We start from the raw sequence: 114,307 nt of genomic DNA on the forward strand, positions 1-114,307 counted from the left end.
GTGCCGGGCTGGTGGCGTTGCTGGCGGTTGCGGTGCTGTTGAGTCCGGGCTGGTCGTGTTGCTCGCGGCCGCAGTGTCGTTGGGTGCCGGGCTGGTGGCGTTGCTGGCGGTTGCGGTGCTGTTGAGTCCGGGCTGGTCGTGTTGCTCGCGGCCGCAGTGTCGTTGGGTGCCGGGCTGGTCGTGTTGCTGGCGGTTGCGGTGCTGTTGGGTGCCGCGCTGGTGGCTTTGCTCGCCGTCGCGGCCACACTTGGCGCGGCGCGGTGGCGTCATCTTCTAGTTGCGGTCGCACTCGGCGCGGCGCTGGTGGGATGGGCTGCGACCGCGTCTCCGCGGGTGGTGGCGCTGTTGACGTTGGTTGCGATCGCGGCCCTGTTGACGTTTGTCGCGGTTGCGCTGGTCGTGGCCGTGTTGACGATGGTTGCGGTTGCGCTGATCGTGGCGTTGCTTGCGGTTGCGCTGGGCGCGGCGACGGTGGCTCTGATGGAGTTGCTTGCGGTTGGATCTTTGCTAGTTGTGGCGCTGGGGCAGTTGCTTGCGGCTGGATCCTTGCTGGTCGTGGCGCTGGGGCAGTTGCTTGCGGCTGGATCTTCGCTGGTCGTGGCGCTGGGGCAGCTGCTTGCGGTCGGGTCTTCGCTGGTCGTGGCGCTGAGAGGGCTGCATGCGGTTGTGTCTTCGCTGGGCGCGACTGCGGAGCTGGTCGTCTCGGTGGCGTTGCTCGCGATTGTGCAGTCGGCGTTGCTCGTGGTTGCGGTCGCGCTTGCGCGGGCGGCAGCATCTTTGGCGGCGCCGCCCGCGGGACGCGTCTCTGTTCCGGCGCTGGCGACTTAGCCTCGGTGGCCTGCTGAGCCAGACGGTCGCGCTCCTCGATGCGCAGGCGGAAGAGCTTGAGCCCGTGGCGCTGAGCAAGGCCCCACGCTCGGCGCCGCTGCTGCTCCTTCCGTTCCGCATCATTTCCAGGCGACCAATTGGGCGCACGCGTGCGATCACGCATGGCGTCCATTTGCTTCCGCGAGAATAGGCCAATCTGCTGGAATCGCATGACCAATTATCCCGCCGGGCGCCAGGTGAAGCCATCCTAAATAAATGTCGATCATGCCAACTTCAATAAGCCGCCTATGAATCGCCAGGAGAGCGCTACAAAGTTACTTACGGCAATCCGCTACAGACCAAAAGAAAGGCCCGGCCAGCGTGAGCCGGAAGTTCGAGCGCAACCCCGCGCTGCCGCTTCGTGGGGACCTGCCCCGCCGAATCGGTATGCCTAGGTGGGGCTCCGAGCGCACCCCGCAGCCATCGGCCCGGCCGATCGGCGTGCGTGGGCCGGGTGTCCGAGAACAGCCCCGCACTGCCGCTCCGTAGCGAACCAGTCCGGCTGATCGGCGTGTGTGGGCCGGGTGTCCGAGCGCAACCCCGCACTGCCGCTCCGTAGCGAACCAGTCCGGCTGATCGGCGTGTGTGGGCCGGGTGTCCGAGCGCAACCCCGCGCTCCCTCTCCGTGGCGAACCGGCCCGGCCGATCGGCGTGCGTGGGCCGGGTGTCTGAGCGCAACCCCGCGCTCCCTCTCCGTGGAGATCCGCCCTGGCCAGCCGGGTACGCGTGGCGCGGCTCCGGGCGCATTCCCGCGGCGGTCGGCGTGAGTCAGGCGCCGAGCGCAACCCCGCGCTCCCGCCCCGTGGAGACCCGCCCTGGCCAGCCGGTATGCGTAAGGGAGGCTCCCGCAGCGGTCGGCGTGGGTCCCGCCCCGAGCGCAACCCCGCGCGCCCCCTCCGTGGCGAACCAGTCCGACAGGCCGGTGTGCGTCAGGCGGTCCGCCGAACTCAGCGCCCGTCCGCCAGCCTCATGCTGTACTCCCGGACCGCCGTCGCGTATGTCTGCTCGTCCAGTGTCCAGTCCGACTCGCCCGGCGTCGCGGCCCTGTTGAGCTGTGCCTGCAATGTCATCACCGCCGATGACAGGCCGCTGAACGGTCTCGTGCGCCACAACTGTTCGCCTGCCGGCGCCACCTCGACCAAGTCGTCCTCGACCACGATCAAGCCGGCCCCGGCCAGGCGGCGTACCGATTCTTCCAGGTCGGCCCGGCTGGGGACGCTGTGGTGCAGGAAGTCGGCTGCCGCCAGCAGGTCGGCCAGGCTGGCGCCGGTCACCGGTAGGGCCGCGTGTATCGCCCGGTCGCGCTCGAGGCGCTCGGCGATGACCGCGGACACGAAGATCCAAGCGTCGTTCCACTGCCAGCTGCCCGCCCCCATGCGGCAATGATGCCGCGACGGGTCCGGACTCGGAAGCGGATGTGTCGTGATGATCACAAGACTGTGATGCAACGGACGGCCTGCAAAACCGAATCAGCTAGGGGGAAGGCGGGGTCCAATACGGACACATCACCCTAAGGTGAGTGAGCGTGTATGAACCCGGATGAGTGACGCCACTCAATGGGCCAGGGCGGCCCGGGGCTCGCCCTCGCGGACCGTGCACCACGGCAGGAACAGCTGCACCAGAGGGCCGATGGCCAGCGCGTACGCGATGGTGCCGACCCCCACCGTACCGCCGAGGAAGAAGCCGACGATCAGGACCAGGACCTCGATTGACGTACGCACGAGCCGGATCGACAGGCGCGGGAACTTGCCCACGATGCCCGTCATGAGGCCGTCGCGCGGGCCCGGCCCGAAGCGGCTCCCGATGTACAGGCCGGTGGCCAGCCCGTTCAGCAGGATGCCGCCGACCAGGTAGCCGATCCGGGCCGGGATCGTGCCGCCCTCACCGAGCACCGCCAGGGCGCCGTCGGCCGCGAAGCCGACCACCACCAGGTTGGCCACCGTGCCGAAGCCGGGGCGCTGCCGCAGCGGGATCCACAGGAGCAGCACCGGAACGCCGACCAGGATGACGATCCAGCCGAAGCTGATGCCGGTGACCTCGGTCAGGCCCTGGTGGAAGACGTCCCACGGGTTGAGCCCGAGCGCCGACTCGACCATGAAGGCCATGCTGACGCCGTACAGGACGAGGCCGGTGAAGAGCTGGACGGTTCGGCGGGTGAGACGACGATCTCGGTTGCCACGTGGTTGCACGAGTGCCAGTCTGGGGGCCAATTGTAGGAAACTGAAGTGCCAATCCGCCGGAGGTGGCCATGACGACGACAATTCGCGGGGGCCAATTGGCCCGGCTGCTGGGCCAGTGGCATTCATTGCCGGGCCGCCACCGCAGTCCCGACTACGCCGCGCTGGCCGGTGCCGTGCGCGGTCTGCTGGCCGATGGGCGGTTGCCTCTGGGCGTGCGGATGCCGGCCGAACGCGAACTGGCGGAGGCGCTCGCCGTGAGCCGGACGACGGTCTCCGCCGCGTACCGCACCCTCCGGGAGAGTGGCCATCTGACCAGCCGGAGGGGTGCGGGAAGCTGGACCACCCTGCCCAACGGGCATCGGGTCGCCCCGTCCGGCCTGTGGGCCGCCGGCGACGACCACGACATGATCGACCTGGGGGTCGCCGCCTCGGCCGCGCCCGCCGAGCTGGTGACGGCCGCGCACGATGCCGCTTCCGATCTGCCGCGCTACCTGGGCAGCGCCGGCTACCACCCGACCGGCCTGGGGGAGCTGCGCGAGGCGGTGGCCGCCGGTTACTCCGAGCGGGGCGTGCCCACGACGGCCGAGCAGATCCTCATCACCGGCGGCACCCAGCAGGCCCTCGACCTGGTGTTGCGCCTGTCGGTGCCGGCCGGGTCGCCGGTGCTGGTCGAGGCGCCCACCTATCCGAACGCGCTGGCCGCGCTGTCGGCCCGCCGCGCCCGCCTCAGCACCCACGGCCTCGACACGGCCACCGGCTGGGACGGCGAGATGCTGCTGGGCGCGCTGCGCCAGACCAGGCCCCGGGTCTCGTACGTGATTCCCGAGTTCCACAACCCGACCAGCCACCTGATGGCCGCCGACCTGCGGGAACGCCTGGTGGCCACGGCCCACGCGACGGGCACCGAGCTGATCGTCGACGAGTCCTTCGTCGACCTGCCGCTGGACGACCAGGAGATGCCGCCGCCGGTGGCCGTCTTCGACCGCCACAGCCGGGTCGTGTCGATCGGCGGCATGAGCAAGGCGTACTGGGGTGGCCTGCGCATCGGCTGGGTGCGCGCGTCGGCCCCGCTCGTGCAGCGACTGGCCGCGATCCGCGTCGGCGTCGACATGGCCAGCCCCGTCCTGGAGCAGCTGGTGGCCGTCCGCCTCATGCACCAGGCCACCCAGATCGTCAAGGCGCGCCGCGAGGAGCTCCGCCAGCAGCGTGACGCCCTGGTCACAGCCCTGCGAACGGCACTGCCGGAGTGGAGCTTCGTGCTGCCCGCCGGCGGCGTCTGCCTGTGGGCCGAACTCGACGGCCCGATCTCCAGCGCCCTGTCCCGGGCCGCCGAGGACGTCGGCGTCCGCCTGGCCCCCGGCCCCCGCTTCGGCTTGGACGGCACCCTGGAACGCTTCCTGCGCCTCCCGTTCACCCTCCCCGCCGAGGACCTGATCGAGGCCGTACGCCGGATAGCCACCGTCCGCCACGACCTGGACCACGCCACAGCCCCGTCCTGGCGCTCCCCGACAGTCATTGCCTGACGAACGGTCAGACCAGCCAGGCGCCGTCGCGCATGAGGGTGCGGCCGGCCAGCTCGTTCACCTCCCGCCAGGCCTGAACGCGCTCCGGCCGCAGGACGAGAAAGGCGTAGGAGTCCCCGGCCGTACGCGGATCCCAGTCGTTCTGGGCGGCATAGGCCTCCCCGGCCGGCCCGGACTCGCCAACCGGAATCGTCCTCTCCAGCACGGCATCGATGAGAACCACATCGCGGGTCCCGCCGAGGGCGACCCGGGCCCGCCCGTGCGCGGCGAGGTTGCGCCCGGTCGGCGACCGCGTGTCGGTGGCGAGCAGAACCCGCTCCTCGAACCACGCGACGGTCAGCGGAACCAGGTAGGGCTCGTCACCGTCGGCGGTGGCCACCCACGCGTCGGCGACCGGCGCACTGAGTTTCGCCAGCACATCGGCCTTGCGCTCCACCGGCGAACGGGGTTCCTCGGCCATCGCGGTCCTCCTCGACTCGGCTCTTTCTATCAGCCCTCAGGGGCGCCGCCGGTGCGGCGCCCCTCGGTGCGGGTTACTCGGCTGTGCCCTGGAAGAGGCCGAACAGGTTGCCGTCGGCGTCGCGGAGGGTGGCGGTCAGGCCGCCGCCGCCGACGTCCTTGGCCGGCTGCTCGACCGTGGCACCCGCGGCGGTCAGGGTCGTGGTGGTCGCCTCGATGTCGTCCACGTGGTAGTACGTGATCGGGCCCGCGGCCACGTCGCCGTGCGGGTTCAGGCCGATCTCGGGGGCGCCCGACGGGCGGAAGCCCACGTAGTACGGCTGGTCCATGTAGGGCTCCGTGCCGAGCAACGCCGTGTAGAGCGCCTTCGCCGCGGTGAGGTCCTTGACCGGGATGGTGATCGTACGGATGGGCATGGCTTCTCCTCGGTGAGCAGGTAACGATGTCTGTCACAGCGGACCGGGGCGGCCCGTCACAACGTATGACGGGTGCCGAACGAGAGGTGTGACGATGAGCGAACTGGATCTGCTGGCGGAGCGCTTCGAGGCCGACCGCGCGCATCTGCGGGCCGTCGCCCAGCGGATGCTCGGCTCGGCCGACGAGGCCGACGACGCGGTGCAGGAGACCTGGGTGCGGCTGAGCCGCAGCGACACCAGCGACGTCGGGAACCTGACCGGCTGGCTGACCACCGTGGTCTCCCGGGTGTGCCTGGACATGCTGCGTTCCCGGGCCGCGCGGCGGGAGGATCCCACCGACCTTCCCACTTCGGCGTACGACGACGAGCCCGGCCCCGAGCAGCAGGCGCTCCTCGCCGACGCGATCGGGCCGGCGCTGCTCCTCGTGCTCGACACGCTCGGCCCGAGCGAGCGGCTGGCCTTCGTGCTGCACGACATGTTCGCCGTGCCTTTCCCGGAGATCGCCGAGATCGTCGGTTGTACGCCGGCGGCCGCGCGCCAGCTGGCCAGCCGCGCCCGGCGGCGGGTGCGGGGGGAGCCCGTACCGGACGACGACGGCACCGACCGGCGGCGGGCCGTGGTGAGCGCTTTCCTGGTGGCCGCCCGGGCCGGTGACTTCGGCGCCCTGCTCACCCTGCTCGACCCGGGAGTGGTCCTGCGGGCCGACCCCGAGGCCGTGCGGATCGGGGCGACCGCCGTGCTGACCGGCGCGAACGAGGTGGCCGGCCGCTTCAACGGCGGCGCCCAGTCGGCGCGCCTCGCGTTCCTCGACGGCGAGCCGGGCCTGGTCTGGGCGGTCGGCGGTCAGGTCCGCGTCGCCTTCGTCTTCACTTTCGAAGGTGACCGGATCGGCCGGATCGACCAACTGGCCGATCCGGCCGCCCTCGCGGCGATGAGCGTCGACATCCGCCCCAACAAGGAGCTCTGAGGGTCAGATCTGAGCGAGCGAACCCGCGTACATCTGGTCGATCTGCTCGGCGAAGTTGGTCTCGACCGAGCGCCGCTTGATCTTCATCGACGGGGTGATCTCGCCGGCCTCGATGCTCAGGTCGCGGGGGAGGATCGCGAACTTCTTGATGGTCTCCCAGCGGTTGAGCTTGCCGTTGAGCTCCTGGACGTAGCCGTCGATCAGCTGCTGGGTCTCGGGCGCGCAGCAGATGTCCTGGTAGCTCCGGCCCGACAGCGGGCCGCTGGCGGCCCAGCCCTTGATGGCGTCCTCGTCGAGCGAGATCAGCATGGTGACGAAGTTGCGGGCCTGGCCGATGACGACCGCCTGCGACGTGTACGGGCAGACCGCCTTGAACATGCCCTCGATGGCGGACGGCGCGATGTACTTGCCGCCGGACGTCTTGACCAGGTCTTTCTTGCGGTCGGTGACCCGCAGGAAGCCGTCGGCGTCGATCTCGCCGATGTCGCCGGTGCGCAGGAAGCCGTCGGAGGTGAACGCCTCCTCCGTCTCCTTGGGCAGGTTGTGGTAGCCGCGCATGACGGGGGCGCCGCGCAGCAGCACCTCGCCGTCGGTGTCGATGCGGCACTCGAGGTCGCCCAGGGGCAGGCCGACCGTGCCGATCTTGAGCTTGTCGAGGCGGTTGACGAAGTTGGCCGCGCTGCTCTCGGTGAGGCCGTAGCCTTCCATGATCGGCAGGTTGGCGGCGGCGAAGAACTCGGCGATGTCGCGGCTGAGCGGGGCCGAGCCGCTGACCAGCACGCGCAGGCGCCCGCCGAGCTTGGCCTGCAGCTTGCTGAAGACCAGGCGCTCGGCCACCGCGAACTTGAGCTTGAGCCCGCCCGGCAGCGGCTTGCCGGCCTGCTCGAGCGCGACCTTCTGCTTGCCGACCCCGACCGCCCAGTGGAAGATCTTGGCCTTGGCCCCGCCGCCCTCCAGCGCCGTGGTGACCGTCTTGTTGTAGACCTTTTCGAAGATGCGGGGGGCGGCGCACATCAGCGTCGGCTTGACCACCGAAAGCATGTCGACCAGCTTGTCGACGCGGCCGTCGACGTAGGTCGGCACGCCCACGTGGATGATGCCGCAGAGCAGCGTCTTGCCGAACGAGTGCGACAGCGGCAGCCACAGGTACTGCAGGTCGGTCGACTCGAACAGGCCGAGCCCCTGCTGGGCGACGCCCTCCCAGGTCCAGCCGGCGTGCAGCAGCTGGACGCCCTTGGGGCGGCCGGTGGTGCCGGAGGTGTAGATGAGCGTGGCGAGGTTGCCGGGGCCGATGGCGGCGACGACCTCCTCGATCAGCCGGGGGTTGTCGCGCAGGGCGACGGCGCCGCGCTCCTCGAGCTCGGTCAGCGTCAGCTGGGGCGGGGTGGCGCCGGCGTCGGCCGGGCCGTCGATGAGGACCACGTGGGTCACCGCGGTGTCGACGCCGGAGATCTTCAGCGCCTGCTTCGCGTTCTCGGCGATCAGCACCTTGGAGTCGGAGTCGGCGATGATGTAGCTCGCGTCCTCGGGCTCGGTCGTCGGGTAGACCGTGGTGGTGGCGGCGCCCGCGCAGTTGATGCCCAGGTCGGCAAGGACCCACTCGAACCGGGTGCCGGACAGGATGGCGACCCGGTCCTCGAGGCCCACGCCCAGTCCGCGCAGGCCCGCCGCGATCGCCGTCGCCCGCTCGCCGACCTGCGCCCACGTGTGCCAGACCATGCCGGTGTCATCGGCGTTGGGCACGGCGAAGGCCTGGCCGTTCGGCGTCGCGGCCACCCGCTTGAAGAACATGTCGGGGATCGACCGGTAGGGGACCTCGAGAGCCATCGGCGCCGCCTTCAAGTGCAGGAACGGGGGATTTAACTTGCTTGTTACCGCAGAGTATTGGTGACGGGGCGGGAGGGCTAGTGGCGCGGCGCCTCACTTCGAGTCTATCGATCGGGAGACGAGGTCGTCTCACAGCGTGAAACCGGCGAGTAACTGAGAGAGCGCAGAGCGGGGGCGAGCGTGGCCGTGACCGCCGAGACGGCGACGGCGGCGGCGAAGACCAGGATGGCGAGGCGGGCGCCGCCGGTGGTGACGAGGAAGCCGGCCAGGATGGGCGCGGCCGCGGCGGCGGACATCGCGGCCATGAAGATGACGCTGAGGACGCGGCCCTGCAGGACGTCCGGGGTGATCGCGGCCTGGTGGGCGAAGAGCGCCGCGTTGCAGGCGGGGCCGGCGAAGACCGCCGCCGCGACCGGCGCGGCCGTGGCGACCCCGATCTGCGGGAGCGCGCTCACCGCCAGCAGGGCGAAGGCGGCCCAGCACAGCGAGCGGATCAGCCTCGCGAACGGCAGCCAGCGGCACAGCGCCGGCGCGGCCAGGGCGCCGAGCAGCCCGCCCACGCCGACGATCGTCTCGGTCAGGCCGATGACGCCGGGCGCGGTGCCGTGGTCCTGGAGCGTCACGATGATGGTGAAGATCGTTCCGGTCAGGGCGAAGTTCAGCGGCGCCGCGATGATCAGCACCGACCGCAGGAACGGGTTGGTGAAGACGAACCGGAGTCCCTCGGTCAGGGCCGCGAGGTGGCTGCCGGGCCGTTCCCGCGAGGTCTGCATGGGCTTGCGGATCAGGGCCACTCCGAGGAGCGAGGCCAGGTACGACACCGCGTTGCCCACGAAGGGCAGGGCGTGGGTGATGCCGAAGAGCAGGCCGCCGAGCGGGGGGCCGGCGAGCGAGGCGCCGTAGCTGCGGGCCTCGTTGCGGGCCACCGCCGCCGGCAGGTGCGGCTCGGAAACGAGGCTGCGCAGGGCCGCGTGCTCGGTGGTGTTGAAGAACGCTCCGCAGACCGCGTCGATCACCGCCACCACGATGATCGTGGCCAGGTTGGCGTGCCCGGTGACGACGGCGACGGCCAGCGCGGCGAAGGCGATCAGCCGGACGACGTCGCAGGCCAGCAGCGCCGTGCGGCGGTTGATCTGGTCGGCCAGGACCCCGGCCGGCAGTCGGCAGGCGAGCTTGGCGACCTGGGCCGCGGTGCCGACCGCGCCGGCCTGCACGGGCGAGCCGGTCACCTCGAGCACGAGCAGCGGGACGGCGAGCTGGGCGATGGTCGCCCCCAGGTCGGACAAAGTCTGACTTGTCCACAGGAGATTGAACTCGCGGTTGTGCCACAGGCTAGGCACTGTCCGCGATTCCATGGTCACCCAACGCAGGATATGTACTGCATTCCCTGTCGCGCACGACTCCGGCCCGCGCTTGGCACGCGGGCCGGACGTCGATCCGTACGAAAGAGAAGGGTTTATGGGGCCAGGTAGAGCAGGCGGTTCGGGGAGCCGGTTCCGGGGCTCGTGACCACATTGGGCGTGGCGCCGTTGACGAGGCTGTCGCGGACCTGGGCGGGCGTGAGGCTCGGGCTGCCGGAGAGGACCCGGGCCGCCGCGCCGGCCACGTGCGGGCTGGCCATCGACGTGCCGCTGATCGTGTTGGTGGCGGTGTTCGATGTGTACCAGTCCGAGGTGATCGACGAGCCGGGGGCGAACAGGTCGAGGCAGGTGCCGTAGTTGGAGTAGCTGGCGCGCGCGTCGGTGCTGGTGGTGGCGCCGACGGTGATGGCCGCGGCGACCCGGGACGGCGAGGAGTTGCAGGCGTTCGCGTTGGAGTTGCCGGCGGCCAGGGCGTAGGTGACGCCCGAGGTGATCGACCGGGAGACGGCGCTGTCGAGGGTGCTGCTGACGCCGCCGCCGAGGCTCATGTTGGCCACGGCCGGCTTGACCGCGTTGGTGGTGACCCAGTTGACGCCGGCGATGACGCCGGCCGTGGTGCCGCTGCCCGAACAGTTCAGCACGCGGACGCCGACCAGGCGGACCTGCTTGGCGACGCCGTACGTGGTGCCGCCGACCGTGCCCGCCACGTGCGTGCCGTGGCCGTTGCAGTCGACGCCGCCGGAGCCGACCGCGTCGTAGCCGTACGACGCCCGGCCGCCGAAGTCGCTGTGCGTGTACTTGATGCCGGTGTCGATGATGTACGCGGTGACGCCCGAGCCCGTCGTCGTGTACGAGTAGGTGGTGCTCAGCGGGCGGTTGCGCTGGTCGATGCGGTCGAGGCCCCAGGTCGCGTTGGCCTGCGTGGCCAGCAGCGAGACCGTCTGGTTCTGCTCGACGTACTCGACGTCGGGGCTCGCCGCGAGACGCTTGGCCTGGTACGCGGTGAGGCCGGCCTCGTACGCGTTGATCGTGCCGAAGCTCTGCCGCACCTGGCCGCCGAAGCTCTTGGTCAGGGCCGCCGGTGATTTGGCGCCGGCCTTGAGGACCACGATGTAGCTGCCGGGCACCGCGTTCGCCGTGCCGTCCAGGCGGATCTCGCCGGTGGCGGCGGCCGCGGCCGGGGTGGCCGTCGCGGCCGCGGTGATCGCGGCGAGCACGCCCGCGACCAACATGCGTCTGTTCGCCATGCTCTTCCTCTCTCGGCCCCGTGATATTGACAAGCTTCACTAACTGTATACGGAGGGTCACGAGAGGGCGACATATCGTATGGGCCATATCGGGGCCTCAAAATGGGCTGGTGGATCTGATCATTCCGCCCGGCGGGAACAAGACCGCCGCCGTGTACCGGGCCCTCCGGGAGGCCGTTGTGGACGGCCGGTTGCCCGTGGGCTCCCGGCTTCCGGCGACCCGGGTCCTCGCCGCCGACCTGGGGATCGCGCGGGGCAGCGTGGCCGGCGCCTACGAACGGCTGGCCGCCGAGGGATACCTGTCGGCCCAGGTGGGTGCGGGCACCTTCGTCGCCTACCAGCGGCCCCGGCCGGCGTCGCGGCGCGAGGCCGGGGCGCTGGCGCCGCGAAAGGGCTGGGCCTTCGCGCCGTTGCCGACGAGCGGGGGCGCGCCGCCGCCGCGCTACGACTTCCGGGTCGGTATCCCGGACGCCGGCCTCTTCCCGTTCGAGGCCTGGCGGCGCCTGCTCGTCGCCGAGACCCGGCTGCGGGCCAACAGCCTGGGCACGTACGCCGAGCCGTCCGGCCACCCGGCCCTGCGTGCGGCCATCGCGCGATATCTGGGCGTGGCCCGGGGCGTGCGGGCGAGCGCGGCCGACATGGTGATCACCAACGGGACGCAGCACGCCCTGGACCTGATCGGCCGGGTCCTGATCACGCCGGGCGACGTGGTCGCCGTCGAGGACCCGGGATACCCGCCGGCCCGGCGCCTGTTCGCCTCGCTCGGCGCGCGGGTGGCCGGAGTACCGGTCGACGGCGAGGGCCTGGTCGTCTCGGCCCTCCCGGCCGCGTCCACATTGGTCTACACGACGCCGTCGCACCAGTTCCCGCTCGGCCGGGCGATGAGCGCGGGCCGCCGCCGCGAGCTGCTCGACTGGGCCGGCCGCCGCTCGGTGGCCATCGTCGAGGACGACTACGACAGCGAGTTCCGTTTCCTGTCCCGCCCGCTGGAGCCGCTGTACAGCCTCGACACCGCGGGCCGGGTGCTGTACGCCGGCACGTTCTCCAAGAGCATGCTCCCGTCGCTGCGCACCGGCTTCCTGCTCACCCCGCCCGGCCTGCGCGACGCGCTGGTGGCGGCGCGGCAGATGGGCGACGGGCACGGTCAGCCCGCCGTGCAGGCCGCGCTGGCCCGCTTCATCGACGACGGCCTGCTGGCCCGCCACGTGCGCAAGGCCGGCAAGGCCTACGCCGTGCGGCACCGGCGGCTGGTCAGCGCCTTGCGCGGCGCCGCCGGGCTCGACGTCATCCCGTCCGCCGCCGGCCTGCACCTGGCCGCGCTCACCGCCGCCGACTCGACGGCGGTGACCAGGGCGGCCGCGCGGGCCGGGATCGGCCTCGACGACCTGCGCACCTACTCCGCCGACGAGTCCACGGCGCAGACCGGTCTCGTGTTCGGGTTCGGCGCGGCCGACCCGTCACTGATCGGCGAGGGGATCGCGCGTCTGGCCGGGATCTTGGCCCGCCACGCCTGATACGCGATCGCGCCCGCCGCGACGACCAGGCTGAGCAGCGCCGGCGGCCCGGTCAGCCCGAGCAGGGCGACCACCGCCACGAACGCCACCGCGGCCACGACCCGCTGCCGCCCGGCCAGCAGCTTGACCGCGGCCGCCGTGCCGATCACGTAGACCAGCGTGAAGCACCCGGTGACCAGCAGCATCATCGTGTGCAGGTCGATCGGCAGCGCGATCGACACCAGACTGCCGATCAGCACGGCCAGCAGCGCCTTGCGCGGTGTGCCGAACGGCCGCGCCGGCAGTGCCCCGTCACGGGCCAGCGCCGCCCCGAGCTGCGACGACCCGGCGAAGTACGCGTTCACCGCCCCGGCCGTCAGCAGCAGCGCCACGACCGCCGTGAGCGCGCGCACCGGCCCGCCCACCCCGGCCGCGAGCAGGTCGGCCAGCGGCGCCTGGCTGTCGCCGAGCGCCGGCCCGAGAACCAGCACGCTGGTGACGGCCACGGCCAGGTAGAGCCCGCCGACCACCATGACCGCGATCGCCGTGGCCCGCGGAACGTCGCGCCGCGGATCGCGATATTGCCCGGACAGCGACGACACCGCTTCCCAGCCGGCGAAGCCCCAGATGAGCACGGCCACGGCCGTGCCGACGCCGGCCCAGCCGTGCGGCGTGAACGGCGTCAGGTTGCCCCACCGCGCGTGCGGCAGCGCGGTGATCACGGTGAGGAGCAGCAGCACGGCCAGCGTGCCGGTGAGGGCGAGTTGAGCCCGGCCGGAGACCCGCAGCCCGAACCAGTTCATCGCCGCGACCGTGCCGACGACGACCAGGAAGGTGCCGATCACCGTGGCCCGGCCGCCCCCGATCACGTCGGCCACGTAGCCGCCCGCGAACGCGGCGGCGGCCGGCGCGCCGAGCGGTACCGCGAAGAAGAAGCACCACCCGACGGCCGCGGCGGCGCGTGGCCCGAAGGCCAGCCGGACGAAGGTGGAGACACCGCCGGCGTCCGGATGTCGGGCCCCGAGCGCCGCGAAGGTCCAGGCCAGCGGCGCCGAGAGCACGATCAGGGCGGCCCAGGCGACCAGCGAGGCGGGGCCGGCCACGTCAGCGGCCAGGGCGGGCAGGGAGATCACGCCGGTGCCGAGCACGGCACCGACGCTGAGGGCGGTGCCCTGAGCCACGGAAAGCTTCATGCCGATGACCGTAGGCCGGAATTGGCTCGCCCGCGTAGGCCAATCAAGCTCCGATCGGTTGGGCCAATCAGAGCCCGAGAGAGGCGTTCCGGAGCCGGTCGGCGTCGCCCGACAGGGAGACCTGAGCGGCGTCCTTGCGCCCGGTGAGGAAGAGTGCGATCTCCCCGGGCGGACCGGACAGAACGGCCGAGGAATCGCCCACGGTGAAGGAGCCGAAGCCCTCCGAACGAACGGAGGCGCCGATGCGCGCCCGCCGCAGCGCCAGCCGGCCGGTCATCCGCACGGCCTTCCAGAGCGCCGCTTCCTCACCCTGATCAAGCGGGCGGACGTCCCACGACGGCTGCGCCCGCCGCGCGTCCTCATGGTGCACGAAGAACTCGACGACGTTCGTCACCTCGTCCAGCAGCGGGTTGGAGACCGGGCTCCACCAGGGCGGCGTTCGCAGTTCGGAGATCACGTTTTGGTACGGCTGGGAAGCCTTGGCCAGGCGCACGCGTTCACCGTGACCGTGCAGAGGCGGAAGCAGGATCCCGGCCGAGGCGTCGGGCCGCCGATCACGTACCACGAGATGGGCCGCGAGATCGCGGGTCGTCCATCCCTCGCACAGGGTCGGCTGGTCCGGCCCGAGCGACAGCAGCAGGTCGGCGAGAAGTTGACGTTCGCGTCGGGCATAGGCGGTCACGAACGTGATCGTAGACACATTGTCGTACCTGTGAACGAACGGCGCCCGTTCGGCAGGATGGGGATGTAAGGCCGGATACCCCGGCGAACACTTACCAGTCAGGTAGGACATTGAGCAGCAGGACCAGCCGCGATGTGCTGGGACGGGGACTGCGCGTGCTGGGACAGGCGATTCGGACCGAACCGCGCCTGTTCACCGTCGGAGTCGTCGGCAGCAGCGTCTTCGGCCTTCTGGTCATCGCGAACTCGTACGTGGTGGGCTACGTCATCGGCCATGTCGTCGTGCCCGCGTTCAGCAGCGGGAAGGCCGGCACGGGTGAGCTCGCGCTGATCGCCGCCGTCTTCCTGGGCCTGAGCGGACTGCGCGTGGTCAGCGTCTTCGGCCGCCGCCTGGGCGCCGGCTTCATGCAGTTCCGCCTCCAGGCCCGCTATCGCCGCGCCGTGACCAGCCGTTATCTCTCGCTGCCGCCGGCCTGGCATCAGCGCCACGCCACCGGCACGCTGCTGTCGAACGCGAACTCCGACGTCGAGGCCGCCTTCGTGCCGATCGCGCCGCTGCCGTTCGCGGTCGGCACGATCGTGATGATCGTGGCGGCGGTGGTCGCGCTGTTCTTCACCGATCCGGTGCTGGCACTGGTCGGCGTCACGCTCTTCCCGGCGCTGTTCGGGCTGAACTTCGTCTATTCGCGGGCCATGTCGCCGCGGCAGATCCGGGCCCAGCGGATGCGGGCCAAGGTCAGCGCGGTCGCCCACGAGAGCTTCGACGGCGCGCTGGTCGTCAAGACGATGGGCCGCGAGGCCGACGAGTCGCGCCGGTTCGGGGTCTTCGTGGCCGAGCTGCGCGACGCGCTGATCTCGGTGGGCCGGCTGCGTGGCCTGTTCGACCCGCTGATGGACGCGCTGCCCAGCCTGGGCACCCTCGCGGTGCTGCTGCTCGGCGCCTGGCGCCTGCAGTCCGGCGCGATCACCGTGACCGAGCTGGTCACCGTCAGTTTCCTCTTCACCGTCCTGGCCTTCCCGGTCCGCGCGATCGGGTGGGTGGTGGCGGAGCTGCCGCGCAGCGTGGCCGGCTGGGAGCGGGTCCAGGCCGTCCTTTCGGCGACGGGTGATTTGGCGTACGGGGACCGGACCGCCGACGCCGAGGGGGCCGCCGAGCTGCGATTCGACAAGGTCGACTTTCGGTACGGCGACGGCCCGCTGGTCCTGCGCGACGTCTCGTTCTCGGTGCCCCGGGGCAAGACGGTGGCCCTGGTCGGCGCCACCGGCTCCGGCAAGTCGACCATCGCCTCGCTCGCGGTGCGCCTGACGGATCCGGTGGCCGGGCGGATCGTCCTCGACGACATCGACCTGCCGTCGCTCAGCGAGGCGGCGCTCGCGCGGGCGGAAGCCCTCGTGCCGCAGATCCCGTTCATCTTCGACGACACCATCCGCGGCAACATCACGCTCGACCGCCCGGAAATCTCCGACCAGGCGGTCAGGTGGGCGCTGGAACTCGCGCAGGCTGACAAGTTCGTCGGAAATCTCCCGGACGAGCTGGACACGGCGGTCGGGGAACGCGGCACGTCGCTCTCCGGCGGCCAACGGCAGCGGATCACGCTGGCCCGCGCGCTCGCGGGCAAGCCGAGGCTGCTGGTGCTGGACGACGCCACCAGCGCGGTCGACCCGCGGGTCGAGGCCGACATCCTGGCCGCGCTGCGCGGCCGCGACGCCGGCGCGTCCATCCTGGTCGTCGCCTACCGGCGGGCCACCATCGCGCTGGCCGACGAGGTCGTCTACCTCGAGCAGGGCAAGGTCGTCGCCACCGGCACGCACGCCGAGCTCCTGGCCGGCCATCAGGGCTACGCGGATCTCGTGACCGCGTACGAGAAGGCCGAAAGGGTCGAGGCGTCATGAGCACCGGTACCTTCGCGACGATCAAGCGCGGGCTGGCGCTCTCCCCGGAACTGCGGCCCGGGCTCGGCGGGACGATCGCGCTCGCCCTCGTGCAGATGGGCGGCCGGGTGGCCGTGCCCATCGCGGTCCAGCAGGGCATCGACCACGGCATCCGCGGCGCCGGCGGTCCCGACCTCCAGTACGTCGTCGGCGTCGTCGCCGTCACCTTCGTCGCCCTGATGATCTCGACGCTGGCCGGTTACCTGATGACCCGGCGGCTGTTCACGGTCAGCGAGACCGCCCTCGGCGGCCTGCGCTCGCGCACGTTCCGGCACATCCACGACCTGTCGATGCTGCACCAGCAGTCCGAGCGGCGCGGCACCATGGTGTCCCGGGTGACCAGCGACGTCGACCAGATCTCGCAGTTCCTGCAGACCGGCGGCGTGCAGTTGCTGCTCGCCTCGGGCCAGCTGCTGGTCTCGACGATCGTCATGTTCGTCTACTCCTGGCAGCTCACCATCGTCGTCCTGCTCGCCTTCGGCCCCTCGGTCGCGATCATCCGGCTCTTCCAGAAGCGGCTGGCCTCGGTCTACGCCGCGGTGCGCGAGCGCACCGGCGTCATGCTGGGCGCGGTCGCCGAGAGCGTCGTGGGCGCGCTGGTGATTCGGGCGTACGGCGTGGCCGGGCGCACCGAGAAGCGGCTGGACGACTCGATCTCCGGTCTGCAGCGGGCGCAACAGCGCGCGCTCAAGACGAGCGTGACCAGCTTCTCCAGCGGCGAGATCGGCGCCGGCCTGGCCCTGGCCGCCGTGGTCGTGGTGGGTGTGCTGATCGGCGAGGACGGCGGCCTCACGGTGGGCCGGCTGACCGCCTTCCTGTTCCTGGTGACGCTGTTCATCCAGCCCGTGCAGATCGCCACCGACATGCTCAACGAGGCCCAGAACGCGGTGGCCGGCTGGCGCCGCGTCCTCGACGTGCTCGACCTGAGCCCGGACGTGGCCGACCCGGACGACGTCGGCGTCGCGCTTCCGGTCGGGCCTCTGTCCGTACGCTTCGACGACGTCTCGTTCCGCTATCCGGGCGGCCCGGTCGTGTTGCACGACGTCGACCTGGAGATCCCGGCCCGGACGAAGGTGGCGGTCGTCGGCGAGACCGGCAGCGGCAAGACGACCTTCGCCAAGCTGCTCACCCGGCTGATGGACCCGGCCGAGGGCGAGGTCCTGCTGTCGGGGACGCCGCTGACCTCGGTGCGGTTCTCGTCGCTGCGCTCACGCGTGGTGATGGTGCCGCAGGACGGCTTCCTGTTCGACGCGACAGTGGCCGAGAACATCCGGTTCGCCGAGCCGTCGCTCACCGACGAGCAGCTGGAGACGGCCTTCGTCGAGCTGGGGCTCAAGGACTGGCTGGACGGGCTGCCGGGCGGGCTCGAGACCCCGGTGGGCGAGCGCGGCGAGGCGCTCAGCGTGGGGGAGCGGCAGCTGGTGGCGCTGGTCCGGGCGTACGTGGCCGATCCCGACCTGCTGGTCCTGGACGAGGCGACCAGCGCGGTCGACCCGGCCACCGAGGTGCGGCTGCAACACGCCCTCGACACCGTGACCAGGGGCCGGACGACGGTGGCGATCGCACACCGCCTGTCCACGGCCCAGGCCGCGGACGAGGTGATCGTGGTGGACGCGGGCCGCGTCGTCCAACGCGGCCCGCACTCCGAACTCGTACAGCAGGAAGGCTCCATCTACGCGAAGCTCTACGCGAGCTGGCTCGAACAAACTCGTTGATCGCGATCGCCGCCGGTGAGATGGCAGTCGGTTTTTCGACGCCGCGGGGTTTGCGGTGGCGGAAAACTGCCTGCCATCTCAGCGGTTACAAGGCGATCGCCCGCGGAGCGAAGCGGAGCCAGAGTTAACGCGCGTAGAACTCGACTACCAGCTGCTCGTCGCACTGGACGCGGATCTCGGACCGCTGGGGGATGGCGATCACGGTCGTGCGCAGGTCCTCCAGCACCGTGGAGAGGTACGGCGGGGTCGGGCCGTCGACGTGGGCGCCGGCCGCGGCGAGCTGGAACGGCGGCTTCTGCCGGCTGCTCTCGCGCACCTCGACGACCTGGCCCGGCTTGAGCCGGTAGCCGGGGCGGTCGACCTTCTTGCCGTCCACGGTGAAGTGGCCGTGCACGACGAGCTGGCGGGCCTGGTAGACCGTGCGGGCCAGGCCGGCCCGGGTCACCACGGCGTCCAGGCGGCGCTCGAGCAGGCTGACCATGGTCTCGCCGGTCTTGCCCTCGGCCCGGTGGGCGTCGTCGTACGCGCGGCGCATCTGCGACTCGCTGATGTTGTACTGGTGGCGCAGGCGCTGCTTCTCGAGCAGACGGACCTGGTAGTCCGAGGCCTTGCGACGGCTACGGCCGTGCACGCCCGGCGGGAAGGGCCGCTTCTCGAAGTACTTCACGCACTTCGGCGTCAGCGGGATGCCGAGCGCCCGCGAGAGCTTGGCCTTGGGTCGGGAGTTGTTCATGAAGTCTCCGAGGGTCACTTGCGCTTGAGGCTGAGTTTCTAAAACGCCGATGCTACGGTTAGCCTCACCTTACTAAGGCAAGCCTAACCGGTGCCCGGAGGTCCACACCATGCAGCCCACTCACGCCGAGATCGCGCGTACGCTCGCCGCCGGCCACCTGCCCGGCGTCGCGCACATCGCGTGCCGCCCGGGCCCCCTGCCCGTCCGGCACGTCACCGACGCCAACGGCCGTGTGCTGCTGCTGTCGCCCCGCGACGGCGCCTTCGCCGCGGCCCTCGTGCCGCAGGAGGGCAACGACGACACCGCGATGGTGCTCGACATCTCCGACGTGCCGCCGATGGCCGGCTCGCCCGCCCTGGGCCGGGTGTGGATCTCCGGCTGGGCCACCCTCCTCGAGGGCGACGAAGCCCGGGCCGCGGCGCTCGACTACGCCGACGTGGACGCCTCGGGCGACCTGCTCGACGTCGGCGCCGGTCAGGTCCTGCACCGGATGGACGTGGCCGAGGTGCGGTACGAGCGCAACGAGAACCTGGTCGACGTGGACGTCGACGACTGGGCCGAGGCCACCGCCGACCCGCTCTGCCGCATCGAGTTCGACCTGATCGCCGACCTGATCGACCACCACGAGGCCGAGATGAGCGCCTACGTGCGCCGCCAGCTCGGCTCGACGTCCCAGCCCCAGGCCGAGCCCCAGGTCGTACGGATGGACCGGTACGGCTTCATGGTCCGCCTCGACGACAAGCTGGCCCGTCTCGCCTTCCCGCGCCCGGTCACCGACCGCCACGATCTGGCTCATCTGCTGCACCCGGTGCTGTGCCACCGCTGCGGAGACTGAGCGGCTCGGTCAGGAAGCGCTGGACGTTCGGCCCGATCATCGCCGCCAGCAGTGCGGGCTCGGCGCTGGCCAGCGGCTCGATCCGCAGCACGTAGCGGGTGACCATGAGGCCGGCGATCTGGGTGGCGACCAGCGCCGAGCGCATCGGCGCCTCTTGCTGGTCGGCCACCAGCTCGGTCACCGCCCGGCGCAGGATCTGGGTGACCACGAACTCGCGCAGCAGCCGCGCCGTCCACTCGTTGCTCAGCGCCGAGCGGAAGACGGCCAGCGCGGCCGCGCCGGCCGGCGAGTCCCACACCGACAGGGCCATCCGCACCAGCCGCTCGCCGGCCTGCTCACGCGGCCCGGCCAGGGCCTGCGGGATCAGCTCGCCCGGGTTGACCGGCGCGTTCAGGGCGGCCAGGAAAAGCTTCTCCTTGGTGCCGAAGTAGTGGTGCACCAGCGCCGGATCGACCCCGGCCTCGGCCGCGATCGAGCGGATCGACGCCTTGTCGTACCCCTTCTCGGCGAAACAGGACCGGGCGGCCTGAAGGATGGACGCCCGGGTGTCCTGATTGCCGGGGCGCCGCCCGCTCCTGTGTACCAAGAAAGCTCCTAAGCAGTCCGCCGTCGCAGGGTCGCGGCGGCCAGGACGAGCGCGACCACGGCCGCGCCCGTGACGATCACCAGATCCCACCACATCTCGCCGGTCGGCTCGGCGTACCGCCCGACCTGCAGGAGCGCGTCGACCGCGTAGGTCAGCGGCAGCGCGTTGCTGATCGCCTCGAGCCAGCCGGCCATCTGCTCGCGCGGCACGAACAGCCCGCACAGCAGGATCTGCGGCACGACGACCACCGGAAGGAACTGTACGGCCTGGAACTCCGTACGGGCGAAGGCACTGCAGAACAAACCCAGGGCCACCCCGAGTACGGCGTTGAGCACGGCGACCACCACGACGAGCCCGGCGCTGCCGGTGGTCGTCAGGCCGAGCAGCCAGTACGCCGCACCGGTGGCCACCGCGCCTTGGACGGCGGCGGCGAGGCCGAACGCGAGGCCGTACCCGAAAAGCAGGTCCAATCTGCCCATCGGCGTGGTCAGCAGCCGCTCCAGGGTGCCGGTGGTCCGCTCCCGCAGCATCGCGATGCTGGTCACCAGAAACATGATCACGAACGGGAAGATGCCGAGCATGGTCAGCGCGATCCGGTCGAACGTGTTCCCGGCGCCGTCGTACATGAAGTAGATCAGGGTCAGCAGCAGCACCGGCACCACGATGAGCAGGGCCACCGTCCGCCGATCGTGCCGCAGCTGGCGCAGGATCCGCACCGAGGTCGCCAGCAGGATCATGCCGTCACCCGCTCTCGGATGCGCCGGAGGAAAGCCTCCTCAAGGTCGTCCGTGCCGGCCCGCTCGCGGATCGCGGCGGGGGTGTCGTCGCCGATCAGCTCGCCCTCGCGGATCAGCAGCAGCCGGTCGCAGCGCCCGGCCTCGTCCATCACGTGGCTCGAGACCAGCAGCGTCGTGCCGGCGGCGGCGAGCGCGTGGAACTTGCCCCACAGGTCGGCCCGCAGCACCGGATCGAGCCCCACGGTCGGCTCGTCCAGCACGAGCAGCCGCGGCGTGCCGATCAGGGCGCAGGCCAGCGAGGCCCGGCTCCGCTGACCGCCGGAGAGGTTCCCGACCAGCTGCCCGGCCGCGTCCTTGAGCCCCACGTCGTCGATGGCCCGCGACGCCTCGGCCGCGCCGAGCCCGTAGAGGGCGGCGAAGTAGCGCACGTTCTCCCGCACGGTCAGATCGGCGTAGACGCTCGGCGCCTGCGTCACGTAGCCGACCGTGCGCCGCAGCCCCGCGCTGCCGGCCGGCTTCCCGAACACCGTCACCGACCCCGACTTGACGATCTGCACCCCGACGATCGCCCTGATCAGCGTGGTCTTCCCGCTGCCACTGGGCCCGAGCAACCCGGTCACCCGCCCGGTCGGAACGGTGCACGTGATGCCGCGCAGAACCTCTCGTTTGCCCCGCTCGATCACAAGATCACGTACTTCGATCACGGTGCCCTCCAGTTATTCAACGCGTGTTGAGTTCAACGCTAGATGAATTCTGCGGCGCCGTAAATGACAAAAAGCCGCCACCCTCTCGCGAGGGCGGCGGCTTCGGGCGAAACGGGTCAGAGAGCCAGGATGCGGTCCAGGAACTCGCGGTAGCCGCGCATGGCCATGCGCATGCTCTCGGTGTCGGGGCTCTTGTTGCCGCGCAGCGGATCGAGCTCGTCCCGCTCGGCCAGCAGGGCCTCGGTGAGCTCGTTGACCGCGTCGGTGAGCAGGTCGTGAGCGCGGGTCAGGGCGGCCTCGGGATCGTCGACGAATTCGGCCTTCACCTCGTGCCAGGCGGCGCGGAAGTGACGGACCGCGTCCTCGTCCCAGAACGCGATGTTGCCCTCGGCCACGTCGCCCGGGCGCAGCGGCGCCTCCTCCTGCTGCTCGTCGCCGGGCTCGTCGGGGGCGGCGCGACGGCCGCGGCGGGCCGGCTCGGCGTCCTCGAGGCTGGCCGAGCGGCGCGGCAGCGGGGCCGGCTCCTCGTCGACGGTCTTGGCGGTCAGGTCGCCGCTGAACGTCACCGGCGATTTCGAGGGCGGGGCGGCCGGCACCGGAATGCTGGCCGAGGCCGCGCGCGGGGCCGGGACACCCGAGACCGGGCCGGCCTCCGGGTCGGGCAGCGCGGGCGTGTAGGACGCGGGCTCACCGTAGTTGCCACCGAAGCCGAGGCTCGAGGAACCGAGCCCCGTCGAGCCCAGGCCGTTGGAGCCCAGGCCGTTGGAGCCCAGGCCGTTGGGGCTCAGCCCGTTGGAGCCCAGCCCGTTGGGGCTCAGGCCGTTGGAAGCGGGGCCGGTGGAGCCCGGTCCCGTGGAGCCCAGCGCCGGCGAGACCGGGGCCGAGGAGACCGGCGCGCCCGAGACAGGCGCCCCGGAGACCGGCGCGCCCGAGGTCGGCGTGACGGTCGGGTGCTTGGAGGTGGGCACGGACGCCCAGCCGGTGGCCCCGGTCGCCCCCGTGGGGCCGGAGACGGGCGCCGACCCGTTCTCGCCCGTCGTCGGGATGCGTCCGTTCATGTCATCACGCCCGTTCTCGTCGTTCTCGTCCACCTGCTCGCGGCCATCCACAGTAGAGGCGCGGCCGTTCGTCTCGCCGTGGCTGTGCCCGTTGAGGCCGGCGGGACGCGGCTCGAGCGGGTTGTGCCCGCCGAACAGCATCCGGCCGTTGCGGCCGCCGAGACCGAACCCGCCGAAGGTGGCGGGGTCGCGGTCCCAGGGGTTGGTCCGAGCGGACTCTACGGCCGGGGCGGCACCGTCCTCGCGCTCAGAGGCCTCGGAGTGATCAGTATCCCGATCGGGCAGACCGTGCTGACCACCGGGAACGGGCAGCGGCGGCGTGGCCGCCGGCCGCGCCGACTCGGGCCGGGCCGACGGGATCGGACTGTTGCCGGACGGGATCGGGCCGTTGCCGGGCGCCGGCCGCGGCGGCTGGGGCTCCTCGGCCGGCTTGTCGCTCTCCTCCCGCGCGGACGGCGGCGACGTGGGCGGGCTGTCGGGCGTTTCCGGCTGGCGGCGGGAGCCGAGCGCGACCATCTCGGTTTCACTCGAATGGGTGGCCGGCGTCTCGGCCGATTCGGCGGTGGTGGCCTCGTCCTCCCCTTCGCGGTGCACCGGCCAGAAGCGGGCCAGGCCGCGGTTGGACCGCGCGTTGTCGGGGCTGGACGTCGGCTCCATTGCTTTCAGACTCCCGTCGAACTGCGCGCGCCGCCGCTGAAGGAGGAGGGCGGATGCGCCCTGGCTGGGCGCGGCGCACGACGACGGTACCGTTCCGCGCCGCCGGGCACACCCCCTGTGCCCGGATCGTGGGCCGCGTCGTGCTGCGTAAAAGCCCGTTCGGCCGATGGGGGAGAATCGTCGTGTGGCAGTCACGACCGATCTCGACCCGGCCATCGCGGCCCGGCTCAAGCGCACCCCCGACGGCCTCGTCGCGGCGATCGTGCGCGAGCACGGCACCGGCGATGTCCTCATGCTCGCGTGGATGGACGACGAGGCGCTGCATCGCACCCTGACCACCGGCCGCGCCACCTATTGGTCGCGCAGCCGCCAGGAGTACTGGGTCAAGGGCGCCACCTCCGGCCACCACCAGTTCGTCAAGAGCGTGGCCCTCGACTGCGACGGCGACGCCCTGCTGGTGACCGTCGAGCAGACCGGCGCCGCCTGCCACACGGGCGAGCACACCTGCTTCTTCGACGAGCTCGAGGTGTCGGGCCAGTGACCAGCGGCGCGGTCTTTCCCAGCGAAGCGGACTTCCTGCGTTCCGGCAAGAGGGTCGTCCCGATCACCAGACGGCTGCTGGCCGACGGCGAGACGCCGGTCGGCGTCTACACCAAGCTGGCCGGCGGTCCCGGCACCTTCCTGCTGGAGTCGGCCGAGCAGGGCGCCGGCCCGTCCGGCGCGGCCTGGTCGCGGTACTCGTTCGTCGGGGTCCGGAGCGCGGCCACCCTGGTCGAACGCGACGGTGAGGCGCACTGGCTCGGGGCGCCGCCCGCCGGCGTACCTCTCAATGGTGATCCGGTGACGGCCCTGCGGGAAACCGTGGCCGCGCTGGCCGACGGCCCGGCCGCCGGCGATCTGCCCCCGCTGACCGGCGGCATGGTCGGCTATCTCAGCTACGACCTGGTGCGCCGCTTCGAGCGGCTGCCCCGCACGGCGAGCGACGACCTGCCGCTGCCCGAGCTCGGCATGATGCTCGCGACCGACCTGGTCGTGCTCGACCACTACGACGGCTCGGCCATCCTGGTCGCCAACGCGGTGCTGGCCGACGGCGCCTCCGAGACCGACCGGCGGGCCGCGTACCACCAGGCCGTGGGCCGGCTCGACGCGATGACGACCGCGCTGTCCCGGCCGACCCCGCCGATGATCTCCACGGTGGAGCGCCGTCCGGCGGGGGAGCCGGTCAGCCGTACCGCCCCCGGCGAATATCAGAAGGCCGTCGGGGAGGCCAAGGAGGCGATCCGGGCCGGCGAGTGCTTCCAGATCGTGGTGGCGCAGCGGTTCGAGCGCCCGACCGACGCCAACCCGCTCGACGTGTACCGGGTGCTGCGGGCGACCAACCCGAGCCCGTACATGTACCTGTTGCGCTTCGACGGTTTCGACATCGTCGGCTCGTCGCCCGAGGCCCATCTGAAGGTCAGCGCCGACATCGGCACGCGCCGCGCGCTGCTGCACCCGATCGCCGGCACCCGCTGGCGGGGCGCCACCCCCGAGCAGGACAACGCGCTCGCGGCCGAGCTGCTGGCCGACCCCAAGGAACGCTCCGAGCACGTCATGCTGGTCGACCTGGGCCGCAACGACCTGGGCCGGGTCTGCAAACCGGGCACGGTCGAGGTGCCCGAGTTCGCCCGCATCGAGCGGTACAGCCACGTCATGCACATCGTCTCGACGGTCACCGGCGAGCTCCGCGACGACCAGAGCGCCTTCGACGCGCTGGCCGCGACGTTCCCGGCCGGCACGCTGTCCGGCGCCCCCAAGGTCCGCGCCATGGAGATCATCGAGTCGCTGGAGCCGACCCGCCGCGGACTCTACGGCGGCACGGTCGGCTACTTCGGCTTCGCCGGCGACATGGACATGGCCATCGCGATCCGGACGGCTCTGCTCAAGGACGGCACGGCCTACGTGGGCGCCGGCGCCGGCATCGTGGCCGACTCCGACCCGGCCGCCGAGGAGCAGGAGACCCGCAACAAGGCGGCCGCCGTGCTGGCCGCGATCGCCTCAGCGGAAACCCTGCGCGCCGCGCGATGAACCACCGCCGTTCCTACCTGCTGTCCCTTCTCGCCTGCCTGGCCGGCGCCGGTCTCGCCGCCTACGGCGCGACGCGCACGTGGTCGCTCGACGTGGTCCACCGGCCGGGAATGTCCGATGTGCGCACCCCGCAGACCGGCGCCGACCTGGAACCCTGGCTGATCGGCCTGGCGCTGGTCGCCCTGGCCGGCACGGGCGCGCTGCTGGCCACGCACGGCTGGGTGCGGCGCGGCCTCGGCGTCCTGCTCACCCTGGCCGGCCTGGGCGTCATCGCCGGCGCGATCGCCGGCCGCCTCGGCCTGGACGTCGGCGAGGCCGGTTCGGGGGCCACGCTCTGGCCGGTCGCCTGCGCTCTGGGCGGCGCGATCATCGCGGCCGGCGGTCTCACTGCCGCGCGTCAGGGCCATCTGTGGTCACGCATGTCGGCACGGTACGAACGTAAGCCGGCCCAGCCGCACTCGCCCGAACCGGGAAGCTCGGCGCGGCCGAGCGGGGGGTCCGGGCCGTTGGCGGCCGCCGGGCGCAAGACGCCGGAGGAAACCCCGGTCGACCCCCGTACGGCCTGGGACGCCCTCGACCGCGGCGACGACCCCACGTCCTGATCAGGCCAGCACCAGCAGGTCGTACCGCCGCCCGTCGTTCTCGGCCGTCTCCACGTGGGCGAAGCCGCAACGCTCCAGAACACGCCGCGACGCCAGGTTGCCGACGTCAGTGGTCCCGTACAGCGGCCTGGTGGTCTCGATCTCGAGGAAGAGGCGCAGGGCGCCGGTGCCGATCGACCGCCCCCAGAACTCCTGCCCCAGCCAGTAGCCGACTTCCCGGCGGCCGTCCTGCCACCACGACACCACGTTCCCGGCGATCCGCTCGCCGGACAGGACCGTCCGGGCCGTCACGGCCTCGTCGGCGAGGATCCGCTCGGTCCAGTGGGTGTGGAAGGTGTCGCGGTCGCGGGCCGGGAAGTTGGCCCGCCGGACGGCCTCGGGCTCTTGTTGGTGCGCGAAGAAAGTGTCGAGATCGGCCGGGCGCACCGCGCGCAGTGTCACCGGTTCAGGCATGCGCCGATTCTGACCCCAACGGGTGATCTTGGAAGGGTCAGGCGGTCGTGGCGAGCGAGCGGGCGGCGGCCGGGCGCTTCGGGGCCGTCTGCTTCGCCGCCGTTTGCTTCGCGACCGTTTGCTTCGCGACCGGGTGCTTCGCGACCGGGACCGAGCGGCGGGCGACCAGGGCGGCCACCTCGCGGCTGAGCTCGGCCCGGGCCTCGTGGCGGGCGCGGTCCTCCAGGGTGGCGGCCCAGGCGTTGTCGCGGGCCGTGCGCACCCTGTCGGGGCCGATCACCACCCGCTGGAGGCCGGCGAAGAGGTCGGCGGCGGCGGAGACCAGGGCGCGGGGGGTGTCGGCGAGGCCGGCATCGGTCCGGGAGGCTGCCATGGCATTACTCCACATCGCTGGTAGGCATCGACAAGAGGAAACGTCCGGGGACGCCCGAACCAGTTTGCCTCGCCCACATCATGGCGGGACCGTATTTCCGGAGCGTGACGTGCGCGTCAACGCGCCGTGGGATCCACCGATCAGATGAGGTGCCGCAGCCCAGCGGGCCGGAGCGGGCGTGACCCATGTGACCGAAGTGACACACCGCCGTTGATCAGGCCGCATTATGCCCGAGCCCATCTCGTGAGGCGTGCCATACCCCGGGGGGCCTTGCGCGACCGCGACCTCCTAGCATCGGGCGGAGGACACCCGGAGAGGGGAGTCATTACGTGACATCCGATCAGCAGACGGAAGCGGGCACTGGCGGACCGCAGAACGTGCTGGAGGAGATCCTCGCAGGAGTGCGCGAGGACGTGGCGGCACGGCAGAAGCAGGTGCCGCTGGAGCAGGTTCGCGAGCTGGCGGCGGCGGCGCCGCCGGCCATCGACGCTTACGCGGCGCTGCGTAAGCCGGGCGTGGCGGTGATCGCCGAGGTGAAGCGGTCGTCGCCCTCCAAGGGGGCGCTGGCCGAGATCCCCGACCCGGCCGAGCTGGCGGGGGAGTACGCGGCGGGCGGCGCCCGCGTCATCAGCGTGCTCACCGAGGGCCGGTGGTTCGGCGGTTCGCTCGACGATCTGAAGGCGGTCCGTGCCTCCGTTCAGATCCCGGTGCTCCGCAAGGACTTCGTGATCTCCTCCTATCAGGTGCACGAGGCGCGGGCCCACGGCGCCGACGTGGTGCTGCTCATCGTGGCCGCCCTCGAGCAGAACGTGCTGATGGGCCTGCTCGAGCGCATCGAGTCGCTGGGCATGACCGCGCTCGTCGAGGTGCACAACGAGGAGGAGGCCGACCGGGCTCTGGAGGCGAACGCCAAGGTCATCGGGGTCAACGCCCGTGACCTGCGCACGCTTCAGGTCGACCGGTCCGTCTTCGAGCGCATCGCGCCGGGCCTGCCCAACAACGTCGTCAAGATCGCCGAGTCGGGGGTGCGGGGACCGCACGACCTGATCCGGTACGCGTCGGCCGGCGCCGACGCCGTGCTGGTCGGCGAGGGCCTGGTGACCCAGAAGAGCCCGCGTGACGCCGTGGCCGAGCTGGTCAACGCCGGCAACCACCCCGCGACGCCGCGGCCCGTTCGATGAGCGCGCCGTCGTTGCCGGACCTGGCCGGTCACTTCGGCCGGTACGGCGGGCGCTTCGTGCCCGAGGCGCTGGTGCGGGCGCTCGACGAGCTCGACGCGGCGTACCGGTCGGCCAAGACCGACCCGGTGTTCCAGGCCGAGTTCGAGAACCTGCTGGTGAACTACGCCGGCGTGCCCTCGCTGCTCTACCGGGCGGAGCGCCTGTCGGCCGCGGTCGGCGCCGAGATCCTGCTCAAGCGCGAGGACCTGAACCACACCGGCGCCCACAAGGTGCGCAACGTGCTGGGCCAGGCGCTGCTGGCCAAGCGGATGGGCAAGCCACGGGTCATCGCCGAGACCGGCGCCGGCCAGCACGGCGTGGCCTCGGCCACCGCGGCCGCCCTGCTCGACCTCGAGTGCGTGGTCTACATGGGCGAGACCGACACCGAGCGGCAGGCGCTGAACGTGGCCCGCATGCGCATGCTCGGCGCCACGGTCGTGCCGGTGACGAACGGGTCGCGCACGCTCAAGGACGCGCTCAACGAGGCGCTGCGCGACTGGGTGGCCAGCGTCGACTCGACGCACTACCTGCTCGGCACGGCGGCCGGCCCGCACCCGTTCCCCGAGATCGTCCGCGATTTCGTGGGCGGCATCGGCGTCGAGGCCCGGGCGCAGTGCTTCGAGCTGATCGGCCGGCTGCCCGACGCGGTGGCGGCCTGCGTGGGCGGCGGCTCGAACGCGATCGGCATCTTCCACGCCTTCGTGCCCGACGAGTCGGTCGAGCTGTACGGCTTCGAGGCGGGTGGCGACGGCGTCGAGACCGGCCGGCACGCCGCGTCGATCACCGGTGGCTCGTCGGGCGTGCTGCACGGCGCCCGGACGTACGTGCTGCAGGACGGCGACGGCCAGACGGTCGAGTCGCACTCCATCTCGGCCGGCCTCGACTACCCGGGCGTCGGCCCGGAGCACGCCTGGCTGCACGACACGGGCCGGGCCACGTACGAGCCGGTGACCGACGCCGAGGCGATGGCCGCGTTCCAGCTGCTCTGCCGCACCGAGGGCATCATCCCGGCCATCGAGAGCGCGCACGCGCTGGCCGGCGCCGCCCGGATCGCCCCGCGGCTGCGGGCCGAGCTGGGCCGTACGCCGACCATCGTGGTCAACCTGTCCGGCCGCGGCGACAAGGACGTGCACACCGCGGGCGCGTACTTCGGCATTCTCGACCCGGTCGAGACGATCGTTCCCGGGGAGCAGGAGTAAGACATGACGATCGCTGACGTCTTCGCCAAGGCGAAAGCCGAGAACCGGTCGGTGCTCATCGGCTGCATGCCGGCCGGCTTCCCGACCGTCGAGGACAGCATCGCCTCGATGATCGCGATGCACGAGGCCGGCTGCGACGTCATCGAGGTCGAGCTGCCGTACTCGGACCCGGTCATGGACGGCCCGGTCATCCAGAAGGCGAGCGACATCGCGCTCGCGGCCGGCGTCCGTACCCGGGACACCCTCAAGATCATTGAGGCCGTGTCCCGTACGGGAGCCCCGGTCGTCCTGATGACCTACTGGAACCCCATCGAGAAGTACGGGGTCAACACCTTCGCCCGGGACCTGGCCTCGGCCGGCGCCACCGGCATGATCACGCCGGACCTGATCCCGGACGAGGCGGCCGAGTGGATCGCGGCCTCCGACGAGTACCGGATCGACCGCACCTTCCTGGTCTCGCCGTCCTCGACCGACGAGCGCATCGCGATGACCGTCGCCCAGTGCCGCGGCTTCGTCTACGCCACCGCGCTGATGGGTGTCACCGGCGCCCGCACCTCGGTGTCGTCGCAGGCCCCCGAGCTGGTCGACCGGGTGCGGCACGCCGACCCGCAGATGCCGGTCGGTGTGGGGTTGGGCGTCGGCAACGGGGCGCAGGCGGCCGAGGTCGCCGGTTTCGCCGACGGCGTGATCGTGGGCAGCGCGCTGATCCGCAGCGTGCTCGAGGCGCCCGATCGCGCCACCGGGCTGTCCCGGCTGCGCGCGCTCAGCGCCGAACTGGCCGAGGGCGTGCGCAACCCGCGAAACTAGACCCGCCCTGATCACCCGCCTCGCAGCCTTCGACGGTAGCGTGTGCAACCGTGATTACCGCCGCGATCCCGAGTCCGACGACGTCCGTCTGGCATGTGCTCGGGCTGCCCGTCCGGGCGTACGCGCTCTGCATCGTGCTGGGCATCGTCGCCGCCCTCTACATCCTGGAATACCGGATGCGCAGCCGCGGCGTGGCCCGCTGGGCCTCGCTCGACATCGCGGTGTGGGCGGTGCCGTTCGGCATCGTCGGCGCCCGGATCTATCACCTGATCACCTCGCCGCAGGACTACTTCGGCGCCGGCGGTGACCCGATCCGCGCCTTCTACATCTGGGAGGGCGGCCTCGGCATCTGGGGCGCGGTGATCGGCGGCGCGGTCGGCGCGTACATCGGCTGCCGCCAGCTCGGCCTGCCGTTCGCGCTGGTCGCCGACTCGCTCGCGGTCGGCCTGCCGGTGGCCCAGGGCGTCGGCCGGCTCGGCAACTGGTTCAACAACGAGCTGTACGGCAAGGTCACCACGCTGCCGTGGGGTCTCGAGGTCCACGACATGGACCGCTCGAACCCGGGCCACGCCACGGTGATCGACGGGCAACCCGTGACACTGCCCGACCTCTACCATCCGACGTTCCTGTACGAGCTGGTCTGGGACCTGGGCGTCGCGCTGCTGGTGTGGCTGGCCGACCGCAAGTTCAAGTTCGGCCGGGGCCGCGCCTTCGCGCTGTACGTGATGGCGTACACGGCCGGGCGGGCCTGGATCGAGATGCTGCGGGTCGACGAGGCCAACCACTTCTTCGGCATCCGGCTCAACGTGTTCACCGCGATCGTCTTCTTCCTGCTCGCGCTGATCTACTTCCTGGTGGTCCGCGGCCCCCGGGCGTACGTGGTGCCCGACGACGCCCCCGAGACGCAGCCCGAGCCGGCCGCCGAGAGCGACGTCAGCCAGGTCGACGTCACCGGCGAGGCCCAGCCGGCCCGCGCCCCCAAGGGCTACCAGGTGGTCAGCCACCATCGCTTCGAGGAGTACCGCCGGACCGGCATCCTGCCTCCGGAGACCCCGCAGGACATGGCCGAGGAGATCGCGGCCGGCGGCCACCCGCTCGAGCCGGCCGACCCCGCCGGCCCGGCCGGCGTCGGCGAGGCCGTCCTGGCCACCGGGGCCGCGGCCGGCGCCGGCCCCGACGGTGCCTCCGGCGGCGACGTGGACGTCGAGACGCCGCGCAAAAACGACGAACGCTGATCAAGGCCGGCGGCGGGGTGGTCGGACGGGCGGTCGTGGTCGGAGCCGGGATGGCCGGGCTGGCCACGGCCGGCGCTCTGTCCCGCTCCGGCTGGCGGGTGACGCTGCTGGAACGGGCCGAGCGGGTCGCCGCCCCGCCGACCGCCCTGGTGCTGTGGCCGAACGGCCGCCGCGCCCTGGAAGCCCTCGACCCGGCCGGCGGCTGGTCGTCGATCGCGTCCCCGCTGCCCGACGGCGGCGTCCGCCGCCCCGACGGCCAATGGCTGGTGACCCCGCGCGGGCGTACCGGCTCGGGCCCGGCCCCGGCCGCGGCACGCCTGGAGGACCTGTACGACGTGCTGATCGCCGGCCTCGGCGACAACGTGCAGATGCGGACCGGCTTCGCGGTGACCACGATCCGCACCGGCCCGGACCGGCGCCCCGAGGTGGGTGACGGCCACACGATGATCGAAGCCGACCTGGTCGTGGCGGCCGACGGCATCGACAGCCACGTCCGGCGGCAGCTGGCCCCCGAATCGGCCGCGGTGAGTTCCGGCTTCGCCGACTGGCAGGCGGTAGTCCCCGCCCACCGGTTGTCGTCCGGCCACACCACAGGCGGCGAGACCCTGGGGGCCGGCTACCGCTTCGTGTCGATCCCGCTCGGCCCCGGCCGGGGCGTCTACTGGGTGGCGACCGCGGCCGGCGCGCCCCGCCCCGAGTCCCCGGCCACCCAGCTCACCCTGCTGCGCCGCTGGTTCGCCGGCTGGCCCGACCCGGTCGGCGAGCTGCTGGCCGCGACCACCCCGGCCGACCTGGTGCCGCACGAGGTGCGCGAGCTGCGCCCACTGCCCCGCACATTCGACTTCCCCTCCGGCCCCGGCGGCGTAGTCCTGCTGGGCGACGCGGCCCACGCGATGCCCCACCACCTGGGCCAGGGGGCGTGCCTGGCTTTCGAGGACGCGGCCACGCTGGCCGCCCTGACCTCGGACGCGCCACCCGGCCCCGGCCTGGTGGCGGCCCTGGAGACGTACAGCCGCCTGCGCCGCCCCCGCACCACCAGCGTGGTCCGCCAGACCCGCCGCATGTCAGCCGTCGTCCAGGCCCGCGGCCGCCTGGCCTTGCGCGCCCGCGACGCCGCCCTCAACCACATGCGCCCCCGAATGATGGCCCCCACGCCGGACTGGTCACCCCCGAACTGACCCCCTCCCGAGCTGGCCGTCTCCCGAATTGGCCGTCTCCCGAGTTGGCCGTCTCCCGAGTTGGCCGTCTCCCGAGCTGGCCGCCTCCCGAGCTGGCCGTCTCCCGAGTTGGCCGTCTCCCGAGCTGGCCGTCTCCCGAGCTGACCGCCGAGCTGGCTGGGAGCCGAGTTGGCTGGCGGCCGAGCTGGCTGGCCGCCGCCCGAGCTGACCGCTGAGCTGGCTGGCCGCCGCCCGAGCTGAACGCCGAGCTGGCGGGGAGCCGAGCTGGCTGACCGCCGAGCTGGCTGGGAGCCGAGCTGGCTGACCGCCGAGCTGGCTGGGAGCCGAGCTGGCTGGCCGCCGCCCGAGCTGACCGCTGAGCTGGCTGGCCCCTGAACTGAGCGCCCCCGAACTGAGTGTTCCCAGGTTGGGCGCAGCCCTGGTTGGGCGTTCTGAAGTTGCGCGCAATCCTGGCTTGAGTTGAGCGGTCCTAGGTTGCGCGTTCCTGGTCGGGCGTTCCTGGGTCGGGCGGGGCCTGGGTGGGGCGATCTCGGGTTGAGCGGTCCCGGGCGGGCGGTCCCGGGCGGGCGGTCCCGGGCGGGCGGTCCCGGGCGGGCGATCCCGGGTGGGCGGTGCCAGGTGGGGCGATCCCGGGGTCGGGCGGTGCCAGGTGGGGCGGTGCCGGGTGGGGCGGTGCGGGGTTCGGGGCCCGGGCTCAGCGGTCCGCGCCGCTGGGCGCTTCTAGGGGCGGCTTGGGATGGCGGGGCTCAGCACGACGACGGCGGTCTCGTGGCCGCGGCGGGCGGCGAAAGCGTCCAGGTCGCCGTAGCCGCTGTAGTCGTGCAAGGCCGCCCACAGGCGCTCCCGTTCGGGGCCGGCCGCTTCGTGGGCGATGACCTCGCGGGAGCCGCCGACCAGGTCGACTGTGGCCTCAGGATGGGCCTTCAGGTTGTGCCACCAGGCCGGGTCGGCCGGGTCCCAGCCGTTCATGGCCAGGGTGATCAGGCGGTCGCCGTCCTCGATGTAGCCGAGCAGGACGGCGCGGGGCCGGCCGGAGCGGCGCCCGACCGTGTGCAGCCGCAGGATGCCGAACTTGCCGCCCGGGGTGGGGGTGGACATGCCGACGCGGTCGGCGGTGACCCGCAGCAGGGCTTTGTGGGTCACCCAGGCGCCGCGGACGAACCATCTCGGAGGGATCATCGTCGAACCTCGTTTTCTACGGTGTAGGTCTACGCCGTAGGTTAAACCTTACGGCGTAGGGCGACAAGTACGATTCAGTTCGTGCCACGACGTGCAGGAGCCTCGACCCGGTCCACCGCCCGCCTGTCCGAGGAGGGGATCGTCGCCGCCGCGGTCGAGCTGGCCGACCGGGACGGGCTCGACGGGCTGAGCATGCGGCGGCTCGCCCAGCATCTCGGTGTCGACGCGATGTCGATCTATTACCACCTGCGGGACAAGGACGCCCTGCTCGCCGCCATGGCCGACGCGGTGGTCCGGGAGATCGCCGTCGAGGAGACCGAGGGCCCGTGGACCGAGCGGCTCCGCGCGCTGATCATGCGGGCGCGGGGCACGATGCTGCGGCACCCGTGGGCGGTGCGCGTCCTCGAGGGCCGCGGTGAGCCCACCCCGGCCGTGCTCCGGCACATCGATCGTGTCCTGGGGATCATGCGGGCCGGGGGCTGCTCGCTCGACCTGGCCCACCACGCCATCCACCTGTTCGGCAGCCGCCTGCTCGGCTTCAGTCAGGACCTGTTCGACGACACCCCGGACCCGTCCGCGCCGCCGCCCCCGGCGGCCTGGGCCGAGACCCTGCCCCACGTGGCCGAACTGGCCGCCGCCGCCACCACTCACGACGGCCCGCTCAGCGGCTGCGACGACGAGTTCGAGTTCGCCTTCGCCCTCGACCTGCTGCTGGAGGGCCTGGAACGCCGCCGCTCAGCCGACGTCGGTGGTGACGGCTAGCGCGCGGCCCGCCTCGACGTCGTCGGTGAGGGCGGCGATCCGGGCCTGGGCCAGGCCGTACGAGTCGGAGCCGAGCAACTGGTGCAGCGGCGCCTTCCCGCCGTCGGTCACCGTGATGATCGCGGCCGCCGCCTTGGCCGGGTCGCCGAGCTGGGTGCCGGGCATCGCCAGGTGGGCGGCGGTCATGTCCCGGACCGCCGGGTAGGCGTCCACCGTGCTCCCGGGCAGGCCCAGCGACTGCGTACGCAGGAAATCGGTCCTCATGTAGCCCGGCTCGACGAGTGTGACCCGGATGCCGAAGTCGGCGACCTCGGCCGCCAGCGACTCGGTGAGCCCCTCCAGGGCGTACTTGCCGGCGCAGTAGAGGCCCCAGCCCGGGAAGGCGGTCAGGCCGAGGATGGACGAGACGTGGACGATGTGGCCGGTCCGGCGCGCGCGGAACGACGGCAGGGCGGCCCGCAGCACGTTCCACACGCCGAAGACCTGCACGTCGAACATCTGCCGGGCCTCGGCGTCGCTGACCTCCTCGACGGCGGCCAGGAACCCGTAGCCGGCGTTGTTGACCACCACGTCGAGGTCGCCGGCCGCTTCGACGGCCCGCTTGACCTGCCCCTCGTCCGCGAGGTCGACCGCCAGGGCCTGCAGCCGGCTCGTGTCCGTGTCGCCGAGGCCGGTCAGCAGCCGTTCGGGGGAGCGGGTGGTCGCGGTGACCGTGTCGCCGCGCTCCAGGAGCTGCCGGACCAGCTCGAGGCCGAGTCCGCGGGAGGTGCCGGTGATGAACCAGGTGGTTGTCATGTGATCCAGCCTGGCCGCGGCGGCCACCGGCGGACAGGCCGGAACCGGCCCCGCCGTACCGGGGAACGCCATGCCCACCCAGGCCCTGTCATCCGCCGCGCCGAGCCGGGATCATGGAGGGCATGGCAGCCCTGGGCGATTTCCTCCGGAAGTGCCGTACCAGCATGAGCCCCGCCGTCGTGGGCATCACCGAGCCCCCGTCCGGCCGCCGGGTCCGGGGCCTGCGCCGCGAGGAGGTGGCCCAGCTCGCCGGCGTCAGCGTCGACTACTACACGCGCCTCGAGCAGGGCCGGCACACCAGCCCGTCGGATTCGGTGCTCGACGCCCTGAGCCGGGTCTTCCAGCTCGACCCGGCCGCCCGGGCCCACCTTGCCGACCTGGCCCGCCCGCCCCGGCCCCACGCCGACCCGCTGCCGCCCCAGCGGGTGCGCCCGGCGATGTGGCAGTTGATCGCCTCGATGACCGACCATCCCGCGTTCATCGTGGGCCGCCGCACCGACGTGCTGGCCTCGAACGCCCTGGCCCGGGCCCTGCTCACCGACTGGGACCGGCTGCCGCCGCGGGAGCGCAACTACACCCGCTGGGTCTTCCTCGACCCGGCGGCCCGCGAGGTCTTCCTGGACTGGCCGGCCGTCGCCGCCGACGTGGTGGGCACCCTGCGCTTCTACGCGGGCCGCCACCCCGACGACCCCCGCCTGGCCGAGCTGGTGGGGGAGCTGACGATCAAAAGCGCCGATTTCCGTACGTGGTGGAACGCGCACCAGGTCCACGAGCGAACCCACGGCACCAAACACATGACCCACCCGGCCGTCGGCCCGATCACCCTGCGCTATGAGGCCCTGTCCCTGCCCGGCGACCCCGACCAGACCCTGTTCCTCTACACCACCGACCCCGGCTCCCCGTCGGCCGACAACCTCCGCCTGCTGTCGCTGATGTCGACGGCTCCGACCGCCGGCAGGGTCGAAACGTGACTCCCATCGGCACGGCCGCGAGCGGCGGCAGTGCGCGGGAGTAGGCAGCGGCCCGGCCCGCCGGTGTTGCCGGACAGCCCGGAAGTGGCGACGGGAGGCCGGGACGGCAGTTGCTGGTCCCTGCGGCGGCTGCCTTTCGCCGATTCCGTACCTCTGAAGCTATTGAACGCCGAACACCCGGTGGCCGACCGCGATGGACTCGCCCGAGATGGTGGCGGCCTGCGTGGAGCAGAGGAAGGCGACCAGGGCGGCTACCTGCTCGGGGGTGGACTCGCCGCCGGCGGCCGGGGCCGTGGTGGGTGAGGGGTCGGCGGTGACGACGCCGGGGTTGACGACGTTGATCGTCACTCCCGTGCCGGCGTAGGCGTCGGCCAGGGCCTTGGACGCCGTGATGACCGCCTGGTTGCGGACGGCGCCGGTGACCGATCGGGTCAGGTGGGCGTTCTGGCCGCTGATGTTGACGACGCGGCCGAAACCGGACTCGCGCATGCCGGGCAGGACGGCGTCCATGACGCGCAGGTAGCCGCCGGCCTTGGCGTCGAGGGCGGACAGGATCTGCGACGGCTCGCGGTCGCGGGACTGATCCATGGTGTGTGCGGGCGGGGCGGCGGCGTTGACCAGGATGTCCACGGTGCCGAGGCGGTCCACGGCGGCCCGGGCCGACGCCGGGTCGGCCGTGTCCAGGGTGAGGCAGGCGACCTCGTCGTCGAGGCTGTGCGCGGCGTCGGCCAGCCGGGTCTCGTCGCGGGCGGCCAGCACGACGCGGACGTCCTCGGCCAGCAGGGCGGCGGCGACGGCGCGGCCCAGCAGGCCGCTGCCGCCGACGATCAGCGCGGTGCGGCCGGCGATTCCGAGGTCCATGATCGTTCCCTTCCTTACAGCGGCGCGGCCGTGGGTTCGGCGACGCAGGCGGTGCCCAGGCGGCGGAACCCCACCTTCGTATAGAGGCGCGCCACGTCGTCGTCGCCCGCGGAAAGGAATACCAGGTCGACTCCGGCGGTCAGCGCGTGGCGGGCCAGGGAGGCGGTGAGCTGCGACGCGTAGCCGCGCCCGCGGGCCGAGGGCAGGGTGGCCACGCCGGCGATCTCGGCCACATCACCGGAACGCATGAGGGTGCCGGTGGCGAGGATTCCCTCGTTCGGGGACTCGACGACGGCGATGGCGTAGTCGCCGGAGGTGATCTGCTGCCGGTCGAGGTCGATCTGGGCCTGGCTCACGCCGCCGCCGGGGGCGCCGGCGAACGCGTGCCGCGCGACCGCCCGGGCGGCGAACACCTCGGCGTCGAACCGGTCCGAGGACGGGTCGAGGAAGTGGATGGCGCCGCCGGCCACCGGCAGGTCGGGGACGAGCGCGGCCGCCTCGAGCACCAGCAGCGGCGCGAGCAGCACGCCCAGGCCGGCCGAGCGGGCCACGGCGAGCAGGTCAGGTGTGGTCTCGTGGACCCACTCGAAGGCCTCGGGCAGCCCCAGATCACGTTGCCTCTGCCGGACGGCAGTAATATCAGCGGCGGAAGGGGTGTCCGCCCCGATGATGGGTCGGGCATAGTAGGGCCAACCCTCGCCCTCGCGGACGAACAGCACAAGTCCGCCGAAATCCTCGGCACGTGCGTAGGGTCGGGGAAGGGCGTCGTAAAACCGCTCGAGCCTGACGAAGACGTCGGTATCCTGTTGCGCCACCGCGCGAGACTACCCAATGTGCATAGAGGTTCGGCTACCCGATTGTGCCGCGATGGTGGATTCGCCCTCTGGGAAGTGTGATCCATCTGAACTGGCGGAGATCGGCCACCCTTAACGTAGACTCTAGAGACTTTGCAGGGCCGACGTCGTCCCGACCTTGATGTGTAACACCAGTGACGACAGGAGGCCCGGTGGCATTTCCGCACCCCCAGGGGCTGTATGACCCCTCCACCGAACGCGACGCGTGCGGTGTGGCCTTCGTTGCCGATCTTCACGGCCGCCGCTCCCACGACGTGGTGGCCAAGGGCCTTTCCGCGCTGATCCGCCTCGACCACCGGGGGGCGCGAGGCGCCGAGTACAACACCGGCGACGGCGCCGGCATCATGATCCAGGTTCCGGACGAGTTCTACCGCGCGGTCGCCGGCTTCGAGCTGCCGCCCGCCGGCGCGTACGTGACCGGCCTGGTCTTCCTGCCCAACGACGCCGCCGCGCGCGCCCGCGCGATCAAGATCGTCGAGAAGTACGCCCTGGTCGAGGGCGGCGAGATCCTCGGCTGGCGCGACGTCCCGGTGCGCCCGGACGGGCTCGGCCAGACCGCCGAGGACGCCCGCCCGGCGATCCGGCAGGTCTTCCTGGCCGCGCACCGGCTCTCCGGCCCGGACGCCGGCACCCAGCTCAGCGGCATCGAGCTCGACCGGGTCGCGTTCACCATCCGCAAGCAGGCCGAGCGGGAGACCTCGCAGCGCGGCGTCGGCGCGTACTTCCCGTCGCTGTCCTCGCGGACCATCACCTACAAGGGCATGCTCACCCCCGACCAGCTGCCGGACTTCTTCCCCGACCTGGTCGACGAGCGCGTGTCCAGCGCCATCGCGCTCGTGCACTCGCGGTTCGCGACGAACACGTTCCCGGCGTGGCCGCTGGCCCACCCGTACCGGTTCATCGCCCACAACGGCGAGATCAACACGATCCGCGGCAACAAGAACTGGATGGCCGCCCGCGAGGCGCTGCTGCAGTCGAAGACCCTGCCCGGCAACATCAAGCGGCTCTTCCCGATCAACACGCCGGAGGCGTCCGACTCGGCCAGCTTCGACGAGGTGCTGGAGCTGCTGCACCTGTCCGGCCGCAGCCTGCCGCACGCGATGCTGATGATGATCCCCGAGGCGTGGGAGAACGACCCGGGGATGGAGCCGAAGCGGCGCGCGTTCTACCGCTTCCACGCGAGCCTCATGGAGCCGTGGGACGGCCCGGCCAGCGTCGCCTTCACCGACGGCACGATCATCGGCGCCGTGCTCGACCGCAACGGCCTGCGCCCCGGCCGCTGGTGGCACACCTCCGACGGCCTGGTCGTGCTCGGCTCCGAGGCCGGTGTGCTCGACCTCGACCCGGCCACGGTGGTGGCCAAGGGCCGCCTCCAGCCGGGCAAGATGTTCCTGGTCGACACCGAGGCCGGCCGCATCGTGCACGACGACGAGATCAAGGCCGAGCTGGCCGCGGCCGAGCCGTACGAGGACTGGCTGCACGCCGGCCTCATCCAGCTCGACGACCTGCCGCCGCGCGAGCACATCGTCTACACCCACGACTCGGTGACCCGCCGCCAGCAGGTGTTCGGCTACTCCGAGGAGGAGCTGAAGATCCTCATCGGGCCGATGGCCCGCACCGGCGCCGAGCCGCTGGGCTCGATGGGCACCGACACCCCCATCTCGCCGCTGTCGAACCGGCCCCGGCTGCTGTTCGACTACTTCCACCAGCTGTTCGCCCAGGTCACCAACCCGCCGCTGGACGCCATCCGCGAGGAGCTGGTGACCAGCCTGGCCACCACGATCGGGCCCGAGGCCAACCTGCTCGACCCCGGCCCGGCGTCCTGCCGGCAGATCGTGCTGCCTCACCCGATCATCGACAACGACGAGCTGGCCAAGCTGCTGTCGATCGACGAGGACGGCGACCTGCCCGGCTTCAAGGCGGTCCGGGTCTCCGGCCTCTACCCGCTGCGGGACGGCGGGGCCGGCATCAAGGCCCGGCTCACCCAGATCTGCCGGCACGTCTCGGAGGCGATCGAGGACGGCGTACGGATCCTGGTCCTGTCGGACCGCGACTCGAACGCGGACCTGGCCCCGATCCCGTCGCTGCTGCTGACGGCGGCCGTCCACCAGCACCTGGTCCGCGAGCAGACCCGTACCCAGGTCGCCCTGGTCGTCGAGTCCGGTGACTGCCGCGAGGTGCACCACGCGGCGGTACTGATCGGCTACGGCGCGGCCGCGGTCAACCCGTACCTGGCCTTCGAGTCGGTCGACGACCTGATCGCGACCGGCCCGCTGGCCGGCCTGGACCCGAAGCTGGCGATCCGCAACTACGTCAAGGCGCTCGGCAAGGGCGTCCTGAAGATCATGTCGAAGATGGGCATCTCGACGGTGTCCTCGTACTGCGGGGCCCAGGTGTTCGAGGCCGTCGGCCTGGACAACAAGCTGCTCCAGCGGTACTTCGTCGGCACCAACGGGCGGATCGGCGGCGCCACCCTGGCCGACATCCACGCCGAGGTGAAGGCGCGGCACGAGAAGGCGTACCCGTCGAACCCGGCCGAGCGCACCCACCGCCGCCTCGAGGTCGGCGGCGAGTACCAGTGGCGCCGCGAGGGCGAGATCCACCTGTTCAACCCCGAGACGGTCTTCCTGCTGCAGCACGCCACGCGCTCGAAGCAGTACGACGTCTTCAAGAAGTACACCGAAAAGGTCGACGGTCTGGCCGCCGAGGCCGGGTCGCTGCGCGGCCTGTTCACGTTCAAGGACCGCACCCCGGTGCCGCTGGAAGAGGTCGAGCCGGCCTCGGAGATCGTGAAGCGGTTCGCCACCGGAGCCATGTCCTACGGCTCCATTTCGGCTGAGTCGCACGAAACCCTCGCCATCGCCATGAACCGGCTCGGCGGCAAGTCGAACACCGGCGAGGGCGGCGAGGACGTCGAGCGCCTCTACGACCCGGCCCGCCGCTCCGCGGTCAAGCAGATCGCCTCCGGCCGCTTCGGCGTGACCAGCGAATACCTGGTCAACGCGGACGACCTGCAGATCAAGATGGCGCAGGGCGCGAAGCCCGGCGAGGGTGGCCAGCTGCCCGGCAACAAGGTGTGGCCGTGGGTCGCCAAGACCCGGCACGCCACCCCGGGCGTCGGCCTGATCTCCCCGCCGCCGCACCACGACATCTACTCGATCGAGGACCTGGCCCAGCTCGTCCACGACCTGAAGAACGTGAACCCGCGCAGCCGGGTCCACGTGAAGCTGGTCAGCGAGATCGGCGTGGGCACGGTCGCGGCCGGCGTGGCCAAGCTCAAGGCCGACGTCATCCTGATCTCCGGGCACGACGGCGGTACGGGCGCGTCCCCGCTCAACTCGCTCAAGCACGCCGGCTCCCCGTGGGAGCTGGGCCTGGCCGAGGCGCAGCAGACCCTGCTGCTCAACAAGCTTCGCGACCGGGTCACCGTGCAGGTCGACGGCCAGCTCAAGACCGGCCGCGACGTGGTGGTCGCGGCGCTGCTGGGCGCCGAGGAGTTCGGCTTCGCCACCGCCCCGCTGATCGTCAGCGGCTGCATCATGATGCGCGTCTGCCACCTCGACACGTGCCCGGTCGGCATCGCCACCCAGAACCCGGTGCTGCGCGAGCGCTACACCGGCCGGCCCGAGTTCGTCGAGAACTTCTTCCTGTTCCTGGCCGAGGAGGTTCGCGGCTACCTGGCCGAGCTCGGCTTCCGCAGCATCGACGAGGCCATCGGCCACGCCGAGGTTCTCGACGTACGCCCGGCGGTCGACCACTGGAAGGCCAAGGGCCTCGACCTGTCGCCGGTCCTGTTCGTGCCCGAGCTGCCCGAGGGCGCGTCCCGCCGCGGCATCGTCGCGCAGGACCACGGCCTGGACAAGGCGCTGGACAACAAGCTGATCGAGCTGGCCCAGCCGGCCCTGATCGACGGCCACGAGGTGCGGGCCGAGCTCGGCGTCCGCAACGACCACCGCAGCGTCGGCGCGATGCTCGGCGGCGAGGTGACCCGCCGCTACGGCGGCACCGGCCTGCCCGAGAACACCATCGAGTTCACCCTGCGCGGCACCGGCGGGCAGTCGTTCGGCGCGTTCCTGCCGCGCGGCGTCACGCTGCGGCTGATCGGCGACACCAACGACTACGTGGCCAAGGGCCTGTCCGGCGGCCGGGTGATCGTGCGGCCGGCCGAGGACGCGCCGTTCGTGGCCGAGGAGCACATCATCGCCGGCAACACGATCCTGTACGGGGCGACGGCGGGCGAGGTCTTCCTGCGCGGCCGGGCCGGCGAGCGGTTCGCCGTGCGCAACTCGGGCGGCCAGGCGGTCGTCGAGGGCGTCGGCGACCACGGCTGCGAGTACATGACCGGCGGCACCGTGGTGGTGCTCGGCCCGACCGGGCGCAACTTCGCGGCCGGCATGAGCGGCGGCAAGGCGTTCGTGCTCGACCTGGCCCCGGCCCGGGTGAACCCGGAGCTGGTCGACCTGGCCCCGCTGACCGCCGACGAGGAGCAGACCCTGCGCGGCCTCGTCGAGAAGCACCGGGCCGAGACCGGCTCGGCGGTGGCCGAGCGGCTGCTGGCCGACTGGGGTACCGCGGTGGCCCGCTTCACCGCTGTGGTGCCGCGCGACTACAAGCGCGTGATGGAACTGATCAGGACCGCCGAAGCCGCCGGTCGTAACGTCGACGAGGCGGTCATGGGGGTCAAGAGTGCCTGATCCGAACGGTTTCCTGCGCTACGAGCGGCAGCTGCCCAAGCGCCGCCCGGTGCCGGTCCGCATCCAGGACTGGCGTGAGGTCTACCCGCCGGCCGGCGAGGAGCTCATCCGCGACCAGGCCACCCGCTGCATGGACTGCGGCATCCCGTTCTGCCACGACGGCTGCCCGCTGGGCAACCGCATCCCGGACTGGAACGACCTGGTCCGCACGGGGGCGTGGGAGGCGGCGGCGGAGGCCCTGCACGCCACGAACAACTTCCCGGAGTTCACCGGGCGGCTCTGTCCCGCGCCCTGCGAGGCGGCCTGTGTCCTCGGCATCGCCGACGACCCGGTCACCATCAAGCAGGTCGAGGTGGAGATCGCCAACCACGCCTTCGATCTGGGTTACGTACGCCCGCAGCCGGCACCTCAGTCGTCCGGCAAGCGGGTCGCGATCGTCGGCTCGGGCCCGGCCGGCCTGGCCGCGGCCCAGCAGCTGGCCCGCGCCGGCCACGCGGTGACGGTCTACGAGCGCGACGACAAGATCGGCGGCCTGCTCCGCTACGGCATCCCCGACTTCAAGATCGAGAAGGACGTCGTGGACGCCCGGCTCGCCCAGATGGAGGCCGAGGGCGTCGTCTTCGAGACCGGCGTCGAGGTGGGCGTCGACATCACCGCCGACGACCTGCGCGAACGCTTCGACGCGGTGCTGCTGGCGGCGGGCGCCCTGTCCGGCCGCGACGCCGGCGACACCCCGGGCCGCTCGCTCAACGGCGTCCACCTGGCCATGGAGCACCTCGTCCCGGCCAACCGGGTCGTGGCGGGCCTGCAGGACACCACGCCGATCGACGCCAAGGGCAAGCACGTGGTCATCATCGGCGGCGGCGACACCGGCGCCGACTGCCTGGGCGTGGCCCACCGGCAGGGCGCGGCCAACGTGATCCAGCTCGACCAGTACCCGCTGCCGCCCGAGATCCGCGCCGGCGAGCTGCACCCGTGGCCGACGTGGCCGGTCATCCTGCGCAACTACCCGGCCCACGAGGAGGGCGGCGAGCGCGTCTTCGGCGTCGCGGTCCAGGAGTTCGTCGGCGACGACGAGGGCAACCTGACCGCGGTCCGCATCGCCGAGGTGGCCGTCGAGCGCGTCAACGGGGTCCGCACGGTCACCGTGACCCCCGGCTCGGAGCGCGACCTGAAGGCCGACCTGGTGCTGCTGGCCATCGGCTTCGAGGGCACGGAGGACCAGCCGCTGCTCTCCCAGTTCGGCATCACCCGCAACCGCCGGGGCGTGCTGGACGCCGACACCGAGTGGCAGACGGACGCCCCCGGCGTCTTCGTCGCGGGCGACATGCACCGCGGCGCGTCCCTGATCGTGTGGGCGATCGCCGAGGGCCGCTCGGCCGCGGCCGCGATCCACCGCTACCTGGGCGCGGCGGGCGAGCTTCCCGCTCCGGTCCGCGCCGACGCCCAGCCGCTCAGCGTCTGAGCCGTTTCTCGGATCGGCCCGCCTGCTCGTCAGGCGGGCCGATTCGCTTTGTACGCGGCGAGGGTGTCGAGACTCGCCTTGGTGAGCCCGTCCGGCAGCGTGGCCAGCCGGAACCAGCCGATCTCGGTGCACTTCTCCGGCTCCCGGATCCGGGGAACACCGCCCCGGTGCAGCGCCACGAAGCTCGGCGACACCCAGTGCTGCCCCTCGGCGGGCAGCAGATGATCGGACACCCCGAGCAGCCCGACGACCTCGACGGCCATCCCGTACTCCTCGTCGAACTCCCGCACGACGGCGTCGGCCAGCCGCTCCCCGAAATCGACCATGCCGCCGGGAAACTCCCACAGCCCGGCCTCGTTACGAGCCTTCGGCCCGCGCCGGGCCAGAAACACCCGCCCCTGCTCGTCGAAGACCATCGCGCCGACGCCGACCCCGATGAAATCGTGTCCCGGCCTCATGTCATCGCCGGCAACAGAAAGAGGGCGGCGCCCAACCACATGAAACCCACGGACCCCAGGATAAACAACACGATGTACGTCTCGTACCAGCGCCAGAAGTTCTTCGGATCAGGGGGCTTGCGATACCCGGGCCGCACGGCCTCCTCGGTCAGCTCACACTCCTCCCGCCGGTAATCGAGCCAGGTCAGCACCCCCACCACGATGAGCAGAATCGTGAAGGCCGCGATGACCGTCACCAGAAGCAGAATCGCCACGATCCCGATCCGCGCGACCGCCGGCTCGATCTTCCAGTCGTCATACCGCACGAAAAGAGTGAGAGCCGCCCCGACTAGAAGCGTCGCCAGCGTCTGATAGATGGCCAGAAACCGATACACGTTCTCGTTGACCGTGTGCAACTGCTGAAGAATGTATTTGTAGCGTTCGACCTCGAACGCCTGCGCCTGATCGATCTCCGACGGTTGCGTCACCGCGACCACCACCATCCGTCTTCGTCCCGAAGAAATGCGGCTTTCGGGGGCGGCGGAACATGGCCAGTGCGAGCCACCCGCGCCAACGCGGTGTTCATCTTCTCGACGTCATCGAGATGAGTCGCGTTGCGGAATACGTGCCGAAAAAGAACGGGGAAGTGCTCCTTCAAGTCGCGCGCATTCGTGAGCAGCCATTGGGTCAGGGGATGGTGGGCGTTCATCATCCGAGCAGCGCGGGCCAGGTTGGGCTTGCCGCGGAAAGGTACTGCGAACATCGGCCCGAACTCATCCGCGCCTTCCTGGCGCCCAGGGGCCGAGTCGGATCGGACGCTCAGCACCGCGCGGTTCTCCGTCGTCATCCCCGGGATCCATTCTGTATCCACGAAGAAATGAAGAACGGCGGCCGTGATAACGACTTCGAAGGAGAACGTGGTGGAGAAGGGGAAGTCGGCGGACGTTCCCGCGGGTTGGGGTGGAATGAATGCGACGAAAGGCTCCTTTGCAGTCCGGGCCGCTACGTGAAGGTCTTCTACGCTGCGGTCGTCCAGTAGCCGAAGTTTCTCCGAGTTCCAGGCGCCTTGCCGCAGCAGGCCGTCCAGTTCGAGGGCGGCTACCGTCGGCGATTCCCCAGGAATCGAGAGTGAAATCTCGAGGTTACTACTACCGGATAATGCGGTGCACCACTCGGCGTCGCCGACTGTCGCCGCCCGCAGCGCGCGGCGCGTCGCAAGTTGGATGGCAGAGTGAATGGAGAACGGCGCGGCGCTGACTGTCGACCGTGAGACAGGCAGGTCTGGCCTCAGCCCACCCGAAAGACTGATTTGACCGACAACGACAGTCAACTGATCCAGGGAATCCAGCGGCGGCAACAACGCGGCCGAATCGGGGAGGGCAATACCGTTGTACCCCCACCATGTGCGCAGCCGTTCGGCATCGGCCGCGACCGCACCGCCAGGCAGAGCGCATAGCGGGACTAAGTAGCGGTTGGCTGTGTTGACCCCTTTTGTGCTTCGGGAGAGCACCAGCGATGGACGCTCTGACTCGCCTTCGAGTAGTGATTCCGGCAGGTCGACCCGACCGCTTATCGAAAATTTGCCCTGTCTGAGCAAGATCAATTCTGTTAATGCCTCGCCACGGCTGGAGGTGAGGTCGGCCGCCACGACCCGGTAGACGAGCATTTGCCCGCTCACCTCGGGGCACCCGCCGTCGCGAGTGATGTTCAGGGGGACAGCGGCCAGTCGAAGTCGTCCCGAGATGACCTCCTTGTGCGGGCCGTCCGCGATGTGGAGGTCGTTGGCGTCGATGTCGACGATCCGTGGCCGGTCGAGCATGGATTGGTTGATCAAACGTTCCAGTCGGTCATTGAGCGGCCGGCCGTCGACAGCGACCGGAACAGGTGGCGCGAAGAGATATTCAGGCACCTTCGACCGCAGGCCGTCGAGGTCGATCTCGGCGCGGTTCGGGTCGATCCGGACGGCGATATGCGTGCCGGGCTTCGGGAGAAACGCCGGTGCGGGGCCGCCGGGGGTGGGCATGGGGCGGCCGAGGCGATCCTGTTCCTGCAGGACGAAGTAGTCGTCGCGCCGGTTGATCGACAGACGGACCGCCTTGCCGCCATTCGCGGGCCGGGTGGAGAGCTCGACCTGGTCGCCCGCCATGAAGCACGCCAGCACCCCGACACCGAACCGGCCGATCACCCCGAACGGGCGGTTCGCTCGTTCGCTGCGCACGCGCGCCGCCTCGAACTCGGTGGACCGGTAGAACGACCGGCCCACGCCCAGGAAGTATTTGCGCAGCGTGACCTCATCCATGCCGAGGCCGTCGTCCTCGACGCGGATCCACAGATATCCGCCGTCGTCCTCCCAGCACCACACCTGTACCCCGGCCGACTGGTGACCGTACAAATGCTCGCGGGCCCGGATCGCGTCGAGAGCATTCTGAAGCAGCTCCCGAACGAACGCGTAACGGTCGTCGTAGAGCTGCTCTCCGGTGAAGAGCTCCAGGACCGCCGTTCGGTCGAGTTCGAAGCGGAACTCGCCGTACTTGTAGTCGACGCTGCTGATGCCCGACGTGTCGATCTCCGCGGGAAGGGGAAGGCCGCGCCAGCGTTCGTCGCAGACGTCGACGACGGTGCGGCACTGCAGCAGCTCATCCTCGATGACCTTCAGGAAGGCCCGCAGGTGGTGCTCGTCGCCCGGATCCCGCGACTCCGCGCTGAACTGCAGCGTGTAGTTCGGCCTCGGCGACGGCGGGAAGTCGAAGCCCCGGGCTGCCAGGTGCTTGTGCCACTCGCGGTCGCTGGTGGTGGCTTCCGGCGACGTGTGCGCGGCCAAGTCCAGATAGTGGTAGATGACCTGCGGCGCCCGCGTGTCGTCGAGGTCGAGGATGTCGGCCAGGCGCAGCATGATCGCACAGAAGCGCAGGTCGGCCTGGTAGAGGAAGTCCGTGCGGAAGCGCGGCTCGTGCAGGACGGCTGCGGGCTCGTTGTGGCTGCGGCACACCAGCTCCAGCTGGTCGATGATCGGCCGGCCGTCCCACTGGAGCAGTCCGCGGTCGCAACGGCCGAGGTGGACCCGGACCCGGTCGGCGTGCCGCGAGCGGCAGTACTGCTCGATCACGGCATCGGTCGGCCGGCCTCCGTTGCGCTGGGTCGCCACGTACGCCTCGTCATGAGCGTCGAGGAACGTCCGGAAGTCGTCCTCGTCCGGGATCGCGGCGATCTCCGCCTTGCTGTAGGCCATGCCTGCGTCGTGGAAGTAGGCGGCCAGGATCAGCAGCGCCGCCTCCAGACCGGTCATCCGGTCGAGGCGAGGTGCGGCCAGCCGGCCCATCAGGCGGATCACGTTCCCGGCGTGCCGCTCGTCGTGCAACGTGTAGCGGGGGAACGTGTCGCGGACGAGCTTAAGCAGCTCATGGCCGTACGACACCAAATTCTTGACGTTGGCCCGGTCGCGATCCGACGCCCTCGTCTCCAGCACCTCGCCCAGCGGGCCCCAGTCGCCCACATGGCTCCCTTCGGGTAGGAACACGGCAATACGGACTGTAGTGCTCGCATCGCTGGAGGACGATGGCCGAACGGGCTATGGCGTACACGTGAGAGCGCTTCGGCCGGGCCGATAAGCTGAAACCGCGGTCGTCGAAGCCCGCAGGTGACGGCGCAGCGCGCCCGGGAGACCCCCGGGGACCCTCGCCGCCCGACATACGTAGTTCATCCCGGCGACGGGGGTCGGCCGCCAGGCCGATGAGGAAGAGAGACTAGCCTGATGGCCGTGACACGCCGCGTAAAAATCGTCTGCACCATGGGGCCCGCGACCGCTTCCCCCGAGCGCATGCTCGGCCTCGTCGAAGCCGGTATGGACGTGGCCCGCATGAACTTCAGCCATGGCAGCCACGAGGACCACCAGAAGGTGTACGACCTCGTGCGCGCCACCGCCGAGCAAACCGGCCGCGCCGTGGCGGTCCTGGCCGACCTGCAGGGCCCGAAGATCCGGCTCGGCAAGTTCGCCGACGGCCCGCACGTCTGGAACACCGGTGACCTGGTCACCATCACCAGCGACGACATCCTCGGCACGGCCGAGCGCGTCTCCTGCACCTACAAGAAGCTCCCGCAGGAGGTGAAGAGCGGCGACCGTCTGCTGATCGACGACGGCAAGGTCGCCGTCCAGGTCACCGCCGTCGAGGGCAACGACATCCGCTGCCTGGTCGTCGAGGGCGGCCCGGTCAGCAACAACAAGGGCGTGTCGCTGCCCAACGTCGCCGTCAGCGTGCCCGCGCTCAGCGACAAGGACGCCGAGGACCTGCGCTTCGCCCTCGGGCTCGGCGTCGACCTGGTCGCGCTGTCGTTCGTGCGCTCGCCCGACGACATCAAGCTCGTCCACGAGATCATGGCCGAGGAGGGCCGGATCGTCCCGGTCATCGCCAAGGTCGAGAAGCCGGAGGCCGTCGAGCACCTCGAGGCCATCGTGCTCGCCTTCGACGGCGTCATGGTCGCCCGCGGCGACCTCGGCGTCGAGCTCCCGCTCGACCAGGTGCCGCTGGTGCAGAAACGCGCCGTGCAGCTCTGCCGGGAGAACGCGAAGCCGGTCATCGTGGCCACCCAGATGCTCGACTCGATGATCGAGAACTCGCGCCCGACCCGCGCCGAGGCCTCCGACGTCGCCAACGCCGTGCTCGACGGCACCGACGCGGTCATGCTCTCCGGCGAGACCTCGGTCGGCAAGTACCCGGTCCTCACCGTCAGCACCATGGCCAAGATCGTTAGCACGACCGAGGGCGGCTCCATCCCCGTGCCGCGCCTGCAGCACGACCCGCGCACCCACGGCGGCGCGCTGACCGTGGCCGCCTCCCAGATCGCCCGCAACATCGGCGCCAAGGCCCTGGTCGCGTTCTCCCAGACCGGCGACACCGTGCGGCGCCTCTCGCGTCTGCACTGCGAGCTTCCGCTGTACGCCTTCACCCCGGTCCCCGAGGTGCGCAACCAGCTCGCCGTGGCCTGGGGCGTCGAGACGTTCCTGACCGACTTCGTCCAGCACACCGACGACATGTTCCGTCAGGTCGACGCCAAGATGCTCGGCCTCGGCCTGGCCAAGCCCGGCGACTACGTGGTCGTCGTGGCCGGCTCCCCGCCGAACGCGCCCGGCTCCACCAACACGCTGCGCGTGCACCGGCTGGGCGACCTGGTCGACCCCGCTTCGCTGTGACACTTTCCGGCCAGGCCGCCGTCGACCAGCTGCTCGAGATCCTCGACCTCGAGCAGCTGGACGACGCGACCTTCCAGGGCTCCAGCCCGCAGACCGGCGCCCAGCGGGTCTTCGGCGGGCAGGTCGCGGGCCAGGCCCTGGTCGCCGCCGGGCGGACCGTCGATCCGTCGCGCACGGTCCATTCCCTGCACGGCTATTTCGTGCGGCCGGGCGACCCGACCGAGCCGATCCGGTTCACGGTGGAGACCATCCGGGACGGCCGGTCCTTCTCGGTACGCCGGTCCACGGCCCAGCAGCACGGCAAGACCATCTTCTTCATGTCGGCCTCCTTCCAGGTCCGTGAGGAAGGGCTCGACCACCACACGCCGCCGCCGGACGGCGTGCCCGGCCCCGACGACGTACAGACGATGGCCGACTGGGTCCGCAAGTACCCGTCGCGCCGGGGCGCGTTCGCGGCGGCGCCGCAATCGGTCGACGTGCGCTACGTCAACACCCCCGGCTGGGTGCCGCCGGGCGACCGGGTGGCCACCGAACAGCAGCGCGTCTGGATGCGCATCGACGGCAAACTGCCGGACGACCCGCTGATCCACGCGTGCGCGCTGACCTACGCCTCGGACATGTCACTGCTCGACTCGGTGCTGTCCGTGCACGGCGAGGTGTGGGGACCCGGCGGCGTCATCGGGGCCAGCCTCGACCACGCGCTCTGGTTCCACCGCCCGTTCCGCGCCGACGAATGGTTCCTGTACGACTGCACGAGCCCTTCCGCGAGCGGCAGCCGGGGCCTGGCCAGCGGCCGCATGTTCACCCGCGACGGCCGCCACATCGCCAGCGCCGTCCAGGAGGGCCTGCTCCGCCGCATCGGCGAACGCGCCTGACGGACGGACGCCCCGCCTGGCGGGGATCCCGGCCCGGCGACTGGCCGACTGACGGATCCCGGCCCGGCGGGGCGGGGGAGACTGGTTCCTGTCAGCGGCGCCGCTCGCCCTCCGCCATGCTCTCCGCGGTGTCCGGCACCACCGGAACGTCCCGATCCGACGGCAGCCGGCGCACCGCCGCGGCCGTGCCCGTCACACCCGCCTCCGCGATCTTCGCGTCCAGATCCCGGGTCGTGTCGACGACCTCCTCGTGGAACGTGCGCGCGTCGGCGTCCACCGCCCGATGCCGTGCCCTCGGCTTCTCCGGCGTCTCCTCGAAATCGGTCAGACCCGCCGAATAGCCGGCCACACCCTCCTCGCGCTCCGGAGACAACGTCAAGACATCCGGCCGTACGGCGGAAACCTCCCGCAACCGCAACGAGGTCACCAGATCGGCGATGGCGCGCAGCAGCGCCAGCCCACCCAGCGTGACGATCACCGGATCGGCCGAGCGTGACAGCGGACTCGACGCGAAGAACCCCAGACCGGCCTGGGCCACACCCAACGACAACATCAATCCCCACGTACGGTCGATGCCCCGGTTCATGGTCGCCACGGCCACGTCGACCGCACCGCGCACCATCAGGAACCAGCCGACCAGTGACGCCGGCGTCGTGTAGGAGGCGTCCCGATCCAGCAGCACGATCACTCCCGTGGCCGTGAACAGCGCCGCCATCGACGCGTTCAGCCACCACGTCCGCGTGCCCGCCAGAGCCCGCACCGCCTCACACAGCGCCCCGAAGAAAATCACCGGCCCGGCCACGCTCACCACGTCGGCCGGCTCCAGGCGCATCACACTCCAGCCGATCGCCAGCCACGCCACCCCGGCGAACATCAGAAAACCCCACATGCTGTTCCGCATGACCGTCAGGGGCGAGGAACCGGACCACAACATGAGGCCTCCAGCCGAACGTGTCCGAACCATGACAACATCCGCCGCCCCACCCCACCTGCGGTTCAGCCGGATTCACAGCCCGCCCCGGCCCCGGCGCATCGATCGCGGTCGCCCTGGGTATCAACGGCACGCCCCCACCACCGGGAGACCACGTGCCCGACGACCCCCTGGCCGACGCGCTGAGCGCCGCCCGCGACGGCGACCGCCGCGGCTTCGCCACCCTCTGGCGCGGCCTGCACCCCGGCGTCCTGCGCTACCTGCGCGTCATCGCCGGCGACCACGCCGAGGACGCCGCCAGCGAAACCTGGCTGCAGGTCATCCGCGACCTGGGCCGGTTCGACGGGGACCTGCCCGCCTTCCGCGGCTGGCTGTTCCGGATCGCCCGCCACCGGGGCCTCGACACCCTGCGCCGCCGTCCCACGCCACCCCTGCCCGCGGCCACCGCCACCGTCGACGCGGCCACCCTCACCCTCGAGAACGACGGCACGGCCTGGGCCCTGGCCCTCATCGCCGAACTACCCATCGACCAGGCCGAAGCCGTCATGCTCCGCGTCGTCATCGGCCTCGACGTCGCCACCACCGCCGACATTCTGGGCAAAAGACCGGGTGCCGTACGCGTCGCCGCCATGCGCGGACTCAAGCGCCTCGCCACCCATCCGCAGGTCAAGGACCGCACCCACCCCAGCCGGCAGGGGGTGTAACAAAATGCGGCAGCTACGCGCTCTCCTTCATGCGATGCGCAAGCGGAGAAACACCGAGACCGACCCCGCCGCCTTCACCGCCGGCGACCCGGACCTGCGCCGCCTGATCGAGGCGGCCCAAGCCCCGGCCACCGCAGCGGAACTCAGCGGCGAGAAACAACTGGTCGACGCCTTCACCGCCGAACGCAAACGTGCTGCCCGCGCCGCACGCCGCCGTCAACCGGCGAGGATCCGGGCCGTGCTCGTGCCCGCCACGACCGGTCTGGCTCTCCTGCTCCTCACCGGAACCGCCGTGGCCGCCCGGACCGGCAACCTCCCCCAGGGAGCCCAGCAGCACGTGCACCGCCTGTTCTCGGCGCTGGGCGTACCTGCGCCGAGAACAGGCACCCCGTCCCCACGGGCACCGGAATCCCCGCCGTCCGGGCCGGCCTCCCACCGGCCCGGACCGGCCCCCACCCCCGACATCGCCGCCTTCACCCGCTGCGAGGCCTGGCAAGGCGGCACCCCCTTGAGCACCCACGACCGCCGCACCCTGATCGCCGACGCCGGCGGCGAACGATCCGTGGACCACTACTGCGAAAAAGTACGACGATCCGCCTCACCCCCGACCCCCACGGGATCGCCGCCACCCTCCACACCCCTGCCCGGCACCCCGCCGCCCGCCAGCCCACCCGCCGGCCCCGCCTACAGTGGCCCGCCGCCCAGCAGCCCGCCCTACAATGGCACCGAACCGCCGAAACCCGGCCGAAGCGGCCCCGAAGCCACTCCACCCACCGGGAAACCGCCGGCCGGCCCCGAGACGCCACGACCGTCCGTGACCACCGCTCCGAGCCGAGTCACGCCCAGCCACCACCGAGAGTCACGCTCTGCGCTCAGCTGCCCCACCCCCGCTACGGACTGTTCGCGTGCCCCCGTCACCACTCCGGCCCCACGAACTCATCCCACCGACCCACCGCCTCCCGCCGCACAACCGACAGCATGTTGCGCCGGCCCATCCGCCACCTGATGCCGAGCCCGTCCAGCGACCGCTCGCACAGCCGCATGATGTCCGCGGACTCGTTCGAGAAGTTGTAGCGCGGGTAGACCTACACCTTCCCGGCGGTCGTCCGGTTGAGAACCCGGCAGCCATCAGAGCGGAACGAAGGGTTCGCCGTCCGCGTCGGACCACGACATAGCCGCCACGGCGTACGAGATGGACCCGCCGCGCCAGCACCCGCGGCATCGCCTCGCCGCACTGCCCCACCAGGCCGGGCCGGCTCGCGGTGCAGTAGACGCGGAACACCGGCACCTTGACTGAGGTGACCAGGTGGCCGTACCCAGATAGAGGCCCGGGGAGGATCGGCACACCGCGCACACCGGGGCTTGTCGGCCGCTCGCGCCGCCCGCGCCCGATTCCCGTGGAACCGGTTGCCCACCGTCCGCCGCGGCAGCCCGAGATCACGGCAGATGTCGCCGAAGGAAACCCCCTCGGCCACGCGGGTGCGGTGGATGCATGCCCGTACGGCACTTCCACGCCGCTCACCACTTCGGCCCGACGAACTCGTCCAGGCGAGCCACCGCCTCGCGCCGCGCGACCGACAGCGTGTTGGGCCGCGCCATGCGCCAGCTGATGCCGAGCTGATCGAGGCTTTCCTGGCAGAACCGCATGATGTCGCGCGACTCGTTGACGAACTGATACCGGGGATAAGCGTATTTCCTGCCGTTCCGGTCGACAGTGTTGAGAAATCGGCTGCCGTCGGAGTGGAAGAGGCCGCGCAGAAATCTTTCCGGCTGCCGGTCGATCACTTCTCGTTGCCCATCGGCCAATGTGATGGTGCGGAGATGTTTCGTCCCGGCGCCGTGCTGTGGAAAGAGGCACGGCCAATGGGTCCAGTGCGCCCGGACGCTCATGCATCCCACCCGCTCCTGATATCCCACGGTCTTGGCGCCGCACGACTCCATCGCGTGGGACACCTCGTGGATGAGGCCGGGGTAGCGCAGATCGCAGGTGACGGTCAGGAGGGGCACCGTTGGGTCATCAGCAGATGGCCGTCGCCGAGATATTGGCCGAGCAGGTAGCCATAAGCGGGCGGATCGTCGATCTTGCGAGGAGGCCGGTCGCAGCGGGGACATCGTCTGTCGATATCCCTCGTGCGGCGACTGCGATTGTAGAGCCGGCAGGCGACGGTATTCCGCGACAACCCGAGGCGCCGATATATCTCGGAGAAAGGAACGCCGGAGGCGTGCAGCCGAAGCGCTTCCTCGCGGAGATGAGAGGGATGCCTCCCCGAATCCTCGAGGAGGGGTGTGACAGTTTTGTGCCCCCGGTGGGATTCGAACCCACACTGTATGGTGTTTGAGACCATCTTCTCTGCCGGTTGGAATACAGGGGCCGGCTGGCCCATCCGTCGGGAGATCCTCCCGCCAAGATGAGTCACCGACAGCCTACCCACTACGCTTAGGGCGGCGACACCCGCATACCGGGGTGTCGTGTCTTCAGGATCGTTGGGGGTAGGAGTTCTGTGGCCGACTCGCAGGCTGGTGCCGAGCGCAAGCGGGTGTTGATCGCCGAGGACGAGGCCCTCATCCGGCTCGATCTCGCCGAGATGCTCGTGGAGGAGGGCTACGACGTCGTCGGCGAGGCCGGTGACGGGGAGACCGCCGTGCGCCTGGCCGAGGAGCTTCGGCCGGATCTCGTCATCCTGGACATCAAGATGCCGATCATGGATGGGCTGGCCGCGGCCGAGCGGATCGCCGGTGGGCGTATCGCCCCGGTTGTCATTCTCACGGCGTTCAGCCAGCGTGATCTGGTGGAGCGTGCCCGGGCCGCCGGCGCCATGGCGTACCTGGTCAAGCCTTTCCAGAAGTCGGACCTGGTGCCGGCCATCGAGATCGCGCTGTCGCGGTATTCGGAGATCGCCGCCCTGGAGTCCGAGGTGGCGGGTCTGACCGATCGTCTGGAGACGCGGAAGTCGGTGGAGCGCGCCAAGGGCGAGCTGATGACGAAGTATCAGATGACCGAGCCGCAGGCGTTCAAGTGGATTCAGCGGACGGCGATGGACCACCGGATGACGATGCGTGAGGTGGCGGACCGGATCCTGGCGGAGGGTCAGGAGGCCGGTGGCGCCGAGGCCACACAAAGTTGATCTTGCGGGTAGTGCGGTTGTAACACCTCCTCCGGCCGGGGCGTCACGAGACGTAACGGTTCGATGAAAGCCCGATCGAAGTCTTTTGGCAGGCCGTGAACCTGGGATAACGTCCCGGCCCATAACGGGGCACGGCAGGGTCGCGTCGGCGCGCAAGTGCCAATCGGCTGCCAGTGGCTCGGTGGGTTCGGTATGGAGGAGGGTTCCAACCTTGAGGCAGTCTCTCGCACGAGCCATCGGCGGCGTGGCCATGGTCGGCCTTCTCGTGGGCGCCGCGGCATGTGCCAAGGACGACGATGGCGGCGGCTCGACGGACGCGGCTGCCTGTGGCAGCAAGATCGCGTTCTTTGGCGCGCTGACCGGCGGTAACGCTCAGCTCGGTATCAACATCCGCGACGGCGCGAAGCTCGCCGTCGACCAATACAACAAGGCCAACGGCGACTGCAAGGTCGAGCTGGTCGAGAAGGACTCGGCGGGTGACCCGGCGCAGGCCTCGGGTCTGGCGACCTCGATCGTCCAGGACGCGAAGGTCCTCGGCGTGGTCGGCCCGGCGTTCTCGGGTGAGTCCAAGGTGGCCAACCCGATCATGAGCAAGGAAGGCGTCGTGATCATCACGCCGTCGGCGACCAACCCGGCGCTGGCGGCTCAGGGTGACAAGACGTTCCACCGCGCTCTGGGTAACGACGCCTCGCAGGGTCCCGGCCTGGCGCTGTACATGAAGGACGTCATGAAGGTTCAGAAGACCTTCGTGGTGGACGACGCTTCGGAGTACGGCAAGGGCCTGGCCGACCAGGTGAAGAAGACGCTGGGCTCGGTCGTGACCGGCAACGCGGTCGTCAAGGAGCAGCAGACCGACTTCGGCGCGCTGGTCACCCAGATCAACAGCTCGGGCGCCGACTCGATCTTCTGGGGCGGTTACTACCGTGAGGCCGCGCCGTTCCTGAAGCAGTACCGCGACGCGGGCGGCAAGGCGAAGTTCGTCGCCGGCGACGGTGTGAAGGACCAGGCGTTCGTGGACGGCGCCGGCGCGGCCAACGCCGAGGGCGCGATTCTGACCTGCCCGTGTGTTCCGCCGGAGAAGGCGGGCGGCACGTTCGCGGCCGACTACAAGACGGCGACCGGCCGTGAGGCGGGCACGTACAGCGCTGAGGCCTTCGACGCGGCGAACATCCTGCTGGCGGGCATCAAGGCCGGCAACGGCACCCGGGAGAAGCTGGAGACGTTCGTCGACGGCTACACCGGCAAGGGTGTGACCACGGACTTCAAGTTCCAGGAGAACGGCGAGATCGACCCGTCCGCGGTGGCGATCTGGGCCTACAAGGTCGCCGGCGGCAAGATCGTGGCCGACCAGGAGGCGCCGAAGAGCTGACCCGAGGGTCTGCTCATCCGGTTTGTCTGAGCTGCGAAACGTGGGGGGGGGGGGGGGGGGGGCCGCCCCCCCCCCCCCCCGGGGGTATATAGATGGGGTGGCTGGGTTGGGTGGGTTTTATTGGGGGGGACATGCTAATGAAACAAACCGCGGGGCCCCGGCCCACTGGCCGGCCGCCCCGCTCCGTCCCTCGATCTCCCGCTCCTTCTTCCTCATGGTGTTTGTGTGTGAGGCCCGGGGGGGGGGGGGGGGGCCCCCCCCCCCCCCCCCCACGTCCTGTATGACTTTCCTTCGCTGGAGTCGCGTTGAACTTTGAATTCTTGGGCGACAACTTCATGTCGCTCACCGTGACGGGGCTGACCCAGGGCGCCATCTATGCCCTGGTCGCTCTCGGTTACACGTTGGTCTACGGCGTTCTGCGCCTGATCAACTTCGCTCATTCCGAAGTCTTCATGATCGGCACGTTCGTTACCACGATCGTCTGGGCCGGCCTGGGTTTCGGTGTGGGTGCGGCGGCTCCGGGCACCTTCGGGGTGCTGGGCCTGATCGCGCTGGCCGTCATCGCGGCCGGCGCCGCTTCGGGCGGCACGGCGCTGATCGTGGAGCGGGTGGCCTACCGCCCGCTGCGCAAGCGTAACGCGCCCAGCCTGATCTTCCTGATCAGCGCGATCGGCGCCTCGGTGGCGCTGTTCGAGCTGGTGGGTGCGATCACCGACCGGCAGCCGCGCGGCATGCCGAGTCTCGTACAGCCGAAGGTGCAGTTCACGCTCTTCGGCGCGGACGTCACCAACCTCCAGATCGGCATCATCCTGAGCGCGCTCGCGATGCTCGCGGGCCTGGACATCTTCATCAACCGCACCCGGCTGGGCCGGGGTGTGCGTGCCGTGGCGCAGAACCCGGACGTGGCGGCGCTGATGGGTGTCAACAAGGACCGCGTCATCATGCTGATCTTCATCCTGGGCGGCATGATGGCCGGCGCGGCGTCGGTGCTCTACGACGTCAAGGTCGGTATCACGACGTACTCGGTGGGCTTCCTGATCGGTATCAAGGCGTTCACCGCGGCGGTGCTCGGCGGTATCGGTAACCTGCGCGGCGCCCTGCTGGGCGGTCTGCTGCTGGGCGTGGTGGAGAACTACGGCGCCGGTGTCTTCGGCAACGAGTGGATGGACGTCGTCGCCTTCGTGATGCTCGTGGTCGTGTTGCTGTTCCGCCCGACGGGCCTGTTGGGTGAGTCTCTGGGGAGGGCCCGGGCATGATGGCTGTTCTCGATTCCGCGCGGAAGGCCGACGAGGGCCGGGTCCGCGCGGTGACCGGCCTGCGGGACCGGTGGTCCAACCTTCCGTACGGCTGGCGCATCTCGGTCCTTTTCGCTTTCATCATCTTCCTGTACGCGTTGCCGGGTCTCGAGATCCCGCTGATCACGACGCCGGACACGGACTTCACCTCGGTGCTGTTCCTGTGCGCGGTCTACGTGCTGGTCGCGGTCGGCCTGAACGTCGTGATCGGACTCGCCGGCCTGCTCGACCTCGGCTACATCGGCTTCTACGCGGTCGGCGCGTACACGGTGGCCATTCTGGGTTCGCCCAACTCGCCGGTCGTGATCCAGTTCCCGTGGGTGGTGTGCGTCCCGATCGCGATCGCGGTGACCATGGTGTCGGGCGTGATCCTGGGCTGGCCGACGCTGCGTCTGCGCGGCGACTATCTGGCGATCGTGACGCTCGGCTTCGGTGAGATCATCCGGGTGTTCGCCCTGAACTCGGACATCACCAACGGAAACCGGGGCATCACCGGCGTTCCGGTGCCGTCGGAGGGCACGTGGCCGGAGTGGATGGACTGGTTCCCGGGCATCACCGCGGGCCGCCCGATCTTCAGCGTATCCAATGTGATCGGCTTCTACTGGCTGGCGATCACCCTGGTCTTCATCTGCATGCTGGGCGTGCGCCGGCTGGAGCGCAGCCGGGTCGGCCGCTCGTGGCTGGCGATCCGTGAGGACGAGGACGCCGCCGAGGTGATGGGCGTGCCGACCTTCAAGTACAAGCTGTGGGCGTTCGCGATCGGCGCGGCGCTGGGCGGCCTGTCGGGGGCGCTGTTCTTCAGCAAGCAGACGTTCATCAACGCGCAGGGCTTCGACCTGTTCACGTCGATCCTGTGGGTGGCCGCGGTGGTCATCGGCGGCGCCGGCAACCAGCTGGGGGTGGCGCTGGGCGCGATCCTGCTGGCGTACCTGCCGGAGCGGTTCCGCGAGTTCGCCGACTACCGGCTGCTGATCTTCGGTGTCGCCCTGATCGTCATGACGATCTTCCGGCCGCAGGGTCTGCTGCCCAGCCGCCGGCGCAAGGTCGAGCTGGAGGACCGGGCTAAGGAAGGTGCCGTCGGTGAGTGAGCGCAACAATCTGCTCGAGGTCGACAACGTCACGATCCGCTTCGGCGGCGTGACCGCCCTGGACGGGGTGGACTTCTCCGTCAAGGAGGGCGAGATCCTCGGCCTGATCGGCCCGAACGGCGCCGGCAAGACGACCTGCTTCAACGCGGTGACCGGCGTGGTCAAGCCGACCAGCGGCGCGATCCGGTTCCGCGGCAAGGCCCTGGTGGGCCAGCAGCGGCACAAGATCACCCGGCTCGGCATCGCGCGGACGTTCCAGAACATCCGGTTGTTCCCGGAGATGACGGCGCTGGAGAACGTGCAGGTCGGCGCGGACGCGCGGCACAAGACCAGTGTGGTCGGCGCGCTGTTTCGCATCTGGCGGGTGCCGGTCAAGTCGCACGAGCTGGTCGAGGTCGACGCCAAGAGTGGCTTCGGGCGCGCGGTTCAGCAGGTACGCCGTACCGGCCAGCGGATCTTCGGTTTGTCCCGGCACACCCTCGAGGAGCGGGCGGCCAAGGACAAGGCGACCGAGCTGCTGAAGCTGGTCGGCATCGAGCACCGGGCCGGCGAACTGGCCCGGAGTCTGGCCTACGGCGAGCAGCGCCGGCTGGAGATCGCCCGGGCGCTGGCCACCGAGCCGGGCCTGCTCTGCCTGGACGAGCCGGCCGCCGGCTTCAACCCGGCCGAGAAGGAGTCGCTGCTCGAGCTGATCCGCAAGATCCGCGATACCGGGGTCACGGTGCTGCTCATCGAGCACGACATGCGCCTGGTCATGGGCGTCACCGACCGGATCGTCGTGCTGGAGTTCGGCAAGAAGATCGCCGAGGGGACGCCGGCCGAGGTGCGGGAGAACCCGGCGGTCATCGCCGCCTACCTGGGAGTGCCGACCGATGCTGCTTGAGATGGACAACGTGACGGTGTCGTACGGGCGTATCGAGGCCCTGCACGGCATCAGCCTCACCGTGGGCGAGGGTGAGATCGTCGCGCTGATCGGCGCGAACGGCGCCGGCAAGTCGACCACGATGCGGGCCATCTCGGGTCTGCGGCCCGTCGGCCAGGGCAAGATCCACTTCGATGGGCAGGACATCACCAAGATGCGGGCCGACCTGCGGGTCATCCGCGGGGTGTCGCAGTCGCCCGAGGGCCGCGGCATCTTCCCGGGCATGACGGTCCGGGAGAACCTCGAGATGGGCGCGTACACGCGCCGGGTCCGTACCGAGATCGACGAAGACCTTCAGCGGGCGTTCGACCTGTTCCCGCGCCTGAAGGAGCGGGAGAAGCAGGCCGGCGGCACGCTGTCCGGTGGTGAGCAGCAGATGCTCGCCGTGGGCCGCGCGCTGATGAGCCGGCCCAAGCTGCTGCTGCTCGACGAGCCCTCGATGGGCCTGGCGCCGATGCTGATCCAGCAGATCTTCGACATCATCGTGGAGATCAACCAACAGGGCACGACCGTGCTGCTGGTGGAGCAGAATGCGCAGCAGGCCCTGTCACGCGCCCACCGGGCGTACGTCCTGGAGACCGGGCGGATCGTCAAGGAGGGCACCGGCCAGGACCTCCTGACCGACCCCGCGGTCAAGGACGCCTACCTCGGCGTCGCGTAACACCCCTTTGGACAACTAGGAGTCATCATGTTCCGCACCCCCTCAGGCCGCCGGGCGATCCTCGGCCTGGCCGCCGCGGCGGCGCTGACGTTGTCGATGGGCGCCTGCGGCTCGGAGTCCGACGACTCCAGCTCGAGCGGCGCTCCCGCGCCCAGCGCCTCCGCCGACACGTCGCTGGCCGACAAGGTCCCGGCCGACATCAAGAGCGTCGGCAAGCTCGTCATCGGCACCGACTCGTCGTACGCGCCGAACGAGTTCCTGGACAGCGACGGCAAGACGGTCATCGGCTTCGACGTCGACCTGTTCAACGCGGTCGCGCAGAAGCTGGGCCTGACCACCGAGTGGCAGTCGGCGACCTTCGGCGACATCATCCCGGGCGTCAGCAGCGACAAGTACGCCGTCGGCGTCTCCTCGTTCACGATCAACAAGGACCGGCTCAAGGAGGTCAACATGATCTCCTACTTCTCGGCCGGCACCCAGTGGGCGGCCAAGAAGGGCGCCTCGATCAACCCGGACGACGTCTGCGGCAAGAAGATCGCCGTGCAGGCGACCACCGTGCAGGTGGACGACATCACCGCCCGGTCCAAGAAGTGCACCGACGCCGGCAAGGCCAAGATCACGATCGACCAGTACCAGAAGCAGTCGGACGCGACGAACGCCGTCAACACCGGCAAGGACGAGGCCATGCTGGCCGACTCCCCGATCACCGCGTACGCGGTGAAGCAGACCGGCGGAAAGCTGGAGCTGGTCGGCGACATCTACGACTCGGCCCCGTACGGCTACGTGGTGGCCAAGGACCAGACCGAGTTCGCCGGCGTCATCGGCGACGCCGTCAAGGCGCTGATCGCCGACGGCACGTACAAGCAGATCCTCGACAAGTGGGGCGTCACCGCGGGCGCGGTCACCACTGCCGAAGTGAACCCCGCGGTCTGACCCTCTAGATGAGCGACCAGACCACCACCGAACGGGCACGGCCGGAACCGATCAAGGCCGTGCCCGTCCGGCACCCCCTGCGCTGGGTCACGACCGCGGTCATCGCGATCCTGGCCGCGATGTTCGTGCACCTGCTGGTGACGAACGACCAGTTCCGCTGGTCGTTCATCTTCTCGTCCTATGAGGACGGCAAGCGCGGGGTCATGTTCACCGGGCCGGTTCTCGAGGGCCTGCGCGGCACCATCCTGCTGACCATCACGGCGATGGTCATCGGCATCGGGCTCGGCGTCGTCATCGCGATCATGCGGATGTCGCCGAACAAGGTCCTGTCGTCGGTGGCGTTCCTGTACACGTGGTTCTTCCGGGCCGTGCCGCGCCTCGTGCTGGCGATCCTGTTCGGCAACCTGAACATCCTGTGGAGCCGGGTCGGCTTCGGCCTGCCGTTCGACAAGCAGATCGGCGACCTGTTCGGCATCGACAACTTCAGCGGGCAGTTCTACAGCATCCGCGCGGTCGACCTGCTGGCCGGCTTCGTGGCCGGCATGCTCGCGCTGGGGTTGTCCGAGGCCGCGTACATGGCCGAGATCGTCCGGGCCGGCCTGCAATCCGTCGACCAGGGACAGGCCGAGGCGGCGGTCGCGCTGGGCATGTCCCGCTTCCAGGTGCTGCGGCGCATCGTGCTGCCGCAGGCCATGCGGGTGATCGTGCCGCCGACCGGCAACGAGACCATCGCCATGGTCAAGGACACGTCGCTGGTGGCGTACGTTCCGGTCACCGGCGAACTGTGGTTCCAGCTGAACGCGGTGTCCGCGCGTACCTTCGTGGTGCTGCCCGTGCTGGTGGCCGCGCTGATCTGGTATCTGATCATCTGTACCGTCCTGATGATCGGCCAGTACTTCCTCGAGCGGCACTACGGCAAGGGGTACGGCGCGGTCGGCAAGGCGAAACAGCGGCTGCGCGACATCGAGGTCGAACAGGGCGGCCGGATCACCGACACCCGGGAGGGCGCATGACTTCCGAGATGGTGCGCGCCGACAACGTGCACAAGTCGTTCGGCTCGCTCGAGGTGCTCAAGGGCATCGACCTGGTCGTCAACGCGGGCGAGGTGTGCTGCGTGCTCGGCCCGTCCGGCTCCGGCAAGTCGACGTTCCTGCGCTGCGTCAACCACCTCGAGAAGATCAACGCCGGCCGCATCCTGGTCGACGGCGACCTGATCGGCTACCGCGAGCGCGGCGGCAAGCTGCACGAGCTCGGCGAGAAGGACGTGGCCAAGCAGCGCCGCTCGATCGGCATGGTCTTCCAGCGCTTCAACCTCTTCCCGCACATGACGGTGCTCCAGAACGTGATGGAGGCCCCGTGCCGGGTCAAGGGCGAGGCCAAGGCCGAGGTACGGGACCGGGCGCGCGCCCTGCTCGACCGGGTGGGCCTGAGTGAGAAGACCGAGTCGTATCCGGGCCAGCTCTCGGGCGGCCAGCAGCAGCGGGTGGCGATCGCCCGGGCCCTGGCCATGCGGCCGAAACTGATGCTGTTCGACGAGCCGACCAGCGCGCTCGACCCGGAACTGGTCGGTGAGGTCCTGGACGTGATGAAGGACCTGGCCCGGGACGGGATGACCATGGTCGTGGTCACCCATGAGATCGGCTTCGCCCGCGAGGTCGGCGACAAGCTGATCTTCATGGACGGCGGCGTCGTCGTGGAGGAGGGCGCCCCGCGGGACGTCATCGCGAATCCGCAGCACGAGCGAACCAGGGCATTTCTGAGCAAGGTGCTCTAAGCAGGCGGGGTGGTCCAGGTTTCTGTCGTACCTCACGACTAGAGTTCTCCCACGTGAGCGAAGACGCCGAGACCCCCCGTTTGCTGCTGCTCGACGGCCACTCCCTGGCCTACCGCGCGTTCCACGCGCTGCCCAAGGAGAACTTCAGCACCCAGACCGGGCAGCACACGAACGCCGTGTTCGGCTTCACCTCGATGCTGATCAACATGCTGCGCGACGAGAAGCCGACGCACATCGTGGTCGCCTTCGACGTCTCCCGCGTCTCCTTCCGTACCGAGAAGTACCCGGAGTACAAGGCCGGCCGGTCGGCGACGCCGCCGGAGTTCCTGGGCCAGGTCAGCCTGGTCAAGGAGATCCTCGACGCGCTGCGCATCCCGTATGTCGAAAAGCCCGGCTTCGAGGCCGACGACGTCATCGCCACCCTCGCCACCCAGGCCCGCGACGCCGGCATGGAGGTGCTGATCTCCTCCGGCGACCGGGACGCCCTGCAACTGGTCGACGAGCACACCACGGTCCTCTACCCGAGCCGCGGCGTCTCCGAGGTCTGGCGGATGACCCCCGCCCTGGTCGAGGAGAAGCAGCTCGTGCCGCCGCACCTCTACCGGGACAAGGCCGCCCTGGTCGGCGAGACCAGCGACAACCTGATCGGTGTCCCCGGCGTCGGGCCCAAGACGGCGGCCAAGTGGATCACCGAGTACGGCGGTATCGAGGGCGTCGTCGCCAACGCCGACAAGATCAAGGGCAAGGCCGGCGACAACCTGCGCGCCCACCTGTCGTCGGTGATGCTCAACTACGAGCTCAACGCCCTGCGCACCGACCTCGAGCTTCCGGTGCGCCCGCAGGACGTGCGCTGGCCCGGCTGGGACCGGGAGGCGGTCCACCAGGTGTTCGACGCCCTCGAGTTCCGGGTGCTGCGCGAGCGCCTCTACAGCTACCTCGAGGCCGTCGAGCCCGAGGCCGAGGCCGGCTTCGACATCGAGGCCCGCGTGCTGCGCGCCGGCGAGGTGGCGGGCTGGCTCACCGCGCACGCGCAGGCGGCGCCCGTCGGTGTCGCCGTCACCGGCACGTTCGGGCGCGGCACGGGCGCGCTCACCGGCGTCGCGGTGGCCACCGGCGACGGGCCGGCGGGCTGGTTCGACCCGGCCGCCCTCGACGAGGCCGACGAGCAGGCCGTCGCCCTCTGGCTGGCCGACCCCGACCGGCCCAAGGTCGTGCACGACGCCAAGCCGGCCTCGCTGGCCATGCGCGCGCACGGCTGGCGCCTGGCCGGCGTCCGCATCGACACGGCGCTCGCGGCCTACCTGGCCAAGCCCGACCAGCGGCAGTACGACCTGACCGACCTGGCCCTGCGCTACCTCAAGCGCGAGCTGCGCGTCGAGGAGCCGCCGACCGGCCAGCTCGACCTGCTGGCCGGCGTGGGCGAGGAGGGCGGCGCCGAGGAGAGCGTCATGCTGCGCGCCCGCGCCACCCTCGACCTGGCCGACGTGCTCACCGAGGAGCTGTCCCGCGACGGCGGCGAGTCGCAGACCCTGCTCACCGAGGTCGAGCAGCCGCTGTCCGAGGTCCTCGGCGAGATGGAACACCTGGGCATCGCGGCCGACACCGGCTACCTGTCCGAGCTCGAGGCCCACTTCGCGGCCGAGGTGAAGGCCGCCCAGCAGGCCGCGCACGAGGTCGTGGGCCGCGAGTTCAACCTCGGCTCGCCCAAGCAGTTGCAGCAGATCCTCTTCGATGAGCGCAACCTGCCCAAGACCAAGAAGATCAAGTCGGGGTACACGACCGACGCCGACGCCCTGCAGAACCTGTTCGCGCAGACCGGCGACCCGCTGCTGGAACACCTGCTGCGCCACCGCGACGTGGCCAAGCTCAAGTCCACTGTCGACGGCCTGCTCAAGTCGGTCTCCGACGACGGCCGCATCCACACGACGTTCAACCAGACCGTCGCCGCCACCGGCCGCCTGTCCTCGACCGACCCCAACCTGCAGAACATCCCGATCCGCACCGAGGAGGGCCGGCGGATCCGCCGCGCGTTCGTCGTCGGCGAGGGCTTCGAGTCGCTCATGACGGCCGACTACAGCCAGATCGAGATGCGCATCATGGCCCACCTCTCCGAGGACGAGGCCCTGATCGCCGCCTTCAACTCGGCCTTCGACTTCCACGCGGCCACCGCGTCCTCGGTCTTCCACGTCCCGGTCGACGAGGTCGTCCCCGACCAGCGCCGCAAGATCAAAGCCATGAACTACGGCTTGGCGTACGGTCTGAGCGCCTTCGGCCTGTCCAACCAGCTCACCATCCCGGTCGACGAGGCCCGCGGCCTGATGGACGAGTACTTCGAGCGCTTCGGCGGCGTCCGCGAGTACCTGCAGGCAGTGGTTCGCCGCGCCGTCCAGGACGGCTACACGGCCACCATCCTCGGCCGCCGCCGCTACCTGCCCGACCTGTCCAGCGACAACCGCCAGCGCCGCGAGATGGCCGAGCGGATGGCCCTCAACGCCCCCATCCAGGGCTCGGCCGCCGACATCATCAAGGTCGCCATGCTCCGGGTGGACCGGGCCATCCGCGAGTCCGGCCTCAAGTCCCGCATGCTCCTGCAGGTCCACGACGAGCTCGTCTTCGACGTGGCCCCCGGCGAGCGGGAGCCGCTGGAGGCCCTGGTCCGCCAGGAGATGGGCAACGCCCACCCGCTGTCGGTCCCGCTCGAGGTCTCCGTCGGATCCGGCCGCGACTGGAACGGCGCCGACCACTGACCCGGCCCGGTGACCCGGCGCCGGCCCGCCGACCCGGCGCCGGGGGTCGGCGCCGGGGGTCGGCGCTCGGCCGTTCTAGCTCTCGCGGCCGGGCTCCTCGGGCGGCGCCGCGTGAGCGTGCGTCCGGTGCCGGGCGCCCGGGCGGGCGCTGATCGCGCCGAAGACGACTCCGGCGGCCAGGGCGCCCGCGGCGAAGGCCAGGAACCACCACCAGAAGCCGTCGCCGCCGCCCGTCGCCGCGCGGACCGCGACCACGGCGAGCGCGCCCGCCGGCAGCGCGCCGGCCAGCGGCGCCACGGCGGCCGCCGGGTGCCGGGCGACCCCGATCGCCAGCGGCACCAACAGCGGCAGATAGCCGAGCAGGAAGAGCGTGCGCACCTGCTGCTGGAAGAGGAGCGCCCACACTCCGGCCAGAAGCGCGCCGAGCACCACCGCCGCCAGCGTCTGCACCGCCATGAACGCCGCGCCCGTCCGGGCCGGCGCCGGCGCGCCATCGCCGTCGCCGTCCGGCTCGCCCATGCCGAGCCACATCCCCGTCACCTGAAGCAGTTCCCGCACCGCCACCCGCACGCCCATGCCGGCCAGCCTAGGCAGGCGGCACCACCGGGTTGCGGGGCTCTGTAAGTGTGTGGCCCATGACTAGCCACATGACGGGGGCGGCGCTGGGGCGGGGGCCCCTCGAGCCCGCGCAGGCGGACGCGTACGCGCCGATGTTCAAGGCGCTGGGGGATCCGGTGCGGCTGCGGCTGCTTTCGATGATCGCCTCGGCGCGTGGCGGCGAGGTCTGCGTCTGCGACCTCACCGGGGCGTTCCACCTGACCGGGCCGACGATCTCGCACCATCTCAAGGTGCTGCGCGAGGCCGGCCTGGTCGACAGCGACCGCCGCGGCACCTGGGTCTACTACCGGATGATCCCGGCCGCCCTGGCCATGCTCGGCGGGCTGCTCGACGCCGGCGTCCTGACGGCCTGACCGGTTACTTCTTCAGTGGGTCGTGGCCCCAGTTCATCAGCGAGTACCGCCATTTCGTCTCCGACACGTCGCCGGACGGGCGCTGCGCCCGGTGCCGGTGGACGTAGCCGACGACCTTGCGCATGTGCGCCTCGTCGTCCTCGGTCAGGTCGGCCTTCTTCGTGCCGAGGATCTTGACGATCTTGCGGCCGGAGTCGTGGCCCACCGACTCGCCGCCGGACGACGGCTTCTGGCCGACGTCCTTCGACTCGTCGGTCTTCAGCCACTTCTCGAGCTCGCCGGCCGTCATGTTCACCGCTGACGAGAACTCGGCGTGGACGTCGTCAGCCATGGTGCAGCGCGCCCGGCTTGTGAACCGCCTCGCGGCCCGTCTTGTCGCTCTTGACCTTGTACTGCGGCTCGTCGGGGGAGGCGTCGACGGTCCGCCCGGCCGCCTCCGTGCGCTTGGTGATCTTCTGCTCGACCGTGCCGTGCACGGTCTCGCCGTGGCTGCGCCAGGTCACCTGGTCGCCCTTTTTCGGATCTTTGGTCATGTACGGGGTGGTACCCCGGGGCCGAGCCGGCTAACAAAGATCGCGGTGCCCGGGAAGAGCCGTCCCCGCAGCGGGCTCCACTGGCCCCACGTCTCCTCGTGGCCGGCCGGCCACTCCGGCTCGACCAGGTCGCGCAGCTCGAAGCCGGCCGCCACCAGTTCCCGTACGCGATCGCCGAGGGTCCGGTGCTGCTCGATGTAGGTGACCTGGCCCGACTCGTCCCGCTCGACGTACGGCGTCCGGTCGAAGTACGAGTTACGGGCGATCAGGCCGCTCTCGTCCGGCTCGTCCCAGAAGATCCACCGCATCGGGTGGGTGACCGAGAAGACCCAGTCCCCGCCGGGCTTCAGTACGCGCGCCACCTCGCGCATGGCCGCCGCCGAGTCGGCCACGAACGGGATCGCCCCGAAGGCCGTGCAGACGATGTCGAATACGCTCTCCGCGAACGGCAGCGCCAGCGCGTCCGCTTGCACGAGGGGCACGGTCACCCCCGTACGGCCGGCGGCGGCGGCAGCGTGCCGCAACATGCCCGCCGAGAGATCGAGGGCGACCACCTCCGCGCCCTGCCCGTCGAGCCACCGGGCCCCGGCCGCGGCGCCCGCGCCGAGCTCGAGGATCCGCTTGCCGCGCACGTCGCCGAGCAGGTGGGCGTCGGCCTCACGCAGGCCCTCGGGGCACCACACGAAGTCGAGATCGCCCAGGAAGGCGCCGTGCTCGGCCTGGTACTCGTCGGCGTCGGAGTCCCACCAGCCGCGGCTGGCGCGGCGGCTCTCGGCGTCGGACGGCGCGTTTTCGATCACTGCGCCAAGGTAACCGCCGCCCGCGCCGCCGTCACTATTCGGCACATTAGGGGCATGGTGTGGGGTTTCGGGCCAACATTGTGCCGCGCTCGTCAGGAGGGCTTGCAACCTGTGGTAATGCGCACGGTAAGCTAGTCGATGCGCTCGCGGATCGTGTACCTCGGCAGGGAGCAGGTTCCGTGGTCGGCGGTCCCGACATGATCGACTGCATGATCGACTGGTCGTCATCTGGTTGTTCGTGTCGTGCCCGGCGGCAGTTCCGTGGAGCGCGGGAGACACCACGACACCCATCCGTTCGGAGCAACAGTCCACATGACGAGCAGCATCGAGGCCACCTCGAGCGCCAACAAGGTCACCGTCGACGATCTCGGTTCTGAGGAAGCTTTCCTCGCCGCCATTGACGAGACCATCAAGTACTTCAACGACGGCGACATTGTCGAAGGCACCGTCGTCAAGGTCGATCGGGACGAGGTCCTGCTCGACATCGGCTACAAGACCGAGGGCGTCATCCCCTCGCGCGAGTTGTCGATCAAGCATGACGTGGACCCCGCGGAAGTGGTGTCGGTCGGTGACCACATCGAAGCCCTCGTCCTCACCAAGGAGGACAAGGAAGGTCGCCTGATCCTCTCGAAGAAGCGTGCGCAGTACGAGCGCGCGTGGGGCACCATCGAGAAGATCAAGGAGGACGACGGCGTCGTTCGCGGCTCCGTCATCGAGGTTGTCAAGGGTGGCCTCATCCTCGACATCGGCCTCCGCGGCTTCCTCCCGGCCTCGCTGGTCGAGATGCGCCGTGTCCGCGACCTCCAGCCGTACGTCGGCCGTGAGCTCGAGGCGAAGATCATCGAGCTGGACAAGAACCGCAACAACGTGGTCCTGTCCCGCCGCGCCTGGCTCGAGCAGACGCAGTCCGAGGTCCGCACGGAGTTCCTCAACAAGCTCCAGAAGGGCCAGGTCCGCAAGGGCGTCGTGTCCTCCATCGTCAACTTCGGTGCCTTCGTTGACCTGGGTGGCGTGGACGGCCTCGTACACGTCTCCGAGCTCTCCTGGAAGCACATCGACCACCCGTCCGAGGTCGTCGAGGTCGGCCAGGAGGTCGAGGTCGAGGTGCTCGACGTCGACCTGGACCGCGAGCGCGTCTCCCTGTCGCTGAAGGCGACGCAGGAGGACCCGTGGCGCCAGTTCGCCCGGACCCACGCGATCAACCAGATCGTGCCGGGCAAGGTCACCAAGCTGGTTCCGTTCGGCGCCTTCGTCCGCGTGGACGACGGCATCGAGGGCCTGGTGCACATCTCCGAGCTGGCCGAGCGGCACGTCGAGCTGCCCGAGCAGGTCGTCCAGGTGGGCTCCGACGTTCTGGTCAAGGTCATCGACATCGACCTCGAGCGTCGCCGCATCTCGCTGTCGCTCAAGCAGGCCAACGAGAACTTCGTGGAGGGCGAGGAGCACTTCGACCCCACCCTCTACGGCATGGCCGCCACGTACGACAACGAGGGCAACTACATCTACCCGGAGGGCTTCGACCCCGAGACGGGCGAGTGGCTCGAGGGCTTCGACAAGCAGCGCGAGGCCTGGGAGAAGCAGTACGCCGACGCGCGCGAGCGCTGGGAGGCCCACACCAAGCAGGTGCAGGCGTCCCGCGAGGCCGACGCCGAGGCCGCTCTCAACCCGGTTCCGGCCGGCACGGGCGCGACCACCACGTCGTCCTCCACGTCGTCGAGCTCCTCGAGCTCGTCGGCTCCGGCCCGCGCGTCCGAGGAGCCCTCGGGCACCCTGGCCACCGACGAGGCCCTCGCCGCTCTGCGCGAGAAGCTGGCCGGCGGCAAGAGCTGACGCTCTGACCCCAGCGGCACGCTGAAGGCCGTCCCGACTCCGGTCGGGGCGGCCTTTCGCCGTCCGGTGTTCCTCGTCGATACTGGGCTCGTGCTGAGGGTGGGACTGACCGGCGGGATCGGTGCGGGCAAGAGCGCGGTGGCGCGGCGGCTCGCCCGCCACGGGGCGATCATCATCGACTCCGACGTGCTCGCCCGCGAGGTGGTGGAGCCGGGCACGCCCGGTCTGGCCGAGGTGGTGGCGGCGTTCGGCGCCGGCGTGCTGACCACCGACGGCGCCCTCGACCGGCCGGCCCTGGCGGCCAAGGTCTTCGGCGACGAGGCGGCCCGCCACCGCCTGGAAAAGATCATTCATCCCCGGGTACGCGAGCGGGCGGCCGAGCTGCACGCGGCCGCCGGCCCGGAGGCGATCGTCGTCAACGACATCCCGCTGCTCGTCGAGACCGGCCAGACGTCCTCGTTCCACCTGGTCGTCGTGGTGGAGGCGACCCGCGAGGCCCGCGTGCGGCGCCTCATGCAGACCCGCGGGATGACCGAGGAACAGGCCGCCGCCCGGATCGCCGCGCAGGCCGCCGACGCCCAGCGCCGGGCCGCCGCCGACGTCCTGCTGATCAACGACGGCACCCTCGACGACCTGAACTCCCGGGTCGACGCCCTCGTCAATCAGCGTCTGCGGCCGTACGAACGGAACGTGCGCACCGGCACCTCGGCCCGCGCCCCGCGCGACCTGCACATCGCCGACCCCGATCCGCGGTGGCCGGAGACGGCCGAGCGGGTCATGGGGCGGATCCGGCACGCCCTGCGCGACCACCCGGAGACCACGGTGTCGCACATCGGCTCGACCGCCGTCCCGGAGCTGCCGGCCAAGGACGTCATCGACCTCATGCTGGCCGTGCGGACCCTCGACGAGGCCGATCAGCTGGCCGGCGCGCTCGGCGCGGCCGGCCTGCCCCGGCGCCCGGGGGAGTGGGCCGACAACGCCCGCGGCCTGCCCGGCGAGACGTGGCCCAAGCGGCTGCACGGCTCGGCCGACCCCGGGCGGCCGGTCAACCTGCACGTCCGGGTGGCCGGTTCGCCGGGCTGGCGGTTCGCCCTGCTCATGCGCGATCACCTGCGGTCGGTGCCGGAGGCCCGCGAGGGCTACGCGGCGGCCAAGGCGGCGTGGGCGGAGCATACGGACCGTTTCACGTACGGCGAGGCCAAGGAGCCCTGGTTCGACGAGGAGGCGCGGGCCGCCGACGAGTGGGCCGAGGCCACCGGCTGGCAGCCCGGATCCGATTGAGGGCTCTCGCGGCGGCCGGGTCCGCGCGTGGCGCGACCTCCGCGGGTGCGCGCGCCGGAGAACCGGGGCGCAACGACCACGGGCCGGTCGAGGGAACCGTGTGGTGACCCCGCTCGATACCGGGCGGCCGCCGCGAGCGGCCTACCCGACCAGGCTAGGTGACACGTGCAACAGCAACAATGCCGCCCGGGGGGCCGTTTGTGCACCCTCCGCACGACGGTCCCGGCGGCTCTTCGCCGGCGGCTCTTCGCCGACGGCCGAACCGGTCGGCCGAAACTTGTCGTACCCCCGACGTACGGTTGTCCCCATGGCGCTCGACATCCCACGACTCGACGGCCGATTCGAGGTCGTCAGCGATTTTCAGCCGGCCGGCGACCAGCCCGCAGCCATCGCTGAGCTGGAGCGACGGGTCCGGCGCGGCGACCGCAACACGGTCCTGCTCGGCGCGACCGGCACCGGTAAGAGCGCCACCGCGGCCTGGCTCATCGAGAAGCTGCAGCGGCCCGCGCTGGTGATGGCTCCGAACAAGACCCTCTGCGCCCAGCTCGCCAAGGAACTGCGCGAGCTCCTTCCGAACAACGCCGTCGAATACTTCGTCAGCTACTACGACTACTACCAGCCCGAGGCGTACATCGCGCAGACCGACACCTACATCGAGAAGGACTCGTCGGTCAACGAGGAGGTCGAGCGGCTGCGCCACTCGGCCACGATGTCGCTGCTCACCCGGCGCGACACGATCGTGGTGGCGACGGTCTCGGCGATCTACGGCCTGGGCACGCCGCAGGAATACCTGGAGCGCGCGGTCAAGGTCAAGGTCGGCGGCGAGATCGACCGCGACCAGCTGCTGCGCCGCCTCGTCGACATCCAGTACGCGCGCAACGACATGTCGTTCCAGCGCGGCACGTTCCGGGTCCGGGGCGACACCCTCGAGATCATTCCGGCGTACGAGGAACTGGCCATCCGCGTCGAGCTGTTCGGCGACGAGGTGGAGAAGCTCTACTACCTGCACCCGCTGACCGGCGACATCATGCGCGAGGTCGACGAGCTGGTCATCTTCCCGGCCACCCACTACGTGGCCGGTCCGGAGCGGATGGAGCGGGCGATCCGCGACATCGAGGCCGAGCTCGAGGAGCGGCTGGCCGAGCTCGACCGGCAGGGCAAGCTGCTCGAGTCGCAGCGGCTGCGCATGCGCACGACCTACGACATCGAGATGATGCGCCAGGTCGGCTTCTGCAACGGCATCGAGAACTATTCGATGCACATGGACGGCCGCCGGCCCGGCGAGCCCTCGTACACGTTGCTCGACTACTTCCCGGACGATTTCATCACCATCCTCGACGAGTCGCACCAGACGATTCCGCAGATCGGCGGCATGTACGAGGGAGACGCGTCCCGCAAGCGCATCCTCATCGAGCACGGCTTCCGGCTGCCCAGCGCCGCCGACAACCGGCCGCTGCGCTTCGACGAGTTCCTCGAGCGCGTCGGCCAGATGGTGTTCCTGTCGGCGACGCCCGGCCCGTGGGAGATGCAGGAGGCCCAGGGGGAGTACGTCGAGCAGGTGATCCGCCCGACCGGCCTGGTCGACCCGCAGGTCGTGGTCAAGCCGACCAAGGGCCAGATCGACGACCTCATGCACGAGATCAAGCTCCGGACCGAGCGCGACGAGCGGGTCCTGGTGACGACCCTGACCAAGAAGATGTCCGAGGACCTCACCGACTACCTGCTGGAGAACGGCATCCGGGTGCGCTACCTGCACTCCGAGGTCGACACGCTGCGCCGGGTCGAACTGCTCAAGGAACTGCGCAAGGGCGACTACGACGTGCTGGTCGGCATCAACCTGCTCCGGGAAGGTCTCGACCTGCCCGAGGTGTCGCTGGTGGCGATCCTCGACGCCGACAAGGAGGGCTTCCTGCGCAGCGGCCGGTCGCTGATCCAGACCATCGGCCGTGCCGCCCGTAACGTGTCGGGCGAGGTCCACATGTACGCGGACAAGATGACGCCGTCGATGCGCGACGCCATCGAGGAGACCGACCGCCGCCGCGCGAGGCAGATCGCCCACAACGAGGCGAACGGCATCAAGCCGCAGGCCCTCCGCAAGAAGATCCACGACATCCTCGACGACATCTACCGCGAGGCCGAGGACACCGACGCCGCTGTCACCCCGATGGTCGGCGGTGCCGGCCGGCAGATGTCACGAGGCAAGGCGCCGGTCCCCGAGACCCGCTCGAAGGCGCGCGGCGCCACGGCCGCCCCGGCCCGCGAGGGCATGGCCCGCACCGAGTTGGCCCAGCTCATCCAGGACCTGAACGAGCAGATGCTGGCCGCCGCCCGCGAACTGCAGTTCGAACTGGCCGCCCGCATCCGCGACGAGATGGGCGAACTGAAAAAGGAGCTACGAGGCATGGACGCCGCCGGCGTCAAATAGTGGTCGATCTCTCCCGGCAGCTGCCCTAAGCTGCCGGGATGACCGCCATCGATCGGCCTGCCTGGGCCGAGCTCAGGGGCGTATCCCCAGAACTCATAGCCCTGGCCGAACGCTGCTTCCACACCGACGGCGGCCTCCCCCTGTCCACCGACCCCACCTTCCTGGCCCGCCGCTGGTCATCCCCGAACACCGTGGCATTCGCTGTACGGGCGGCATCCCCCACAGACTTCCCGTCCCCAGCGGCCCCTTCATCGCCGGCGTCGCTTTCGTCTCCAACGGGTGCCTCCTTCCCGGCGGGCTCTTCGCCCTCGGCTGGCACATTGTTGGCGGCCGGCGCGGTCCGTCCCATCGCGGGCGGTGCGGCCTTCACCGGCTTGGTCGACCCCACCGCTCGCGGCCGTGGCCTCGGCGCCCGCCTACTCGACCGCGGATTGGCCGAGGCCCGAGCTTTAGCTGCGGCAACCGCCGGTCCCACCGTCGTATCCTCCCTTGCGGACGGCGTTTCCGCCTCGACGTCGCCTTCCGGCGCGAACGGCGATCCCACCTCCGCCCCATCTTCCGCCGGGGGCGGCAATCCGGCCTCCACCTCGCCTTTCGCCGCCGCGCCTTCCGGCGGTGAGACGACTGCCGTTTCCTCCGGCGCGGGCGTGATCACGGTGGAGATCGAGTCGTTGACGGAGGACGCGGATGCTCTGTTCGTGTCGCGCGGGCTGCGGCGGGTTTTCGCCGAGGACGTGATGCGGATCGATCTCGCCCGGGAGGCGCCGTCGGCCGCGTGGGCGGAAGGCGCGACCGTGGTGTCATGGTCGGCTGAGGTGGCGCGGCGGTTTCACGCGGTCTACGAGGCATCGTTCCGGGAGCGGCCGGGGTTTCCCGGAGATCCGGCCGACGAGTGGATCGCCGAGAACGAGGAGGACGAGGACTTCCGGCCGGACAGCTCGCTGCTGGTCAGCGTGCCCGGGGTCGGGGACGCCGGCTTCGTGACGGCCGCGCGGGACTGGATCGTGCAGGTCGGCGTGGTGCCGGCGGCGCGGCGCCGTGGGCTCGGCGCCGCCCTGGTCAGTGCGGCGCTGGCCCGGCTGCGGGCCGACGGCAGCGATCACGCCTGGCTGACGGTCAATCTGAACAACCCCGGCGCGGCGGCGGTCTACCGGCGCCTCGGCTTCGAGCATCGGGGCCGCCGGGCCCGTTACCGAGACGAGGCTGGGGGTAGGCGAAGCGCATGATTCGCTGGGTGGACGTCTTTCTGGACCGGCCGGTCGGAAACCTCGACGCGGCGGTCTCGTTCTGGTCCGAGGTGACCGGCTCGGAGCCGAAACCGCAGCACGACCCCGGGTTCGTGCGTCTGGGCACGGCGGCCGGCGACGACTGGATCGAGATCCAGGGGGTGCGTACGGGCGAGGGCGGCACCCACCCCGACCTGTGGGTCGACGATCCGGCCGCGTTCACCGGCCGGGTCCTCACGGCCGGCGCCTCCCTGGTCACCGACCACGGCGAGTGGGTGACGTTGCGCTCGCCCGGCGGCCTGGCGTTCTGTGTGGCCCGGTGGCGGGGTCAGAGCGTACGGCCGAGGCCTTTTGCCGGGCCGGGCGGAGTGACCACCCGGCCGCACCAGATCTGTGTCGACGTCGGCCCGGCGGCCTTCGACGACGAGGTGCGCTTCTGGGAGATCGCCACCGGCTGGCGCCTGGACCCGGGCGAGCTGGGGGAGTTCCGCCGCCTGCAGCCGGAGCCGCCGATCCCGATCCGCTTCCTGATCCAGCGGCTCGACGAGGAGCGCCCCACCTCGGCTCACCTCGACGTCACCTGCTCCGACATCCCGGCCGGCCGCGCCTGGCACGAGTCGCTCGGCGCGACTTTCGTGGGCGAGTGGCCGTACTGGACCACCCTGCGCGACCCGGCCGGCGGCACCTACTGCCTGACTAAGGGCGACCCCGCCGCGGACTAGTCGCCCTTCACCTTCACTGTCCGCCTCAGGACGACGCAGTGCTTACGCCGCGGCCTGCTTCCCCGCGCGGCGGGACGCCGGGAGGCGGGTCAGCTGGCGGGGACGTCGAGGAAGTGCTCGACCAGCGGTGGCGTGGCGAAGTACTGGCCGATGTGGCCGCGCCACTGGGTGTAGCGCTCGGTCCCCCGGAAGTTCTCCAGGTGGGCCTCGACGCTTTCCCATTCCACCAGCAGGACGAAGCGGGACGGGGACTCCACGCCGCGGGTCATGCGGACCGAGAGGCAGCCCGGCGTGCCCGCCAGGATCGGCCGTCCGGCCTGGTAGGCCGCCGCGAAGGCGTCCTCCTCGCCAGGGTTGATGTCGATCAGCGCCACCTCGAGAACCATGAGCGCAGCCTGCCACACCAACGAGTGAACTAGCCTCCTAGGAAGCCTAAAGCGGGTGTGGAGCCGGTTCCGGGTGGGCATTGGGTTGCCACGAGGTAGCGTGATGGCAGCACCCCGGAGGGTGACAAGTGTCCAGGTTGAGAGGTTTGGCCGAGAGGCTGGACACCCTTTGCCAGGGTCCAGTGTCAATGCTCCGGGGGATGCGCCACAATGGCTGCCGTAGGAGGGGAGTATTCCCCCGCGCCGGTCTCGTCAACACGGAACATCCTCGAGGGTGTGCCCGGGGCCGGTGGTCGCGATTCCCCGCCTCACGCGGGTTGCGGCGGAAGAGACCTCCGACAGTCGCACGCCGCTGTTCTCACCCGATCTTTGAGTGGGCGCAGCGTCGAACCGTGTCTGCCGGAGGTTCCTGTTGAACGTCTCCACCTGGGTGTGGATCGTCACCCTGGTCGCTCTCGTCGCCGTTCTCGCCGTTGATCTGCTGATCATCGGGCGCCGGCCTCACGAACCTTCGATGAAGGAGTCCGGGAGCTGGGTCGCGTTCTACGTTGCGCTCGCCCTGGTCTTCGGTGTCGGTGTCTGGGTCACCGCGGGCGGCAAGTACGCCGCTGAGTTCTACACGGGCTGGTTGACCGAGTACTCGTTGAGTGTCGACAACCTGTTCGTCTTCGTGATCATCATGGCCCGCTTCGCGGTGCCGCGGAAATTCCAGCAGAAGGTGCTGTTGATCGGCATCGTGCTGGCGCTGCTCATGCGGGGCGCCTTCATCGCCGCCGGCGCCGCGCTGATCTCGGAGTTCTCCTGGGTGTTCTACCTGTTCGGCGCGTTCCTCGTCTACACCGCCATCAACCTGCTCAAGGAGGGCGAGAACGACGAGGAGGACTTCAAGGAGAACATCCTGATCCGCTGGGCCAAGAAGGCCCTTCCGGTCTCGTCGTCGTTCGACAGCGGCAAGATGACGGTGGTCACCGAGACCGGCAAGCGGCTGTTCACGCCCCTGCTGATCGTGATGATCGCGATCGGTACGACGGATCTGCTGTTCGCGCTCGACTCGATCCCGGCCATCTTCGGCATCACCAAGGAGCCGTACCTGGTCTTCACCGCGAACGTGTTCGCGCTGATGGGCCTGCGGCAGCTGTTCTTCCTGCTCGGGGGCCTGCTCGAGAAGCTGGTCTACCTCAACATCGGGCTCGCCGCCGTGCTCGCCTTCATCGGCGTGAAGCTCTTCTTCGAGGCGCTGCACACCAACAGCCTGCCGTTCATCAACGGCGGCCACGAGGTGCACTGGGCGCCGGAGATCCCGATCTGGCTCTCGCTGCTGATCATCCTGGGGACGCTGGGGGTCGCGACGGCGGCCAGCCTGGTGAAGACGTCCAGGGACAGAAAGAAAGAGCTGGTTTAGTCGTACGGATACGAAAGGCGCCCGGGTCATCCGACCCGGGCGCCTTTGCGTGTGTTGTTACTGGGCGTGCTTGCGGCGGGCGGCCATACGTCCGCGGGTCTGCTGGTCGAGGACGACCTTACGGATGCGGACGGCGGCCGGGGTCACCTCGACGCACTCGTCCTCGCGGCAGAACTCGAGGGCCTGCTCCAGCGAGAGCTTGCGCGGCGGGATCACCTTTTCGGTGTTGTCGGCGCTCGCGGCACGCATGTTCGTGAGCTTCTTCTCCTTCGTGATGTTGACGTCCATGTCGTCCTCACGGGAGTTCTCGCCGACGATCATGCCTTCGTAGACCTCGGTGGTCGGCTCGACGAAGAGCGAGCCCCGCTCCTGAATGTTGATCATGGCGAACGGCGTGACCACGCCGGCCCGGTCGGCGACCAGGGAGCCGTTGTTGCGCGTACGCAGCTCGCCGAACCAGGGCTCGTAGCTCTCGAACAGGTGGTGCATGATGCCGGTGCCGCGGGTCTCGGTCAGGAACTCCGTACGGAATCCGATGAGGCCGCGTGCCGGGACCAGCCACTCCATGCGGAGCCAGCCGGTGCCGTGGTTGATCAGCTCTTCCATTCGGCCCTTGCGGGTCGAGAGCAGCTGGGTGATGGCGCCCATGTACTCGTCGGGGGCGTCGATCGTCAGGCGCTCGACCGGCTCGTGGATCTTGCCGTCGATGGTCTTGGTGACCACCTGCGGCTTGCCGACGGTCAGCTCGTACTGCTCGCGGCGCATCTGCTCGACCAGGATGGCCAGGGCCAGCTCACCACGGCCCTGCACCTCCCAGGCGTCGGGGCGGTCGGTCGGCAGTACGCGCAGCGAGACGTTACCGATCAGCTCGCGGTCGAGGCGGTCCTTGACCATGCGGGCGGTGACCTTGGCCCCCTTGACCTTGCCGACCAGCGGCGACGTGTTGGTGCCCAGGACCATCGAGATGGCGGGCTCGTCGACGCTGATCAGGGGGAGCGGGATCGGGTTCTCCGCGTCGGCCAGGGTCTCGCCGATCATGATGTCGGCGATGCCGGCGACGGCCATGATGTCGCCGGGGCCGGCGCTCTCGGCCGGCTTGCGCTCGAGGCCCTCGGTGATCAGCAGCTCGGAGATCCGGACGTTGCTGATCGTGCCGTCGGTCTTGCACCAGGCCACGGTCTGGCCCTTGCGGATGGTGCCCTGGTGTACGCGGCAGAGCGCGAGACGGCCGAGGAAGTTCGACGCGTCGAGGTTGACGACGTGCGCCTGGAGCGGCGCGCCCTCGGTGTAGGTGGGCGCCGGGATGGTCTCGAGGATCGTGCTGAACAGCGCCTCGAGGTCGGTCGCGTCCTCGGGGACGGTGCCGTCCTTGGGCTGGGTCAGCGAGGCGATGCCGTCGCGGGCGCACGCGTAGATGATCGGGAATTCGATCTGGTGCTCGTCGGCGTCGAGGTCGAGGAAGAGTTCGTACGTCTCGTCGACGACCTCCTTGATGCGGGCGTCGGGACGGTCGACCTTGTTGATGATCAGGATGATCGGGAGCTTGGCCGCCAGCGCCTTGCGGAGCACGAAGCGCGTCTGCGGCAGCGGGCCCTCGGACGCGTCGACGAGCAGGGCGACACCGTCGACCATGGTGAGGCCGCGCTCGACCTCACCGCCGAAGTCGGCGTGGCCGGGGGTGTCGATGATGTTGATGGTGACGGCGTCACCCTCGGCGGGCTGGTAGCTGATCGCCGTGTTCTTGGCGAGAATGGTGATGCCCTTTTCCCGCTCCAGGTCCATGGAGTCCATGACGCGGTCGGCCATCTCGCCGCGCGCGTGGGACTGGCTCCCCTGGCGCAGCATGGCGTCGACCAGGGTTGTTTTGCCATGGTCGACGTGAGCGATGATGGCGACGTTGCGTAGGTCGGTGCGGGTCTGCATGAAACCATTGTCCCCGGTGTTGGTTGCTGTCGCGGTCCGGGGTTGGATCGACGGTACCGGTTCTGCATCACACCTGGTTTGTCCGTTATGGCGGTCAGCCTTTCAGGGAGGGCTTAAGGGTCTGCGCGTCCGGGCCGTGATCGGTAGCCTCCGCATCGATTCCACCAACGGGGAAAGGCCGGAACGATATGGCTCGGAGGACGTGGGCGCTGGGGCTGGTCGCGCTGCTGGTCGCGGCCGGGTGCGGGTTGGGCGGTAAGGGCGAGGACAAGGCGGCCGCCGATCCGGCGCCGTCGGCGGTGGCCGCGAGCGACGACGGCCAGCCGGAGTTCGAGCCGATCACCGAGAGTCCGACGCCGGAGCCGGTCGAGACGACCACCAAGCCGCCCACGAAGAAGCCGGCCAAGCCCGCGGCGACGGAGCCGACCGAGCCGCCGTTCTGGAGCCAGCTGCCCGACTGTGCCCACTACGACAAGACGAAGCCGGTCTCGAAGGCCAAGGTGAAGGCGGCGCTCAAGGCGGCCGCGGGCAAGACCTACTGGCGTACCGAGGCACCGTCCCTGCGGATCAACTACCCGCTGATCAAGGCGGTGGCCTGGCAGGAGAGCGGCTGGCAGAGCAACATCCACAACTGCGACGGCGGCGCCGGCGTCATGCAGGTCATGCCGGACACGGTCAGCATGGTCAACAACCGCTTCGGCCTGGACTACGACGCGTCGGTGTTCCAGCAGAACGTCCTCGCCGGCGGCAACTACCTGGCCTGGCTGACCAAGTGGGTTGGCGACAGGTACTTCGGCGGCAGCTACAACCTGAGCGCCGCCAAGTGCAAGACGGCGTCGTCGTGGTGCCCGCTGAACGTGGTGATCTCGGGCTACAACGCGGGCGCGGGCGGCATCGAGCAGGCCGCCGCCGACAAGACCCTGCCCAACCCGAATTACGTGGCGTCGGTGCGCGCGCTGATGAAGCGGTGCCAGTGCGACCAGTACTAGGGGTCGAGCTACACTAGTTGAGCTACCCGAGACCCGCCGCCGTTTTGACCGTACAAAAGCGCCGGTAGTAAGGTCTCGGGGTTGTCGTGTGTTGATGAAGCTGGCGAGCTGTGAGTTGAGCTTGCAGCTCACCCTAAGGAGCCCTACGCAATGCCGCCCAAGAAAAAGACTCATGAGGTAACCCTCGCGCTTGAGGCGGGTAACGCCGCGATGGTCGACCTCGGCAAGATGCTTGGTCCGACCGGGGCCAACATGCGTGCCGTCAAGGTGGAGTACGACGAGGCCACCGCGAAGAACCGGGGCGAGATCATCCCGGTGATCGTCAGCGTCTACGAGGACCGCAGCCACACGCTGGCCTACAAGACGCCGCCGACCAGCTTCCTGATCCGCAAGGCCCTGGGTATTCAGTCCGGCGCGTCGAACCCGCTGACCCAGACCGTCGGCACGCTGAACGCGACGCAGGTCAAGGAGATCGCCGAGCGCAAGCTCCCCGACCTCAACGCCAACGACCTCGACGCCGCGATCCAGATCGTGTCCGGCACCGCCCGCTCCATGGGTGTGAAGGTCGCGCAGTAACAAAGCCATAGAGAAAGCCCCCGGGTCGTGGACCCGGGGGCTTTTTTCATGCCTTGCCGACGATCTCCTCGATCAGGCCGTAGTCGAGCGCTTCCTGGGCGGTCAGCCCGCGGCCGGCCGACAGGTCGTCCTCGATACGGCTGCGGGTCTGCCCGGTCAGCTCCACCAGCCGCAGGATGATCTCCTCGAGCTCGCGCAGATGCTGCCCGGCGGCCCGGGCCACCTCGTCGGCGGTGCCGCTGACCGCGGCCGCGCGGGGCTCGGTCAGCCGGAACCGGGCGTGCCGGTAGGCGGCGCGCCGCTCGGCGGCGGCGAGCACCGCGACCACGGCCCCGCCGGCCTCGGAGGTGACGACCCCGTGCACCGGCGCCGCCATCGAGTCGATCACGTCGATGACCGACAGGGCAGCGCCGAGCTCACCGCCCGAGCTGGCCACATGCAGTTGTACGGGCTCGGGCCCGGCCGCGTCGAGGGTGAGCAGGGCGGCGGCGATGCCGGTCGCGCCCTCCGGCGTCAGCGGCCCCCGGATCAGGACGATCCGCTGGTCGAACAGCCGCTCCTCGAGCCACCCGGGCAGCCCCGGCCCGCCGGCGGGCGCCAGGTGCGGCGGCCAGGGCTCGGGGTTCTGCGGTGGCTGCCCCCACCGCATCGGATCATGACGCAGATTCACCGAGACCTCCCGTCGCCGCGTGTCGCCAGACTAACCACGGGAGCACCACCAGTGGCCACTTCTTCCGCTGAGGGCAAACAGGCCCGTCGATGACGCGATACTCGGGGGATGGGCGACAAAGCTGTTCTCGGGCTGGTGGTCCACCCCAGCAACGACGTGAGCGAGTCGGTCACCACGGTGGTGAACGTGGCGGCCCGTGTCGGGGCACGGGTGGTGGCCCGCCCGGACGACGCGGCCCGGCTGGGGCTGTTCGCCCTGGAGGAACCGGACTTCGTGGAGAAGGTGGACTTCGTCTTCAGCCTCGGCGGCGACGGCACCATGCTGGGCGCGATGCGGCTGATGGCCGGCCGCCCGACGCCGATCCTCGGCGTCAACCACGGCAACCTGGGCTTCCTCATCGAGACGAGCCCGGCCGAGCTCCCGGCGGCGCTGGAACGCCTGATGGCCGGCGAGTTCAGCCTGGAACCGCACAGCGCGCTGGCCGTCGGCGACGTCCTGGCCTTCAACGACGTGGTGGTCACGGCCGCCACCGCGTGGACGTCGGTGGCGCTCGACCTGAAGCTGAACGGCGTCAAGCACGGCTACTTCCGCTGCGACGCCGTGGTCGTGTGCACCCCGACCGGCTCGACCGCCTACAACTACGCGGCCGGCGGCCCGATCATCTCCCCGTCGGTCACCGCGATCGGCCTCACCCCGGTGGCCCCGATGTCCGGCATCAGCCGTCCCCTCGTCCTGGGCGGCACCGAGATCATCACCCTGCGCGGCGCCGCCCCGTCCCGGGTCTCCCTGGACGGGGCGGACACGGTCACGATCGACGAGAACACCGACCTCACCGTCCAGCTGCGCCCCAACGCCGTCAACGTGGTCCGCTTCGATCGAGCCGCCCACGAACGCCGCACCCGCGTCAAGCTCAGCCTCCTCGACCTCCCGCTACGCCCCGACCAGCTGATCGAGCTGGTCCCCGAACACCTCCGCGAGAGAGTCCTGAAGCACCAGCCTTGAGGCCTCTCACGGATCACCAGCCGCGGTCGCGCCACTCCTTCAGGTGGGGGCGCTCGTTGCCGAGGGTCGAGTCCTTGCCGTGGCCCGGGTAGAACCAGGTGTCGTCGGGGAGGCGGTTGAAGACCTTGGCCTCCAGGTCGTCCATCAGGGTGATGTGGTCCTCGACGGTGACCGTCTTGCCGTGGCCGCCGGGGAACAGGCTGTCGCCGGTCCACAGGTGGGCCGTGCCGTTCGGGTCCTGGTAGAGCAGGGCGATCGAGCCCGGCGTGTGGCCGACCAGGTGGATCACCTCGAGGGCGGCGTCGCCCACGGTGATCGTCTCGCCCTCGCGCAGGTCGCGGTTGACCAGGGGGATCTCGGCGGCGTCGTCGATGTGGGCCAGCGACTCGGCGCCGGTCGACGAGATCACCTCGGACAGGGCCTGCCAGTGGTCGCCGTGCCGGTGGGTGGTGACGACCGTGGCCAGGCCGCCTCCGCCGATCAGCTTCAGCAGGGTCGGCGCCTCGTTGGCGGCGTCGATCATCAGCTGTTCGTTGCCGCTGCTGAGCAGGTAGGCGTTGTTCTCCATCGGGCCCACCGCGACCTTGGTGATGGTCAGGGCGCCGAGGTCACGGACGTCGGCGGGGCCGCCGACGGAGACGTCACCGGTGTAGGTCATGTCACTTCCACCTTGCTGGTTTCGGGAGCTCGCCATCCGGCGAGACGGTCAGGTCGGCGCCGTCGGCCCGGCCGGCCAGCCAGGCCGCCAGCGACTTGGTCGGGCCGCCGATCACCGGCGGGTTGTCGGCGGAGCCGATGCTCAGGGCGTGTTCGATGCCGTACGGGCGCAGTTCCATCGCCGGCCAGCCGGCCGCGGTGGCCTCGGTGACGATCTCACGGAGCAGGCGCAGCGCGAAGGCGTCGGTCCAATCGGCCGGCGTGTAGGACAGGCCCAGGTCGGTGTGGTGCACGGTCACCTCGCGCAGCCGCGCCCACGGCACCGCCGCCGCCGACTGGCCGGTCGGCGGCAGGAAGAACGCCCACGCCTCGGCCGGCATCGCGGCCCCGGCGTCGGCGAACCGGTCGTGGGCGGCGCGGATGTCCTCGAGCTGCTCGCGCAGCGGCCGCCCGGCACCCTCCTGGATGCCCGCCTCGCGGGCCTCGGGTGAGGGGTAGGGCGGGGTTTCCACGCCGGTGCGGGCCCAGGTCAGCAGGTTCACGTACGCGTCGGCGTTACGCGCGACGTGGGTCAGGACGTGCCCGACCGTCCAGCCGGGCAGCAGCGACGCCTGCCCGACCGCCGCCGGGTCGAGATCGGCCGCCGTACGGAGTAACTCCTCGGTGGCTCGGTCCACGTCAGTCAGGAGAACGAGCGGATCCATCGTCACAGGGGAAACCCTATCGGCACGGAATTCGCTTTCGCAGAAGTAGCCGCGACCGTACCGTCGGTGCAGACGCGTCGATCGAGCCCGCGGAGGAGGTGGGGAGCGTGCTGTTCGTTGTGGCGTCCCTTCACCCGGAGGCTCTCGCCTGACCGCCCACCGGCAGGCAAGCTTCCCGTCCCGCAAAGGGTTCCCATGTCGTACGACCTGTCCCAGCTGGGCTGGGACGAGATTTTCGCATCCGCCTACCGTCGTTTCGACCGTTCCGACGCCTCGGCCGGACGCGTCCTGCGCGCCGACCGCGGTGTCTGCACCGTGCTCGACGCCAGCGGCGTGACCCGGGCCAGCCTGGCCGGTGGCGTGCTGCTCAGCGCGGCGAACGATCCGTCCCGCCTGCCCTGCGCCGGCGACTGGGTGGTGTTACGGCACTGGCCCGACCGCCGGGTCACCATCGAGTGCGTGCTGCCCCGGCGGACCACGCTGATCCGTCGCACTTCCGACAAGGACTCCACCGGCCAGGTCCTCGCGGCGAACATGGACACCGTCGCCGTGGTCGAGCCGATCCATCCGGAGCCCGACGACGCCCGGATCGAGCGCCTGCTCGCCCTGGCCTGGGACTCGGGGGCGAAACCGCTGCTGATCCTGACCAAGAGCGACATGACCGCCGATCCGGCGGCCATCGCCCGGCAACTCGCCGAGCTGGCCCCCGGCGTGCCGGTGGTTCCGTTGAGCGTTCGGCAGAAAACGGGGCTTGCCGAGGTACGGGCGTACGTGCGCCCCGGAAGCACCCTCGCGTTGCTCGGCCGTTCCGGTGCCGGCAAGTCGACGCTGGTCAACGCGCTGGCCGGGATGCCCGTCATGCCCGTACAGCAAATTCGTGACGTGGACGGCAAGGGCCGGCACACCACCGCGTACCGAAATCTGGTCCTTCTGCCGAACGGCGGCGCCGTGCTGGACACGCCCGGCATCCGCGGTGTGGGTCTGCTCGACACCGCGGAGGGTCTCGACCGGGCCTTCGCCGACATCGCCGAGCTGGCCGCCCACTGTCGTTTCGGTGATTGCGGGCACGACGCCGAGCCCGGTTGCGCGGTCGTGGTGGCCGTCGCCGACGGCACTCTCGCGCCGCGCCGGCTCTCCTCGTGGCGCAAGCTCAAGCACGAGATCGAGGTCGAATCGGCCCGCCAGAACGCCCGCCTAGCAGGCGCGGCTGGGCAACGGCGACGGCGGCACTGACAAGGAACTGTCGAGGTGAATTGCCTTTAGTCCGGTCAAGGGCGGTGGTGGGGTGGTTGGACGGGCTGCCACAATGCTGCGGTGCAAACGGTGGAACAGGTGGCCCAGGAGCAAGCCGCGGAGACCCCGGCCCGCCGTCGCGGGCCGGCCGATATTTGGGCGTTCCTGAGCTACGCGGTGCTGTCGGTGCTGGTGATGAGCCAGCTCTGGCGCGACCCGAACGGCCGCCTGCTCGCCGGCAACCGGGACGACCACAACATCTTCCTGTTCATGATCGCGCACGCCGAGCGGGTCGTGTTCGCCGGCGAGAACCCGTTCCACTCCAGCCGGCTCAACGTGCCCGACGGCGTGAACATGATGGCCAACACCGCGGTGCTGGCCCTCGGCCTGCCGTTGGCGCCGGTCTCGCACTTCCTGGGCGTCGGCGTCACAGTGGTCCTGCTGATCACGCTGGGCCTGGCCGGCACGGCCGCCGCCTGGTACTGGGTGCTGTCCCGGCACCTGGTGACCAGCCGGGTGGCGGCCTGGATCGGCGGCCTGTGGTGCGGCTTCTGCCCGGCGATGATCTCGCACGGCAACGGCCACGTGAACTTCGTCAGCCAGTACGTGATCCCGTTCATCGTCTGGCAGGCGCTGCGGCTGCGTGAGCCGGGCCGGGCCGTGCGCGGCGGGATCATCCTGGGCCTGCTCATCGTGCTGCAGGTCTTCATCAACGAGGAGAGCCTGCTCTTCACCGCGCTCGCGCTGGGCGTCTTCGTGGTGGCGTACGGCCTGATGGCCCGGACCAGCGCCAAGCGCGACGCGCCGCACATGCTCAAGGGTCTCGGCGTCGCGGCCCTGGTCTCGGGGAGCCTGCTGGCCTACCCGCTGTGGTATCAGTTCTTCGCGCCCGGCAACTACCACGGGCAGCCGTTCGAGCCCGACCACTACGCCACCGACCTGGCCTCGCTGGGCTTCTTCGCGCGGCAGTCGCTGGCCGGCTACGGGGCGCTGACCCGGCACATGAGCGTCAGCGCGACCGAGGACAACACGTTCTTCGGGCCGGTCGGCCTGCTGATGATCATCGTTTCGATAGTGGTGCTGTGGCGTTCGGTGGCGGCCCGGGCCGCCGCGATCGCCGGTTTCGTGCTGCTGGTGATGTCGCTCGGTCCCGAACTGGTGTTCTTCGGTCACCGCACCGGCGTGCCGCTGCCGTTCGCCCTGATCAGCCACGCGCCGGTGATCGACCTGGTGAGTGTGACCCGGTTCGCCATCGTGACCTCGACCATCGCCGGCGTTCTGCTGGCCCTGGCCGCCGACCGGGCCCGCGACTTCCCCGCCAAGAAGCGCCGCCTGTTCCAGATCGGCCTGGTGCTCGCCCTGGTGCCGTTGTTCCCGAAACCGTCGCCGATCGTGCGGGCCGATCCGCTGCCGCCGTTCCTGACCCAGGGCACCTGGAAGCAGTACGTCACCGGCGACCGCACCCTGGTGGCGGTGCCGCTGCCCGACGTCACCACCGGGCGGACCGGCATGCGCTGGGCGACGCTGTCGCACTTCGCCTATCCGACGCCGCGCGGCTACTTCATGGGCCCGGCGAACCCGCCCGAGAACAACACCGGCTCCTGGAGCGCGCCGCCGCGCTTCACCTCCAACGTGCTCTGGCGGGTTCGCGAGTACGGCATCCGGCCCCAGCTCACCGCCGCCGACCGGGCCCGGATCACCGAGGACCTGATCTTCTGGCGGGCCGCCGTGGTCGTCCTCGTGCCGAACAGCCGCAACGGCGACGACCTGCTGGCCACGCTGACCGACGCGCTGGGCCCGCCCCAGCAGGTCGGCGGGGTCGAGATCTGGGACGTACGCTATTTGGCGGTTCCCTCCAAAGAGTGATCTCTCCGCGGGTGAACTGCGGGAATGTGCGCCATCTGGTGGGCGCTGCACTTACTTGGGCCCGCGCTGGGGCAAAGATGTCGTACCCCCTGGCTAGAGTGGCCCCCGGCTCTGCAGCATTCATACACCTGTACGGTTTCGACTCTTTTGCGGGAAAGGCTGGCTGGTGGCCGACCGTTTGACTATTCGAGGCGCGCGCGAGCACAACCTGCGCGACGTCAGTCTCGACCTGCCCCGTGACGCGATGATCGTGTTCACCGGTCTGTCCGGGTCGGGCAAGTCCAGCCTCGCGTTCGACACGATCTTTGCCGAGGGGCAGCGACGCTACGTCGAGTCGCTCTCGTCGTACGCGAGGCAGTTCCTCGGGCAGATGGACAAGCCCGACGTCGACTTCATCGAGGGCCTGTCGCCGGCGGTGTCGATCGACCAGAAATCCACCTCGCGCAACCCGCGCTCGACGGTGGGCACCATCACCGAGGTCTACGACTACCTGCGCCTGCTCTTCGCGCGGACCGGCATTCCGCACTGCCCGATCTGCGGCGAGCGGATCAGCAAGCAGACCCCGCAGCAGATCGTCGACCGGGTCCTGGCCATGGACGAGGGCACCCGGTTCATGGTGCTGTCGCCGGTGATCCGCGGGCGCAAGGGTGAGTACGTCGACCTGTTCGCCGAGCTGCAGGCCAAGGGTTACGCCCGGGCCCGGGTCGACGGCGTGGTCCACCCGCTGACCGAGCCGCCCAAGCTCAAGAAGCAGGAGAAGCACACCATCGAGGTGGTCGTCGACCGCCTCAGCGTCAAGGCGAGCAGCAAGCAGCGGCTGACCGACTCCATCGAGTCGGCGCTGGGCCTGGCCAACGGCATCGTCGTGCTCGACTTCGTCGACCTGCCCGAGGACGACCCGCAGCGCGAGCGGCGCTTCTCCGAGCACCTGGCCTGCCCGAACGACCACCCCCTGGCCATCGAGGACCTCGAGCCCCGGGTCTTCTCGTTCAACGCGCCCTACGGCGCGTGCCCCGAGTGCACGGGCATCGGCACCAAGAAAGAGGTCGACCCTGAGCTGCTGATCCCGGACGAGGAGCGCAGCATCCGCGAGGGCGCGATCCAGCCCTGGTCCGGCGGCCAGACCCAGGAATACTTCCTGCGCCTGCTCGAGGCGCTCGCGTCGAGCGAGAAGTTCAGCATCGACACGCCGTGGCGGCAGCTGCCCTCCCGCGCGCAGAAGACGATCCTGTACGGCTCGGAGGACCAGGTCCACGTCCGCTACCGGAACAAGTACGGGCGTGAGCGCTCGTACTACACCGGGTTCGAGGGCGTGGTGCAGTGGATCGAGCGCCGGCACAACGACACCGAGAGCGACTGGTCCCGCGACAAGTACGAGGGCTACATGCGCGACGTGCCGTGCCCGGTCTGCGGCGGCGCCCGGCTCAAGCCCGAGGTGCTGGCCGTGACCATCGCCGGCAAGAGCATCGCCGAGGTCTGCAACCTGTCCATCGGTGACTGCGCCGACCTGCTGGCCGGCCTCGAGCTCGACGACCGGCAGAAGATGATCGCCGAGCGGGTGCTCAAGGAGATCAACGCCCGGCTGCGCTTCCTGGTCGACGTCGGCCTGGAATACCTCTCGCTCGACCGCGGCGCCGGCACCCTGTCCGGCGGCGAGGCCCAGCGCATCCGGCTCGCCACCCAGATCGGCTCCGGCCTGGTCGGCGTGCTCTACGTGCTCGACGAGCCGTCGATCGGCCTGCACCAGCGCGACAACCACCGGCTCATCGAGACCCTGGTGCGGCTGCGCGACCTGGGCAACACGCTGATCGTGGTGGAGCACGACGAGGACACGATCCGTACGGCCGACTGGATCGTCGACATCGGCCCGGGCGCCGGTGAGCACGGCGGCCAGATCGTGCACAGCGGCTCGGTCGAGGGCCTGCTCAAGAACAAGCAGTCGCCCACCGGCGCCTACCTTTCCGGCCGCAAGTCGATCCCGACGCCGGCCGGCCGCCGCCCGCAGACGCCCGGCCGTGAGCTGGTCGTTCAGGGCGCCCGCGAGCACAACCTGCGCAACCTGACCGTCGGCTTCCCGCTCGGGCAGTTCATCGCGGTCACCGGGGTCAGCGGCTCGGGCAAGTCGACGCTGGTCAACGACATCCTCTACACGGTGCTGGCCAACCAGATCAACGGCGCCCGCATGGTGCCGGGCCGGCACACCCGCATCAGCGGCCTGGAGAACGTCGACAAGGTCGTCGGCGTCGACCAGTCGCCGATCGGCCGGACCCCGCGGTCCAACCCCGCGACGTACACGGGCGTCTTCGACAACATCCGCAAGCTGTTCGCGGAGACGACCGAGGCCAAGGTGCGCGGGTACGGCCCGGGCCGGTTCTCGTTCAACGTCAAGGGCGGCCGCTGCGAGAACTGCTCCGGCGACGGCACGATCAAGATCGAGATGAACTTCCTGCCGGACGTCTACGTCCCGTGTGAGGTGTGCAAGGGCGCCCGGTACAACCGGGAGACGCTCGAGGTGCACTACAAGGGCAAGACGATCTCCGAGGTGCTCAACATGCCGATCGAGGAGGCGGCGGAGTTCTTCCAGCCGATCCCCGCGATCCACCGGCACCTCAAGACGCTGGTCGACGTCGGCCTGGGCTACGTGCGGCTCGGCCAGCCGGCGCCCACCCTGTCCGGCGGCGAGGCGCAGCGCGTCAAGCTCGCCTCCGAGCTGCAGAAGCGCTCGACCGGCAAGACGGTCTACGTGCTCGACGAGCCGACCACCGGCCTGCACTTCGAGGACATCCGCAAGCTGCTGATGGTCCTCAACGGCCTGGTCGACAAGGGCAACACGGTGATCACGATCGAGCACAACCTCGACGTGATCAAGACGGCCGACTGGCTGATCGACATGGGCCCCGAGGGCGGCAGCAAGGGCGGTCTGGTGCTCGCCACCGGCACGCCCGAGGAACTGGCCGAGGTGCCCGAGAGCCACACGGGTCAGTACCTGCGCCACATGCTGGGTCTCGAGGGCAAGGCGGCCGGCTCGTCCGACGCGATCGCCCGCGCGGCCCAGGCCAACGGCACCGCGCCCAAGAAGCGGGCGACGCGAGCCCGCGCGAAGGCGTCCGTGTGAGAGCTCAGCAACGTCTCAGGTGATCCATAGCCAGCGCGCCCGGTCGGGACCTTAGTCTCGACCGGGCGCTGTTATGTGGGTAATTTTCGCCGAACGCCTGAACCCGGGGCCGCCGCGACAGCGTATGTAGATGCGACGCCGCGTGACCCACTCATGCGGAACCAGGCACTGGAGGACAACAGAGATGACTGACGTGCAGACCAGGACCGACGCCGAGCTCAGCACCGAGGAGCCCAACCGTCCCGGTACGGCGTCGACCCGCCGTGTCGTCCTTCTCGGCGCGGGCGGCCTGGGCGCGGCCTGTGTGCTCGCCGCCTGCGGCACGAACGCGTCGAGCACCAACAGCAACGGCACCGACTTCAGCGACCAGCCGGCCCCGGCCGGCAGCGCGGGCGCGCAGAACGACGGCACGGGCAACACGGCCGCCGGTGGCGCCGCGCTCGCGGCCGCCGCCGACATCCCCGAGGGCGGCGGCATCATCAAGGGCGACCTGGTGATCACCCAGCCCGTGGCCGGCACGTACAAGGCGTTCAGCAAGGTGTGCACGCACGCCGGCTGCGACGTCAACAAGATCGACGCCGGGCAGATCTCGTGCCCCTGCCACAACAGCAAGTTCTCGATCGAGACCGGCGAGCCCACCTCGGGACCGGCCACCAAGGCCCTGCCCGAGACCAAGGTCAAAAAGGACGGCGACAACATCGTCGCGGCCTGACCGCCGCTAGCGGAAAGGCCGGAGGTCCGAGCCGTGGCGGCGGCAGCGGACCTCCGGTCGGGTAATCATGTCAGTCCCCCGCACTAGTGTTGAGACCGTGCCAGACCCCTCCAGCTACCGCCCGGCGCCCGGGTCGATTCCCGAGTCGCCCGGCGTCTACCGTTTCCGCGACCCCGGCGGCCGCGTCATCTACGTGGGCAAGGCCAAAAACCTGCGGAACCGGCTGAACTCCTACTTCGCCGACACGTGGTCGCTGCACGCGCGTACCCAGCAGATGGTCACCACGGCGGCCAGTGTGGACTGGGTCACGGTCGGCACCGAGGTCGAGGCACTCCAGCTCGAGTTCAGCTGGATCAAGGAGTTCGACCCGCGCTTCAACGTCAAGTACCGCGACGACAAGTCGTACCCGTTCCTCGCCGTCACCCTCAACGAGGAGTACCCCCGGCTCCAGGTCATGCGCGGCGCCAAGCGCAAAGGCGTGCGCTACTTCGGCCCGTACTCGCACGCCTGGGCCATCCGCGAGACGCTCGACCTGCTGCTGCGGGTCTTCCCGGCGCGGACCTGCTCGAGCGGGGTCTTCAAGCGCGCCGGCCAGATCGGCCGTCCCTGCCTGCTGGGCTACATCGGCAAGTGCTCGGCGCCCTGCGTCGGCACGGTCTCGGCCGACGAGCACCGCGCGATCGTCGACGACTTCTGCGACTTCATGGCCGGGCGCACCGACACGTTCGTCAAGCGGCTCGAACGCGACATGATGCAGGCCTCCGAGGAGCTCGAGTTCGAAAAGGCGGCCCGGCTGCGCGACGACATCGCCGCCCTGCGCCGCGCCATGGAGAAGCAGACGGTGGTGCTCGGTGACGGCACCGACGCCGACGTGGTGGCCTTCTCCGAGGACCCGCTCGAGGCCGCGGTCCAGGTCTTCCACGTGCGCGACGGGCGCGTGCGCGGCCAGCGCGGCTGGGTGGTGGAAAAGGTCGAGGACCTGTCCACCGGCGACCTCGTGCACCACTTCTGCAGCCAGATGTACGGCGGCTCCGAGGGGGAGAACGACGTGCCGCGCGAGCTGCTCGTGCCGGCGCTGCCCGACGACGCCCCCGCCCTGGAGAGCTGGCTGTCCGAGCGCCGCGGCAGCCGGGTCGCGCTGCGGGTGCCGCAGCGGGGCGACAAGAGGTCGCTGATGGAGACGGTGGCGCGCAACGCGGGGGAGTCGCTGCAGCGGCACAAGCTGCGCCGCGCCGGCGACCTGACGACCCGCAGCAAGGCGCTCGACGAGATCGCCGAGGCGCTGGGGCTCGACTCGGCGCCGCTGCGCATCGAGTGCTTCGACGTGTCGCAGATCCAGGGCACCGACGTGGTGGCCTCGATGGTCGTCTTTGAGGACGGCCTGGCCCGCAAGAGCGAGTACCGCCGCTTCGCGGTCCGCGGCAACGCCGACGGCAGCGGCATGGACGACCTGTCGGCGATGAGCGAGGTCATGCGGCGCCGCTTCGCCCGGTTCAAGGCGCAGCCCGGTGCGGACGGGCCTTTGGACAAACCGGAAGAGCCGGCCGACGGCGAGATCGCCACCAGCGAGCTGCCGGGGATCGATCCGCTGACCGGCAAGCCGCGACGGTTCGCGTACCCACCGCAATTGGTGGTTGTCGACGGTGGCCAGCCTCAGGTGAACGCGGTGGCCGCGGTCTTCGCCGACCTGGGCATCACCGACGTGGCGCTGTGCGGCCTGGCCAAGCGGCTGGAGGAGGTGTGGCAGCCGGGGGAGGACTTCCCGGTGATCCTGCCGCGCACCTCCGAGGCGCTTTATCTTCTGCAGCGGGTACGCGACGAGGCGCACCGGTTCGCCATCACGTTCCACCGGCAGCGGCGGTCCAAGCGGATGACGGCGTCGGCGCTCGACAACATCCCCGGCCTGGGGGAGACCCGGCGCAAGGCGCTGCTGCGGCACTTCGGCTCGCTCAAGCGGCTCTCCGCGGCCACCCCGGAGGAGATCACCGAGGTGCCCGGCATCGGGCGGCGTACGGCCGAGGCGGTCCTGGCCGCCCTCATCCCGCCGGCGTCCGAGCCGGCATCCGAAGCACCCGAGATCGACCCCGGCGCGATTCCGCCCGGTGGCGCCGGGCCGACGAAGGCCCGGGCCGGGCGGGTCAACGCGCCGTCGAACAGGTCACACGTGACGCCGACCTGAGTGGTGAGGCGGAACGCGAAAGGGTGACCGGTTGTTGAAGTGACGGGTCCGGTGCACCGGATCGGGTAGTCGACAGCCGTCCGGCCGGTTGGTGCCGGTGGCTTCGGCCTAGGATGTTGTGTCCGCCGCAGGCGCGGGCGCGGGCACGGACGCGGGAGGCGTGGTGACGGAGTCGATGCCGGAGTACGTGGCGGACTCTGATGGGGTTGACCAGGAAGTGACGACCGATCTCGTGATCGTCACCGGGGTGTCCGGCGGTGGCCGCAGTACCGTGGCCCGGGCCTTGGAGAACGTCGGCTTCTATGTCGTCGACAATCTGCCGCAGGCCCTCATGCTCGACATGGCCCAGCTCGCCGTGCAGGCGGGTGGCGCCGCGCGGCGTACGGCAATGGTCCTCGACGTGCGCAGCCGGGCCTTCTCGACCGACCTGACCGGGGCCGTGCACGATCTGCGCGAGCGCGGCTTCAACCCGCGCGTGGTCTTCGTCGACGCCGAGGACGACGTGCTCATCCGGCGGTTCGAGTCGGTGCGCCGCTCGCACCCGCTGCAGGGCGACGGGCGCCTGGCCGACGGCATCACGGCCGAGCGCAAGCTGCTGGCCGAGGCCCGCGAGCAGGCCGACGTGATCATCGACACCAGCCACCTCAACGTCAACCAGCTCCGCCGCCGCGTCGAGGAGCTGTTCGGCGGCGAGGACGTGCGCCGGCTGCGGATCACCGTGCTCTCCTTCGGCTTCAAGTACGGCCTGCCCCCCGACGCCGACTACGTGATGGACGCGCGGTTCCTGCCCAACCCGTTCTGGGTGCCGGCCCTGCGCGACCACACCGGCCTGGAGGAATCGGTCAGCACGTACGTCCTCGACCAGGAGGGCGCGAGCGACTTCGTCAAGACGTACGCCTCGCTGATCGCCGCCACCGCCACCGGTTTCGAGCGCGAGGGCAAGCGCTACCTGACCGTCGCCGTCGGCTGCACGGGCGGCAAGCACCGCAGCGTCGCCATCACCGAGGAGCTCACCGCCCAGCTGCGCGACATGCGGCTCGCGGCCCACTCGTCCCACCGCGATCTGGGGCGGGAGTGACGGCGCGCCGCCCGGTCAAGGTGGTCGCGTTCGGCGGCGGTCACGGCCTCAGCGCCTCACTGCGCGGCCTGCGCCGGGCGAGCGAGGAGCTTGAGCTGGACATCACCGCCGTGGTCACCGTGGGCGACGACGGCGGCTCCAGCGGGCGGCTGCTGGCCGAGCGGGACGCCCTGCTGCCCCCGGGCGACCTGCGCCAGGCGCTGGCCGCGCTGGCCGACGACACCCCGGTCACCCGGCGCACGGCCGACGTCCTGCAGTACCGCTTCGCCGAGATCCCGGCCGGTGGCGAGGGTCCCGACCCGCTCGTCGGGCACGCCGTGGGCAACCTGCTGCTGCTCGGGCTGATGGAGATGCTCGGCGATCCGGTGCAGGCGCTCGACCACGCGGCGGCGATGGTCGGCGCGCGCGGCCGGGTGCTGCCGATGGCCCGCCACGCGGTCGGCATCGAGGCGGACGTGCGCGGTGCCGACCCGGCCCGGCCCGACGACGTGGTCACGGTCCGCGGTCAGCACGCGGTCGCGGTGACCTGCGGTCACGTCGAGGCCGTACGCCTGGAGCCCGCCGACCCGCCGATCTGCGACCCGGTGATCGACGCGATAGCGGCCGCCGACTGGCTGATCTTCGGGCCCGGCAGCTGGTACACGAGCGTGCTGCCGCACCTGATGGTGCCCCGGCTGGCCCGGGCGATCACGGCGAGCCCGGCCCGGCGGCTGGTGACGCTCAACCTGGCCGCCGACAACGAGACCCTCGGCCTGTCGGTGGCCGACCACGTGGCCGCCCTGCACTGGTATCTGCCCGGCCTGCGGGTCGACGCGGTGGTCGCCGACGGCAAGTGGGTGGGCGAGCCGGAACCGGTGCGCCGGGCCGCTGAGGCCCTGGGTGCGCAGCTGATTCTGGCACCCGTGGCCGTTGCGGACGGCAGCGCCAGGCATGATCCTGAGTCGTTGGGCGTTGCCCTGGTGCCAGTATTGGGCGCCGCTCGTTAAGCAGACGCCGAATACGGCATGTTTTGGTGGAAATCCGGCGCATGAGGTGAGCACATAATGGCGATGACGGCAGCGGTCAAGGACGAGCTGAGCCGGGTCGACGTGCCCAAGCCCTGCTGCCGCCGGGCCGAGATGGCGGCCCTGCTGCGGTTCGCCGGGGGCCTGCACATCGTCTCCGGCCGGGTGGTGGTGGAGGCCGAGCTCGACACCGGCGCGGTGGCGCGGCGGCTGCGGCGCGAGATCGCCGACGTGTACGGCTACCCGAGCGAGGTGCACGTGCTGGCCTCCGGCGGCCTGCGCAAGGGCAGCCACTACATCGTCCGCATCGTCAAGGACGGCGAGGCGCTGGCCCGCCAGACCGGCCTGCTCGACGTGCGCGGCCGTCCCGTCCGGGGCCTGCCGCCGCACGTGGTGTCGGCCAACGTCTGCTGCGCGGTGGCCGCGTGGCGGGGCGCCTTCATGGCGCACGGCTCGCTGACCGAGCCCGGCCGCTCCAGCGCCCTGGAGATCACCTGCCCCGGCCCGGAGGCGGCGCTGGCGCTGCGCGGCGCGGCCCGCCGCATCGGCATCACGGCCAAGGAGCGCGAGGTGCGCGGCGTCGACCGGGTCGTCATCAAGGACGGTGACGCCATCGCGGCCCTGCTGACCCGCATCGGCGCCCACGCGAGCGTGCTGGCCTGGGAGGAGCGCCGGGTCCGCCGCGAGGTCCGCGCCACCGCCAACCGCCTGGCCAACTTCGACGACGCCAACCTGCGCCGCTCGGCCCGCGCCGCGGTCGCGGCGGCGGCCCGGGTCACCCGCGCCCTGGAGATCCTGGCCGACGAGGCCCCGAACCACCTCACCTCGGCCGGCCAGCTCCGCCTGGAGCACCGCCAGGCGTCGCTGGAGGAACTGGGCGCCCTGGCCGACCCGCCACTGACCAAGGACGCGATCGCCGGCCGTATAAGGCGTCTGCTCGCCCTCGCCGACAAGCGCGCCCGCGACCTGGGCATCCCCGACACCGAAGCCGCCGTGACCCCCGAGATGATGGCCTGCTGACTTGCTCCACGCCTAGATGCTCCTTGTCAACAGATCATCTTCGCGCCATCCGGGTTTTCGACCACGTTTTTCCTCTTACACAAGCCTTCGAAAACCCGGAAGACTCTCCCGTCATGAGCGGCAACGAGGCCCTCGCACAGAGGGTGGCAACAGTGGAAGATGAGATCACGGACATCCGGCAAGACGCGGCGGAGGTGAGAATCTTGGCAGCCGGTGCGAGCCAGGACGCGAGCGACTATCAATCGTCGCTGAGGCATCATGTCCAACAGCTGAACGCGCTGCGTAAGACGCAGCTCGAGCAGTCCGGGCAGCTCAGGGCGCTCTCCACCGATGTGCGCCATGTTTTCGATGAGGTGAAGAGTCTGCGGGTGACGCAGCTCGACCAGCAGGCCGATCTGGAAAAGCTGGCCGAGGCTCAATTCCGCCAGTGGACCGACATCCAGGAGATCAAGCGGAATCAGCTCAGGCACCACGGGGATCAGAAGGCGAAGATCTCCGACCTCAAGACGGACGTCACGCAGCTCAAGACGGACGTTACGGAGCTCAAGACGGACGTTACGGAGCTCAAGACGGACGTTACGGAGCTCAAGACGGACGTCACGGAGCTCAAGACGGACGTCACGGAGCTCAAGACGGGCATGGCGAGGGTTCTTCAGCTGCTTGAGCGCCGAGGTGACGGCGCGGCCAACTGACCAGCGGTGAGCGAGGGGTCGCCTGAGCGGCCCCTCGCTGTTTTCGCTGGGGAGAAGCGCAGGTTAACGAGGGAGCTTAGTCACGGTTGGGTTGCGCCCCCTGCGTGATGGGCTCAGGGGGCTCGGATAGTGTCTTAGCCGACGGCGACGGTGCCGGCAGCTCGGCCGACCGCGCTGTGCGCCGCCCGTCAGTCGCGGCGCCTCCTCCTGCTGGCGCGGCGGCCGGACGCCCCTTTGCCGGCCCGGGAAACGGTCGGCAACGCAGACCCTCCGCCGGTCGCAAAATCCGGCGGACCGAAACGAGGAGATCCACCTGTGACCATCCGGGTTGGCATCAACGGCTTCGGCCGTATCGGCCGCAACTTCTTCCGGGCGGTTCTCGCCTCGGGCGCGGACATCGAGATCGTCGGTGTGAACGACCTGACCGACAACGCGACGCTGGCGCACCTGCTCAAGTACGACTCGATCCTCGGCCGCCTGCCGTACGAGGTGAAGGCCACCGCCGACGAGATCACCGTGAACGGCAAGACCTTCAAGGCGTTCGCCGAGCGTGACCCCAACAACCTGCCGTGGGGTGACCTGGGCGCCGACGTCGTCATCGAGTCGACCGGCTTCTTCACCGACGCCTCCAAGGCCAAGGCGCACGTCGACCAGGGCGCCAAGAAGGTCATCATCTCGGCCCCGGCCAAGAACGAAGACATCACCATCGTCATGGGTGTCAACGACAACCTGTACGACGGCGCGAAGCACACGATCATCTCGAACGCTTCCTGCACCACCAACTGCCTCGCCCCGATGGCGAAGGTCCTCAACGACGCGCTCGGGATCGAGAAGGGTCTGATGACCACGATCCACGCGTACACCCAGGACCAGAACCTGCAGGACGGCCCGCACAAGGACCTGCGCCGCGCCCGCGCCGCCGCCCTGAACATCGTGCCGACCTCGACCGGCGCCGCCAAGGCCGTCAGCCTGGTGCTGCCGGAGCTCAAGGGCAAGCTCGACGGCTTCGCGCTGCGGGTGCCGATCCCCACCGGCTCGGCCACCGACCTGACCTTCACCGCCGCCCGTGACACCACGGTCGAGGAGGTCAACGCCGCGATCAAGGCCGCCGCCGAGGGCCCGCTCAAGGGCATCCTGGTCTACACCGAGGACGAGATCGTCTCCTCGGACATCGTGACCGACCCGGCCTCCTGCATCTTCGACGCCGGCCTCACCAAGGTCATCGGCGGCAACCAGGTCAAGGTCGTCGGCTGGTACGACAACGAGTGGGGCTACTCGAACCGCCTCGTCGACCTGGTCAAGCTCGTCGGAGCCTGATCTTGAAGACTCTCGACGACCTGCTCGGCGAGGGTGTCTCGGGTCGGCGCGTGCTCGTGCGCGCCGACCTGAACGTCCCGTTCGACAAGGCCCACCCCGGCGTTATCTCGGACGACGGCCGCGCCCGCGCGGTTCTGCCGACGCTGATCGCCCTGCGTGACGCCGGCGCTCGCGTCATCGTCGTCTCGCACCTGGGCCGCCCGAAGGGCGCCCCGGACCCCAAGTTCACGCTCGCCCCGGTCGCCACGCGGCTCGGCGAGCTGCTCGGCGCGCCGGTCGCCTTCGCGTCCGACACCGTCGGCGACGACGCGTCGGCCAAGGTCGACGCGCTCCAGGACGGCCAGGTGCTCCTGCTGGAGAACCTGCGGTTCAACGAGGGCGAGACGTCGAAGGACGAGGCCGCCCGGGCCGCGTTCGCCGCTCAGCTGGCCTCGTTCGCCGACTACTACGTCGACGACGCCTTCGGCGCCGTGCACCGCAAGCACGCTTCGGTGTACGACGTGCCGGCGATCCTGCCGCACTACGCGGGCGGCCTCGTGCTGCGCGAGGTCGAGGTGCTCAAGAAGGTCACCGAGAACCCCGAGCAGCCGTACGTCGTGGTCCTGGGTGGCTCGAAGGTCTCCGACAAGCTCGCCGTGATCAAGGCGCTGCTGCCGAAGGTCGACAAGCTGCTGGTCGGCGGCGGCATGTGCTTCACCTTCCTCAAGGCCCAGGGCCACGAGGTCGGCAAGTCGCTGCTCGAGGACGAGATGGTCCAGACCTGCGCCGACCTGCTCGCGCAGGCCGACGGGCGGATCGTCCTGCCGGTCGACGTCGTCGCGGCCACCGAGTTCTCGGCCGACGCCGACCACGTGACGGTCCCGGTGTCCGAGATCCCGGCCGACCGGCTCGGTCTCGACATCGGCCCGGAGTCGGTGGCGCTGTTCGCCGACGCCATCGGCCCGGCCAAGACCGTGTTCTGGAACGGCCCGATGGGCGTCTTCGAGCTCGCGCCGTTCGCGGCCGGCACCCGGGGCGTCGCCGAGGCCATCACCAAGATCGACGGCTTCTCGGTCGTCGGCGGCGGTGACTCGGCCGCGGCCGTGCGCACCCTCGGCCTGGACGAGAGCGCCTTCGGGCACATCTCGACGGGCGGCGGCGCCTCCCTGGAATACCTCGAGGGCAAGACCCTGCCCGGCATCGAAGCGCTGGAGAAGTGACGTGACTGCGGAAGCTCGCCGGCCGCTGATGGCCGGCAACTGGAAGATGAACCTCAACCACTTCGAGGCGAATCTGCTGGTGCAGAAGCTGGCCGCGAGCCTGTCCGAGCAGCAGCTCACCGATGTCGAGGTGGCCGTGCTGCCGCCGTTCACCGATCTGCGCACCGTGCAGACCGCGGTGGACGGCGACAAGCTGCTCATCGAGTACGGCGCGCAGGACATCTCGCAGCACAAGTCCGGCGCCTACACCGGCGAGATCGCCGGTTCGATGCTGGAGAAGCTCGGCTGTACGTACGTGCTGGCCGGCCACTCCGAGCGGCGTGAGTACCACAACGAGGGCGACGACATCGTCAACGCGAAGGTGAAGGCGGCCTTCGCGAGCGGCCTGACGCCGATCCTCTGCGTGGGCGAGGGCCTGAACATCCGCGAGGCCGGCGGGCACTGCCCGCACTGCGTCGACCAGCTCGACGCCGGCCTGGCCGGGCTCAAGCCGGAGCAGGTCAAGCAGATCGTCATCGCGTACGAGCCGGTCTGGGCGATCGGTACCGGCAAGACCGCGACGCCGGAGGACGCGCAGGAGGTCTGCGGCGCCCTGCGGGTGCGGCTCGTCGAGAAGTACGGCGAAGAGGTCGGCAACGCGGTCCGGATCCTGTACGGCGGCTCGGTGAAGGCGGCGAACATCGCGGCCATCATGGCCCAGCCGGACGTGGACGGTGCCCTGGTCGGCGGCGCGAGCCTCGACGCGGAGGAGTTCGCGTCGATCGCCCGCTTTCGGGAGCACGTAGCCCGCTGAGAAGTTCCTCGTGTGCCCGGGCGCCTCAGGTGTCCGGGCACACGCTATTGTTGGACCGCTGCTGTGCCCTTCGAGAGGAATCGAACCGACCATGCCGATGTGGTTCGCGTACACGATGATCGTGTTGCTGGTGCTCACCAGCATTCTGCTGACCCTGCTCATCCTGCTGCACCGCGGCAAGGGCGGCGGCATGTCGAGCATGTTCGGTGGCGGGGTGACCTCCAGCCTGGCGGGTTCGTCAGTGGCGGAGAAGAACCTCGACCGCTACACCGTGCTCGTCGGTGTCATCTGGTTTGCCGCCATCGTCGGGATGGGTCTCTGGCTGCGCCTGGCGCTGCCCGGCAGTTAGAAGGCCAGCCACGCTTCCTGACGGAGCGTGATAGTCGTAGAATCTGCCGCGCGTCCGGTTCTGCCGGGCGCGCGGCGTTTGTTTTGGTTTGTCCACGCACCGAGTCAGGAGTGACGTCGTGTCCAGTGGCAGCGCCATCCGCGGCAGCCGAATCGGCTCGTCCCCGATGCGCCCCGACGAGCGCACCGAGCCCGCACCGCGCCGGGAGGTGACCTACTTCTGCGCCGCCGGGCACGTCAGCGACATCCTGTTCGCCGCTGAGGCGTCCCCGCCCGAGACGTGGGACTGCCCGCGCTGCGGCCAGCCGGCCGGCCTGGACGGGAAGAACCCGCCCGGGCGGCTGCGCTCCGAGCCGTACAAATCGCATCTGGCGTACGTCAAGGAGCGCCGTTCCGACGAGGACGGCGCCAAGATCCTGGAAGAGGCGCTGGCCAAGGTGCGCCAGCGCCGCGGCCGGGACTGACCCGTCCGGAACTAGGACGTCGTACGGCCCATGTAGGTCACGTTCTCGGCGCCGGGCACCGTGATCTCGGTGAAGCCCAGCCGGTCGTAGAAGACGCGCGCCCCGGTGTTGGCCGGGTTCATCCCCAGATGCACCCGGTCCACGCCGGCCGCGCGCAGACCGTCGAGGAAGGCCGCCATCAGACCGCGGCCGAAACCCTTGCCCTGCCACTCCGGCAACAGGTCGATGTGCAGGTGGGCGGGGTAATCGGCCAGCTCCGGAATGATCATGCGCTCCGGGTTGTGGTGCAGGCTCAGCCACGTCTGGTCGCGGGGATCGTCGCCGTAGCGGCCCTCGGTCGCCGGCAGCCACTCCTCGCGGTACCGCTTGACGAAATCGGCGGTGTCCTTCGTGCCCAGCACGTACCCGACCGCCGTGCCCTCACCGTCGTCCAGCACGGACGCCCGCTCCGGCTCCAGCACGACGTACGGCGCGGCGAAGATGTCACCGACCAGCCGGTCGGAGCTGTTCTGCCCGCGGGCGTCGCCACCGGCGTCGGCCGTGCGGACGCAGATGTCGTAGACGGAGTCGAGGTCGCTGGGCCGGTAGGCGCGGATGTGTGGCTGCACGATCCGCAGTCTAGGGTTCACCCACCGCGTGGCCTGGCTCACGCCTCGAGGTGGGCGCCGATTGCCCTCGGCGCCGCACCTTCGGGCAATCTTTCAGTTCTTGGCGGCCACGTTCGCCGCGGCGGCCTTGTCGAGCAGCCAGTACGTCCTCGAGACGCCGGTGGCGTGCGCGGCCGGCAGCAGCTTGTCGCCGTTGAGCGCCTTGCCCACCGACTCGGTCTTGTCCGGCCCGGCGGCGATCAGCCACACCTCGTCGGCGCTCTGGATCGTCGGCATGGTCAGGGTGATCCGGGTCGGCGGCGGCTTCGGGCTGTTGTGTACGGCCGCTGTCGTGCCGGTCTCGTTCAGCACCGGGTGCTCGGGGAAGAGCGAGGCCACATGGCCGTCCTCGCCCACGCCGAGCATCAGCACGTCGATCGGCGGCACGTCGGCGCCGCCCAGGCGCAGCTCACCCGCGTACCGGGCGGCCGCCGCCTCGGCGTCGTCGCCGTCCGGACCGTCCGAGGCGGGCATGGCGTGCACCCGGGCCGGGTCGAGCGGCAGCGCGTCGAGCAGGGCGGCCCGGGCCTGGGTCTCATTGCGGTCGGGGTCGCCCGCGGGCAGGAAACGCTCGTCACCCCACCACAGGTCCACGTGCGACCAGTCGATGGCGGCGGCGGCCGGCAGGTCCTTCAGGGTGTGCAGCACCTTGCCGGCGATCCGGCCACCGGTCAGCACCACGCTCGCCGTACCGCGCTCGGCCTGCGCGTCCACGATCTTGGCGACGAGCCGGGACGCCACCGTCGCCGCGAGGATGTCGGCGTCGGGTACCACCACGACCAAGGTCTTGCTCACTGTCACTCCTGTCAAAGGCCGTGGGCCGCCTTCCGGGAACGGAGGCGGCCCACTCGAATGGGAAAACTACGCGGCCGAGCCGCCGGGGCCCGCCATCGCGCCGGCCTCGGACTCCGCCTTGGCGGCCAGGGCCGGGTCCTTCCAGACGTGCACGCGCATCGGCGGCTTGTGGTCGAGGCCGGACACGCCGGCCATCGCGCCCAGCGCGTCGGCGTAGATCTGGTCGGCGTCCAGGCGGCGCAGTTCCTCGGCCAGCTCGTCGCCGACCGGCCGCTTCGGCAGCGGCATGTAGCGGTCCTCCTGGCCGGTCCGGCTGAACAGCGCGGTGTTCTCCTCGCGGGTCACCGTCACCGTGTCGCCGTTCTCGCACTGCAGGCTCACCGAGTGCATCCGCGGGGAGCGGTCGGTGTGCTGCAGCGCCGGGTGGATGCCCAGGCGAGCCTGCAGCCAGCCCCGCATGAGCGCGGCCGTCGGGTCGGATTCCGGGGCGGTGATGGTCGCGCCGACCACCCGCGCCTCGGTGGTGTCGAACGCGCCCGCGACCAGGGTCCGCCACAGGGTGATGCGGGTCCAGGTCAGGTCGGTGTCGCCGGGCGCGTAGTCGATCGCCCGCTGCCGCAGCGCGGCCACCGGGTCGGCCGCCTGGGCGCAGTCGGTGATCCGGCGGTCGGCCACCACACCGAGGAAGTCGTTGGCGATCGTGTCCGGCGGCTCCTGGTGCCACCAGGTGACCACCGGGACGTCCGGCGCGAGCAGCGGCATGACCACCGACTCGGCGTGCAGCGCGAGACGGCCGTACATCCGCATCACGACCGCCTCGGCCGGGCCGAGACGCCCGCCCACGACGATCTCGGCGTCCAGCCGGCTACGACCCTCCAGGTCGGAGCGGACCACGATGAGCAGCCGGCACGGGTGCGCGGCGGCGGCGATCGTGGCCGCGGCCTCGGCCTCGCGGACCTTCTTCTCCTCGACGACGGCGACCAGCGTCAGGGCCAGGCCCGACGCCACACCGCCGGCGCTGCGCCGCTCGGCGGCGAGCGCTTTCACCACCTCGTTGCCGGTGGTGTCCCACAGCCCGATCATGCTCGCCTCCACGCGCGGCCCTCGCGGGCCAGCATCTCGTCGGACGCCCGCGGGCCCCACTCGCCGGCCCGGTACGGCTCCGGCTTCGTGCCCTTCCAGGCGGCCTCCAGCGGGTCGATGACCTGCCAGCTCTGCTCGATCTCGGCGGCGTCCGGGAACAGGGTCCGGTCGCCGACCAGCACGTCCAGGACCAGGCGCTCGTACGCCTCGGGGCTGGACTCGGTGAACGCCTCGCCGTACTGGAAGTCCATCGCGATGTCGCGGACCTCCATCGTGGTGCCCGGCACCTTGGAGCCGAACTTGAGGACCACGCCCTCGTCCGGCTGCACGCGGATCACCAGCTGGTTGTTGCCGAGCATCTCGACGTCGGCCGGGTCGAACGGCAGGTGCGGGGCGCGCTTGAACAGGATCGCGATCTCGGTCACCCGGCGCGGCATCCGCTTGCCGACCCGTACGTAGAAAGGAACCTCGGCCCAGCGCCGGTTCTGCACGCCCAGCCGTACCGCCGCGTAGGTCTCGGTCGTCGAGTTGGCCGGGATGTTCTTCTCCTCCAAGTACCCGACCGCCCGTTCACCGGCGACCCAGCCCGGCAGGTACTGACCGCGTACGGAACCCTTGGAGATGTCTTTCGGCAGGCTGATCGCCTTGAGGAACTTCAGCTTCTCGGCGCTGACGTCGCGCGGGTCGAAGCTGGTCGGTTCCTCCATGCCCACCAGCGCCATCAGCTGGAGCAGGTGGTTCTGGAGCACGTCGCGGGCGGCGCCGGAGGCGTCGTAGAACGCGGCGCGGGTGCCGATGCCGACGTCCTCGGCCATCGTGATCTGCACCGAGTCGACGTACTTGGAGTTCCACACCGGCTCGAACAGGCTGTTGGCGAAGCGGAGGGCCAGGATGTTCTGGACCGTCTCCTTGCCGAGGTAGTGGTCGATGCGGTACACGTCGCCCGGCGTGAAGACCTCGTCGACCAGCTGGTTGAGCGCGATGGCGCTCTGCAGGTCGCTGCCGAACGGCTTCTCCACCACGACCCGGCGCCATCCGCCGGACTTGGCGTTGTCGGCCATGCCGGTACGGGCCAGCTGGTTGAGCACCAGCGGGAACGCGGCCGGGGGGATCGAGAAGTAGAAGGCGGCGTTACCCGGGATGCCGTTGCGCTCGCGCAGGTCGTCGAGGGTCTCGGCGAGGTTGTCGAACGCGGCGTCGTCGTCGAACGAGCCCGGCACGAACTGGAACTGGCTGGCCAGCCGCTGCCAGACGTCCTCGCGCCACGGGGTACGGGCGCCCTTTTTCGCCGCCTCGTACGCCAGGGACTCGAAGTCGCCGTCGCCCCAGTCGCGGCGGGCGAAGCCCAGAACCACGAAACCGGGCGGCAGCAGGCCTCGGTTGGCCAGGTCGTAGACGGCCGGGATGAGCTTCTTTCTAGACAGGTCACCGGTGACTCCGAAGATCACCAGAGCACAGGGCTCCGGGATCCGGGGAAGCCTGCGGTCCTGTGCGGTACGCAGCGGATTGCCCACGTGATCCATCCTGCCAGTTTTCGGTGTCGTGCAGGTGTCTTAGCAGGTACGAGGTGAGGGGGCCCACCGCGTGCGGTGGACCCCCTCATCGATCAGGCTGCGTCGCTCGGGCTCTTCGAGCCGGAGGCGGCCGCCTTCAGCGACTTGTCGACGCCCTCGAGCAGCTCCTTCCAGCTCTGCTCGAACTTGTCGACGCCCTCGGTCTCGAGGACCTTGACCACGTCGTCGAAGTCGACGCCGACGGCCTTGAGGTCGGCGAAGACCTTGCGGGCGGCGTCGTACTGACCCGAGATCGTGTTGCCGCGGGTCTCGCCGTGGTCGGCGTAGGCCTTGATCACGGACTCCGGCATGGTGTTCACCGTGCCGGGCGCGATCAGCTCCTCGACGTAGATGGTGTCCTTGTACTCGGGGTTCTTCGTCGACGTCGACGCCCACAGCGGACGCTGCGGCTGGGCGCCGGCGGCCGCGAGCGCCTTCCAGCGCTCACCGCCGAAGATCTCCTCGTACGCCTCGTACGCGAGCTGGGCGTTGGCGATGGCGGCCTTGCCCTTGAGGGCCTTGGCCTCGTCGCTGCCGATCTTGTCGAGGCGCTTGTCGACCTCGGAGTCCACGCGGGAGACGAAGAACGACGCCACCGAGCCGATCTTGCTGAGGTCGTGCCCGTTCGCCTTGGCCTGCTCGACGCCGGCCAGGAACGCCTCCATCACCGCGCGGTAGCGCTCGAGCGAGAAGATCAGGGTCACGTTGACGCTGATGCCCTCGGCGAGCGTGGCGGTGATCGCCGGCAGGCCCTCGAGGGTCGCCGGGATCTTGATGAAGAGGTTCTCGCGGTCGACCAGCCACCACAGGGTCTTGGCCTCGGCCACGGTGCTCTCGGTCTCGTGCGCCTTGCGCGGGTCGACCTCGATGGACACGCGGCCGTCGAGCCCGTTGGAGGCGTCGTACGCCGGGCGCTCCACGTCGCACGCGTCACGCACGTCGCGGGCCGTCATGAGGCGTACGGCCTCCTCGACGGTGACCCGCTGCGCGGCCAGGTCCTTCAGCTGCGCGTCGTACGCGTCCGCGTCCGAGAGCGCCTTCTGGAAGATGCTCGGGTTCGTGGTCACGCCGACCACGTGCTGCTCGTCGAGCAACTTCTTCAGCGAGCCGGTGGTCAACCGGGGACGGGAGAGGTCGTCGAGCCACACCGCCACGCCCTGGGCGCTGAGCTCTGCCAGCCTGTCGGTCATAACTACTTCTCCTCAGTTACCGGTCGTGTGACCGGTGATCTCGCCGACCTTGGCCAGGGCGGCGTTGGCCTTGGCCACCACGTTGTCCGCGGTGAACCCGAACTGCTCGAAGAGGATCTTGGCGGGGGCGCTCGCACCGTAGTGCTCGATGCTCACGGGCTCGCCCGCCTCGCCCAGGATCCGGTCCCAGCTCTGCCGGATGCCGGCTTCCACCGTCACCCGGGCCTTGACGCGACGCGGCAGCACCTGCTGCTGGTACGCCGTGTCCTGCTCGTAGAACCACTCGAGGCACGGCATCGATACCACCCGGGTCGGGGTGCCCTCGGCCTCGAGCCGCTCCTGCGCGGCCAGGCAGATCGACACCTCGGAGCCGGTGCCGATGAGGATCACCTTGGGCTCGCCGCCGGTCGCCTCGGACAGGATGTAGCCGCCCTTGAGCGTGCCCTCGGCCGACGCGTACTTCGTACGGTCGATGGTCGGCAGGTTCTGGCGGGACAGGGCCAGGCCGGTCGGCCGGTCATTGTGCTCGATGGCGCCGCGCCAGGCGTACGCCGTCTCGTTGGCGTCGGCCGGGCGGACGATGTCGAGGCCGACGATCGCGCGCAGCGCCGACAGCGTCTCGATCGGCTGGTGGGTCGGGCCGTCCTCGCCGAGACCGATCGAGTCGTGCGTCCACACGTAGATGACCGGGAGCTTCATCAGCGCCGAGAGCCGGACGGCGCCTCGCATGTAGTCGCTGAAGACCAGGAAGGTTCCGCCGTACGGGCGGGTGCGGCCGTGAGCGGTGATGCCGTTGAGGACCGAGCCCATGCCGTGCTCGCGGATGCCGAAGTGCAGCGTGCGGCCGTACTCGTTACCGGGGAAGGCCTTCGTCGCGTACTCGGACGGGATGAAGGACGGCTCGCCCTTCATCGTGGTGTTGTTGCTCTCGGCGAGGTCGGCCGACCCGCCCCAGAGCTCGGGCAGCACCGGAGCCAGGGCGTTGAGCACCTGCTGCGAGGCGGCGCGGGTGGCCAGGCCCTTGGCGTCGGCCGGGAACTCGGGCAGCGCCTTCTCCCAGCCCTCGGGCAGGGTGTGCGCGGAGAGCCGGTCGAACAGCGCCTTGCCCTCGGGGTTGGACTTGGCCCACGCCTCGAACTTGGTGTTCCACTCGGCGTGCGCCGCCTGGCCCCGCTCGACGACCCGACGTGCGTGCGCGAGCACGTCCTCGGCGACCGCGAACGTCTCGTTCTTGTCGAAGCCGAGGATCTCCTTGGTGGCGGCGACCTCGTCGGCGCCCAGCGCGGAGCCGTGGATCTTGCCGGTGTTCTGCTTGTTCGGCGCGGGCCAGCCGATGATCGTGCGCAGCACGATGAAGGAGGGCTTGTCGGTGACCTTCTGGGCCTCGAGGATCGCCTTGTGCAGCGCCTCGACGTCCTCGTGGTACTCGCTGCCCTTCGACGGGTCGCCCTTGCGCCAGTCGACGTGCTGCACGTGCCAGCCGTACGCGGCGTAGCGGGCGCCGACGTCCTCGTTCTTGGCGATGCGGGTGTCGTCCTCGATGGAGATCTCGTTGTCGTCGTAGATCACCGTGAGGTTGCCGAGCTTCTGCACGCCGGCGATGGCGCTCGACTCGTGGCTGACGCCCTCTTCGATGTCGCCGTCCGAGCACAGTACGTACACATTGTGGTCGAACGGAGAGTCACCGGCGGGCGTCTCGGGGTCGAACAGGCCGCGCTCGCGGCGGGCGGCCATCGCCATGCCCACCGCGTTGCCGATGCCCTGGCCGAGCGGGCCGGTGGTGACCTCGACGCCCGGGGTGTGCCCGTACTCGGGGTGACCGGGGGTCAGCGAGTCCCACTGGCGCAGCGAGGCCAGGTCGTCGATGCCCAGACCGAAGCCGTTGAGGTAGAGCTGAATGTAGAGGGTGAGACTGGAGTGCCCACAGGAGAGCACGAAGCGGTCGCGTCCGGCCCAGAGCGGATCGGTGGGGTCATGGCGCATGACCCGGTTGAACAGCAGGTATGCGGCCGGCGCGAGGCTCATCGCGGTACCGGGATGGCCGTTGCCGGATTTCTCGACGGCATCCATGGCCAGCACCCGGACAGTGTCCACCGCTTTGCGGTCAAGGTCGGACCAATTGAGAGCAGGATCTGTGGCAGCCACGTCGGTTGTGCTCCTCGGGCATGATTTTGGGAATCCCTTTTGAGCTTGACCCTATCCACTTGGGTTAAACCCGCGCCCGGGGAACGGCTGAGGCCCATACGCTGAGAGCGGACACGTCCTGTGTGACGCCATGCACCCGGCAAGGGTCGTCAGAGCAGCGGAGATGGCTGAGCGTAGGCTGTCCGAGCGTGCCGCCGGCTGCTGCCGGCAACGGTCGTGAGTTGGCTAGTGCCGATGCCGGAAGGTGGCAGTCCGTGAGCATGATCACCGAGCGTCCCGTTCCTGAACGGGAGCTTGGCAGTCGCGAGAGCACCGCCGAGGCGACGCGTCGTGATCCCATCGCCTTGTTCCGCGCCTACCTGGCGCTGACCAAGCCGCAGATCGTCGAGTTGCTTCTGGTGACCACGATCCCGGCCATGATCGTCGCCGCTGGAGGGTGGCCTGACCTGGGCACACTCGCCGTGGTGCTGATCGGCGGGGCGATGGCGGGCGGTGCCGCGAGCGCCCTGAACTGCTACATCGACCGCGACATCGACCAGGTGATGCGGCGGACCAAGCGGCGCCCGCTGCCGGCCAACAGCGTCACTCCGAGATCGGTATTGATCTTTGGTCTGACCCTGGCCGTGATTTCCGTCGCCCTGATGGCCGTTTTCACCAACTGGCTGGCCACGGCTCTGACCGCGGGCGCGATTTTCTACTACGACGTCATCTACACGTTGTGGCTCAAGCGGCGCACGGTCGCCAGCACCTTCTGGGGCGGCATCTGCGGATCGGCCCCGGTGATCATCGGCTGGGCCGCCGTCACCGGCGATGTGGGCGCCGTCGGGTGGGCGCTTTTCGCCATTGTCTTCTTTTGGCAGATGCCGCACTTCTACGCGCTGGCCATCAAGTACAAGGACGACTACGCGCGGGCCGGCGTTCCGATGTTGCCGGTGGTGCGGTCCGTGGCTCGGGTGAACTTCGAGATCGTCCTCTACACGGTGCTCACCGTGGCCGCCTCGCTGGCGGCCTGGCCGCTGGGCCTGGGCCTGATCTACGGGCTCACCGCGATCGCGACCGGCGTGGCCTTCCTGGCCGAGGCGCTCCTGTTGGTGAAGCGGACCCGCGCCGGGCAACCGGCCAAGCCGATGCGGCTGTTCCACTGGTCGATCACGTACCTGACGATCCTGTTCATCGCGGTCGCGGTCGACGCCCTTGTCTGATCTTTAAGCTTCGATCTCGTTCTCGTCACGGGCGGGCGTTCGGCGGTTATCGGCCGCAGGCGCCCGCCCGCGCCGTTTCCCGGAGGCCTCAGCACTACCGGAGCGTCACACCCGTCGCACAACGCGCCCGAAATGACCCGGTTTTCGGTTACGGCCGGTCACTCATAAGATGGAAACCCGTTGATGGGTTCAAAACGGGCGAATTGGTCGATAGCAATGTGTCCAACAGTTAAACCCGCAGGTAATTCGCCTCACAAAACCCGGCCGGGAGTGCTTGCTCTCCCAGAAACACTGCTTACGCTGCCCGTCATGGCTCAAGGTTCCGATACGACACTGACCGCGGGGATCAAATCCTTCGCCGCCGGCCACGGTGGCGCCAAGGCGGTCATCGAGTACGTCGGCAAGCGTGGTGCCCGCATTGTCCTCGTCGGCCAGGACGGCGAGTGGTCCGACCAGTTCGCCGACGACACGAACGTCGCCCGCAAGGCGTGTGAAAGCGCCGGCGTCGAGGTGGAGAACGAGTGGGAGCGCGAGCTCATGGAGCAGATGCGCCCCAGCAACGACCTTTGGCGGTCGATGTCGCGCCGGAGCATGGCCCGGTAGAAACAACACGTGACTTCCTCTACTCACCGAGCGGCCCGGGAGACCTCCCGGGTCGCTCTCGTCACTTGTGAGCTCTTCCCCGACCTGTGGGAAGACGACCACCCGCTGCGCGACGCCCTCCGCGAACGCGGCACCGCGGTCGACGCCGTCCGCTGGGACGACCCGGCCACCGACTGGGCCGCCTACGACCTGGCCGTGATCCGGTCACCGTGGGACTACGTCCCGCGCCGCGCCGCGTTCGTGGCCTGGGCCCACGGCGTGCCCCGCCTGCTCAACCCGGCCGACATCATCGAGTGGAACACCGACAAGCGCTACCTCGGCCAGCTCGCCCAGGCCGGCCTGCCGGTCACACCCACCGAGTTCGTCGAGCCCGGCGACACGTGGACGCCACCCGAGACCGGCGAGTGGGTCGTGAAGCCCACGATCAGCGCCGGCAGCCAGGACACCGGCCGCTACAGCCTGCCGGACCAGCGCACCCTGGCCGAGGCTCACGTGACCCGCCTGCGAGCGGCCGGCCGCACCGCGATGATCCAGCCCTACCTGGCCGCCGTGGACACGGACGGCGAGAGCGCCCTGATCTACACCTCCGACGCCGGCGGCGAGCTGAGGTTCAGCCACTCCATCCGCAAGGGCGCCATGCTGACCGGCCCCGACGAGGGAACCATCGACCCCGGCAGCGAGCAGATCACCCCGCGCACCCCGACGCAGGCCGAACTGGACGTGGCCACCCGCGTCCTGGACCACATCCCCGGCGGCGCGAAGCGCCTGCTCTACGCCCGCATCGACCTGATCCCGGGCCCCGACGGCGCGCCTTTGCTGGTCGAGCTCGAACTGACCGAGCCTTCCCTCTTCCTCACCGAGTCCCCAGACGCCGCCACCCGCCTGGCCGACGCCATCCTCGCCCGCCTCTGACCTCCTGTCCCGCTCGCAGAGCCCCCGGCCTTGTAGCGCTCCGCGTCTTGTAGCGCACGAGGCCTTATAGGGCGCGCGTTTTGCAGGGCGCGCGTTTTGCAGGGCGCGCGTTTTGCAGGGCGCGCGCTTTGCAGGGCGCGTGCCTTGCAGGGCCCGCGCCCGCGCTTTGCAGGGCCCGCGCCCGCGCCTTGCAGGGCGCCGTTGCTCACCGTACGTACGCACGGCAAGCCGGCTTTGCGGCGCGGGTGGCCGCATCTGCCGACGCAGCGCGTACGTTCCGCCGCGAACGCCGGACGTTGAGCGGGTGTCTGCGGCCCTGGGGCTCACGGGTATGTCCGGGCTACATGCGTCGGCCCCGGCTGCGAGGCGAATTCGCCCGTGCCGTCGGCGCCAACCATGCGTCCACGCCGCTCCGGCATCACACATGCGTCGGCGCTGCACGCATCCGCGCCCCTGCGTCGGACATCGTGCGTGCGTCCGCGGCTGTGCGTCGGCTCCACCTCGCGTGTAGGCCGAGGGCGTCCGCGCTGCGTGTGCCCAGACTGGTAGCGGTGGCGGCCCTGGCGATGTTCGGGCAGCAGGGTCACCGCAAACCCGACCCGCGCCTGTACGCCACCGCGGCCGCCCGCCTGGGCGTACCCGCCGCATCGTGCTGCTGGTGCTGGTGCTGGTGCTGGTGCTGGTGCCGGTGCGGTCTGTGTCCGTGCCGCCTGTGCCCGCGGTACGTGTTCGCGCTGTGGGTGTTGGTGCGGTCTGGGTCCGTGCCGAGTGTGCCCGCTGTGTGGGTTCGCGCTGTGGGTGCTCGTGCGGTCTGCGTTCGTGCGACGAGTGCCCGACCGTGTGCAGCGGGCGTTGCGGGTCTGGGGCGTCGGGAGGCGCCGGGGCGGGGGTGGTGGTTTAGACGGCGGCCGCCCCGGGAGACAGGCGGCCGCCTCAGCTCTCGACGGACTTTCTTTCCGGCTCACCACCCCCTCTGGTGTCGTGGGCCGGCGGGCGTGCACGGCGTTGATCGGGCCGGGGGAGCGCCGATCGTGCGCAGCAGTCGTCCGGCGGCGCCTGTCGTGGCCGAGGCCGGGATGGTCCCGGTCGGTGATCGGCCGCGTCGAGGGGGTCGCGCCGCGGGTCGAGGTGGGACTGTTCGGCTGTGAACTGTGGAACTGGTGGGGCTCCTGTGTGGCATGCGGGAAAGCCTGCCGGAGCGCGCCGATCAATGGAGAACGGAACGCTGTTCCTGTGGACGACACGCGGTTATCCACAGGCGCTTCGGAAGAAGTCCAGGTCAGAACGTTTCGTGTGTCCCGCTGAAACCGGCACCGCGAAGCGCTCGCCCGAATTGGCGAGAAAGGAAGCAGCGCCGGCCTCGGGAGGAGGCTCGGCGCTGCGGGGGAGGGTGGGTCAGCGCTGGGCTGGCACCGGCTCCTCGGTGGCGGTGCCGGTGGCAGTGCCAGTGCCGGTGGCAGTGCCAGTGCCGGTGGCAGTGCCGGTGGTGGCGCCGTGGGCTGGGACGGGGGCCGGCGGAGGTGTGGTGGCCCGTTCCAGGGCGGGGCGGGACCGCAGCGACCACCACACCGACAGGGTGCCGGTCCAGACCAGGCCGGCGCCGAGCATGTGGGCGCCGACCAGGATGACCGGCAGGTGGGTGAAGTACTGGACGAAGCCGATGACGCCCTGGCCCAGGACGATGGCCAGCAGGGTCAGGGCGGCCCGGTTCGCCGCGCGGGGCGCCTTGACCGCGCGCAGGGCGAAGATCAGGGCGATCGTCAGGCCGATGAACAGGAAGACCACGTCCGCGTGGGCCTGGGAGACCGTGGCCGGGTCGAGGCCGTTGCGCTTGGCCTCCTCGTCGCCGGCGTGGGGGCCGCTTCCCGTGACCACCACGCCCATGGCGATCACGGCGACGCTTGTCGCGGTCAGGATCGCGGCCAGGTGGCGCAGGGGGCGGGGGACCAGGTCGACCGGCTTGCCGTCGCCCTCGAAGGTGCGCTTCCACAGGAGGTAGGCCAGGGCGATCAGCGCGATCGACAGCAGGAAGTGCAGGCCGACCACCCACGGGTTGAGGTCGGTGAGGACCGTGATGCCGCCGACTACGCCCTGGCCGGGGATGCCGGCCAGGACCGCGATGCTCAGCAGGACCGTCGAGCGGCGGCGTGGCTTCTCCAGCAGCGCGGCCAGCACGCACAGGACGGCCAGCAGGCCCAGCACGAACGTGAGCATGCGGTTGCCGAATTCGATGACGCCGTGGACGCCCATCTCCGACGTGGTCGTGTAGGACGCGTCGGTGCATTTGGGCCACGTCGGGCAGCCGAGCCCGGAACCTGTGAGACGGACCGCCGCGCCGGTGACGATCAGCGCGATGTTGGCGATCAGGGACGCCAGGGCCAGGGGGCGCAGCGGTAGAAACCTCACCTCTGGGATCGTACGCAGGCGGTGGAGCGCAAGAACCGGTGCCCACGGAACGCGGTGTGACAGATCACCGGGGGGTCGGTTTGCGGGCTCGTGACGAAATACGTAACGTTGGCGTAGTGAAAAACGAGGTGCTGCTCGGAAGCGGTGCGTCGGCGTCTGCCGTCGCCGCGGACGGGCGTACCCGTGACCGGGTCGCTCAGCTGCTGCTGGAGCGCGGTTCCGCCACCGCGGCCGAGCTGGGCGCCGAGCTCGGGCTGAGCCCGGCGGCGATCCGCAAGCACCTCGACGCGATGTTCGCCGACCGCCTCGTGGAGATCCGCGAGGTCCGCAACACCCGCCCGCGTGGGCGGGGACGGCCGGCCAAGACCTTCGCCCTCACCACCGCCGCCCGGGAAAACCTCAACCCGCACTTCTACGACGGTATTGCGACGGCCGCGCTGCGCTGGATCGCCGATCAGCACGGCGCCGAGGCGATCTCCGCGTTCGCCGCGACCCAGGTCGTCGCCCTCGAGGAGCGCTGCCGGGCGGCCCTGCGGGAGGCCGGCGACGACCCGATCGCCCGGGCCGAGGCGCTCGCCGAGGCGCTGACCGCCGAGGGCTACGCTGCCAACGCGACCACGATCGCGTCCGGCGGCCAGTTGTGCCAGCACTCCTGCCCGGTGGCCCACGTGGCTGCCGAGTTCCCTCAGCTGTGCGACGCCGAGACCGAGGTCATTTCT

Annotated in this window: 101 protein-coding genes, 1 tRNA gene and 1 pseudogene (1 of these 103 only partly in view); 60 read left to right on the plus strand and 43 right to left on the minus strand. The window is 70.3% G+C overall.

Features of this window, described 5'->3' with window-relative positions; genetic code table 11:
- Positions 1 to 138: 138 nt before the first annotated feature.
- Complete coding sequence (locus tag ACGFJ7_RS24880; RefSeq protein ID WP_392644064.1) at positions 139 to 828, plus strand: hypothetical protein; 690 nt, start codon at positions 139 to 141, stop codon at positions 826 to 828.
- A gap of 986 nt (positions 829 to 1,814) precedes the next feature.
- Here the strand turns inward: ACGFJ7_RS24880 and ACGFJ7_RS24885 are convergent.
- Both ACGFJ7_RS24885 and ACGFJ7_RS24890 read right to left on the minus strand, forming a co-directional pair.
- Complete coding sequence (locus tag ACGFJ7_RS24885; protein ID WP_360253072.1) at positions 1,815 to 2,243, minus strand: hypothetical protein; 429 nt, start codon at positions 2,241 to 2,243, stop codon at positions 1,815 to 1,817.
- A gap of 177 nt (positions 2,244 to 2,420) precedes the next feature.
- Positions 2,421 to 3,056 carry a YitT family protein gene (locus ACGFJ7_RS24890; RefSeq protein ID WP_392644065.1) on the minus strand — a complete coding sequence of 212 codons (636 nt, stop codon included), beginning with the start codon at positions 3,054 to 3,056 and terminating at the stop codon, positions 2,421 to 2,423.
- A 59-nt stretch (positions 3,057 to 3,115) separates the two neighbouring features.
- Here ACGFJ7_RS24890 and ACGFJ7_RS24895 point away from each other — a divergent pair, with 59 nt between their 5' ends.
- Positions 3,116 to 4,570: a PLP-dependent aminotransferase family protein gene (locus ACGFJ7_RS24895; RefSeq protein ID WP_392644067.1), complete on the plus strand. Its 1,455-nt coding sequence runs from the start codon at positions 3,116 to 3,118 to the stop codon at positions 4,568 to 4,570.
- A 7-nt stretch (positions 4,571 to 4,577) separates the two neighbouring features.
- Here the strand turns inward: ACGFJ7_RS24895 and ACGFJ7_RS24900 are convergent, their stop codons facing one another.
- Positions 4,578 to 5,030: a pyridoxamine 5'-phosphate oxidase family protein gene (locus ACGFJ7_RS24900; protein WP_360253077.1), complete on the minus strand. Its 453-nt coding sequence runs from the start codon at positions 5,028 to 5,030 to the stop codon at positions 4,578 to 4,580.
- Between the two features lie 73 nt (positions 5,031 to 5,103).
- On the minus strand, positions 5,104 to 5,445 hold the full coding sequence (locus tag ACGFJ7_RS24905; RefSeq protein ID WP_360253079.1) for a VOC family protein: 342 nt from the start codon (positions 5,443 to 5,445) through the stop codon (positions 5,104 to 5,106).
- 94 nt (positions 5,446 to 5,539) lie between these two features.
- Between ACGFJ7_RS24905 and ACGFJ7_RS24910 the strand changes: the two genes are divergently transcribed.
- Positions 5,540 to 6,412 (plus strand): sigma-70 family RNA polymerase sigma factor, encoded by an 873-nt coding sequence (locus tag ACGFJ7_RS24910; RefSeq protein WP_360253081.1) that lies wholly within the window; start codon positions 5,540 to 5,542, stop codon positions 6,410 to 6,412.
- A 3-nt stretch (positions 6,413 to 6,415) separates the two neighbouring features.
- On the opposite strand, the gene ACGFJ7_RS24915 is transcribed toward ACGFJ7_RS24910, so the two are convergent.
- From ACGFJ7_RS24915 to ACGFJ7_RS24925, 3 genes are all read right to left on the minus strand, one after another.
- Entirely contained in the window at positions 6,416 to 8,239 is a 1,824-nt protein-coding gene (locus ACGFJ7_RS24915) for a long-chain fatty acid--CoA ligase (RefSeq protein WP_360253083.1), read from the minus strand.
- A gap of 104 nt (positions 8,240 to 8,343) precedes the next feature.
- The gene (locus tag ACGFJ7_RS24920) at positions 8,344 to 9,594 is read right to left on the minus strand and encodes an MFS transporter (RefSeq protein ID WP_360253180.1); all 1,251 of its coding nucleotides are present in this window, start codon (positions 9,592 to 9,594) and stop codon (positions 8,344 to 8,346) included.
- Between the two features lie 101 nt (positions 9,595 to 9,695).
- Positions 9,696 to 10,847 (minus strand): S8 family peptidase, encoded by a 1,152-nt coding sequence (locus tag ACGFJ7_RS24925; RefSeq protein ID WP_360253085.1) that lies wholly within the window; start codon positions 10,845 to 10,847, stop codon positions 9,696 to 9,698.
- A gap of 110 nt (positions 10,848 to 10,957) precedes the next feature.
- On the opposite strand from ACGFJ7_RS24925, the gene ACGFJ7_RS24930 reads away from it, so the two are divergent.
- Positions 10,958 to 12,361 (plus strand): PLP-dependent aminotransferase family protein, encoded by a 1,404-nt coding sequence (locus ACGFJ7_RS24930; RefSeq protein ID WP_360253087.1) that lies wholly within the window; start codon positions 10,958 to 10,960, stop codon positions 12,359 to 12,361.
- A 140-nt stretch (positions 12,362 to 12,501) separates the two neighbouring features.
- On the opposite strand, the pseudogene ACGFJ7_RS24935 reads toward ACGFJ7_RS24930, so the two are convergent.
- Positions 12,502 to 13,533, minus strand: a pseudogene (locus tag ACGFJ7_RS24935) (APC family permease); the annotation flags it as partial.
- Between the two features lie 67 nt (positions 13,534 to 13,600).
- On the minus strand, positions 13,601 to 14,215 hold the full coding sequence (locus ACGFJ7_RS24940) for a TIGR03085 family metal-binding protein (protein ID WP_392644069.1): 615 nt from the start codon (positions 14,213 to 14,215) through the stop codon (positions 13,601 to 13,603).
- Between the two features lie 110 nt (positions 14,216 to 14,325).
- Here ACGFJ7_RS24940 and ACGFJ7_RS24945 point away from each other — a divergent pair, with 110 nt between their 5' ends.
- On the plus strand, positions 14,326 to 16,107 hold the full coding sequence (locus ACGFJ7_RS24945) for an ABC transporter ATP-binding protein (protein WP_392644070.1): 1,782 nt from the start codon (positions 14,326 to 14,328) through the stop codon (positions 16,105 to 16,107).
- Entirely contained in the window at positions 16,104 to 17,861 is a 1,758-nt protein-coding gene (locus tag ACGFJ7_RS24950) for an ABC transporter ATP-binding protein (protein ID WP_360253093.1), read from the plus strand. The genes ACGFJ7_RS24945 and ACGFJ7_RS24950 overlap by 4 nt, the downstream gene beginning before the upstream one ends.
- A 124-nt stretch (positions 17,862 to 17,985) precedes the next feature.
- Here ACGFJ7_RS24950 and rpsD read toward each other — a convergent pair whose 3' ends face one another.
- The gene (rpsD, locus tag ACGFJ7_RS24955) at positions 17,986 to 18,594 is read right to left on the minus strand and encodes a 30S ribosomal protein S4 (protein WP_360253095.1); all 609 of its coding nucleotides are present in this window, start codon (positions 18,592 to 18,594) and stop codon (positions 17,986 to 17,988) included.
- A gap of 109 nt (positions 18,595 to 18,703) precedes the next feature.
- On the opposite strand from rpsD, the gene ACGFJ7_RS24960 reads away from it, so the two are divergent.
- Positions 18,704 to 19,429, plus strand: a complete 726-nt coding sequence (locus ACGFJ7_RS24960) for a DUF2470 domain-containing protein (RefSeq protein WP_392644072.1) — start codon at positions 18,704 to 18,706, stop codon at positions 19,427 to 19,429.
- Here ACGFJ7_RS24960 and ACGFJ7_RS24965 read toward each other — a convergent pair.
- From ACGFJ7_RS24965 to ACGFJ7_RS24980, 4 genes are all read right to left on the minus strand, one after another.
- Positions 19,365 to 20,015, minus strand: a complete 651-nt coding sequence (locus tag ACGFJ7_RS24965) for a TetR family transcriptional regulator (RefSeq protein ID WP_392644074.1) — start codon at positions 20,013 to 20,015, stop codon at positions 19,365 to 19,367. The genes ACGFJ7_RS24960 and ACGFJ7_RS24965 overlap by 65 nt on opposite strands.
- A gap of 8 nt (positions 20,016 to 20,023) precedes the next feature.
- Complete coding sequence (locus ACGFJ7_RS24970) at positions 20,024 to 20,752, minus strand: ABC transporter permease (protein ID WP_360253101.1); 729 nt, start codon at positions 20,750 to 20,752, stop codon at positions 20,024 to 20,026.
- Entirely contained in the window at positions 20,749 to 21,456 is a 708-nt protein-coding gene (locus ACGFJ7_RS24975) for an ABC transporter ATP-binding protein (RefSeq protein ID WP_392644076.1), read from the minus strand. The genes ACGFJ7_RS24970 and ACGFJ7_RS24975 overlap by 4 nt, the downstream gene beginning before the upstream one ends.
- 116 nt (positions 21,457 to 21,572) lie before the next feature.
- Positions 21,573 to 23,171, minus strand: coding sequence for a hypothetical protein (locus tag ACGFJ7_RS24980; RefSeq protein ID WP_360253103.1), 1,599 nt, complete (start codon positions 23,169 to 23,171; stop codon positions 21,573 to 21,575).
- A 166-nt stretch (positions 23,172 to 23,337) separates the two neighbouring features.
- Between ACGFJ7_RS24980 and hisI the strand changes: the two genes are divergently transcribed.
- The 3 genes from hisI to ACGFJ7_RS24995 are packed head-to-tail and all read left to right on the plus strand — an operon-like array spanning position 23,338 to position 25,840.
- Positions 23,338 to 23,712 (plus strand): phosphoribosyl-AMP cyclohydrolase, encoded by a 375-nt coding sequence (hisI, locus tag ACGFJ7_RS24985; RefSeq protein WP_360253105.1) that lies wholly within the window; start codon positions 23,338 to 23,340, stop codon positions 23,710 to 23,712.
- Positions 23,709 to 25,238 (plus strand): anthranilate synthase component I, encoded by a 1,530-nt coding sequence (locus tag ACGFJ7_RS24990; protein ID WP_392644078.1) that lies wholly within the window; start codon positions 23,709 to 23,711, stop codon positions 25,236 to 25,238. Before hisI ends, ACGFJ7_RS24990 begins: the two co-directional genes overlap by 4 nt.
- Positions 25,235 to 25,840 carry a Trp biosynthesis-associated membrane protein gene (locus ACGFJ7_RS24995; protein WP_360253109.1) on the plus strand — a complete coding sequence of 202 codons (606 nt, stop codon included), beginning with the start codon at positions 25,235 to 25,237 and terminating at the stop codon, positions 25,838 to 25,840. The genes ACGFJ7_RS24990 and ACGFJ7_RS24995 overlap by 4 nt, the downstream gene beginning before the upstream one ends.
- Here the strand turns inward: ACGFJ7_RS24995 and ACGFJ7_RS25000 are convergent, their stop codons facing one another.
- Positions 25,841 to 26,293 (minus strand): GNAT family N-acetyltransferase, encoded by a 453-nt coding sequence (locus tag ACGFJ7_RS25000; RefSeq protein WP_392644080.1) that lies wholly within the window; start codon positions 26,291 to 26,293, stop codon positions 25,841 to 25,843.
- 37 nt (positions 26,294 to 26,330) lie between these two features.
- The gene (locus ACGFJ7_RS25005) at positions 26,331 to 26,666 is read right to left on the minus strand and encodes a hypothetical protein (protein ID WP_392644082.1); all 336 of its coding nucleotides are present in this window, start codon (positions 26,664 to 26,666) and stop codon (positions 26,331 to 26,333) included.
- A 377-nt stretch (positions 26,667 to 27,043) separates the two neighbouring features.
- Here ACGFJ7_RS25005 and trpC point away from each other — a divergent pair, with 377 nt between their 5' ends.
- Genes trpC through ACGFJ7_RS25030 form a run of 5 tightly spaced genes read left to right on the plus strand, consistent with a single transcriptional unit; the run spans position 27,044 to position 32,305 of the window.
- Complete coding sequence (gene trpC / locus ACGFJ7_RS25010) at positions 27,044 to 27,847, plus strand: indole-3-glycerol phosphate synthase TrpC (RefSeq protein ID WP_360253184.1); 804 nt, start codon at positions 27,044 to 27,046, stop codon at positions 27,845 to 27,847.
- Entirely contained in the window at positions 27,844 to 29,085 is a 1,242-nt protein-coding gene (trpB, locus tag ACGFJ7_RS25015; protein ID WP_392644083.1) for a tryptophan synthase subunit beta, read from the plus strand. The genes trpC and trpB overlap by 4 nt, the downstream gene beginning before the upstream one ends.
- Before the next feature lie 3 nt (positions 29,086 to 29,088).
- Positions 29,089 to 29,892 (plus strand): tryptophan synthase subunit alpha, encoded by an 804-nt coding sequence (gene trpA / locus ACGFJ7_RS25020; protein WP_360253117.1) that lies wholly within the window; start codon positions 29,089 to 29,091, stop codon positions 29,890 to 29,892.
- 50 nt (positions 29,893 to 29,942) lie between these two features.
- A complete protein-coding gene (lgt, locus tag ACGFJ7_RS25025; protein WP_360253119.1) occupies positions 29,943 to 31,127 on the plus strand; it encodes a prolipoprotein diacylglyceryl transferase in 1,185 nt (394 codons plus the stop codon).
- A 50-nt stretch (positions 31,128 to 31,177) separates the two neighbouring features.
- The gene (locus ACGFJ7_RS25030) at positions 31,178 to 32,305 is read left to right on the plus strand and encodes an FAD-dependent oxidoreductase (protein ID WP_392644085.1); all 1,128 of its coding nucleotides are present in this window, start codon (positions 31,178 to 31,180) and stop codon (positions 32,303 to 32,305) included.
- 720 nt (positions 32,306 to 33,025) lie between these two features.
- On the opposite strand, the gene ACGFJ7_RS25035 is transcribed toward ACGFJ7_RS25030, so the two are convergent.
- Entirely contained in the window at positions 33,026 to 33,484 is a 459-nt protein-coding gene (locus ACGFJ7_RS25035) for a nitroreductase/quinone reductase family protein (protein WP_360259263.1), read from the minus strand.
- Between the two features lie 81 nt (positions 33,485 to 33,565).
- Here ACGFJ7_RS25035 and ACGFJ7_RS25040 point away from each other — a divergent pair, with 81 nt between their 5' ends.
- Entirely contained in the window at positions 33,566 to 34,246 is a 681-nt protein-coding gene (locus tag ACGFJ7_RS25040; protein WP_392644086.1) for a TetR/AcrR family transcriptional regulator, read from the plus strand.
- On the opposite strand, the gene ACGFJ7_RS25045 is transcribed toward ACGFJ7_RS25040, so the two are convergent.
- Entirely contained in the window at positions 34,220 to 35,041 is an 822-nt protein-coding gene (locus ACGFJ7_RS25045; protein WP_392644087.1) for an SDR family NAD(P)-dependent oxidoreductase, read from the minus strand. The two genes, ACGFJ7_RS25040 and ACGFJ7_RS25045, sit on opposite strands and share 27 nt — an antisense overlap.
- Before the next feature lie 113 nt (positions 35,042 to 35,154).
- On the opposite strand from ACGFJ7_RS25045, the gene ACGFJ7_RS25050 reads away from it, so the two are divergent.
- Positions 35,155 to 36,012: a helix-turn-helix transcriptional regulator gene (locus ACGFJ7_RS25050; protein WP_392644089.1), complete on the plus strand. Its 858-nt coding sequence runs from the start codon at positions 35,155 to 35,157 to the stop codon at positions 36,010 to 36,012.
- Between the two features lie 159 nt (positions 36,013 to 36,171).
- On the opposite strand, the gene ACGFJ7_RS25055 is transcribed toward ACGFJ7_RS25050, so the two are convergent.
- Positions 36,172 to 36,873: an SDR family NAD(P)-dependent oxidoreductase gene (locus ACGFJ7_RS25055; RefSeq protein ID WP_392644090.1), complete on the minus strand. Its 702-nt coding sequence runs from the start codon at positions 36,871 to 36,873 to the stop codon at positions 36,172 to 36,174.
- 14 nt (positions 36,874 to 36,887) lie between these two features.
- Complete coding sequence (locus tag ACGFJ7_RS25060; RefSeq protein ID WP_360259277.1) at positions 36,888 to 37,688, minus strand: GNAT family N-acetyltransferase; 801 nt, start codon at positions 37,686 to 37,688, stop codon at positions 36,888 to 36,890.
- A gap of 191 nt (positions 37,689 to 37,879) precedes the next feature.
- On the opposite strand from ACGFJ7_RS25060, the gene gltB reads away from it, so the two are divergent.
- The gene (gene gltB, locus ACGFJ7_RS25065; protein WP_392644092.1) at positions 37,880 to 42,421 is read left to right on the plus strand and encodes a glutamate synthase large subunit; all 4,542 of its coding nucleotides are present in this window, start codon (positions 37,880 to 37,882) and stop codon (positions 42,419 to 42,421) included.
- Positions 42,414 to 43,886: a glutamate synthase subunit beta gene (locus ACGFJ7_RS25070; RefSeq protein ID WP_360259281.1), complete on the plus strand. Its 1,473-nt coding sequence runs from the start codon at positions 42,414 to 42,416 to the stop codon at positions 43,884 to 43,886. Before gltB ends, ACGFJ7_RS25070 begins: the two co-directional genes overlap by 8 nt.
- A 29-nt stretch (positions 43,887 to 43,915) precedes the next feature.
- Here the strand turns inward: ACGFJ7_RS25070 and ACGFJ7_RS25075 are convergent, their stop codons facing one another.
- Genes ACGFJ7_RS25075 through ACGFJ7_RS25085 form a run of 3 tightly spaced genes read right to left on the minus strand, consistent with a single transcriptional unit; the run spans position 43,916 to position 47,816 of the window.
- A complete protein-coding gene (locus tag ACGFJ7_RS25075) occupies positions 43,916 to 44,344 on the minus strand; it encodes an NUDIX domain-containing protein (RefSeq protein WP_360259284.1) in 429 nt (142 codons plus the stop codon).
- Positions 44,341 to 44,826, minus strand: coding sequence for a hypothetical protein (locus tag ACGFJ7_RS25080; protein WP_392644093.1), 486 nt, complete (start codon positions 44,824 to 44,826; stop codon positions 44,341 to 44,343). The genes ACGFJ7_RS25075 and ACGFJ7_RS25080 overlap by 4 nt, the downstream gene beginning before the upstream one ends.
- Entirely contained in the window at positions 44,808 to 47,816 is a 3,009-nt protein-coding gene (locus ACGFJ7_RS25085; RefSeq protein ID WP_392644094.1) for an ATP-binding protein, read from the minus strand. Before ACGFJ7_RS25085 ends, ACGFJ7_RS25080 begins: the two co-directional genes overlap by 19 nt.
- 258 nt (positions 47,817 to 48,074) lie before the next feature.
- Here ACGFJ7_RS25085 and pyk point away from each other — a divergent pair, with 258 nt between their 5' ends.
- On the plus strand, positions 48,075 to 49,511 hold the full coding sequence (pyk, locus tag ACGFJ7_RS25090) for a pyruvate kinase (protein WP_360259291.1): 1,437 nt from the start codon (positions 48,075 to 48,077) through the stop codon (positions 49,509 to 49,511).
- On the plus strand, positions 49,508 to 50,386 hold the full coding sequence (locus tag ACGFJ7_RS25095) for an acyl-CoA thioesterase II (protein ID WP_360259293.1): 879 nt from the start codon (positions 49,508 to 49,510) through the stop codon (positions 50,384 to 50,386). The genes pyk and ACGFJ7_RS25095 overlap by 4 nt, the downstream gene beginning before the upstream one ends.
- Before the next feature lie 91 nt (positions 50,387 to 50,477).
- Here the strand turns inward: ACGFJ7_RS25095 and ACGFJ7_RS25100 are convergent, their stop codons facing one another.
- A complete protein-coding gene (locus ACGFJ7_RS25100) occupies positions 50,478 to 51,287 on the minus strand; it encodes a hypothetical protein (RefSeq protein ID WP_392644095.1) in 810 nt (269 codons plus the stop codon).
- A 185-nt stretch (positions 51,288 to 51,472) separates the two neighbouring features.
- On the opposite strand from ACGFJ7_RS25100, the gene ACGFJ7_RS25105 reads away from it, so the two are divergent.
- Positions 51,473 to 52,021 (plus strand): RNA polymerase sigma factor, encoded by a 549-nt coding sequence (locus tag ACGFJ7_RS25105; RefSeq protein WP_360259297.1) that lies wholly within the window; start codon positions 51,473 to 51,475, stop codon positions 52,019 to 52,021.
- 13 nt (positions 52,022 to 52,034) lie between these two features.
- Here ACGFJ7_RS25105 and ACGFJ7_RS25110 read toward each other — a convergent pair whose 3' ends face one another.
- The 3 genes from ACGFJ7_RS25110 to ACGFJ7_RS25120 form a co-directional block, all read right to left on the minus strand.
- A complete protein-coding gene (locus ACGFJ7_RS25110) occupies positions 52,035 to 52,364 on the minus strand; it encodes a hypothetical protein (protein ID WP_392644097.1) in 330 nt (109 codons plus the stop codon).
- Positions 52,365 to 53,539: 1,175 nt separating this feature from the next.
- Positions 53,540 to 54,028, minus strand: coding sequence for a hypothetical protein (locus ACGFJ7_RS25115; protein ID WP_392644099.1), 489 nt, complete (start codon positions 54,026 to 54,028; stop codon positions 53,540 to 53,542).
- Positions 54,029 to 54,319: 291 nt separating this feature from the next.
- Positions 54,320 to 54,393, minus strand: a tRNA-Leu gene (locus tag ACGFJ7_RS25120).
- Between the two features lie 129 nt (positions 54,394 to 54,522).
- Here ACGFJ7_RS25120 and ACGFJ7_RS25125 point away from each other — a divergent pair.
- The 10 genes from ACGFJ7_RS25125 to polA all read left to right on the plus strand — a co-directional run bounded on the left by ACGFJ7_RS25125 (position 54,523) and on the right by polA (position 65,935).
- The gene (locus ACGFJ7_RS25125; protein ID WP_360259303.1) at positions 54,523 to 55,146 is read left to right on the plus strand and encodes a response regulator; all 624 of its coding nucleotides are present in this window, start codon (positions 54,523 to 54,525) and stop codon (positions 55,144 to 55,146) included.
- 211 nt (positions 55,147 to 55,357) lie between these two features.
- Positions 55,358 to 56,515, plus strand: coding sequence for a branched-chain amino acid ABC transporter substrate-binding protein (locus ACGFJ7_RS25130; protein WP_360259305.1), 1,158 nt, complete (start codon positions 55,358 to 55,360; stop codon positions 56,513 to 56,515).
- A gap of 305 nt (positions 56,516 to 56,820) precedes the next feature.
- Positions 56,821 to 57,771, plus strand: a complete 951-nt coding sequence (locus tag ACGFJ7_RS25135; protein ID WP_392644101.1) for a branched-chain amino acid ABC transporter permease — start codon at positions 56,821 to 56,823, stop codon at positions 57,769 to 57,771.
- Positions 57,771 to 58,898 (plus strand): branched-chain amino acid ABC transporter permease, encoded by a 1,128-nt coding sequence (locus ACGFJ7_RS25140; protein WP_392644269.1) that lies wholly within the window; start codon positions 57,771 to 57,773, stop codon positions 58,896 to 58,898. The genes ACGFJ7_RS25135 and ACGFJ7_RS25140 overlap by 1 nt, the downstream gene beginning before the upstream one ends.
- A complete protein-coding gene (locus ACGFJ7_RS25145) occupies positions 58,891 to 59,781 on the plus strand; it encodes an ABC transporter ATP-binding protein (RefSeq protein ID WP_360259310.1) in 891 nt (296 codons plus the stop codon). Before ACGFJ7_RS25140 ends, ACGFJ7_RS25145 begins: the two co-directional genes overlap by 8 nt.
- The gene (locus ACGFJ7_RS25150) at positions 59,771 to 60,481 is read left to right on the plus strand and encodes an ABC transporter ATP-binding protein (RefSeq protein WP_360259313.1); all 711 of its coding nucleotides are present in this window, start codon (positions 59,771 to 59,773) and stop codon (positions 60,479 to 60,481) included. Before ACGFJ7_RS25145 ends, ACGFJ7_RS25150 begins: the two co-directional genes overlap by 11 nt.
- Positions 60,482 to 60,508: 27 nt before the next feature.
- Positions 60,509 to 61,414, plus strand: coding sequence for an ABC transporter substrate-binding protein (locus ACGFJ7_RS25155; RefSeq protein WP_392644104.1), 906 nt, complete (start codon positions 60,509 to 60,511; stop codon positions 61,412 to 61,414).
- A gap of 8 nt (positions 61,415 to 61,422) precedes the next feature.
- Positions 61,423 to 62,427: an amino acid ABC transporter permease gene (locus tag ACGFJ7_RS25160; RefSeq protein ID WP_360259318.1), complete on the plus strand. Its 1,005-nt coding sequence runs from the start codon at positions 61,423 to 61,425 to the stop codon at positions 62,425 to 62,427.
- Entirely contained in the window at positions 62,424 to 63,188 is a 765-nt protein-coding gene (locus tag ACGFJ7_RS25165; protein WP_360259320.1) for an amino acid ABC transporter ATP-binding protein, read from the plus strand. Before ACGFJ7_RS25160 ends, ACGFJ7_RS25165 begins: the two co-directional genes overlap by 4 nt.
- Positions 63,189 to 63,241: 53 nt before the next feature.
- The gene (gene polA / locus ACGFJ7_RS25170) at positions 63,242 to 65,935 is read left to right on the plus strand and encodes a DNA polymerase I (protein ID WP_392644106.1); all 2,694 of its coding nucleotides are present in this window, start codon (positions 63,242 to 63,244) and stop codon (positions 65,933 to 65,935) included.
- 75 nt (positions 65,936 to 66,010) lie between these two features.
- Here the strand turns inward: polA and ACGFJ7_RS25175 are convergent, their stop codons facing one another.
- A complete protein-coding gene (locus ACGFJ7_RS25175) occupies positions 66,011 to 66,511 on the minus strand; it encodes a hypothetical protein (RefSeq protein WP_392644107.1) in 501 nt (166 codons plus the stop codon).
- Between the two features lie 59 nt (positions 66,512 to 66,570).
- Between ACGFJ7_RS25175 and ACGFJ7_RS25180 the strand changes: the two genes are divergently transcribed.
- Positions 66,571 to 66,906, plus strand: a complete 336-nt coding sequence (locus ACGFJ7_RS25180) for an ArsR/SmtB family transcription factor (protein ID WP_392644108.1) — start codon at positions 66,571 to 66,573, stop codon at positions 66,904 to 66,906.
- A gap of 4 nt (positions 66,907 to 66,910) precedes the next feature.
- Here the strand turns inward: ACGFJ7_RS25180 and ACGFJ7_RS25185 are convergent, their stop codons facing one another.
- From ACGFJ7_RS25185 to ACGFJ7_RS25195, 3 genes are read right to left on the minus strand one after another with little or no spacing between them, the layout of a single operon-like run.
- Positions 66,911 to 67,237, minus strand: a complete 327-nt coding sequence (locus tag ACGFJ7_RS25185) for a DUF3140 domain-containing protein (RefSeq protein WP_360259327.1) — start codon at positions 67,235 to 67,237, stop codon at positions 66,911 to 66,913.
- The gene (locus ACGFJ7_RS25190; protein WP_360259329.1) at positions 67,230 to 67,439 is read right to left on the minus strand and encodes a DUF2945 domain-containing protein; all 210 of its coding nucleotides are present in this window, start codon (positions 67,437 to 67,439) and stop codon (positions 67,230 to 67,232) included. Before ACGFJ7_RS25190 ends, ACGFJ7_RS25185 begins: the two co-directional genes overlap by 8 nt.
- The gene (locus tag ACGFJ7_RS25195; protein ID WP_392644110.1) at positions 67,436 to 68,239 is read right to left on the minus strand and encodes a class I SAM-dependent methyltransferase; all 804 of its coding nucleotides are present in this window, start codon (positions 68,237 to 68,239) and stop codon (positions 67,436 to 67,438) included. Before ACGFJ7_RS25195 ends, ACGFJ7_RS25190 begins: the two co-directional genes overlap by 4 nt.
- Positions 68,240 to 68,551: 312 nt before the next feature.
- Between ACGFJ7_RS25195 and rpsA the strand changes: the two genes are divergently transcribed.
- The 5 genes from rpsA to ACGFJ7_RS25220 all read left to right on the plus strand — a co-directional run bounded on the left by rpsA (position 68,552) and on the right by ACGFJ7_RS25220 (position 75,723).
- Positions 68,552 to 70,069, plus strand: coding sequence for a 30S ribosomal protein S1 (gene rpsA, locus ACGFJ7_RS25200; RefSeq protein ID WP_360259333.1), 1,518 nt, complete (start codon positions 68,552 to 68,554; stop codon positions 70,067 to 70,069).
- Positions 70,070 to 70,159: 90 nt separating this feature from the next.
- Positions 70,160 to 71,350, plus strand: coding sequence for a dephospho-CoA kinase (gene coaE, locus ACGFJ7_RS25205; protein ID WP_360259336.1), 1,191 nt, complete (start codon positions 70,160 to 70,162; stop codon positions 71,348 to 71,350).
- A 307-nt stretch (positions 71,351 to 71,657) separates the two neighbouring features.
- Positions 71,658 to 73,775 (plus strand): excinuclease ABC subunit UvrB, encoded by a 2,118-nt coding sequence (uvrB, locus tag ACGFJ7_RS25210; protein WP_360259339.1) that lies wholly within the window; start codon positions 71,658 to 71,660, stop codon positions 73,773 to 73,775.
- Between the two features lie 647 nt (positions 73,776 to 74,422).
- A complete protein-coding gene (locus tag ACGFJ7_RS25215) occupies positions 74,423 to 75,001 on the plus strand; it encodes an N-acetyltransferase (protein ID WP_360259343.1) in 579 nt (192 codons plus the stop codon).
- 8 nt (positions 75,002 to 75,009) lie between these two features.
- Positions 75,010 to 75,723: a VOC family protein gene (locus ACGFJ7_RS25220; RefSeq protein WP_392644113.1), complete on the plus strand. Its 714-nt coding sequence runs from the start codon at positions 75,010 to 75,012 to the stop codon at positions 75,721 to 75,723.
- Positions 75,724 to 75,812: 89 nt separating this feature from the next.
- Here ACGFJ7_RS25220 and ACGFJ7_RS25225 read toward each other — a convergent pair whose 3' ends face one another.
- Positions 75,813 to 76,109 (minus strand): antibiotic biosynthesis monooxygenase, encoded by a 297-nt coding sequence (locus ACGFJ7_RS25225; RefSeq protein WP_360259347.1) that lies wholly within the window; start codon positions 76,107 to 76,109, stop codon positions 75,813 to 75,815.
- Positions 76,110 to 76,521: 412 nt separating this feature from the next.
- Between ACGFJ7_RS25225 and ACGFJ7_RS25230 the strand changes: the two genes are divergently transcribed.
- On the plus strand, positions 76,522 to 77,511 hold the full coding sequence (locus tag ACGFJ7_RS25230) for a TerC family protein (RefSeq protein WP_360259349.1): 990 nt from the start codon (positions 76,522 to 76,524) through the stop codon (positions 77,509 to 77,511).
- Positions 77,512 to 77,568: 57 nt separating this feature from the next.
- Here ACGFJ7_RS25230 and typA read toward each other — a convergent pair whose 3' ends face one another.
- A complete protein-coding gene (gene typA, locus ACGFJ7_RS25235) occupies positions 77,569 to 79,434 on the minus strand; it encodes a translational GTPase TypA (RefSeq protein WP_360259351.1) in 1,866 nt (621 codons plus the stop codon).
- 188 nt (positions 79,435 to 79,622) lie between these two features.
- Here typA and ACGFJ7_RS25240 point away from each other — a divergent pair, with 188 nt between their 5' ends.
- Positions 79,623 to 80,423, plus strand: coding sequence for a lytic transglycosylase domain-containing protein (locus ACGFJ7_RS25240; protein ID WP_360259353.1), 801 nt, complete (start codon positions 79,623 to 79,625; stop codon positions 80,421 to 80,423).
- A gap of 150 nt (positions 80,424 to 80,573) precedes the next feature.
- Entirely contained in the window at positions 80,574 to 80,999 is a 426-nt protein-coding gene (locus ACGFJ7_RS25245; protein ID WP_360259355.1) for a 50S ribosomal protein L11, read from the plus strand.
- A gap of 46 nt (positions 81,000 to 81,045) precedes the next feature.
- Here ACGFJ7_RS25245 and ACGFJ7_RS25250 read toward each other — a convergent pair whose 3' ends face one another.
- Positions 81,046 to 81,669: an ATP-dependent Clp protease proteolytic subunit gene (locus ACGFJ7_RS25250; protein ID WP_360259357.1), complete on the minus strand. Its 624-nt coding sequence runs from the start codon at positions 81,667 to 81,669 to the stop codon at positions 81,046 to 81,048.
- 108 nt (positions 81,670 to 81,777) lie between these two features.
- On the opposite strand from ACGFJ7_RS25250, the gene ACGFJ7_RS25255 reads away from it, so the two are divergent.
- Positions 81,778 to 82,671: an NAD(+)/NADH kinase gene (locus ACGFJ7_RS25255; RefSeq protein WP_392644116.1), complete on the plus strand. Its 894-nt coding sequence runs from the start codon at positions 81,778 to 81,780 to the stop codon at positions 82,669 to 82,671.
- A gap of 13 nt (positions 82,672 to 82,684) precedes the next feature.
- Here ACGFJ7_RS25255 and ACGFJ7_RS25260 read toward each other — a convergent pair whose 3' ends face one another.
- A complete protein-coding gene (locus ACGFJ7_RS25260) occupies positions 82,685 to 83,329 on the minus strand; it encodes an MBL fold metallo-hydrolase (protein ID WP_360259361.1) in 645 nt (214 codons plus the stop codon).
- Between the two features lies 1 nt (position 83,330).
- A complete protein-coding gene (locus tag ACGFJ7_RS25265) occupies positions 83,331 to 84,038 on the minus strand; it encodes a maleylpyruvate isomerase family mycothiol-dependent enzyme (RefSeq protein WP_360259363.1) in 708 nt (235 codons plus the stop codon).
- A gap of 189 nt (positions 84,039 to 84,227) precedes the next feature.
- Between ACGFJ7_RS25265 and rsgA the strand changes: the two genes are divergently transcribed.
- The 14 genes from rsgA to ACGFJ7_RS25335 all read left to right on the plus strand — a co-directional run bounded on the left by rsgA (position 84,228) and on the right by ACGFJ7_RS25335 (position 101,052).
- Positions 84,228 to 85,265 (plus strand): ribosome small subunit-dependent GTPase A, encoded by a 1,038-nt coding sequence (gene rsgA / locus ACGFJ7_RS25270; protein ID WP_392644118.1) that lies wholly within the window; start codon positions 84,228 to 84,230, stop codon positions 85,263 to 85,265.
- Positions 85,266 to 85,346: 81 nt separating this feature from the next.
- Positions 85,347 to 87,131, plus strand: a complete 1,785-nt coding sequence (locus tag ACGFJ7_RS25275) for a hypothetical protein (protein ID WP_392644119.1) — start codon at positions 85,347 to 85,349, stop codon at positions 87,129 to 87,131.
- Between the two features lie 166 nt (positions 87,132 to 87,297).
- Entirely contained in the window at positions 87,298 to 90,246 is a 2,949-nt protein-coding gene (gene uvrA, locus ACGFJ7_RS25280) for an excinuclease ABC subunit UvrA (protein WP_392644121.1), read from the plus strand.
- Between the two features lie 184 nt (positions 90,247 to 90,430).
- Complete coding sequence (locus tag ACGFJ7_RS25285; protein WP_360259372.1) at positions 90,431 to 90,958, plus strand: Rieske (2Fe-2S) protein; 528 nt, start codon at positions 90,431 to 90,433, stop codon at positions 90,956 to 90,958.
- Positions 90,959 to 91,055: 97 nt separating this feature from the next.
- Entirely contained in the window at positions 91,056 to 93,137 is a 2,082-nt protein-coding gene (gene uvrC / locus ACGFJ7_RS25290; RefSeq protein ID WP_360259374.1) for an excinuclease ABC subunit UvrC, read from the plus strand.
- 175 nt (positions 93,138 to 93,312) lie between these two features.
- Positions 93,313 to 94,215 (plus strand): RNase adapter RapZ, encoded by a 903-nt coding sequence (rapZ, locus tag ACGFJ7_RS25295; RefSeq protein WP_360259513.1) that lies wholly within the window; start codon positions 93,313 to 93,315, stop codon positions 94,213 to 94,215.
- Positions 94,212 to 95,201: a uridine diphosphate-N-acetylglucosamine-binding protein YvcK gene (yvcK, locus tag ACGFJ7_RS25300; protein ID WP_360259376.1), complete on the plus strand. Its 990-nt coding sequence runs from the start codon at positions 94,212 to 94,214 to the stop codon at positions 95,199 to 95,201. The genes rapZ and yvcK overlap by 4 nt, the downstream gene beginning before the upstream one ends.
- A 57-nt stretch (positions 95,202 to 95,258) precedes the next feature.
- Positions 95,259 to 96,239 carry a DNA-binding protein WhiA gene (whiA, locus tag ACGFJ7_RS25305; protein ID WP_097322458.1) on the plus strand — a complete coding sequence of 327 codons (981 nt, stop codon included), beginning with the start codon at positions 95,259 to 95,261 and terminating at the stop codon, positions 96,237 to 96,239.
- A 113-nt stretch (positions 96,240 to 96,352) separates the two neighbouring features.
- Positions 96,353 to 96,931 (plus strand): hypothetical protein, encoded by a 579-nt coding sequence (locus ACGFJ7_RS25310; RefSeq protein WP_392644123.1) that lies wholly within the window; start codon positions 96,353 to 96,355, stop codon positions 96,929 to 96,931.
- 315 nt (positions 96,932 to 97,246) lie between these two features.
- Positions 97,247 to 98,248, plus strand: a complete 1,002-nt coding sequence (gene gap / locus ACGFJ7_RS25315) for a type I glyceraldehyde-3-phosphate dehydrogenase (RefSeq protein WP_360259381.1) — start codon at positions 97,247 to 97,249, stop codon at positions 98,246 to 98,248.
- Complete coding sequence (locus ACGFJ7_RS25320; RefSeq protein WP_392644271.1) at positions 98,245 to 99,447, plus strand: phosphoglycerate kinase; 1,203 nt, start codon at positions 98,245 to 98,247, stop codon at positions 99,445 to 99,447. The genes gap and ACGFJ7_RS25320 overlap by 4 nt, the downstream gene beginning before the upstream one ends.
- 28 nt (positions 99,448 to 99,475) lie before the next feature.
- Entirely contained in the window at positions 99,476 to 100,240 is a 765-nt protein-coding gene (gene tpiA / locus ACGFJ7_RS25325; RefSeq protein ID WP_360259517.1) for a triose-phosphate isomerase, read from the plus strand.
- A 91-nt stretch (positions 100,241 to 100,331) separates the two neighbouring features.
- Positions 100,332 to 100,589 carry a preprotein translocase subunit SecG gene (gene secG / locus ACGFJ7_RS25330; protein ID WP_360259383.1) on the plus strand — a complete coding sequence of 86 codons (258 nt, stop codon included), beginning with the start codon at positions 100,332 to 100,334 and terminating at the stop codon, positions 100,587 to 100,589.
- Between the two features lie 118 nt (positions 100,590 to 100,707).
- Positions 100,708 to 101,052, plus strand: a complete 345-nt coding sequence (locus ACGFJ7_RS25335; RefSeq protein ID WP_360259386.1) for an RNA polymerase-binding protein RbpA — start codon at positions 100,708 to 100,710, stop codon at positions 101,050 to 101,052.
- A gap of 11 nt (positions 101,053 to 101,063) precedes the next feature.
- On the opposite strand, the gene ACGFJ7_RS25340 is transcribed toward ACGFJ7_RS25335, so the two are convergent.
- From ACGFJ7_RS25340 to tkt, 6 genes are all read right to left on the minus strand, one after another.
- Positions 101,064 to 101,660 (minus strand): GNAT family N-acetyltransferase, encoded by a 597-nt coding sequence (locus ACGFJ7_RS25340; RefSeq protein WP_360259389.1) that lies wholly within the window; start codon positions 101,658 to 101,660, stop codon positions 101,064 to 101,066.
- 93 nt (positions 101,661 to 101,753) lie between these two features.
- The gene (gene pgl / locus ACGFJ7_RS25345) at positions 101,754 to 102,494 is read right to left on the minus strand and encodes a 6-phosphogluconolactonase (RefSeq protein WP_360259391.1); all 741 of its coding nucleotides are present in this window, start codon (positions 102,492 to 102,494) and stop codon (positions 101,754 to 101,756) included.
- A gap of 66 nt (positions 102,495 to 102,560) precedes the next feature.
- Entirely contained in the window at positions 102,561 to 103,577 is a 1,017-nt protein-coding gene (locus tag ACGFJ7_RS25350; RefSeq protein ID WP_360259393.1) for a glucose-6-phosphate dehydrogenase assembly protein OpcA, read from the minus strand.
- Entirely contained in the window at positions 103,574 to 105,091 is a 1,518-nt protein-coding gene (gene zwf, locus ACGFJ7_RS25355; RefSeq protein ID WP_360259519.1) for a glucose-6-phosphate dehydrogenase, read from the minus strand. Before zwf ends, ACGFJ7_RS25350 begins: the two co-directional genes overlap by 4 nt.
- 92 nt (positions 105,092 to 105,183) lie before the next feature.
- Positions 105,184 to 106,320 (minus strand): transaldolase, encoded by a 1,137-nt coding sequence (gene tal / locus ACGFJ7_RS25360; protein WP_360259394.1) that lies wholly within the window; start codon positions 106,318 to 106,320, stop codon positions 105,184 to 105,186.
- A 12-nt stretch (positions 106,321 to 106,332) separates the two neighbouring features.
- Positions 106,333 to 108,390, minus strand: coding sequence for a transketolase (tkt, locus tag ACGFJ7_RS25365; protein ID WP_392644273.1), 2,058 nt, complete (start codon positions 108,388 to 108,390; stop codon positions 106,333 to 106,335).
- A 335-nt stretch (positions 108,391 to 108,725) separates the two neighbouring features.
- On the opposite strand from tkt, the gene ACGFJ7_RS25370 reads away from it, so the two are divergent.
- The 3 genes from ACGFJ7_RS25370 to ACGFJ7_RS25380 all read left to right on the plus strand — a co-directional run bounded on the left by ACGFJ7_RS25370 (position 108,726) and on the right by ACGFJ7_RS25380 (position 111,182).
- Complete coding sequence (locus ACGFJ7_RS25370; protein ID WP_360259522.1) at positions 108,726 to 109,667, plus strand: heme o synthase; 942 nt, start codon at positions 108,726 to 108,728, stop codon at positions 109,665 to 109,667.
- Between the two features lie 309 nt (positions 109,668 to 109,976).
- A complete protein-coding gene (locus ACGFJ7_RS25375) occupies positions 109,977 to 110,270 on the plus strand; it encodes a hypothetical protein (protein ID WP_203768207.1) in 294 nt (97 codons plus the stop codon).
- Between the two features lie 9 nt (positions 110,271 to 110,279).
- Positions 110,280 to 111,182: a RimK family alpha-L-glutamate ligase gene (locus ACGFJ7_RS25380; protein WP_392644125.1), complete on the plus strand. Its 903-nt coding sequence runs from the start codon at positions 110,280 to 110,282 to the stop codon at positions 111,180 to 111,182.
- Positions 111,183 to 112,577: 1,395 nt separating this feature from the next.
- Here the strand turns inward: ACGFJ7_RS25380 and ACGFJ7_RS25385 are convergent.
- Positions 112,578 to 113,588: a heme A synthase gene (locus ACGFJ7_RS25385; RefSeq protein ID WP_392644127.1), complete on the minus strand. Its 1,011-nt coding sequence runs from the start codon at positions 113,586 to 113,588 to the stop codon at positions 112,578 to 112,580.
- 116 nt (positions 113,589 to 113,704) lie between these two features.
- On the opposite strand from ACGFJ7_RS25385, the gene ACGFJ7_RS25390 reads away from it, so the two are divergent.
- Positions 113,705 to 114,307: the 5' portion of an ArsR family transcriptional regulator gene (locus ACGFJ7_RS25390; protein ID WP_360259403.1), read on the plus strand. 135 nt of this gene lie beyond the right edge of the window; only the first 603 of its 738 coding nucleotides appear in the window; its start codon is at positions 113,705 to 113,707; its stop codon lies off the right edge, out of view.

Source organism: Actinoplanes sp. NPDC048988, from assembly GCF_043197815.1.
Lineage (GTDB): Bacteria > Actinomycetota > Actinomycetes > Mycobacteriales > Micromonosporaceae > Actinoplanes.

What these genes read in the sequence shown, in the direction of transcription:
- ACGFJ7_RS24885 (WP_360253072.1), bottom strand. Translation starts at nt 2,243, where the DNA reads ATGGGGGCGGGCAGCTGGCAGTGGAACGACGCTTGGATCTTCGTGTCC.
- ACGFJ7_RS24895 (WP_392644067.1), top strand. Translation starts at nt 3,116, where the DNA reads ATGACGACGACAATTCGCGGGGGCCAATTGGCCCGGCTGCTGGGCCAG.
- ACGFJ7_RS24900 (WP_360253077.1), bottom strand. Translation starts at nt 5,030, where the DNA reads ATGGCCGAGGAACCCCGTTCGCCGGTGGAGCGCAAGGCCGATGTGCTG.
- ACGFJ7_RS24905 (WP_360253079.1), bottom strand. Translation starts at nt 5,445, where the DNA reads ATGCCCATCCGTACGATCACCATCCCGGTCAAGGACCTCACCGCGGCG.
- ACGFJ7_RS24910 (WP_360253081.1), top strand. Translation starts at nt 5,540, where the DNA reads ATGAGCGAACTGGATCTGCTGGCGGAGCGCTTCGAGGCCGACCGCGCG.
- ACGFJ7_RS24915 (WP_360253083.1), bottom strand. Translation starts at nt 8,239, where the DNA reads ATGGCTCTCGAGGTCCCCTACCGGTCGATCCCCGACATGTTCTTCAAG.
- ACGFJ7_RS24920 (WP_360253180.1), bottom strand. Translation starts at nt 9,594, where the DNA reads ATGGAATCGCGGACAGTGCCTAGCCTGTGGCACAACCGCGAGTTCAAT.
- ACGFJ7_RS24925 (WP_360253085.1), bottom strand. Translation starts at nt 10,847, where the DNA reads ATGGCGAACAGACGCATGTTGGTCGCGGGCGTGCTCGCCGCGATCACC.
- ACGFJ7_RS24950 (WP_360253093.1), top strand. Translation starts at nt 16,104, where the DNA reads ATGAGCACCGGTACCTTCGCGACGATCAAGCGCGGGCTGGCGCTCTCC.
- rpsD (WP_360253095.1), bottom strand. Translation starts at nt 18,594, where the DNA reads ATGAACAACTCCCGACCCAAGGCCAAGCTCTCGCGGGCGCTCGGCATC.
- ACGFJ7_RS24960 (WP_392644072.1), top strand. Translation starts at nt 18,704, where the DNA reads ATGCAGCCCACTCACGCCGAGATCGCGCGTACGCTCGCCGCCGGCCAC.
- ACGFJ7_RS24970 (WP_360253101.1), bottom strand. Translation starts at nt 20,752, where the DNA reads ATGATCCTGCTGGCGACCTCGGTGCGGATCCTGCGCCAGCTGCGGCAC.
- ACGFJ7_RS24980 (WP_360253103.1), bottom strand. Translation starts at nt 23,171, where the DNA reads ATGGAGCCGACGTCCAGCCCCGACAACGCGCGGTCCAACCGCGGCCTG.
- hisI (WP_360253105.1), top strand. Translation starts at nt 23,338, where the DNA reads ATGGGGGAGAATCGTCGTGTGGCAGTCACGACCGATCTCGACCCGGCC.
- ACGFJ7_RS24995 (WP_360253109.1), top strand. Translation starts at nt 25,235, where the DNA reads ATGAACCACCGCCGTTCCTACCTGCTGTCCCTTCTCGCCTGCCTGGCC.
- ACGFJ7_RS25000 (WP_392644080.1), bottom strand. Translation starts at nt 26,293, where the DNA reads ATGCCTGAACCGGTGACACTGCGCGCGGTGCGCCCGGCCGATCTCGAC.
- ACGFJ7_RS25005 (WP_392644082.1), bottom strand. Translation starts at nt 26,666, where the DNA reads ATGGCAGCCTCCCGGACCGATGCCGGCCTCGCCGACACCCCCCGCGCC.
- trpB (WP_392644083.1), top strand. Translation starts at nt 27,844, where the DNA reads ATGAGCGCGCCGTCGTTGCCGGACCTGGCCGGTCACTTCGGCCGGTAC.
- trpA (WP_360253117.1), top strand. Translation starts at nt 29,089, where the DNA reads ATGACGATCGCTGACGTCTTCGCCAAGGCGAAAGCCGAGAACCGGTCG.
- ACGFJ7_RS25030 (WP_392644085.1), top strand. Translation starts at nt 31,178, where the DNA reads ATGGCCGGGCTGGCCACGGCCGGCGCTCTGTCCCGCTCCGGCTGGCGG.
- ACGFJ7_RS25035 (WP_360259263.1), bottom strand. Translation starts at nt 33,484, where the DNA reads ATGATCCCTCCGAGATGGTTCGTCCGCGGCGCCTGGGTGACCCACAAA.
- ACGFJ7_RS25045 (WP_392644087.1), bottom strand. Translation starts at nt 35,041, where the DNA reads ATGACAACCACCTGGTTCATCACCGGCACCTCCCGCGGACTCGGCCTC.
- ACGFJ7_RS25050 (WP_392644089.1), top strand. Translation starts at nt 35,155, where the DNA reads ATGGAGGGCATGGCAGCCCTGGGCGATTTCCTCCGGAAGTGCCGTACC.
- ACGFJ7_RS25055 (WP_392644090.1), bottom strand. Translation starts at nt 36,873, where the DNA reads ATGGACCTCGGAATCGCCGGCCGCACCGCGCTGATCGTCGGCGGCAGC.
- ACGFJ7_RS25075 (WP_360259284.1), bottom strand. Translation starts at nt 44,344, where the DNA reads ATGAGGCCGGGACACGATTTCATCGGGGTCGGCGTCGGCGCGATGGTC.
- ACGFJ7_RS25080 (WP_392644093.1), bottom strand. Translation starts at nt 44,826, where the DNA reads ATGGTGGTGGTCGCGGTGACGCAACCGTCGGAGATCGATCAGGCGCAG.
- pyk (WP_360259291.1), top strand. Translation starts at nt 48,075, where the DNA reads ATGGCCGTGACACGCCGCGTAAAAATCGTCTGCACCATGGGGCCCGCG.
- ACGFJ7_RS25100 (WP_392644095.1), bottom strand. Translation starts at nt 51,287, where the DNA reads ATGCGGAACAGCATGTGGGGTTTTCTGATGTTCGCCGGGGTGGCGTGG.
- ACGFJ7_RS25140 (WP_392644269.1), top strand. Translation starts at nt 57,771, where the DNA reads ATGGCTGTTCTCGATTCCGCGCGGAAGGCCGACGAGGGCCGGGTCCGC.
- ACGFJ7_RS25150 (WP_360259313.1), top strand. Translation starts at nt 59,771, where the DNA reads ATGCTGCTTGAGATGGACAACGTGACGGTGTCGTACGGGCGTATCGAG.
- ACGFJ7_RS25155 (WP_392644104.1), top strand. Translation starts at nt 60,509, where the DNA reads ATGTTCCGCACCCCCTCAGGCCGCCGGGCGATCCTCGGCCTGGCCGCC.
- ACGFJ7_RS25160 (WP_360259318.1), top strand. Translation starts at nt 61,423, where the DNA reads ATGAGCGACCAGACCACCACCGAACGGGCACGGCCGGAACCGATCAAG.
- ACGFJ7_RS25165 (WP_360259320.1), top strand. Translation starts at nt 62,424, where the DNA reads ATGACTTCCGAGATGGTGCGCGCCGACAACGTGCACAAGTCGTTCGGC.
- ACGFJ7_RS25175 (WP_392644107.1), bottom strand. Translation starts at nt 66,511, where the DNA reads ATGGGCGTGCGGGTGGCGGTGCGGGAACTGCTTCAGGTGACGGGGATG.
- ACGFJ7_RS25180 (WP_392644108.1), top strand. Translation starts at nt 66,571, where the DNA reads ATGACTAGCCACATGACGGGGGCGGCGCTGGGGCGGGGGCCCCTCGAG.
- ACGFJ7_RS25185 (WP_360259327.1), bottom strand. Translation starts at nt 67,237, where the DNA reads ATGGCTGACGACGTCCACGCCGAGTTCTCGTCAGCGGTGAACATGACG.
- ACGFJ7_RS25190 (WP_360259329.1), bottom strand. Translation starts at nt 67,439, where the DNA reads ATGACCAAAGATCCGAAAAAGGGCGACCAGGTGACCTGGCGCAGCCAC.
- rpsA (WP_360259333.1), top strand. Translation starts at nt 68,552, where the DNA reads ATGACGAGCAGCATCGAGGCCACCTCGAGCGCCAACAAGGTCACCGTC.
- uvrB (WP_360259339.1), top strand. Translation starts at nt 71,658, where the DNA reads ATGGCGCTCGACATCCCACGACTCGACGGCCGATTCGAGGTCGTCAGC.
- ACGFJ7_RS25225 (WP_360259347.1), bottom strand. Translation starts at nt 76,109, where the DNA reads ATGGTTCTCGAGGTGGCGCTGATCGACATCAACCCTGGCGAGGAGGAC.
- typA (WP_360259351.1), bottom strand. Translation starts at nt 79,434, where the DNA reads ATGCAGACCCGCACCGACCTACGCAACGTCGCCATCATCGCTCACGTC.
- ACGFJ7_RS25240 (WP_360259353.1), top strand. Translation starts at nt 79,623, where the DNA reads ATGGCTCGGAGGACGTGGGCGCTGGGGCTGGTCGCGCTGCTGGTCGCG.
- ACGFJ7_RS25245 (WP_360259355.1), top strand. Translation starts at nt 80,574, where the DNA reads ATGCCGCCCAAGAAAAAGACTCATGAGGTAACCCTCGCGCTTGAGGCG.
- ACGFJ7_RS25255 (WP_392644116.1), top strand. Translation starts at nt 81,778, where the DNA reads ATGGGCGACAAAGCTGTTCTCGGGCTGGTGGTCCACCCCAGCAACGAC.
- ACGFJ7_RS25260 (WP_360259361.1), bottom strand. Translation starts at nt 83,329, where the DNA reads ATGACCTACACCGGTGACGTCTCCGTCGGCGGCCCCGCCGACGTCCGT.
- rsgA (WP_392644118.1), top strand. Translation starts at nt 84,228, where the DNA reads ATGTCGTACGACCTGTCCCAGCTGGGCTGGGACGAGATTTTCGCATCC.
- ACGFJ7_RS25285 (WP_360259372.1), top strand. Translation starts at nt 90,431, where the DNA reads ATGACTGACGTGCAGACCAGGACCGACGCCGAGCTCAGCACCGAGGAG.
- rapZ (WP_360259513.1), top strand. Translation starts at nt 93,313, where the DNA reads ATGCCGGAGTACGTGGCGGACTCTGATGGGGTTGACCAGGAAGTGACG.
- whiA (WP_097322458.1), top strand. Translation starts at nt 95,259, where the DNA reads ATGGCGATGACGGCAGCGGTCAAGGACGAGCTGAGCCGGGTCGACGTG.
- ACGFJ7_RS25310 (WP_392644123.1), top strand. Translation starts at nt 96,353, where the DNA reads ATGAGCGGCAACGAGGCCCTCGCACAGAGGGTGGCAACAGTGGAAGAT.
- tpiA (WP_360259517.1), top strand. Translation starts at nt 99,476, where the DNA reads ATGGCCGGCAACTGGAAGATGAACCTCAACCACTTCGAGGCGAATCTG.
- secG (WP_360259383.1), top strand. Translation starts at nt 100,332, where the DNA reads ATGCCGATGTGGTTCGCGTACACGATGATCGTGTTGCTGGTGCTCACC.
- ACGFJ7_RS25350 (WP_360259393.1), bottom strand. Translation starts at nt 103,577, where the DNA reads ATGATCGGGCTGTGGGACACCACCGGCAACGAGGTGGTGAAAGCGCTC.
- tal (WP_360259394.1), bottom strand. Translation starts at nt 106,320, where the DNA reads ATGACCGACAGGCTGGCAGAGCTCAGCGCCCAGGGCGTGGCGGTGTGG.
- tkt (WP_392644273.1), bottom strand. Translation starts at nt 108,390, where the DNA reads ATGGATGCCGTCGAGAAATCCGGCAACGGCCATCCCGGTACCGCGATG.
- ACGFJ7_RS25370 (WP_360259522.1), top strand. Translation starts at nt 108,726, where the DNA reads ATGATCACCGAGCGTCCCGTTCCTGAACGGGAGCTTGGCAGTCGCGAG.
- ACGFJ7_RS25375 (WP_203768207.1), top strand. Translation starts at nt 109,977, where the DNA reads ATGGCTCAAGGTTCCGATACGACACTGACCGCGGGGATCAAATCCTTC.